We start from the raw sequence: 115,343 nt of genomic DNA on the forward strand, positions 1-115,343 counted from the left end.
CTGAAAGAAGAAATTCTGTTATTTGGAGATATTGAACTGTAAGCACCAGATACGTCTAGGGTTACCATTGGGTTTTTTAATTGATTTATAAAACTTGACAATTTTTCCTCAACTTTCAATTCCTTTTTAATATTATCCTTTTCTTTTTCAAGTAGTATTGTATATTTTTCATATTCGTCTGTAGTTACAGATGGTTCATCAATCCCTTTTTCTTTAAGTTTTTCTTTAGCCTTTTCAGTTATTTCATCATCATTAGCTATTGTTTCAAACAACTCATGAAGTTCTTTAGGTGAAGAATTGTATAGTGTTAAAATATTTGTTCTTGCCCCAAAGGCTATAGTTGTTGCAGAATCTTTTGGAATAGCATTCAATGAAAGGGTTATTTTACTTAAATTATGAAAACCACTACTTTCATATTTAAAAGTTGAATCTGTATCTTTTAATCCAAAAAACTCATATCCTTCATACTTCTTTTTATTAAGATAATAGAAAGGTGTGACTTCTACAGATAGGTTTGATAAGTTATTGGTATTTAAACTTAGCTGTTTAGGTATAGAGTTTGCAAAAACTATACTTGGGCTGTTATCAAGTAAAGCCATACTAACCGATTGAGTATTATCAATATCTTTTATGCTCAGATCAGTTCCAGATTGCGATTTTATAAGTATGCAACAAAATATAAAAATCGTTTGTATTGTTGTTTTCATATTAAATCTATAATTTTTAATAAAATCACTTTATTTCCTCTTTCACTTTGAATTGGTATCAACTTATCATAAGAATCATAAGTAATATCTCCTTGGCTTCCACCACTAATTTTATAATTAAATTGAAGCAATTTTAAAAGATCTTCCAAATTGTCTTCATCTGCATATCCAATATGTGATTCAATTACAACCGTTCCTTTTTTATGATAAGATTCTGTACCAATCAATGTTTTAGGTATGTTAATCTTGGAATCTTTGGACGATGTAATAGTTGTTTTATGGAGATACAAGTCTCCTATCAGTTTATACTCAAGCTGTAAAAATGTGCGGAGTGGGAATAGTTCGATCACATTAGATAAATTAAAACTAGCATAGATCTTATTGTTCGTTTTCCCTGTTTCATACTTTTCCATAATTCTGATTTTTATTTGGTTATTGTTTTTTAATGATTTATTCCATAATTTTTTCGGCATCTTCAGTTAAAGCCACTGCTTTTTCACCTTTTCGAAGCTCGATTTCTTTTACAAGATTGTTGTTTTTTAGGATTTCGATTTTTTTGTCGATTTCGGTATTGTCTTGATTTACTTCTGTTTTGATGAGGTCAATAGGTCGGAATTTGTTCTCTTTGTTTTTGATAGAGTTCATGATTTCTGTATAATGCGGTGTTTTGAATTTTTCCAACTCGCTAGCATTAATTTGAGGATTACTCTCTGTACTTACGGCGATTGTTTCTACAGTTTTGCTTAGCTGTTCAATTTCAGATTTAACTTGTTTATTATCTTCCTTTAAATTTTGCATTACTCTCCCTGAAATATTATTTAAAAAGTCCAAAGACGCATAAGAAGCAATAATGCAAAATCCGGAAAAGATTAAATAATTGACAGAATGCCCGTCTGTTCCCTTTTTTACAATGTATAAACTACTTATAATATCGCTTGAGACTAAACTAAGAAAAAGAGGTACGGCGATAGAAGCAATAATTCCTAGACAGATATTTTTTGATAAGACGACTCCGCTACAGGTTGTACCTCTCAATGTGTTTCCTACTCCGCCAACAATTCCGCAAATGAGCATGATATAAATTAAATTAATTGTCGGCCCGCTTAAAAAGTTTAGTAAAGTTAACATGGTTATTAGTTTTTGTTTCCTGAGACAAAGTTTGTTATTAATCAGCGCTCTAGCAAATAAATGTCGTGAATGACATGAAAAATAACGTGAATGGTAAGAATGAATTTGATAATTATTAATTCAGATAATAAAACAGAATTTTAAGAAAAAAATATTTGAATTTTGACTTAGCTCAAAAACAAAATCAAGAGAAGTTTTTTGTGATTTTTTAATATTTTGGACTAAAATTTTCTGGGCAATGAGTTCACATTATCATTAAATTTACATTTTCAATATTTCTTTAATGGCAAGAACCGAGATAGCACTTCATAAAGACGAACTCACAACAATCGGAATAGAGATAAGTCCCATTGACGGACTTTGCGATATGTGGCAGACTCCGCATCGGGATGATCATTTTATGTTTATTATCCAGAAAAAAGGGAATTTTCTTTGGGAGCTGGATTTTCGTGAAGTTGTATTGTCCGGACCTTCGATTTGTTATATTGCAACAGGTCAGGTTCACCGTTATTTAGAGTATAAAAATTGTGAAGGTTGGTTTGTTTTTGTCGAAACAGCATTGATTCCCAAGGTTTATCTTGAAGTTTTTAATGCCTGTCAAAATTCTCATCAGATTGCTTCGATAGTAGAAAATCACGATATTTTTTCGTTTATTCCTGTTTTTAAATCTATACTTGAGGATCAAGGCAAGCCGTTTCAAAATATGGTAATAAGTTCATTAACAGACAGTTTAATGGGGATTATCGTGAAAGAATTAATACAGGTGCAGAATTCTGAAGGTTTGATCGGTGGAATAAAGTATAAAACTGTGCTTCAATTCAAACAATTGATACAAACACATTATAAAGAATTCAAACAGGTAAAAGAATATGCTTCTTTGCTAAATATCACCCCATTATATTTAAACGAAATTGTAAAAGAGATCACCGGATTTTCCGCCAGTCATTGGATTCATCAGGAAATAATCATTGAAGCTCAACGTCTTTTATATTATACTGATCTGGATATTAAGCAAATTGCGTTTCAGCTCGGATATGAAGATCATACTTATTTTTCAAGGTTTTTTAAGAAGAATGCGGGATTGACTGCTTCTAAATTTCGTGAACAAAAACCATTGTTTGTCCAATCATAACCTTTGAATAGCTATCGTCTATTCTAGCTTGCCGATCTACTTTTGTATCGTAATTATTTAAAATAAAACATTACGACATGACAATGAAAAATACAAAAGTAGTCACTCAAAATATGGGCTACAGTACTCAACAAGAACAAAAATCACAATTGGTAAAAGTGCTTACTCCGATTGTAATTTCCGTATTTGCGGTTTATCTTACTATTGGTATTGCTTTGGGAGTTTTGCCTGCATTTATAAAAAATGATTTAAAACTAGGAAGCCTTGCCATAGGAGCTGTGATCGGACTTCAATCTTTAGCTACTTTACTCACGCGTGCCTACGCCGGAAAAATTACAGATACTTTGGGTGCAAAAATCAGTAATCATAGGGGTGTGATCATGGTTTTGCTTACCGGAATATTATATATTTTAGGAAGTTATTTCGTTAATATTCCTCTTTTAGCGATCGGATTAATTCTAATTTCCAGAATCATTCACGGAATATCTGAAAGTATGCTGGTCACAGGCTCGTTAACGTGGGGAATTGGTTTGCTTGGTCCTCAAAATTCCGGAAAAGTAATGACTTGGAACGGGATCGCAATGTATGCAGGAATTGCCATAGGTGCTCCTTTAAGTATATGGCTGGGCAGTAGATTTGGAATTATGGTTCCTTTTATTTTAATCATCATATTATCTTTGATAAGTTGGTTGTCAACAGCTAAACTTCCTACACTTGCTGTGGATGCTTCTCATATCAGAACACCTTTTTATAAAGTAATCGGAAAGGTATCAGATCAAGGATTAGCGCTTGCTTTTTCGTCTATGGGATTTGCGTGTATAGCGTCTTTTATTGCTTTATTATTTGCAGAAAGAAATTGGGGCGATGCTTCTTTAGGATTTATTTGCTTTGGCGGATTTTACGTTCTTACCCGTTTATTTTTCTCTTCCTTTCCGGATAAATATGGAGGTTATAAAGTGGCTTTAGTTTCCTTTGTAATCGAGATTATCGGACAACTTTGTATTGGATTTTCTACTTCAGGCTGGATGGCAATAGTTGGTTGTGCACTTACCGGAATTGGATTTTCTTTAGTATTTCCTGCGTTGGGAGTGTTGGCAATCAAAAAAGTTACGCCACAGATGAGAGGTACAGCTTTGGGAGCGTATGCTGCTTTTTTCGATCTTTCATTGGGATTAGCCGGACCGATTGCAGGGATCATTGCAGGATGGTTTAGTTATCAATCCATTTATATATTTGGTGCAGTAAGCTGTTTATTGGCTTTCTTAGTACTGCTGATTAAGCAAAAGAATTATAAATCTAATTAATTTTTACAGGCAAAAAATAAAATAGGATGCGTATTACTACATATCCTATTTTTTAATTAGACTTTATCTTTCGAGATCCATTTATCAACTTTTGGAGCTTCGTAGTTTTTTATTTTATTTAAAAGAGATTCTATATTTTCATCTACGATCAGCATTTTTTGGTTAATTTCTTTCAGAAAACCTTTGTCAACCATGGTCTGAATCATATTTAATAATTCAGTATAAAATCCATTGATATTTAAAATCGCGATGGGTTTCTGATGCAATCCCAATTGAGCCCAAGTTATCATTTCAAAAAACTCTTCCAACGTTCCGTAACCTCCAGGCAAAACGATAACGCCATCTGAAAGTTCATTCATTTTGGTTTTTCGTTCGTGCATTGTTTCTACTAATATCAGTTTGGTAAGATGTTTGTGAGCGATTTCTTTTCCTTGTAAAAAATGAGGCAAAATACCAATGGCTTCTCCGTTATTTTCCATCACTCCATTAGCTACGGTTCCCATCAAACCTGTGATGGCACCGCCATAAACCAATCCGATTTTTTGGGTAGCTAATTGTTTTCCCAATTCATAAGCCTGCTCTTCATAAATTTTATCTGTTCCAAAACTTGATCCGCAGAATACGGTGAGTCGTTTTATCATTTCTTTAATTTTAAACGTTTGAAAATCAATAATATTAAATTTTGTTTTACTTATATAAACGAAGTGCCTTTGTTTTTCTTTAGTCAAGAAATTTATTATTTAAAATTCTTTGTTTATCCTTGCGATAATTTTAAACACAAAGCAACACAAAGATCTGATGAGCAAGAATTAAAAATTAAGATAGACAAAGCCGTTTCACTTATTTTTGAAAAACAAAATGAAAAATGTACAACGGTAAATATATTAAGATATCGCCATTTCTGCTCTCTTAGTTTTCACTTCTTTTACGACTAAATAAGTCAATATTCCGATTGCGCAAACCGCATAAGCTGTTAAAATTCCCAAGCTTAAATTCCCAACCGCCCATTTTGATGGGAAGATTTGGCTCATTAAACTCATAAATGATAAACCTATTCCTGCGCCCAGAAAATAACTCGTGCTTGTTAAACTGGAAGCCACTCCATAATCTGAAGATTGTACATCTTGGATGCCTAAAATTGATAAACTTGTAAAGCAAAACGTCATTCCAACTCCTGAAATACACGCTGCGCCGATTAAAACACTTGTTAACGGATGACCAATATAAACGGATATAAATAAAGATAAGGCTCCTATCAACATAAAACTCCATCCAAAAACTCCCATTTGAGAAGGATTCATTTTTTTTGAAATATGAGGCAGAACAAATTTAGAAATCAAAGCAGACATCAAACTAAACGGAACCAACATTAATCCCGCTGAAGCAGCGCTGTGATTCATATCTTTCTGCAGCATCAGAGAGATCAAGAATAAAAATGAAATAAAAAAAGCTCCCAAAGCAAAAAACGTAATATTCGAAATCACTAAAGATCTGTGTTTGAATAATTGCAGATCAATTAAAGGCTGTGCAACCGTTTTTAAACGATAAAATACAACTCCCAAAATAGCAAATGAAATCGCTAAAGAACCAATAACCTGAATCGGCTGTTCTTTGATATGAAATAATTCGTGGGTTCCGTAAGTTAACGTTAACAGTCCCAAAACAAGGAGAATCCCAGATATGGCATCTGTTTTTTGAACGTTTGTATTCTTCTCATCCTTAGGTAGATATTGATACGAAAGAACAAGAGTCACCAAAAGAATCGGAACATTAATAAGGAAAACCCAATGCCAGCTCATATAAGTGCTGATGATACCTCCAATGGACAATCCACTACCCGATCCGATCGCGGCAAATGAACTGAAAACGCCTAAAGCACGGTTTCTTTCCTGATTTTCTCTGAACGTGTTCGTGACAATTGACAAGGCTGAAGGCATGATAAATGCAGCTCCCAATCCTTGCAAAGCACGGAATATGGCTAAAACCTGGAAATTGGTTGAAAGCCCAGCACCTAAAGACGTTAACATGAAAATCAATCCGCCAATAAGAAATATCTTTTTTCGTCCGATTTGATCGGATAATTTCCCGCCAATAATTAAAAATCCGCCAAAAAACAGAACATATAAAGTTTGTAACCACTGAACAGTATCCGCTCCAATACCGAATTGCTCCTGAATGGAAGGGATTGTAAGGTTAATGATAGCGATATCAAGGGCTTCCACAAAAGTTCCTATCGAAGCTAAAATTAATATCAGGTTTTTTCTTGTTGGCATAATCTTCAAAATTTCTGGCAAAATTACTATTATTAGAACATTTTTAAAAATTATGTACTAAATTTGGAACAAATATTCTTTTAATCGATTAATTAAGAACAAATGTTCTTTTAATTGAATTTTAAACCTTTAAAATAGAACAAATGGCAACCGAAAATTATTCAGTCGACGAAAAAGACCTTTCTATACTACGTTTATTGCAGAAGGATGCGAAATTAAGCATCAGAGATATTTCGGCAAGAATTAACCTGAGTCCTACTCCAACGCATGAACGCATCAAACGTATGGAAAAGTTGGAAATCATTAAAGAATACACCGCAATTGTTGACCGTAAGAAAGTGAATAAAGGCATGATGGTCGTTTGCATGATTGCTCTAAATGCCCATAACAAAAGTGTTGCAACGAAATTCATAGAACAGGTAAGCAAACTTAAAGAAGTCGTTGAATTCTATAACATCAGTGGTGAGTTTGATTTTATGTTGAAAATTTTAGCACCAAATATGGATGAATTTCATGAATTTTTTGTGAATCAGCTTTCAGAGATTGAGGGAATCGGGCAAACCAAAAGTATTTTTGTAATGAACAGTATCAAAGAAAGTTCTCAAATACTTTAATTTTTTTTGCAATAAACAATAGTTCCTATATCAAGTGATTTATGAATTTTGATTAATTTTAATAATCTGATTGACTGTTATTTATGAATTAATTTTTATAATACATGCTATTTGAATTAAGAAAATAATGTAAATATTTTAATCTATTTCGCTAGATAAAATAAATATTTCAATCAATTATGTAAATTTTATATGAAACCTAATATAATTTCCTATATTTGCGGATCGAAATAATTTTTTTTCATCATTTGTGTTTTTTTAGACCTCCTTTTTGGAGGTCTTTTTTTTATTTTAGATTTAAATATAAACTATTAGTATTTAGTACATTATGATCTGCGTATAAATACTGAAAATAAAAAATAGTATTTTCTACGCTATATTATATCTCAATTAAGTGACAACTTTGTAATGGTTAAACAACTTAAAAACATTACACCATGTCAAATTTCAAAATTAACATCATTGCCGGACCACTTTGGAGCAATGACGAAGCACAAAAATTAGGAGGTCGTATCGCAGCGGCACATTTAGGAAAGTTTACCGGACAATGGAGCACCATTGTTGAGGGAGAAATGAGTGTTATCGAAGTTGAGCTGAATACTCAGCCAACGGGAGATAGCGAGTATACATTAGACGTTCTTGCTGGTCCTATCTGGAGTATCGAGGATGCTAAAGAAGTTTGTCCTGCAATATGTGCGTCTTACGGAGGTACGTGGAACGGACAATGGACTACAGTCGTAGAAGGCAAAATGAGCGTTTGCGGTTGCGTGTTCAAATTCTAGAATAATTAAAACTATTATGAATCTCCGAGGTAACTTGGAGATTTTTTTTGTTTTTAGGATATAATTTTTTGTCGTTTCAGATTAAAATATTGGCAAACTTAAGCAAACTGACAGTATTAATTTTGCATCAAAATAATTCTGTTACCATGACAAAGACTGAAAAAAGAAAAAATGCTTCATATATTTTATTGATCATTAATGTGTTGATAGTGATTTTAGTATCAAGCAACTTACGATCACCTATCATTTCTGTGGCTCCAGTGTTGAGCGATGTACGGGAAGCTTTTGGGTTGGATAATTTCCAAGTGAGTATGCTGACCTCTATTCCACTATTTATGTTTGCGACTTGTTCGGTTTTGGTGAGCCGATTTTCACATAAATTCAGTATCAGTCGGTTTTTAATGTATTCATTAATTATTTTGAGCTTTGGTTTGTTTTTAAGAATTACAGGTTCTCTATGGATGCTGTTTTTAGGATCAATATTTATAGGCTTAGGAATTTGTATAGGAAATGTAGTAACTCCGGGATATATTAAGAATAATTTTCCGAAGCAGATCGGTTTGATGACTGGAATTTTTGCAGTATCAATGAATCTTACGGCTGCCTTGGCTTCAGGTTTCAGTGTTAGAATCGGGGAATGGACAGGTTTTGGATGGCGCGGTTCACTCGGAATTTGGTTGGTGATTGCGGTGTTGGGACTTATAGTTTTAACTCTTGAAATTTTATTCAATAAAAAGAATGCAGAACAAACGAAAAACGCTTTAAGTGTTTCAGATTTTAATATGTTTAAATCTTCCCAAGCCTGGAGCATCAGTGCTTTTATGGGATTACAATCTTTATTTTATTATTGTCTGATGACATGGCTTCCATCGTTGCTGACCGATTTTAATATGCAGGCAGAAAGTACGGGCTGGGTTCTTTTTGTTATCCAGATCACCATGATTCCGGTTGCTTTTTGTTGTCCCATTATTGCAAGTAAAATGAAAGATCAGAGAATATTAATCGTTTTTATTTGTGTTTTAATGTTTGCTAGTACGATGATGTTTGTCTGGCTGCAATCTCAATGGATTTATGTAAATGCTGTCATTATTGGGATTTCGAACGGATTGTCTTTTAGTTTATCTATTTTATTCTTTTCAACAAGAACAAAAAACAGCGCGAATGCGATCAAAATTTCAGGAATGGCTCAATCTATAGGATATCTGATTGCCGCATTTGGTCCGCCAGTTTTCGGAAAATTACATGATTGGGATGTTTCTTGGAAAAGTTCTTTTTACTTTTTAAGTGTTGCGGTGATTCTGATGTTCTATTTTGGAATGAAGGCTGCGAAAAATAAAAGTGTTGAGGATTAATTTGAATAAAATTACCCATAAAAGATCAACGGATGATAGTAATAAAATTAATTTTAAACGCAAAGTTTTAATATAAACATATTATTTTTAGTGAGCAAAGAGATGTGACAGAGTCGCTGATGAAGGTAGCTTCTTAAGAATCAATTATATTGATTCAATTCTTTGCTCTCTTTTAAATATATAAAATTCTAAAAATCTTTGCGTTAAAAAACATTTAATTTATTCTTGAATTTCTAGATTCACAATTCTATTTATTATCAAAATATCTATTAAATAAAGAAAGTTGATTAGATAAAGATTGACTCCAATAATTGGCATTATGGTCACCAATAGATTCTATATAAAGATGTTGGATTTTTTGATCAGTTAATTTTTCATGAAATTTTCTGTTTTGCATGATCATTTGTTGATCGTCGGTTCCGCAATCAAAAATATAGTTTTGTTGTGCGGTTTTCATAAGCTCTACTTTATTATCTGTTAAATATTTTGGATCTAATGATTCTAAAGAACCTAATACTTTATCAACCTGATAATGTTTATATCCTTCCCCAAAAGATGTAAAATCTAATGCGCCGCAAGAACTTCCTACAACTCCGAAAGTATTATGATAAGTTACTCCGATATTCACAGCGCCATAGCCACCCATACTCCATCCCAGGATTCCTCGGGATTGTTTTTCTTTTTTGGTAGGATAATTCTTGTCGATAAAATCTACCAATTCTTTACCAATAAAAGTTTGATATTGAGAGTCTTTAAGAACCGGACTGTCTACATACCAGCTATTATAATTTCCATCAGGCAAAATATAGATCGTATTGTATTCCTGTGCTTTTTTGCTTAAACCCGGAAGGTCTTCTTTCACAGTTCTGTCGGGATTTCCACTATAACCGTGAAGGATATATACCGTTTTATAATTTGTAGCCGGTTTTAGATCGGGAGTGATGATGATTGCCTTAATATTTTTATTCATTGCGGGACTAAAAACCTCTTTATGAGTAATTTTTTGAGCAGATATTTCAGCAAAACTAATTGTTGTGCATAAAATGATTATTAACTTTTTCATGTGGTAAAAATGTTTAATTAGTGATTAATATTACACTGCAAAATTGCAAGAGATAAAACAGAAAAGCATCAACATATGTTGACGCTTCTTTTATTTTAATTCTTTTCTTATTCTGCTCAGTTGAGTGGGTGTAACTCCCAGATAAGAAGCAATATGATGCTGTTTCAGCCGATTGTACAAAGATTTATTCTTCAATAAAGACAAATAACGCTGCTTTGCGGTTTCGTATTTTAAAGATATTTCCAGCGGTTCTTTTTTTACGACCCAGTTTTTCTCAAGATAATGCATATGGAATAATGCAAGATCGTGATGTTTATTTAATAATTTTCTATACTCTTTTGCTGAATATTTTATAACCTTACAGTCTTCTAATGCAATGATATTAAAATCACTAGGTTCATTTTTTATGATCGCGGAAGTGGAGGCAACAAAGCTATTTTCCTCAAAAAATATCTTATAAACAGAATCTCCGTTTTCATTGTTTGTGTAATATCCTATCAATCCTTTTTGTAAGAAATAATAGTATTGAGCCATCATTCCCGATTCCAAGATCAATTCGTTTTTATGATAGATCTCTTCAGTGCAAATCTTTGATAAATCTGTAATTGTTTCCTGTGATATTGGATGATAAAGGTTAATATGTTCTAAGAATTCTTTCAATGTAATTGACTTAAATTAATAATTAATCATTTTCCGTGATCTCTCTTAAAACTTTACAAGGATTTCCGAAAGCAATCACATTATCCGGAATGTCTTTGGTAACAACACTTCCAGCGCCAATAATAGAGTTATTTCCAATAGAAACTCCGGGTAAAACGACTACATTTCCGCCAAACCAAACGTTATCGCCAACAGAAATTGGATGAGCATATTCCAAGCCTTCGTTTCTTTGAATAGCATTAATGGGATGTCCTGCGGTGTAAAAACTACAGTTCGGACCAACGAAAACATTATCTCCAAAACTAACTTTAGCGCAATCGAGAATCACAAGATTATGATTGGCATAAAAATTCTCTCCAAGCTCAATATTATAGCCGTAATCGCACCAAAATGGCTGTTCAATTAAAAACTGCTCTTTTGAATGTTTGATAATTTGTTTTATCAACTCGTTTCTCTTTTCTGTATCAGAGTTTTTGGTTTGATTGTATTCGTGGCACAAATCTTTGCATTTCACTCGTTCATCAATTAATTCCTGATCATAATTGGCATTATATAAAAGTCCTTGTGCACATTTTTCTTTTTCTGTCATATTCTTTATTTAGGTAACTCTTTTTTTATTGCTTGCGGGGATCCACTCATTTTTTTTGCATTTTGAGCATTTGCGGGTGTCTCCGGGAGTTTTGATTTCTGTATGTCCGCAGAAAGTACAAGCGTAATAATCGTCTTTTTCTATCTTTTTTAAAGGCTTTTCTAAAGAATTCGGCATGATTGGTAGGCCAAATTTTACATCTTTATCTTCATAAAAGAAAACACTGATCTCTCCAGAAATTTCTTCGATCGCAGTTTCAACCTGACCTAATTGCGAAACACCTCTCAATCGTAATTCAGCAAAAAATTCATCACTTCCTAGATTTTCCTTTTTAAAATTATCTATTGCAAATTCGCCATTTTCAATTAAACAAATGGATTTTCCTTCAAGCAATTGTTCAAAGCCTTTATATTTTCCGATAAAATGGGTGATAATACTGTAAAGTAAAATAATAACAAAAAAAACAATGATGGATGAAATAATTCCCACATCTTTATTAAACATTGGGTCTCCGGCCGCCGAACCTAACCCGATAATCACCACAAGTTCAAATAACGAAAGTTGCTTCACTCCCCTTTTTCCTAAGATTCGTAATCCGATAATGATGGTTAAAAACATGATTGCTGTACGCAATATGATTTCTAGAATGAATGACCATTCTTCATGACCCATTAATAATTCTTTCCAGTTAAGATTTAATAAAAATGTCGATAACATAGAAAATTATTTATAGTGACGAGTTCAAAAAATACGCCAATCAATCATAGAATTTGTTTTAAACAATATAAAAAAGTTTCGAGGAAAATGGGGAAGAGAATATTTTTGTTAGATAATCGCAAAGGTGTAAAGATTCTCACTTTATAATCTTTTAATTTCCATTAAGTTCGTGATTTATGCATAATCAATTTTATCATAGATAAAATCCTTGCGCTTTAAAAACAATATTCTTAATTAAAATTGCGTCTTTGCGATTTTCCAACTATAAAAAGTAAAATTTTAAACAAATTTTTGATTAAAACTTGCATTTGTTTCTTCTTCAATTTTAAATCTATCCAAAACCTCCAGAATATTTTTATAGATAAAATTCAATTCCTCTGAAGTAATGCAGTAAGGCGGAACCAAATACATCACATTTCCCAAAGGTCGCATGATAATTCCTCTCGACAGAAATTCATCATACAACATCTTTCCTATTTCATTAAAATAAGAAGTTCCTTGATCATTTTTAAACTCCCAAGCCAAAATTGTTCCTGTCTGACGAACATTTTCAACATTCGAATGTTGCTTTAAAATAGCTGAAAACTGAAAATGCTGTTCAGAAATCCGCTGAATATTGTTTTGTGTTTCTTCATTTAATAACAATTCCATACTCGCCAAAGCGGCTGTACAAGACAACGGATTGGCGGTAAAAGAGTGCCCGTGAAACAAAGTTTTATATTTATCATCTGACAAAAAAGCATTGTAAATTTCATTGGAGCAGGTGGTGATTCCCATCGGTAAAGTTCCGCCCGTCAATCCTTTAGAAAAGCACATAATATCAGGATTTTCTGAAAGATGATTGGCTGCAAACAGTTTCCCTGTTCGTCCAAAACCAGTAAAGACTTCATCCTGAACCATTAAAATTTCTTGTTCTCTGCAAAATTTCATTAATTCATCCAAATTTTGAGCTTCATACATCAACATTCCTGCAGCACCCTGAATTAAAGGCTCGTAGATAAAACACGCTATTTCATCAGCACAATTTTTAATCTGATTTTTTATGCTTTCCAGATTTTCAGAAGTTGGAGTATCGATGAAAATAACTTCAAACAACATTTCTCCGAAAGGTTTTGTCCAGACACTTCTTCCGCTCACAGACATGGCGCCAAAAGTATCTCCGTGATAGGCATTTTTAAAAGCTAAAATTTTAGTCTTTTCTTTTCCTTTATTATAGCAAAACTGAATACACATTTTCAACGCTACTTCCACGGCTGTCGAACCATTGTCAGAATAAAAAACTTTCTGCTGATTATTCGGAAGCAATTGCAATAGATTTTCGGAAAGTTGTATAGCCGGTTCATGCGTAAAACCGGCAAAAATAACTTGTTCTAATGTATTCAACTGCTCGGAAACACGTTGTGCAATATAAGGATGCGCGTGCCCATGCAAAGTCACCCACCATGAAGAAACTGCATCAATATATTGCTTTCCCTCATTGTCATAAAGATGAACACCTTTTCCTCTAACGATGGGAATGGTGTCGTTGGCAGTTTTCATTTGGGTGTACGGATGCCAGTTGACGGCCTTGTCGCGTTCTTGTAAATTCATAAGTAATGGGTAATTGGTAATGAGTAATTTTGTGAATCGTCAATAGTGAATTGTGAATTATCCAAGCTTATATTGACAATTGAGTATTCACAATTCATAATTTTAAAATTAGACTAAGCTTGTTTTCCAGGTTTCAAACTGATCCATCACTTTTTCTGTTTCTCTTTTCATAGGTTTTAATCCCAAAGTTTGCAGCATCTGCATGTCTTCTGAAACTCCCGGATTTGGCGTTACCAATAAGGTTTCTCTTTCTCCTGTGAAGATCGAATTCGCACCTGCCATGAAGCACCAGCCTTGTTCAAACTCTGTCATTTCAATTCTTCCTGCGCTCAAACGAACCATTGAAGAGGGCATTACTATTCTTGCAGTGGCGATCATTCTTACCATTTCCCAAGTATCCGTTTTTTCATTATTTTCAAGTGGAGTTCCTGCTACTCTTGCTAATGCGTTGATTGGAACTGATTCAGGATGTTTTGGCATTGTGGCTAAGGTTAAAAGCATTGAAATTCTGTCCTTATGACTTTCTCCAAGACCAATAATACCTCCTGAGCAAACCGTAATTCCTACTTTTCTGACATTATTGATAGTGTTGATTCTATTATCAAAAGTTCTGGTAGAAATAATCTCTTCATAATACTGTTCTGAAGTGTCCAGATTATGATTGTAAGCGTACAAACCAGCTTCCTGCAAACGAATGGCTTGATCTTCTGTTAGCATTCCTAACGTGCAGCAAACTTCAAGGCCAAGATCATTAACACCTTTTACCATATCAATCACGCGATCAAAATCACGGTTATTTCTTACTTCTCTCCAGGCTGCAGCCATACAAAAACGGGAAGAACCATTGTCTTTTGCTTTTTGGGCATGAGCAATTACGGTTTCCGTTGGTAATAAAGCCTGAACTTTAATATTCGTATGATAACGTGCAGCTTGTCCGCAATATGAACAATCTTCAGTACAACCACCTGTTTTTATAGATAATAATGTTGACATCTGTACTTCTTCCGGATTGTGCCACTCGCGATGAACGGTTGCTGCTTTATAAATTAATTCAAGTAAAGGCTGATGATAAATTTCTTCTATTTCTTCTTTGGTCCAATCATTTCTAATTTCTGTTTTTTTATCCATTATTCTAAATTTGTTAATTGTTTTGTACTTTTTTCTATATTTTCTTTTGTTATATTTTCAATGTCTGGAATCCTTATTATTTCGGTTTCCGGTTGAATGTTTTCACAAATGATCCTTTCTGTATCAGATGGAAAAGTTCCGTTAAGAATCAAATATTTTAGGTTAATTTTTTTTTGGTTTAAAGCCATGATCGATAATAAAGTATGATTGATGCATCCTAAATAATTTCTCACTACCAAAGCCACGGGAAGTTGTAATTTTTCAATTAAATCGATGATGAATTCTTTGTTATTTAATGGAACCATTAATCCTCCGGCTCCTTCTATAATTAGATTATTCTGAGTTTCGGGAAGTTTAAATTCATTTAAATCAATTGTAATTCCTTCTTCTTTTGCAGACTGATGTGGTGAAGCTGCCAATTGTAATCGATAAGTTTCAGGATGAATAACTATATTTTCACCAACCCAATCTTGAATTTTCATGCTATCTGAAAAATGTAAATCTCCAGACTGAATTGGTTTCCAGTAATCAGTATTAAAATATTTCGTTAAAATTGCCGAACAAACGGTTTTTCCTACTTCTGTTCCGATTCCGGTTACAAATAATTTCATGTAAATTCTTTAATAATTTTCGTTAGCTGTATAATTTCTTCTTCTGTATTAAAGCTGTGCAGACAAATTCTCAATCTTTCCGTTCCTTCTTTTACGGTTGGACTATAAACTGCATAGGTTAAAAATCCTTCATTCAATAAAGTTTCCTTTAAAGTTCTCAATTGATGATTATCCGGAATTACAATCGCCTGAATCGGACTGTTTTCAAAAGAAGGAGTTTTCAAATTTTGTCGCCGAAAAATTTTAATATTCTCTTGGAGTTTTATTGATAATTTTTCATTTTCTTTTAAAAATTCATAACCTGTTTTTATACTCATCCACTGTATATTCTGAGCCGAAGTTGTATAGATAAAAGGAGAGGCAAAATTGATGAGATAAGACTTCACAATCTCTTCACAAAGTATTGCGGCTCCATGAGCTCCAAATGCTTTTCCATACGTAATAACGGTTGTTAAAACTCGATTCTGTAATTGATATTTCTCAACCAAACCATATCCAAAAACACCAAAAGCATGCGCTTCATCCACAATTAAGCTGCCTTTATATTTTTCTACAATTTGAATGATTTCCTTAATGGGCGCCACATCGCCATCCATCGAGTACAAGCTTTCTATAGCGACATAACAGTTTCCGTTTTGCTTTTTTAAAACCTGTTCTAAATCTTCAACATCATTATGCTTAAATTTCAACTTTTTCGCATGCGACATTTTACAGGCATCATGTACAGAACGATGAATTTTTTCATCAACAATAATCGTATCGTGTCGGGTTGGGAGTGTTGAAAATAAAGCCAAATTTGCATTATAGCCTGAAGAAAAAAGTAAAGCAGAAGAATAGTTGTGTTCTTTTGCAATATAATTTTCGGTTTCAATAACGGTCGAACTGTTTCCGCTTATCAATCTTGAACCTGTACTTCCGGAGAGTAATTGAGGATTTTCTATAATTTGTTTTAATAATAAATTTTGCAATTCACTATTTCTCGCTAATCCCAAATAGTCATTAGAATAAAAATCTATTCCTTCGGATTTTGGCCGTAAAATTCTCAAAGTCCCTTCTTCTCTTCTTTTTTCTAAAGCTTCCTGAAAATGGTTGAAATTTTTAAGCATAATTAAACTTTGCAACTTCCTCAATGATCGCGTTGATCCATTGGTTATGAAGTTCATGTTCTATTTTTAAAATATTTTCAGCGTGAGGTTTCCAATTTTCAGAAAATTCGTCAAGTTGATTGATCATTTCCTCCAAATGCCCTTCTTCTTCTAGAATTATTGATTTAACCATGATTTTAGAAGACGTTTTTGTCAGAATATCCTGATAAACAGGATATAATTCATCGGCACGAACTTCAATTGCATAAGTCACAAAAAGATAGGCTGCATATTTCAACTCTTCTTTTGTTAAGCTGAAATTATTCTGAAGATATTTACAAGCTTTAACATCCAAAGAATGAAGATATTGTCGTGTTGCAATTGATGCTAAAAGTTCTTTCTCTTCATAGGTTTTGCATAAATCGGAATCCAATTTTCCGATTTGTTTTTTAAGATAATAAGCATGGCGATGCTCTTCTGCAGCGTGTTTTAGTTGTATTAAACTTACTTTCGTCGGATGTTCACAGGCAGAGATTTTTCTCGCTCCTGCATTTTCCATGAAAGAAAGGGTGTTCAGCCACTTGGCATGCGTTTCATTATCCTGTACAATTCTTTCGAGTAGATTGTAGAATTCCATAGATTTTTATTTTATGGTTCAAATGTAGTATATTGCCGGATGGTTGAATGGTGCCAGTTTTTGTATTATGGATAGTCCGGCTGAAATTCCTTATAAAAGTTTTGTAAAAATTGATAGAAAGTCTGAAACTTCTATCTATATGCAAATTTCCAATCAGTTGATCAATGCGATACAGAGAGGTTATATTCCTTTCGGAATAAAACTTCCGGGAACGAGAGCTTTAAGTCAGATTTTGGAAGTACACCGAAATACAATTGTTGCGGTTTATGATGAATTATTTGCGCAAGGTTGGGTAGAGAGCCTTCCGAATAAAGGAACTTTTGTCATCGGAAAGAATCAGGAAAAGCCATTAAAAATTAAAACTTTTGAGGAAAACCATCTTGAAAAGTACCCAAAATCGACAGGTTTTTCTTTTAAAACGTCAAATATTTTAGATAATCCTTTTGAGCACTCTACTTGTGAATATATTTTCAATGATGGCGTTCCAGATATCAGATTAACCCAAATTGATCAACATTCTAAATTCTACAGCTCTATTCTGAAGCGAAAGTCTCAGCAAAAAATGTTAGGACATTACAATCACGATGGAAGTGAATTTTTCAAGAAAAATCTTTCCCATTACCTCAATTTATCACGAGGATTACCCATTTCGAAGAATAATCTTCTCATCACCCGAAGCACGGAAATGAGTATTTATATCGTTTCGGAAATATTATTGTCACAAGGAAATACCGTTTTGGTGGGAGCTTTAAGTTATTTTTCTGTAAATATGATCTTTCAAAAAGCTGGGGTTGATATTGTTTCAATTCCGATTGATGAAGAGGGAATTATCGTAGAAAGTGTAAGAGAAGCCTGTCAAAAACAAAAGATCAGAATGCTTTACATTACGCCCCATCACCACTATCCTACTACGGTCACCTTGAGTGCAAAACGAAGACTAGAGCTTCTCAATTTAGCCAACGAATATGGTTTTATCATTCTTGAAGATGATTACGATTATGAATTTCATTATGATAAAAGTCCGATTCTTCCCTTGTCCAGCGCCGATACGAACGGAATGGTTATTTACATTGGCTCATTTGGAAAATCTCTTGCTCCAGGCTTTCGTACAGGCTTTATTGTGGCTCCCGAAAATTTGATGATTGAAATGCGGAAATACCTCGGAATTATCGACAGACAGGGCGATGTTTTGATGGAACGGGTTCTTGGAGAAATGATCGCTGAGGGTGAAATTAACCGTTATTTAAAGAAATCATTAAAAGTTTATCAGGAAAGACGAGATCATTTTTCTGATTTGTTGAATGAACATTTAGGAGATTTCATCAACTTTCAAAAACCATCGGGAGGCCTCGCTATCTGGGCAGAATGGAATATTCCGATCAACCTGATGCAACTCAGCCGTCATTGCACTCAAAACAATCTTTTTATTCCCAAAACTTTACTTTATCAGAATAAAAATATTACTGCAATGAGATTGGGGTTCGGAAATTTAAATTTTGATGAAATGGAAAAAAGTATCGAAATTTTATCTGAAAGTGTAAAATTAGTGACCTAAGCCCCAAGGTAGTTTATTGAATCAGAGAATCTTCACATTATCGAAGTTTTAGATTTAAAAAATAATGATGTTACAAAATATTTTACGAAAAAATTAGCTTTAGGAACAGGAACTCAGCCAAGAGTAGATCATTTTTATAACATGCCGGCTTCCCAAAGACAAAATTTATTGGCAAAACAACCTCCACTTTATAAAGGAATTAATTTCGAATTGATCAACGATATTTTCGATACAATGTACGAAATGTGCCTTTACATGTAGACTTGAAACCAAGTTGTCAACTCGATAATATTTCTCCCGAAGGCAATTCTTATGTCCTGAATTTCACTAATGTTCAGGATGAAATTACTTTCACTCTTCTTTTTAATAGCTTTAATTTTCCCACAACAATTAATTGGATTAATGCTTCTCTGATATACAGTGAGTGATAATCAAATTAATGATTTCAGGTTATTCTTTTCTGTACTCTCTTTATTACTGATTACGGTGTTGGCACTTTCCTACTATCCTGCAGTAAATGACAGTAAGAAAGCAAGCTTTTTGGTATTTTTACGCCAGTTGATTTTATACATTCCGTTAATGTTGATTTTACCGTATTATTTCGGGGTTAAAAGCATCTATTGAGGAAGTGCTTTGATTGAATTAACAGTTGGAATTATTACTTTCTTCTTACTAAATAATTATAAGCTAAAATTGAAAAAGGCTTAAAAATTTTAATTTCCATACATTCTTAAAGTGATTGGTTAGATTTTTGAATATTAAATCTAAACCAATCATACCATTGAAACTAATCACATTCACCAATAAAGGTATTTACTGTCCGCAAGGGAAATTTTACATTGATCCTTGGCGACCTGTCGATTATGCAGTTATCACACATGGTCACGCCGATCATGCCCGCTGGGGAATGAAAAAATATCTGTGTCACCATTTCACAAAACCTATTTTACATCAAAGAATTTCCCCCGACATTGAATGTCAGACATTACAGTATGGTGAAGTCTTGGATATCAACGGTGTTAAACTCTCACTCCATCCGGCAGGCCATATCATTGGTTCTGCCCAAATTCGTTTGGAATATAAAGGATATGTAAGTGTGGTTTCCGGAGATTATAAAGTTCAGGACGACGGATTAAGTACGCCTTTTGAGTTGGTTAGGTGCAATGAATTTGTTACAGAAAGTACTTTCGGACTTCCCATTTACAATTGGCTGGAAGTTCCTGATCTTAATAAAAGACTTCAAAACTGGGTGTTACGAAATCAGGAAAATCAAAAGACATCAGTTTTCATTGGTTATTCTTTGGGAAAAGCTCAGAGAATCATGAAAGTGGTTGAGGGAATGGGGAAAATCTATGTTCACTACTCTATTGGTAAACTCAATAAAGCATTTGAAGAGGTCGGAATTATACTTCCCGACTATGAAGTTCCCGATTTTAGAGAAAGTATAAAACATGTTCAAGGCGATATTGTGATTGTTCCGCCAGCTTTGTTGGATAGCAATGTAATTAAAAAAATACCGGACGCTGCCACAGCGATTTGTTCAGGCTGGATGCAGGTTCGCGGAGCAAGAAGATGGCGAAGTGCCGATGCAGGATTTCCCATGAGCGATCATGCCGATTGGAAAGGGTTGTTGCAAGCCATTAAAGCTACGGAAGCGGAAATTGTACACGTTACGCATGGACAAACCGAAGTTTTTTCTAAATATTTAAATGAAATCGGAATAACATCTGATGTCGTTGAAACGTTGTATGGCGATAATGATGAAGAGGAAACCGAGAAAGAAGTTATTAAAGATGTTGAATAGTCTCTTAACCATGTCAAGGTTTTGAACCTTGACATGGTTAACGAAAAACGGAAAAAGTGAACAAAACAAATGCTATCCCCTACTTATGAAACATTTTGCAGAATTGATCAACGCTTTGGAAAGTACCAACAAGACCAACGCAAAAATTGATGCCATTATTGATTATTTGGAACGCGCTCCCGATGAAGATAAATTGTGGTTTATCGCCTTGTTCACAGGTAAAAGACCGAAACGAAATGTCAACACCAATTATATGAAAGAATGGGCATTGGAAATTACCCAATTACCATTTTGGCTTTTTCAGGAAAGCTATTCTTCTGTTGGAGATCTTGGTGAAACTATTTCGTTAATTCTCCCTCCTCCAACGGAAAAAATTGATAAAACATTGTCTGAATGGATGAATGAAATTATCAGTTTAAAAAATAAAACAGAAGCAGAAAAGAAAGAATTCGTTTTACATTCATGGAATGGATTGGATTATACAGAACGTTTGATTTTCAATAAATTACTGGGCGGAAGTTTCCGTATTGGAGTCTCTTCTAAAACATTAATTAATTCTTTAACAAAGTTTTCAGGACAGGAAGCAAGCACATTAATGCACAGTTTAATGGGAAAATGGCAACCTGATGAAGTTTCATTTAAAGAACTGATTTCAGCGGAAAATATTAACCCAGATAATTCCAAACCCTATCCTTTCTGTTTGGCTTATCCTTTAGAAAAAGAATTGGGAGAACTCGGAACTCCAGACGAATGGCAAGTTGAATATAAATGGGACGGAATTCGTGGACAAATCATCAGACGAAATGATGAAGTTTTCATTTGGTCGAGAGGTGAAGAATTGGTCACAGAACAATTCCCTGAAGTTGCAGAAACAATACAGGCAATGAAAGGAAATTTTGTTTTGGATGGAGAAATACTTGCGGTAAGGGATGGTAAAGTTTTAAATTTTAATGAATTACAAAAAAGATTAAACCGAAAAAACTTACCTAAAAAAATGCTTTTGGAAATTCCGATTGAAGTTTTTTGTTATGATCTTTTAGAATTGGAAGGAACTGATCTACGCGAAAAACCAATCTCTGGCAGACGCGCGATGCTGGAAGAATTACTATTAAATCAAGCTCCTGAAAATATTAAGCTTTCTCAAGTTATTGATTTTGAAAACTGGGAAGATTTAAACCAAATCAGAGAAAATTCCAGAGATATTAATAGTGAAGGTTTGATGTTGAAACAAAAAAATTCCCCTTATCATTCCGGACGAAAAAAAGGCGATTGGTGGAAATGGAAAATCAATCCTTTAACGATTGACGCCGTTCTCATTTATGCACAAAAAGGAAGTGGAAGGCGAAGTGCCTATTACACTGACTACAGTTTTGCCGTGAAAAATGGCGATGTTTTGGTCACCATTGCAAAGGCATATTCAGGCTTAACGGATAAAGAAATAATGGAAGTGAGCAAGTTTGTCAATAAAAATGCGATTGAAAAATTTGGACCTGTTCGTACCGTAAAACCGGAATTGGTTTTTGAGATTGCTTTTGAGGGAATTGGTTTTAGCAATCGACATAAAAGCGGTGTGGCATTACGATTTCCAAGAATTGTGAGATGGCGGAAAGATAAAACTGTGAACGAGATTGATGATTTGGAAGAAATTAAAAAATTGATACAATAAATTAAATTTATAAACGCAAAGACACAAAGAATTTATTTATAATTGAAAATATTTTTCGTTCGCAAGGGCACTTCGTTCAGCAAATGATAGCAATAAACCTTGGCTGAGTGAAACGCCTTTGCGAACGAAAAAATATGCAGAAAATATTTTAAAAATATCCTTGCGAACCTAGCGTTAAAAATCAAAAAACAAAAAAATTGGCTGCATTTGAAAATACCGACGGATTTAAGGTCATTCAACAATGGATGGCTGATAAAGGCAATTCCCCTTTCAATTTTCAAATCGAAACTTGGCGAAAATTCGGAAATGGATATAGCGGAATGGTCATTGCTCCGACAGGTTTTGGGAAAACTTTTTCCGTTTTTTTAGCTCTAATTTCAGATTTTCTAACGCATCCTGAAAAGTATAAAAAAGGATTAAAAATGATCTGGGTAACTCCTCTTCGTTCACTGTCAAAAGATATTGCAAAAGCAATGCAGGAAGCGATTGATGAGATTGGGCTAGATTGGCTTGTAGGCGTTCGAAACGGTGATACAGATCCTAAAGTAAGACAGCAACAGGTGAAAAATATGCCCGATATTTTGGTGGTAACTCCCGAAAGTTTACATCTTCTTCTAGGACAGAAAAATCACCTCCGATTCTTTACAAATCTCCAATGTTTTGTGGTGGATGAATGGCATGAATTACTAGGCTCAAAACGTGGAGTTATGGTTGAATTAGGTGTTTCTCAGTTGAGAAAATATGTTCCAAAAATGAAAATTTGGGGAATTACCGCAACCATAGGAAATTTAGATGAAGCGTTGGAAACTTTAATTCCTTATAACATTAAAAAGACTAAAATTACCGCCAAAGAACATAAAAAGATTGATATTATTCCTGTTTTTCCTGATGAAGTAGAAATTTTGCCGTGGGCGGGACATCTTGGACATAAATTAGCGGATAAAGTGGTTCCGATTATTTTAGCTTCTAAATCAACGATTGTTTTTACCAATACCCGGAGCCAAAGTGAAATGTGGTATCAGTTGTTATTGGAGGCTTATCCGGATTTTGCGGGTCAGATTGCGATTCATCACAGTTCGATCGATGCTCATTTAAGAATTTGGATTGAAGAAAATTTAAGTAATGGAAAATTAAAAGCTGTCGTTTCCACATCATCTTTAGATTTAGGCATTGACTTTAAACCTGTTGATACCGTAATACAAATTGGCTCAGCAAAAGGGGTTGCAAGATTCCTTCAACGAGCCGGGCGAAGCGGCCACTCCCCTTTTGAAACCTCAAAAATATATTGTGTACCTACTCATTCTTTAGAGTTGATCGAGGTTGCAGCATTAAAAGAAGCTGTCAAACAAAAGGTTATTGAACCTCGCGATCCACAGGTATTGTGTTTTGATGTTTTGGTTCAGTTTTTAATGACTTTAGCGATTGGCGATGGATTTTATCCTGAAGAAACCTATGAAAGGATTAAACAAATTTATACTTTCCAAGAAATTAGAGATGAAGAATGGAAAAGTATACTCGAGTTTCTAACGATTGGCGGAAGTGCTTTAAAAAGCTATGAAGAATATCACAAAGTCGTTGTGATGGAAGATGGTTTATTTAAAGTAACTTCTCGAAAAATAGCCATGCTTCACCGTATGAATATGGGTGCAATCGTAAGTGATGCGATGTTAAAAGTGAAATTTATTTCAGGTGGCTATATCGGAATGGTTGAGGAATATTTTATCTCAAGATTAAAAAAAGAAGAAAAATTTATATTAGCTGGAAGAGTTTTGGAAATTGCGATTGTGAAAGACATGACAGTCTATGTTCGATTATCGAAAGGGAAAGCGATGGCGCCAAGTTACTTAGGAGGAAGATTGCCTTTAAGCTCTAATTTAGGACACTTTTTAAGAGAAAAACTATCAGGCGCGCTAAATCCAAAAGCTTCTGAGAAAGAACTGAAATTTTTACATCCATTACTGGCAAAGCAGGAAGAACGTTCTCATATTCCGAAAGATGATGAATTTTTGGTTGAATTAATTAAAAACCGCGAAGGTTATCATTTATTTATGTATCCTTTTGAAGGCCGTTTGGTGCATGAAGTGATGGCGGCATTGATTGCTTACCGGATTTCAAAATTAGCTCCGATATCCTTTTCAATGGCGATGAATGATTATGGTTTTGAGTTATTCAGCGATAAAGAAATTCCGTTAAATGAAGAAAATTTACAAAAAATATTAACCAGAGATAATTTGATGGTTGATGTAATTTCAAGTATTAATTCGGCTGAAATGGCAAGAAGAAAATTCCGTGATATCGCCGTAATTTCTGGAATGGTAATCCAAAACTTTCCGGGACAACAGCGATCCAATAAGGCATTACAAAGTTCTGCAGGTTTAATTTTTAAAGTATTGGAAGATTATGATCCGAATCATTTCTTGGTAAGACAGGCTTATACGGAAGTTTTTAATATGCAATTGCAGGAACAAAGATTGGTTAAAGCCTTTAAACGAATAGAAAAATCAAAAATTATTTTGAAATTTGCCAATACTTTTACCCCTTTAAGTTTTCCTATAAAAGTAGATAGTTTAAGACAAACTTTGTCGAGTGAAAGTTTAGATGCAAGGATTAAAAAATTGATTGAACAAGCGAAGAAAAAATGAAAAAGGGTTAATTGTCAATACCTCAAGAGTGAGTTTTGTGATGAAAAAATGCTTAATAAATTATGTTCATTTCTAAACCTAACAGGTTTTTAAAACCTGTTAGGTTTGTATGGCAAATAAGCAAACACTCTGTTCCATTCAAAATTACAAGCGGTTTTTAACACGAGATAGACAAATGAATTTAGCAACAAAAAATACAACTATTCAAAACGAAATTTTCACTTTAACCAATCAGCGTGCGTTGTTTTGGAAAAAGGAAAAAGCCTTGATTTTATCCGATCTTCATATTGGAAAAACTGCTCATTTCAGAAAAAACGGAATTGCCTTAGCAAATCATATCATGAAAAATGATTTAGAGCGATTATCAATTTTAATAGAATATTTTAAACCTGAAAAATTCATTGTTGTTGGAGATCTTCTGCATGCCGGAGATAATTCTGATGTTGACGAATTTTGTACTTGGAAAAATCAATATTCAAATATAAAATTCTATCTCGTTGAAGGAAATCACGACCGAATCTCCAAAACTTTAGTCCAAAAATTATGTCTTGATTTTAGAGCCAATCAATTAAAAATTAATGATTTTGTTTTTGTACATGATTTTGATAAATCAATCGAAGATTTTCAGATTACAGGACATATTCATCCAGGAATTGTGCTTAATTCTGCTGTAAAAAAAATACGACTTCCCTGCTTTGTACAGACGGAAAATCAGTTATTGCTTCCTGCTTTCAGTGAGTTTACAGGTTTGGATACAAAAAATCTTCCGAAAGGTGGAAGATTCTATGTTTTTACGGATTCTGAAATTCATGAAATTTAGATTATTCCAGCATTTTTTTCATCATTAAATCGGTCTGTTCGTCATCTCCCAACCTGAAAATATGTTTATCGAATTCAACAAAACCATTTTTTTTGTAGAAATTTACAGCTCTTAGATTTTCTTCCCAAACACCTAACCACAGATAGTTTTTTTTCTGTTGTTGAGCGGTTTCCAAAGCTTGGTCATATAATAGCTGACCTACTTTTTTACCATGATAACTTTTTTTAACATAAATACGCTCAATCTCCAGAGAGGTTTCATCCTGTAATTCGGTTTGAGCTTTACCCGAATTCAGTTTTAAATATCCTACCGCATCATCTTCTTCCCAAGCGATAAAGAAAAATGAATCAGGATTGTTCAGTTCAGCTTTAATTTTTTCAGTGTTAAAGCTTTCTTCAAGATATGTTTTCATAGCTTCTTCTGAATTACTTTCTGCAAAGGTTTCAGAAAACGTTTGGATTCCTAGGTTTTGTAATGTTTCAAGGTCTTCAAGAGAAGCTTTATTAATGATAATTGATGCCATTCTATTCATTTATTCCTCTAATTTATTAATAAGATTTTTTATTTCGGGTATACTTAATTCTGTTTTTGTATCTGTTTTTAAAATATTTTTAAGGGCTTTTGCATGAGCGATTTTCAAGGCATTCTCCACTTTCGTTTCATGATCAGGGTTAACGCCAATATGTTCCCAGTTGGTATGACTTACCGATGATGTAACTTTACCTGCCGGAACCAGCAATAAGTATTGATCTTGAATAATGAAATCTTTCACAGGATTGGCAGCACCACCTGTTTTCTCTCCAATTATTTCGGCTAATTTATATTCTTTTAAAAAATAAGCAAGTGCTTCTCCCGCAGAAAATGTTTTGTTGCTGGTTAAAATATAGACTTTTTTATTCAGATATTTCTCTCCCGAAACCTTTGATAATGTACTGTTAAGATCGGCTTTATTGTTGTATCTGGAATAGGTCGTATACAAATCGGTCTTATTATTAAAAAAATAGCTACAGAACAATAGAAGCATACCATTATCCCCGCCTCCATTTTCTCTGAGATCAATAATCAGAGAATTGGTATTGGCCACAAAATTCATGGCAGATTCTAATGTTTTTGTACTGGATTTTGGTTCTGCAAAACCTTTGAAATTGATATATCCAATATTTCCTTCTAGTCTTTTAACATTTTCAAATCCGAAATTTTCGAGACTGTTATGAAAGTTATTTAATTTCTCCATTTCCTTTTCATTTCCTTGTTTTTTTGGAGTATAATTTTCGAGGTATTTAACAAAGAAATGTTTGTCTTTAATAACGGTTCTCAACCTTTCAGTAAGTAATGCTGCGAACTCTTTTTTGCTTAAATTACTAAAAGATCCTTTTTGAGATTCACTTTTAAATAAAGAATCTACTTTTTTATAGGCATCTTTATCGATATAATATTGCTTCACTTTTTCTGTAATATCAGAAAGTACGGCTGTATTATTGTCTTTCTGCGCGTAATAGAGCAAAGAATGGCAAAGGAAAATTCCGACGAGTAATTTTTTCATAGAAAAAGAATGTAATGTTTCAACAAAGGTATTTCAATGAATAAAACATAAATTGTAAAAATGGAAACTCAAATAAACAGCCAAATATTATTCTGCTCGGTATCTACATTTTCAAAAAACTTTTTGGGGCTTATTTTGGTGAGTTCCTTGAAATCTTTGATAAGATGTGATTGGTCATAAAAAAGGTTTTCATAGGAAAGCTCGGTAAGGTTTTTTACTTTTCTATTGGTTATCAAAGCTTTTCTGAATCTCTGGATTTTTCTGTATTCAGAAGCGGGTTTACCTAAATATCTTTTAGAAATTTTATTTACATATTGTCTGGTGATCTTATTTTTGGTGGCAATTTCTTCGATACTCAGTTCAGAATCTAAATCAGAAGTTATAGTAGAAGCCAATAGTAAATCTTTAAGCTTAAATTTTAAAAGCCAATAATCCTCCAGTAATTGTATCTGCATTTTTCTGTCGGATTCTTTTAAGATTTGATCCATTATTTCTTTAAAATCTGAATCTTGAATTTTGTCCTTTAAATCTATACTCTGATCTGCTTCAAAAAAGTGATACATTCCTAACGGTTTAAAGTAAACGGTAACTTCATTAATCGTCTGTTGATAATGGATTGCCGTTGGGACAGAACATTGAGAAACAAAATCAATGATTAGATTGTCTGTTGAAGACTCATGAATTTTCAGCCATCCTTTTTCCTGAACAATAGATGCATTCTGACAAGCGGATAAAATAAAATAGTTGTCCGGAAATGTAAGGTATTTGATAGGCTTCTGAGATTCATCTTTGGACATGAAATAATATCCTTCAATATATTTTTTAAGAATAGGATGAGTAGGCTGATAGAAGTTGACTTTCATAAAATTGAGCAGAAACGTAAAAATACAAATAGAAAATAGTATTATCTCAAATTTTATAATGAATTAAGTTTTTTTCTAATGAAAAATATTTTTCTTTTAAAATTAATATTGATAGTATTTTATTTTCAATATTGTATTGATAAGTTGGTATATTTGGAAGCAACTGTTAATAAAACAGTATGATAGACTATGAAACCTATATATTTATTCCTAACGCTATTTTTTAGCAGTCCCGTATTTTCGCAAACGGATTTATTTAAACATTATATACTTAATGATTCTAAACTCAAATCATTCCAAATTCATTTAATAACTTCCGACAGCACGGCTGTAAAACCATTACTTGTCTATTTGGACGGATCAGGAAATTTCCCAATTTATTATCAGACAAAATCGGGTAAATATTCTACCTCTATTGCTATGGATCTGAAGAAATATTCAAAGGATTATCATATTGTTTTGATCAGTAAACCTGACGTTCCGTTTAAAGATTCACTTCAGACAAGTGCTTCGGGAAGACGTTTTTATCCAACGAGCGGAAAGTATACTTCATTATACAGCTTAGATTGGAGAGCAGAAACCGCTTCTAAAGCCATCAACTTTTTAGTAAAAAAGATTCCTGTTAACAAGAAAAAAATCATAGTAATAGGATATTCTGAAGGTTCACAGGTTGCCCCAAAAGTGGCGGTGCTTAATAAAAAAGTAACAGATGTTGTTTGTATTGTAGGAAATGCTTTAAGTCAGTTTTTTGATTTTATTATTGAAACCAGATTAGATGTTGTAAAAAACAAAATTTCGGCAGATGAAGGGCAAAAAATTGTCGATTCTCTTTACAGTGACTACGAAAAAATATATGCAGATCCTTTATCTACAAAAAAGACTTGGTACGGAGAAACGTATTTGAAATGGAGCAGCTTTACAAAAACAACTCCACTGGAAAATATGCTGAAACTTAAAATTCCTATTTTATATATTGCTGGGGGAAAAGATAATAATCAAACCATTATAGGGATGGATTATGCAAAACTGGAATTTTTACGACAGGGTAAAAAGAATCTAACCTATAAAGTGTATCCGAACAGCAACCATTATTTTCAGGATGAAGAGATTAAAGATGGAAAGACAGTTACCGTGGACAGAATCGATGAAGTTCATCAGTTTGCAATTGATTGGGTGAATAAGAATTCAAAATAATGGAGATGTAGAAATAATTAAAAATTTAACCACAAAAGTTACAAAAGCTATTATTGAACTATTTAAAATTTAAGCTTGCAAAAGAATAAAAATCAAAGATTTTTTAAGCTTATGTGTTCTTGTTTGCAGTTCATGAAGAACTTAAATAAATAATGCGTAATTCTTTTGACACTTTTGTGGTTAAAATAAAAAATTTAATAGTTTATTGCTGTATTAATTATACAAACTAATTTTTACCTTATGAAAATAATATCTTCTTAAAAGCCTCAGAAGCCAAATGAACCTGTACCGCCCAATCGTCTGCTGCATCACTTCCGGCATCATCTGAGATATATTTTAAACATAGAAACGGAATGTTCTCTTTCATTGCAATCAATGCTAATGGATAGGCTTCCATATCTACAATATTATAATCGGTTTCAGAATGATTCATTTCAAAGCTGTCGCCGCTTCCGCAAACGCCCTCTTTTAGCTCTTCCTTTTTTAAGCCATATTCCAACACAGGCGGAATTCCGGACAAAGGCGTTTCGTACAAACTGAATCCAAGACCTCTTACATCCATATCTCGCTGGATAAATTTTGTACAGCAAATAACTTCACCTTTATTAAAACTTTTACTTCCTGCCGAACCTAAATTTATAATGAGTTTGGGTTTTCTGAGATGAATTTCTTTGGTTAATTCCATGGCTGCATTTACTTTGCCGATTCCTGTAACCAATTTATTTTTATCGTTAAAATCTTCCCCGGCTTCTGAATCTAAAGCAAAAACAAAAAGCGTATCGGAAACAGGATAATGAAGTTCGTCGTTTATTTTTATCATGAAATAGGGATATTAAATGCTGCAACTATCGGTATCACAAGAAGCTCCACCATTAGAAATATCTTTAAAAGGAACTACAGTTTCTTTATAAGTCTGTTGAAGTGCTTCCGCAAAAGCTTCTACAGGTTGTGCACCTGAAACGGCATATTTTCCATTCAGAATAAAAAATGGAACACCACTAATGCCATTATTTTTTGCGTCTGTAATATCTTGATTTACTTCGTTATCAAACTGATTAGAACTTAAAACCTGTTGTGCTTCCTCCTGATCAATTCCTAATTTTCCAGCAATAGAAACCAGTACTTCAAGATCTCCAACATTTTTACCTTCCAGAAAGTGTACTTCAAATAAAGCTTCTTCTGCTTCAGAAGCTTTGTTGTATTTTTTAGCTAAATGAATCAATTTATGGGATGAAAACGTATTGGTAATTAATGCTTTTTCAAAATTAAAATCAATTCCCGACATAGCTCCCATTTGTGCCACCTGACCAATCATTTGCTGAGCCTGAGCATCAGGAAATCCTTTCTTTTCTTTGAAATATTCAGTCGTAGTTTTTGTTTCCGAAGGATCTAAAGTCGGATCCAACTGAAAGCTCTTCCACTCTACTTCTACTTCATCTTTGAATGGCAATTTTTCAAGCGCCTGTTCAAAATTATGTTTTCCTATATAGCAAAACGGACACATTACATCCGACCAGATTTCTACTTTCATTTTTTCTTATTTTAATACTTTAATGAATCTTCTGTAAAGATTTCTTCAATTATTTTAAGTCAATCAAAGTTAATATATCTGGCTATTTCGACCAAATATATTACGGTTTATTCCCCGCATAGTACCACAGTTTTTTCTCTGCGTTCCAACAGGCTTCTCACTCCTATCATGATGAATGCCAAAATCCCGAAAACAAGTCCGATCCAAGGATTAAATTCTACCCCTTTTGTGATGATCATCCATCCGCCTACGGTTGTTCCAAGTGTTACGCCTAAATTACCGAATGAGGTTGCCAAACTATTGGCAAATTCCAATGATTGGGGTACTGATGAGATCATATAAGTAGAAGCGTTAAGGAAGCTTGGAGAATAAAGAAAGCCCCAAATACCAATAACCACAATGGTCGCCAGTAAATTTCCATCTGAAAAGTATAATAAAACAGGGACTAAAATAGTTCCGGAAAGGAAAAAAGCGGTAGTTCCGGCGATATTTTTATTCAGCATTTTTCCAGAGATCCAATTGGCGAAAACTCCGATGATCCCGAATAGAAAAAGCATATAACTGATCATTGTGCTGTCCATTCCTTTTGCTTTGTTCAGATAATCAGCAAAATAACTGTAGGTGGAAAACCAAGCCGTAATCATGAAAAAGTTCATCAACGTACTGATGATAAACGTGGGTTGTGTTAATATTTTCAATTGGCTTCCATAGGATTTTTTCTCTTTTACAGGCATTGGAGGCAGTAAAAAATAAATTCCTGCCAAAGCAATAACACTCACAACAGACTGAACGATAAAAGAAGATTCCCAAGACCAAACACTGGATAACCATGTCGCAAAAGGAACCGTAGTTACCATAGCCAGTGCAACACCGCTGAATACAATCCCCATCAATTCATTGCTGTGTTTTTTATCGGCATTAGAGACTGCAACCGATAAAGCACTGGCAATGTAAACAGGCTGTAAAAATGCAGGCAATATTCTCACCAACATCAACAACCAAAAAGGTGGCGAAAATGAGGAAACAACTCCCGTGATCAGAAACATAAATATGGCAGCAAACATCACTTTTTTACGGTCAAACCCTGACATTAGTAACGTCATAAAAGGTCCTGTAAGGGCAATAATCAACGCAAAAGCACTTAATAAATACCCAGCCTTATCGATACTGATTTGATAATGCTCTGCTATTTGTGGTAAAATACCAATAACTCCGAATTCTGTTGTGATAACGGCCAGAAAGCCCAAACATCCTATATATGCGAATTTTTTCATTTTTTAAAGTCTATTATTTTTCTAATTTTTTAGTAATAAATTCTGCGATTTCTTCAATGGCAGATTGTGTCTCATCGAGAATAATTCCCATGTGCATAAACCCATGAACCATATTTTTATAAAGGCTGGTTTTGACTGAGATTCCAGAATTTTTCATGTGTTGAGCCAATTCTTCGCCTTCATCTCTTAAAGGATCATGTTCTGCTACGATAACCAACGTATGAGGAGTTGCTTTAAAATCTTTTATTAACATGGGAACAGCAAATGGATTTTTTTGGTCTTCTTCGGATGATAAATACCATTTCCAAGCTTGTGATCCCCAATCTTTATTAAGAACCGGACCTTCTTTATAAGTTTCCCAAGATCTTGTACTAAGCGTATTATCAGCGGCAGGATAAATTAAAACCTGAAATTGTAATTGATTTCCCAATTGAGTCGTTAACGCCGTGGCTAATGTTCCACCTGCGCTGTCGCCAATGATCCCGATTTTTTGCGGATCAATTCCTAATTTTTCGGCATTATGGATAAGCCATTCTGCAGCCGTTTTACAATCATTTAATCCGGCAGGAAAAGGATGTTCAGGCGCAAGACGATAATCTACAAACAAAATTACGGCACCTGTTGCATTCGCTAATTTTCTGGCGATTGCATCATGAGTTTCATAACCACCGGAAATAAACCAACCACCATGGATATAAATAATAGCAGGCGATTTTGAAGTGACGCCTTTAGGTCTGTATATTCTAACAGGGAGTTGATGATCTTCTGCTGGAATATTTACTTCTTCGATTATCGCAACCGATTCTTTTTTACCGCTCAGTTGCAGAGCCATGGTTTCATAATTTTTTCGACTAATCTCTAAAGGATTTTGACTGTCAAATACTTCTATTTTTGGTAAATAGTCTAGCACTTTACGTATTGTAGGAGTTAATTGCATTTTTGTTTCTCTTTTGGTATTACTTATGTTTTTACAGGAAATAGTTCCCAGAATGAGAAGCGTCCCTATTATTTTCTGCACGTTTATTTATTTTGAGAGAGCAAAATTAAAATACAAACCCTAAATTTGCACTGTACACAGTTAATTGTATGGTACTAACAAATTTGTAAGTAATGGCAAAGAAAAAGGAAAATTCAACCAATAGCATTAATGCACAATATATTACGGAATGTGATCTCACCTACGCCGTTTGTAAAATTGGAGGAAGATGGAAATTATTGATCTTATGTAAGCTTGAAAATGGCAAATTACGTTTCAGTGAGCTCAGAGACCGTATTGCAGGGATTACAGAAAGAATGCTTACGCTTCAGTTAAGAGAAATGGAAAAGGAAGGATTGCTAAAAAGGACTGTACATGCCCAAGTTCCTCCAAGAGTAGATTATGAATTAACAGAAATAGCCAGAGAACTGATTCCTATTTGGAGACAGTTGGAAGATTGGGGAAAGAAGCATAAAAAATTAGTAAAAGAGCAGGTATTGGAAGTTGATGAAAACTAATGAGATTTATTTATTCAAATATTTTAGACTTTAAAATAATCTACTTTCCAATCTCTTTATTCACTTTGTTACAGAAAAGTATATGAGCGATTAAAGCTAATAATCCAAAAGATGCGCCTACGAAACAAACGCCGTCCCATTGCGCATACTGCCATGCGATAGAAGCCAGCCATGTTCCTAATGATCCACCGATGAAATAGCAAACCATATACACAGTATTTAATCGGTTGACGGCATTAGATTTTATTAAAAAATAATTGGTTTGATTCATAATGTGACTCGATTGTACACCTAAGTCCACAAGGATCACACCCACGATCAACCCCCAATACGTTTCTCCTGCAAAATAGGTGAACGCCCAGCTTCCTAAAACAACTAGCAAAGAATAAGAAATAATTCTGTTGATATCTAAAAATTTTTGAAGTTTTCCGACTTTCGCAGCGGCTAAAGCTCCTACTGCACCAGCTAATCCGAAGCTTCCTACAACCGATGCACCGGCATTGAATGGCGGTTTTTCCATGTGAAAGACCAATGTTGTAAATAAAGCACACATTGACCCAAAAGCCATTGCTCCACGAAATGAAGCAAGCTGTAAAATCGGCTGTGTTTTGGCTAAATGCCCCACAGAACGCATCAATTCTTTATACGTTCCCTTGAAATTAGGCTGCATTTCAGGCAACATTTTGTATACGGCAAACCATACCAAGATCATCAACCCTGCAGCAATTCCAAACATGGCTCTCCATCCCCAGACATCGCCTACAATTCCGCCTATAAATCTTGACAAAAGAATTCCGAGTAACAATCCGGACATGACGGTTCCGATATTGGATGATTTTTCTTTGTCAGACGATAATTCAGCGGCAATCGGGATAAATAATTGAGGAATTACAGACGTCACTCCTATCAGTAAACTTGCCGCATATAACATCCATAATTGGGTTGCAAATGTCATCCACAATAACGATCCAAAAACTAAAAATAAATCGATCAAAATTAATCTTTTACGCAAAAATTTATCTCCCAAAGGAACAATCATTAATAATCCGACTGCATATCCTATCTGAGTAAGCATTGAAATTCTGCTGGCTGCACTTTCGGAAACGTTTAAATCTTTCGAAATAAGTCCCAATAAAGGCTGATTATAATAATTGTTGGCAACTACAAGTCCGGAAATAATGGCCATTAGCCAGATCACAGTACGCGAAATACCGTTGGAAGCGTTCATCTGCATGGTAAAAATTTACTTCAAATTTAGTTATAGAACTCTTGATTTTTGATGTATTTCAAATTGTTAATGATTAATTATCAGATTAATGAAATCAATCAGAAAAGAATGTCTTTTTTAGAGACCTACAAAGGTACTTATTTTTGTAAAAAAGAGATTTGTATAAATTATCTATTTTCGAGTGGTTAATTCATTTTTTTTGTAAAATCGCAAAGACACAATTTTTTAATCATCATATTGTTAATTTGTATTGACTTTTGATAAAAAGATTATTAAATAATTTAACTGTTTTTTTTGACGCAAAGTTTTATTTTAAAGAATAATTTATTTAAGTGAGCAAAGAAGAATCAACCAAGTTGATTTGATGAAGCTGTATTTTCAAGCTTTGCGAAGCAAATTTTATTTGCCTTTGTCTCCTAAAAATCAAAAGTATGCAATAAAATCTTTGCGTTAAAAAAAAGACATTTACGCAACTCATAAAAAATCCTTGAGCCCTGAACCCTGAACCACTATTTTAGTTATATTTTGCGCCTTTGCGATTTTCCAACTACAAAAAATAGAATGTTTTAATTATTCCCATTTTTCACTGAAATCAAGACTTTTCCGTACATTTATCTAATAAGTTTAATGATAAAAGATAGATTCATGAATATTCAATTAATATCAAAAAATGCACTGGTAGGAGCTGCTACCCAAGGAATCGGAGCAGGAATTGCTCTGGAACTGGCGAAATGTGGGGCAAATGTCACCGTTATGGCTCGAAATGAAGAAAAATTAAAAAGCTTCGTGGCTTCCTTACCTGTTATTAATGAAAAACAGAAACATCAATATCTGGTAGCAGATTTTTCTGATTTTGAAAAGTACAGAGGCATTATTTTGGAGTATTTTAAAAATAATTCAATTGATATTCTTGTCAATAATACTAATGGTCCTGAGCCCGGAGTTGCATTAGAGAAAAAGGTGGATGATTATCAGAAGGCTTTTGATCTGGTCTTTAAGACTGTTTGTGAAACCACAAATTTGGCGTTACCTTATATGATCAGACAAAATCACGGACGGATTATCAATGTTTCTTCTCTGTCGGTAAAATCGCCTATTAATAATTTAGTGCTATCAAATGCTATTCGCTCTGCAGTGGCAGCATGGGCAAAGACGTTAGCCAATGAAGTTGCACAGCATAATATTACAGTGAACAATGTTCTCACAGGATATTTTGATACTGAACGAATCAAAAAACTGATTGATCACGAAGCAGAAAAAAGCAATCAATCTGTGGAAGAAATAAAAAAAGGCAGAGAAGATAAAATTCCTATGAAAAGATTGGGTAAACCTGAAGAATATGGTTATTTGGTCGCTTTTTTAGCTTCAGAATATGCTGCTTATCTTACAGGAACCAATATCCCTTTAGATGGCGGATTGAATAATACATATTAAAAAAGAGGTTCAATTTGAACCTCTTTTTCGTTGTTTATTTTAAGGTCTTAAATCCTTAAACTGTTTATCAGCAGGAAAAACATGCTGTACTTTTTCTACAATAATATCTGAATTGACTTCAAACTCTGCATTTTGTTTAATGTCTAAAGATGAAGCGCCGACAGAAACTTTATATTTTCCTTTTTCAGCGATCCATGCGCCTTTCTCGGTGATAAATGAAGCTAAGTCTTTTGGATTAAGCTGTAAAGTAACTGTTTCACTCTCGCCAGGCTGTAATTCCTTTGTTTTTGCAAAAGCTTTCAGTTCAGATTTTGGTTTGTCGATTAACTTGTTCGGAGCAGACAGATACAATTCTACCACTTCTTTTCCGGCTACTTTTCCGTTGTTTTTAACCGTAACACTCACCTGAATTTTATCTTTAAAAGTTGGTGAACTGATTTTTATATTTGAATAATCAAAACTGGTATACGACTTTCCAAATCCAAATTCATATGAAGGTTTTACATTAAAGGTGTTGAAATAACGATATCCGACATAAACTCCCTCTTCATACGTCACTTCTTTTGGGTTTTCAGCAGGAACTCCCGGAAAGTTTTTCGCAGACGGAGTATCCGAATATTTTACAGGGAAAGTCATCGTTAATTTTCCGGAAGGATTTATTTTTCCGGAAATAACGTCCGCTACAGAATGTCCGCCTTCCTGACCAGGCTGCCATGCCAATAAAATAGCATCTACTTTATCTTTCCACGATGCCGTTTCAATAACACCACCGATATTTAAAATTACCACTACTTTTTTACCTTTTGCATGGAAAGCTTTTGAGATTTTATCCAGCATTTCGATTTCTTCAGTCGCCAGATTAAAATCATTATCAACGACTCTATCGCCACCTTCTCCCGAATTTCTTCCTAAAGTGATGAAAGCAATTTCAGACGTTTCAGCTTTTTTAGCAAGGAAGACATCATCCATTTTCATTTCGGGAAGTCTTTCCGGCAACGCTAAAATTCCTCTGGCTTTTCTTCTTTCCTTTTCCGCGGCTACTTCTTTTTCGGCGTGAGGCTTGTATAAATCCACCAATTCTTTATCCAGTTGATATCCGGCAGAATTCAGTCCTTCCAATAATGAAACAGTGTGTTTGTTATTGACACTTCCACTCCCCGTTCCGCCAGTGATCCACGCATAAGAAGTAACTCCGAATAAGGAAACTTCTTTCTGTTTATTAGCAAAAGGCAATGCATAGTTATCATTTTTAAGTAAAACCATTCCTTCTGTGGCTGCATTTCTTGTCACTTCTGCATTTTGAACAAGATTGGGTTTATCACTGTATTTGTATTGTGCGAAAGTCGGAGTACGGAAAACATATTCCAGAATTCTTTTTACATTTATATTGGCAACGTCCTGAGATAATTTCCCAGAATCCAGAGCGGCAAGAAGTACTTTTTTCTGCGCAGGAATTCCCGGCATCAGAAGATCATTTCCAGCATTCATCTGTTTTACAACATCAGAAATTCCGCCGTTTTTGATAGATTCAAATCCCGGGAAACCTCCGAACCAGTCGGTCATTACAATGCCTTTAAAGCCCCATTCATTTCTTAAAACCCGAGTCAGTAAATCCTTGCTGTCGGAGGTATAAACTCCGTTTAACAAATTATAAGAAGACATTACCGTCCATGGCTGAGATTCTTTGACTGTAATTTCAAAACCTTTTAAATACAATTCTCTCATCGCACGTTCTGAAACATGGGCATTGATGGTCAAACGGTTGGTTTCTTCATTGTTGGCCGCAAAATGTTTGATAGAAGTTCCCACTCCTTGAGACTGGATTCCGTTGACAATAGCTGCGGCAGTTTTTCCTGAAATTAAAGGATCTTCAGAATAATATTCAAAATTTCTTCCGTTCAACGGGTTTCTGTGAATGTTTAAAGCCGGAGCCAAAAGAACATCTACTCCATATTCTTTTACTTCATTTCCCATGGCTTTTCCCACCTGCTCCAGTAAGGTTTTGTTCCAGGTTGAAGCTAATGCTGTTCCCACCGGAAAAGCCGTTGCATAATAGGTTTTTGAATCATTATCTCTGGTCGGTGCGATTCTTAACCCTGCAGGACCATCGGCAACTACCGTCGCAGGAATCCCGAATCTATCAAAATTGGCTGTTCCTCCTGCAGCTCCCGGAACAAGACCTTGTTTGGAATCTCCTACAGGCCCTGTCAGGACTTCAATTCCGGGCATTCCTGTTCCGATCAGTAAATCAATTTTTTCAGCATTCGTCATTTGTTTGACGATGGCATCAATTCTTTTATCGACAGAAAGACGGCTGTCTTCCCAGGGATCTAATTTTCCGTTTTTATTTAAATCTTTAAAGGTCTGACCATTTACCATAATGGTCTGAGTATTTTGCTGAGCATTTGCAACTGCCGATGTTGCCAATAAAACAAGAAATAATCCTGAATTTTTGGCTTTCTGAACAAGTTTGATCAATGCAGATTGGTTCTTCTTCATATTTTTATTTGTTTGAATTAAATAATTTGAGTTTAGCATAAAAATCTTCGAACATCAGTCGGATATCTAAGTTGTTGTATATCCTGATATTTCTTCCGTTCGGGTTGTAATCATATGTTCCGTTATCATTGATTTTCGGAGCATTTTTTAATACATACTGACTTGATGACGGATCGGCTTCGAAAGACGACTGTAAAGCGGTTAACAGAATCAACGGACTGTCGCCCATAATGTAAGTTTCACCAATTTGAAGATTGAACTTTTGGGTTCTTTCCATAAGATCCTCAATCTTTTTTGACAGATGAGCCCCAGTTTTCCCTTCCGGCTTTACTCTGGTCATCAGTTCTGCATATGACATTAAAGCCTGCCGGTAAGCATTTCTCGGAATCTGCCACACTTTTAGATCAGATTGATTAAAAACTACCTGTCCTGCTTTTATATCAATTCCAAGATTGTATTCTAAAGGAGTGAAATTTGGTGGCGGAGTTGCCAGATCCTGATATTCAGGACCGCCAATCCACACAACGATTACTTTTTCAGCGATCTTCGGTTCCAGCAGATAGGCACTCGCAATTTCTGTTAATCCGGCTCCACATACGACAAACAGTGGCGTTTTTACATCTGTTCTCATCGCTTCAGCAACAATAGCTTTAGCTCCGGCTGAGATTTGTGGTGTTTTCAGATTTTTTAACTGATCATTTGAACCCTGATAGATTTTAAATTTATCTTTAAGATTCATAATAGTAAGCGTTTCATTCACTTCTTTGACTGCATTTTCAGCTGTCACTGATGATGAATCAAACGGGTCTCCCGGCTTTAAATGAGAACCGATAATGCCCCGAATTTCTGTAGACGGCGAAAGAATCTGATGAACCAATTGAAATAATCCATCCGGATCACCTCCAAAATCATTGTCGACAATTACTCTGTAGCGAGGTTTTACAAATTGATCCATTTCAGAAATCACAGCAGTATTCTGCGCCGAAACAGATACTGCTGCGAATAAAGAAACTATATTAAAAAATACTGATTTCATGAGGTTTTATTTTAATCACAAAAAGCGAATGATATGTTTTAAATAGGATTTTATCCTATACTTTATTAAATCGTCCCTTCGGGACTCTTTTCTTGTGATTTAATTTTAAGAGTTATAAAAACTTATGAAATTTCAGCCAGTCAAAATAGACATCCGACCATTTGTCGACAGGTAAATTCTGTGTTCCCATTCCGAAACCGTGACCTCCTTTTTCATACATATGAAGTTCTACAGGTTGTCCGGCTTCCAACCATTTATTGTAAAGCTGAATACTTTTTGGAGCCAGTTTCAACTGATCATCAGTTGCTGCACAAATAAACAACGGCATTGATCCCGAAATTTTTGAAGTCAAAATATCCTCATTTGGACCCCCGTAAATAGATGCGGCAAAGTTGGGTAAGGTTGATGCATCTTTGCTGTGAAGAACACTTTCTAAAATGACACTTGCCCCAGCCGAGAAACCGATTACACCTAGTTTATCAGCCTGAATATTTAATTCTTTAGCGTGAGCTCTTACATAAGAAATAGCGGTTTTAATATCGTCACCTGCCATTACTTTGATAGGAGCTGTTTTAGCATCAAAAGCTTTTCTGTCTTTGATATTTTCCATCATTTCACGGGCTGGATCGTTGGATTTTGTTTCCAGCAAACGGTATTTTAAAACAATGGCTGTTATTCCGTTTTCGGCGAGTTTTTTTGCGAGATCAATCCCTTCTCTGTTGATCGATAAACTTTGAAAACCGCCACCCGGAGCAATGACGATGGCTGTACCGTTCGCTTTAGCTTTGTCGGCTTCGAAAACCAAAATTGAAGGCTGTGCTACATTGTAAACAACCTCTGTTTTAAACAAATCCGAATAAGTTTGTGCTTCTTTCTGCTTCCAGCTTTCTGTTCCCGGAGCTTTACCACTGTATAACGGGATACTTTTTTGAGCCTGTATATTGTTGATTCCGATAAGGAATATGCTTGCTATAATGAGTTTTTTCATTTTATTTAGTTTTAAATATTTTTTTAACCACAAATTGAAGATTCGACGGAGTCAAAAGGCTGAAAAGTTTTACACTTAAGTAATTTATTAAAGTTAAAAGTCATGCTGTTGAAAAGTACACTTAATCCTTTTGTATCTTTTGACTCTGTCGAATCTTCGATTTATGGTTTAATTTTTTATGAATTATTTTACATATTTCTGCGTTCTTGCATCTTTAATAACCCCTGACCAGTTCAGTCCGTACCCAAAATCATACGCATGACCTTCTGAATCTTTGTAAGGAACCATATCAAACGGAACATCTTCTTTCTGAGTTTCCACTGTTTTCATATCTGCAGGCATCTGAAGTGGTAATAATCCTGAGGGTTCATATTTTCCGGCGATAATATCTACCACAGCCTGATTGGACACATTGAAATTTACCAAAATACCGTCAGAATGTTTTTCAAATTCAGAGAAAATCATTGGTTTTGAAGCGGTAACAGAAACAATGACAGGTTTTCCGTTCATTGCTTTGTAGGTATTTTCAATATTCAATAAATCGGTGAAATTGGTGGCAGTACTTGTTTTATTTTTGAACGTTCTGTCTTTAACCGTTGGTGCCACCACTGCATCTCCTGCCGCTATACTTTTTTCACGGGCTTCTGTTGCCGTGTAGGTTTGATATTGAAGAGAAATTGGCAAATATCCGTTTCCGCCATCTTTTACGTCAACATCGCTGTAGCCTCCTTCTTCACTGTGCGGACTTTGAACGAACACGATGGCAAAATCTGCTTTTGTCGGATCATTCGTAACGTTGTAATGCTTTTTAACAAATTCTAAATCAACGGGATAATCTAAGCTCGGAGCTGTGTACACTCCCCACCAGTTGAATGTTGCCGGAGAATATCGTTTCGGAATGTAAACAGTTTTTCTTTCTTTAACAGGAAGAATCTGAGCTTTGTTTTTCAACATCACAATAGATTTTACCTGAGCATCATATCCTGCTTTCATAAATTCAGGATTTCCTACGATCTTTTTGGTCTCTTCCACGTTTACATAAGGATTTTCAAACAATCCGGTTCTGAAAATATTCTTTAACAGACGAACTGCCGATTGCTCGAAACGGGTACGCATATATTTTTCACCATGTTCTTTCACGCCCATTTGATAAGCTTCCAGAACAGGTCCTTTATCATTATTTCCTCCAAACTGATCAACTCCGGCCTCCAGTACTTTGTAATGACGCTCTGCAATTGACAGTTTTTCAACACCCCAGGGCTTTCCGGCAAAAGTTCCGGGAGTTTTTCCTTCTTCAGCAGTAATCAGCCAGTCGGTACATACAACTCCTTCATAGCCATATTTTCCTCTTAAAAGATCAGTAATTAAATATTTACTGAAACCATTTCCTACATTTTCACCGTTCTTAGCATCCTGGTTAAAGCTGATTGTGTAGTAAGGCATTACTGCAGAGGCTTCTTTGGTTCCTCCATTTAATTTAAAGGCTCCTTCTGTAAATGGCTTCACGTGATTTTGAAAATTATTCCCCGGATAAACGGCATATTTTCCCATTGCCCAGTGACCGTCACGACCACCTTCTTCAGGACCTCCGCCCGGCCAGTGTTTTACCATTGCATTAACACTTTTGTAACCCCAACCATTTTTAATCACGTCTTTTCCAAAAGAAGTCTGGAAACCATCAATATAGCCTCTTGCTAAGTCGGTAGTTAGCTCAGGGCTTTCGCTGAAAACGTAAGCGATTCTGTACCATCGAGGTTCTGTCCCTAAATCGATTTGTGGAGATAAAGCCGTTGAAATTCCCAACGCACGGTATTCCTGAGCGGCAATATTTCCAAATTTTCTGACCAATTCAGGATCGAAAGTGGCTCCCATTGCCAATCCATCCGGCCAAAGAGAAATTTGTCCTCCCGCTCCTTCGTTAAACTCAGCGGTTACAGAAGCCGAATGTCTAGGATCAGTGCTGTTATTGGAAGGAATTCCTAATCCTAATCCTTCGATATAAGACTGTAAATTGTTATTCCATTTCGCTGCGACTTCTGGTGACTGTAAAGTGGTCACCAAAACATGACGAAGATTATCATCTTTTAAAAATTTCTTTTGCTGATCGGTAAGATCCCATGGATTGGCACCGCTTTCACTGAAGAATTTACCATTGTATTTTCCTGCTCTGAAACCTTCAGACGGAGCCGGAACTGCCTGGTGAGCACTATAAAGCATCAAACCGGCGATCTGTTCAACAGACATTTTGGAAGCCAGATCTTTCGCTCTTTCTTCCACAGATAATCGCCAGTCTTCATATTTGTCGAGTTTTCCGTTTTTATTTAAATCTTTAAATTTCTTTCCTGCAACATCAAGAATTTTCACTCCCGATTCTTCGGAATATCCTAAAACGGGTCCGTTATTGTTTTTTATCTGATGAATATTTTGTGCAGAGACCGAGATCCCGAAACACAAAACTGCGATACTTAAAACTGTCTTTTTCATTATTCTTCCTGTTAAAAATTAAAGCTTACTGAAAACTGCCCTGTCAACGGCATAATGTATGTTCCTGTCAATAGTTTTCCGTAATATGGACTGGCATCTGTGATTAATTCAGCACCGTTGATGGTACCACTTGCTCCCCTTTGGTTCAGGAAGTTGATTACTGTTGCGCCAAGGTTGATATTTTTGTTAACGGTATAATTCACTCCTCCAAAAGTTTCCCATCTTGGAGCAAAGTATAAGGCATTGGTAAGGTTGGCGTACTGTTTTGAGAAATATCTGAAGCTTGCCCAGAATCTCCATTTGTCAACGGTATAACTAGGGTCGATTTCCATTAAAACTTTAGCAACTCCTAAAACATTGTTGTCGTTGTAATCGTAATTTGTTCCGAAAGCGTTGAAAGTGAATTTCTTATACACAGGATTCTGTAATGTGATCAAATAATGAAGATTAAATCCTTTAAACGGTTTCAACACAAAATCCGTTGTCCATCCAATTGTCTGAATATCATAGTAAACAGTAACGTTTTGAGCCTGTGTTGTATTGGCTGGATTAACTAAATTATATCTGTTAAGATTATTATTCTTTTTAAGATAAGTTGCCTGAGAAATCAACTGGATATAATCTGTGTTCCAGAAAACTCCCAATGCTCCGAGTGGACTTTTAATTTTGGTTGTATTGGGTTCAAAAGCCTGAGAATAACTTTCCAATCTTCTGTTTTCTTCCGTGTACAGTAAATTGGCAATTACCCCGAAATTTTTGCTGATGTTATAGGTTGCGTTTAAGCTACCTCCAATTTGGAAAAAGCTTTGGTTAATCTGATTGAACTGGCTTGGATCCGTAAAATTGAAACCTACCGTTCTAGGAGTTAAAGAATATTCTCCATCAATGATATGATTTCTTAAATGTAGACCATAGCTCAGATTAAAGTTGTCTGAAACCTTCCATTCGTCGGTTCCATACACCGAAAGTTTGTTTTCTGTTCCACTATGAAACTCTCCACCAGCATTATAGTTGTAGAAACCATCTGCATCAGTTGTTGGCCCGATAAGTCTTTGTGGCTGTGGCTCAACGGTCTGGAAAAAGAATGATCTGTTGGATGTGAATTTATTTATGTGATAGTATTGTTCTAAAATCCCCACCGTTAGGTTGTGATTTCCTACTTGTTTATTTAATGAAAATCTTCCTGCAATATTGGTGATAGGAGTTGCCGGCGTGTGCATTGCCAGCTGGGTTCCAACAGCTCCTGAATATGGCTGTCCTGTAGAAGCTATCGTATAACCCGCAGATGGATCCGCATTGAAAATACTTAAAGGAATAATATTGGATGATTTTGCTGTTGCAAAGTGGGCTCTTGTTGAGAATTTGAAATTCCAGCCGTTATTTAGCATGTAATTCCCTAAAATATCGATGTTGTGAGACGTATTTCTGTTGTCATTTCCGGCCATGTTTGCCCAATATGTTTCTCCGGACAGAATATCTTTCATTTTGATTTTTCCATCGTTTACAACATATGAATCTCTTCCGATCCTGAAATTGTCAAGCTCAGTCACTTTTCCGTTTTCCCCATACTGAAAAACTGCGTAGTTTCCTACATTATAAGAATCTGCATATTTATATAGAATTGAGATCTTTCCTTTATCATTATTAAAATATTTCGTAACCCCTGCTCTGAAGATCTTTGTCTCGTCTACATTTCTTGCAAAACCTAGCTTAAAAGTACTTGGATCATAGTTTGCAAAAGCGCCAACTGTGTACGTCCAGCCGTTTTTAGAAATCGGTCCTGAAGCATTTACATCTCCCTGAAGCCAACCGAAAGTACTTGTTGTGAATTTTCCTTTCAATTTAAAATCTTTTGTTCCTGTCTGAGAATAAGAATTTACAGCGAAACCAAGATCGCCCATTGTATTGGCGAGTTGATCCATTTTCAACAATCCTGTTTTCTCCAGACCTACGCTTTGTCTCCATGTTTTGTTGGGAAGTTCCGGCCAGAAAAAATAGACTGCAGGAAGGTCGTTTTCAAGAATGGTAATTCCGCCGACTGTAGATGGAAGTCCGATATTTACATCTCTCGGGCTGGTGTTATTGGCTGCATTCAGCATTACGTTTCTGTTGTTGTCTTCTTTTGAATTGCCGAGTTTAATTTTTTCCTGCAATTTCACAGAATCCTGTACGGTAAGGTTGTCTTTCTGTGCAAATGCAAGATTTGAACAGAAAAGTGCAATGCCTAGTGCTGAAATTTTTAATGTTGATTTTCTCATTGTTTAGTTTCTATAATTTCTTCTGTTAGTTTCTTTTTTATATTTTAAATATTTGGATTTCAGTATTTTAAATTGTTTTTTATCAAATATTTAAAATATAGAAATATCCTGCACTCAAATTTTATTTGAATGGATTTTGCAATCATAAAAATCAGTACCGGTTTTTTTAAACTAATACAGCCACTTTATTCATTTACATCTGCCTAAGAATGAGAATAATGATGTTTTGTAACATCTATTTTCATTTAGCTATTATAGTTGATCAGAGATCTACTTGTACTGAAGAATTTATACTCTCAGGGAAGAGTATTTTCGAAGTAATTTTCATTTTCTTAGTGTTGTTTTCTTATTGCTTCGTTGCGAAGCATTACAATACTACATTTTCTGATTCGATTTACCAAAAAAATATTAATAAAATTTAATATTGGGTTTAATTAATTGATTATTAGTTAAATATAAGTATTATGATTTGTGTGATTTCATTGATTCTTAGTGAATCAATGATTTGTAAAGTCTTAAATTTTCCCCAAAATTTGCTTCAAGATTGCATTTTCGGGGTTGCCTCAAAATTTTTATTACTAAATTTGTGATATTACGTTTTTTCATACAATATAAATGGATTCCAAACAGCAAATTTTAGATAAATCAAACGAAGCCCGAGAACTTTTCCTTCCTCATATATCTGCCGATCCTGTGATCTTTGGGTTTGAGCAGAACGAGTTAAAGGTTTTACTGATCAAGATGAATTACCGAAAACAATGGTTGCTACCGGGAGGCTACGTGAGAAAAGATGAAGATCTGGATGAAGCTGTGGAAAGAATTTTAGGAGACAGAGCCGGTGTAACGGGCGTTTATCTTGAAGAATTCGGGGTTTTTGGAAAGAAAAACAGAAGCGAATTTTATTTTGAAGATTTTGATGAAACGCTTTTCCATAAGCAAAGATTTATCTCGATCGGATATTACGCCTTATACAATCCTACAAAATTGAATCCTATTCCGGATGAATTCAGTGAAAAGGTTGAGTGGATCTATTTAAGTCAATTATCAGAAATTGAACTGGCAATGGATCACCGCGAGATCGTAGAAAAAGCATTAATGACTTTAAGAGAAAAGATCTCAACAAAGCCTATCGGATATAATCTTTTACCTGAAAAATTTACCCTTTCTGAATTGCAAAAATTATATGAAGCGATTTTAGGAAAAGAGCTTAACCGTGGGAATTTTTACAGAAAAATCAAAAATCTTGGAATTTTAAATAAATTGGAAGAACAAAGACGCGGTGGCGCTCATAAATCTCCTGATCTGTATTCTTTCGATGAAGAAAATTATGAGAAAGCGTTGGAAAACGGGTTGAGTAATTGGTAAGGTTTTATGTTAGAAGTATGAAGATGGATGATGGAAGTTATCTTTGCCGTGTATGATTAACCACAAAAGTTACAAAAGCTTTATATATTTTTAGTTTAAAATAATGCTAAAAAAGAAGAACATAAAAGCTTTTAAAAATCTTTGATTTTCATTTTGTGAACTTTAAAATCTTTAACTTCAAGATTGGTCTTTTGTGACTTTTGTGGTTAATTTTTTTTCTTCAGTTTACATATCAAGCTGTCTTTGGAACTCCTCCAAATACCTTGCAATGTGAATTCCGTCTGCCAAACCGTGATGCGCTTCAATAGAAACAGGCAAGAATTTTTTACCATCGCTAATACTGAATTTTCCGAAAGTAATTTTAGGTACTGATTCCGTTTTATCCAAGGGAGTTGGATGAAGTAACGCAGTGAAAGAATTCCATGGAATGGTAGAATGTCTGATCAAATCTTTACCCAATTCTCCGTTATTCATTCTGATTCCTGTTGTATTTTGTACTCCTTCAATTTCGCTTTGTAATTCAGCATTGAAAACATCAAAATCTTTAGAAAAATGAATGAATGCAAAACCAAAAGTTCCGTCTTCCCTTCCGATTGTTGTACCGGCATGAATATCATCAAATTCTACAACTTTACCATCAAGAATTCTCAATCTTAATTCATATACAGAATTCACAGCAACCATCGATTTGTGAAGGTATGAGGCAAAAAAAGAATGCCCTTCATCTTTAGCTTTTTGAAATGCTTTTGTACAATCTACTTCGGTTGTAAAACCAAAATACGGACTTGCCATTCTTGAGAAAAATTCGAAATGTTCTTTTCTGTTCCAGTTTTCTAAGTCGATGATCTTCATTATTGTCTTCATTTTTACTTGCTGCAAATTTCAGGAAGTTTTCTGATTTTAAAAAATTGTAGGAGTGGAAAATTTCATTATAAAGCTTTTGAATTATTATCTTTCTATAAATTTTGTTTGAAAAATTCGTCCAATTTATCAAAAGGAATTAAATCTGTCTTATCATATAAATCAACATGTCCGGCTCCTTTGATGTAATATAATTCTTTTGGTTCTGCCGCTTTTTTGTAAGCATCTTCACTGAATTCTTTTGAATGTGCTTGATCACCAGTGATAAAAAGCACAGGACGTGGTGAAATGGTTTCGATATCATTGAATGGATAGAAATTATTAAATTTCACCACACTGCTTAACGTTGGATGTGTAGTGAGTAATGGAGAACTGCTTTTTGGGGTGTATTCACCTCTAGGCGTACGATAGAACTCAAAAAACTCCTTTTGAATAGGGTCTGTATTTTCATCAATTTTATGAGTTGTTCCGCCAATATATTTTGTGTCTCCGTCTAAAAATTCTACATATCGTTGTTCGGCTGCCTGTTTCTGAGTTTCTTTTCTTTGTTCAAGAGTTTGAGAATGATTCAAACCATTACGACTTGCACTTCCCATATCGTACATACTCACTGTTGCAATTGCCTTTAATCTAGGATCTATTTTTGCTGCACTTAATACAAAACTTCCGCTGCCACATACTCCAATAACTCCTATTTTTTCTTTGTCAATAAAAGGTCTGGTACCTAAAAAATCAACAGCAGCACTGAAATCTTCGGAATATACATCTGGTAAAACGGCATTGCGTGGCTCACCTGCACTCTCACCCCAAAAAGAAAGATCTATTGCCATTGTGACGAATCCTTTTTCTGCCATATGGGAAGCATATACATCTGCACTTTGCTCTTTTACGGCTCCCATTGGATGTCCAACGATAATGGCAGGATGTTTTTGGCTTTGGCTAAAACTTTTTGGAATAAAAAGATGACCTACGACATCCATATTGTATTGATTTTTAAACACAACCCTATACATGATCAGATTATTACTTACTTTAAAAGTGGTAAATGTATCTGGCGATATTTGTTTCATTTCGGTATTCACTATTTTGCTGTTTTGTTTTTTCTGGGCGGATGCTTCTCCAAAAAATAAAAGAGATGCTCCTATAATCATGATAAGTTTATTCATTGTATTTAATTATGCTGAATTGATTTTATAAATTTTGCAGGAACTCCGCCTACCACAGTATTGTCAGGAACGTCTTTTGAAACCACTGCACCCGCGGCAACCACTGAATTTTCACCGATGGTTACTCCCGGAAGAATAGTTGCATTAGCACCAATCCAGGCTCCGCGTTTAATGGTTATTGGTTTTGTGAGTAAAGCTTTTCTGTCGTTTGGATCTAAAGGATGATTTTCTGTGATGAGATTAACTTTCGGACCTATCAATACCTCATCTTCTATCACAATTCCTCCCATATCGAGAAATGAACAGGCATGATTGATAAATACATTTTTTCCGATGTTAATAAATTTTCCAAAATTGGTATGAAATGGAGGAAATATAATTGTGCTTTCATCAATAGGCGTCCCAATAATTTTTCCCAAATAATGACGGATTTGTTCTGTATCTGTAGCATTATTGAGTGATTGAGAAAGTCTGATCGTTCTGTTGACGATCTTATTTATTTTAAAATACTCCGGATCTGTGGGACGGATGGCTTCTCCTGATTTTAATCTTTCTAAAATATCTTTGCTGTGCATCATTTTATCTTTATTAATACAAGACAAAATTAAAAGTAAAGCCTCACAACGACATTGTTGTAAGGCTCAATTAATATTTCTTAGAAGCTCATCTTAAGATACTTCTGTAGGAGGAAATCCGTATTCTTTTTTGAATGCTGTAGAAAAGTGGGATGAATTTTTAAAACCTACTTCTATATAAACATCCTGTACTTTTTTTCTTTCTTCTTTAAGTTTATAATAGGCGACTTCAAGGCGTTTTTTAATGAGCCATTTTTGCGGAGTTAAATTACTTATTTTACTAAAATCTCTTTTGAAAGTGGCTAAACTTCTACCTGTGTAAGAAGCAATCTGCTCCATTGTAAGTTCATCCATGTAATTTTCATTCATGAATTCTAAAATATCTATTTTCCAAGGTTCTGTAAAATCAAAAAGGATCGGATATAATGTTTCCGAACTGTTTAGCAAAGCATAAATCCCTTCTAATAATTTTAAATGAATAACTCCTTCTGTGGGTTTTATATTGGTATCGAAATATGGCGTCAATGATTGAAATAAGCTTGTAATATCGGGGCGAGTTTCAATCTTAAATATATTATTTTCAGGTATTGAAATATTTTTTGGAATCTCAGATTTATTTAGCTTATTGAAAAACTCCCGTAAAACATTTCTTTTGAATGTGAGAGAAATCCCTTTGTAAAGCTCCTCTCCTACGCTGTTTTTATACATTAAGATCCGATGGTCTCTGCGAATGAAAGCACATTCTCCAGCTTTTAAAGTAATTTGTTCGCCTCGATCCTCGATGATTTGTTCACCGGAATATAAATATACCAAAGTGTGATCCGGAGTTGCATGAATACATTTTTCGCTATAATCTGAAAAGCAGGACAGAAATATTCCTGAATATCCTAATGTTTGCAATTTCTCTGTCTCTTCCATTTATAGCTTTGATTTTAGTTGATTAAATCTAGCAAATTTATTGCTTTAAGCATAATCAAATCTTATTATAAGGCTCAATTATTATTTCTTACAAGCTCAAAATGAATGATTTTTTCTAAATTTCGGATTCTATTTATTTAAAAAGATCAAATGCCGCGTGAGACATAGAAACGGAAATCCTTTTGTGGGGAACGAACAAATGCAGTGGATAACCTGACCCAAATTGGTTCTGCGAAAGGTGTCGCTTTACGTTTGAATTTAATTTTAATAAATATTCTATAAAAATCTGCCATCACAGGATCTGATCCCAATATGATATTAGGCGGATCATAATATCCAACATCAATATCTTCATTCAAAGGATCAGACATTCCCATGAATTTATTGTATGAAGCAAAAATATTTAAAAACTTTTATTACGTAAATATATCAAATTGAACTGTCAAAAAGATTTAATTGGGTTTACTAATTCCTAAGTTTTCATTGATATACAAATTCGGGTAATTGATCAGTTTTGAAACAAAATCGGCAATACTTTTTCTTGAAATAGCAGAACCAATTTCCGGTGAGCCTTTAATGGTGGTTTCGTAATTAATTTCATCCGTGTTGGTGAACCAATCAGGTCTTAAAATGGTATAATTCAAACCTGAATTTTCAATAATATCCGCCAATTTTCTGTAAGGAACCAAAACAGGTCGCAACGGAATATTGTAGATCCCAATAGAGCTGATCCCAATGATTCTCTTTACCTTCTCTTCCTGCATAGCCAGTACGATATTGTTCGTCATTGTTTCCAAATCGCCATCGAGGTTGATGTAAACAATGTCTTTTCCTTTTACAGCATTTTTTATATCAATGAAATTCAAAGCATTTCCTTCAATAACTTCACAATCATCTGAAAGGTCTTTTGAAAGCCTGTTTTTATTTCGTGTGAATAAGGTTAATTCAATATTTTCTAAAGGTTTCACCGCCTCAACAACGTATTTTGCGAGGCTTCCGGTGGCACCTATAATAAGTACTTTTTTCATTTAAAATTTTTATTTTCCTACTCTGTTTTGAAGATGTTGAGGATATCTTTCTCCTAAAATGGTGATTTTTGAAGCTGTTTCTTCAATTTGATGTAAATCTTCCTGAGTTAATTCAACATTTGTTGCCCCAATATTTTCCTGCAAACGATGAATTTTCGTAGTTCCCGGAATTGGAGCGATGAAAGGTTTTTGAGCTAATAACCAAGCCAGAGCAATCTGTGCCGGAGTTGCTTCTTTCTCTTTAGTAATATTCTGAAGAAGATCTACCAATGCCTGATTGGCTTTTCTGTTCTCTTCCGAAAATCGGGGAACGATATTTCTGAAATCATCTTTATCAAATTTTGTTTGATCATTAATAGCTCCGGTTAAAAATCCTTTTCCAAGCGGACTGAACGGCACAAAACCAATTCCTAATTCTTCCAAAATCGGAATGATCTCTTTTTCAGTTTCACGGAAAAATAATGAATATTCACTCTGTAAAGCGGCAACCGGCTGAACTGCATGGGCTTTTCTAATAGTTTCAACACCAGCTTCCGACAATCCCCAATATCTAATCTTCCCTTCTTTTATCAAGTCCTGAATTGTTCCTGCAACGTCTTCGATAGGAACATTCGGATCAACTCTGTGTTGATAGAATAAATCAATATAATCAGTCTGTAAAAACCGCAATGAGTTTTCTGCAACCTGACGGATTCTTTCCGGACGGCTGTCTAAACCTTTGGTAGCATCACCTTCCTGAAATCCAAATTTTGTAGCAATTACTACCTTTTCACGGAATGGGTGAACAGCTTTTCCTAATAATATTTCGTTCCCGCCTTGACTGTAAGCTTCAGCTGTATCAAAAAATGTCACTCCTGAATCGTAAGCATTTCTGATTAAGTTAATGGCTTCTTTTTCGTCTGTTGCAGGGCCGTAACCAAAAGTTAATCCCATGCATCCTAATCCTAATTCAGAAACTTCTAATCCTTGGTTTCCTAATGTTCTTGTTTTCATATTTTTTTTGAATTTTAGTAATTTTAAATAAAACTTGTTGTAAGGTTGGAGAATCGCAAAGACGCAATGAAAGTTTAAATACTATTTTTAAGGCGCAAGGATTTTATCTGTGATAAAATTGATTGTGTTATAAATGATAAAATTTATGGAGATTAAAAGATTACCAATCGAAAATCTCTGATTTTCTTGCGCCTTAAAAATCGAATAGAGATTAAAATCTTTGCGCCTTTGCGATTGACCAACAATTACTTTTCTCTCTCTGCAAATTTCGGAAGATAAAACAACGATGACTTTATACAGATTACTGTATTTGTTACCAAAATTACTGATTGGGTTTTTCAGATGATTATCAGTGTCTTATAATCTGTAAATTTGTATCATCAAAACGAAGAGAATGGAAAAGATCGCAAAAATTGACAGTGTAGATGTTTATAATAAATTAAGAGGAGTGGAAACTTTGAATCCTTTAATTAGTATAATTGATATGTCTAAAGCGACAGTAATGCCCGCCCAAACCTTAAATTTTGGAGTTTATGCCGTTTTCCTAAAAGAATTAAAGTGTGGAGAGTTGAAATATGGTCGTGATTACTACGATTATCAGGAAGGAACTTTGGTTTTCATCTCACCCGGACAGGTAATCGGTGTACAACCAAAGGTTACTAAATTTGAACCGAAAGGCTGGGCTTTGATCTTCCATTCCGATTTGATAAAAGGGACATTATTAGGAAAACATATTCAGGATTATTCCTTCTTTTCTTATGAATCTAATGAGGCTTTACATCTTTCAGAAAAGGAAAGACATATTGTGATGGATTGTTTTGAGAAAATTCAGGATGAGCTGGCGCAAAATATTGATAAACATAGTAAAACCTTAATCGCTTCCAATTTAGAACTGTTTCTGAATTATTGTACCCGATTCTACGACCGTCAATTTATTACAAGAGACAATGTCAATAAGGGAATCTTAGAACGTTTTGAAACTCTTTTAAATGAATATTTTTCTTCCGATAAGCCTCAGACAATTGGTTTGCCTTCTGTAGCTTGGTGCGCAGAAGAGCTTAATTTGTCAGCTAATTATTTTGGAGACCTCATCAAAAAAGAAACAGGAATTTCGCCTCAGGAATATATTCAGACAAAAGTTATTGATGTAGCGAAAGATAAAATTTTTGATATTGATCAGTCGATTAGTCAGATTGCTTATCATTTAGGGTTTAAATATCCGCAGCATTTTACAAGACTTTTCAAACAGAAAGTGGGGATGTCTCCTATTGAATACAGGAATTTAAATTAATGAATGACAAAATGAACAGACAACTATCACATAATCAATTTTATCGCAGATAAAATCCTTGCGCCTTAAAAACAAAATTTAAACTTTCATTGCGCCTTTGCGATTTTCCACCCGTCTAAATCAAACCATATTTAACAAAATCGTAATTCATTATTCAATAAATTCTTGTTGAAAAAGAGTACTTTTCTGCAAAATTTTATTGATCAATTATGGAAATTTCTGGTGCTTTCTTAGCGGTAATTTTAGAAGCCATACTCTCCTTTTTTTTAATTAAAAGAGACAATTCCAAGAAGAATATTTTTTTAATTCTTTATATTGTAACCATCACATTAGATTTCCTTTGCGAATACTTTATTTTTAGTTTTGGGAACAAAAGTACTTTTTTAATAGATCAATATCCTTCCAGTTTCAGGCTTTTGAAAGGTCCTTTATTGTTTTTGGCAGGCAGATATTTATTAAATTACACCAATACTTGGAAACAATACTTTCATTTTGTGCTTTTTTTCGTTGTCTTTATCTGTAATATCATTGTCCTTTTTATAGGTGCGGAATCTCAGAGTTTTCATCAGTTTTATTTATGGATTTTTAAACTGTATCCGTTGTACTGGGCTGGCTATTTAACAGTGACTTTGGTACAACAGATCAGACATCGAAATAAAGAAAATGCATTTCAAAAACTATTTATCAAGTTTATAGGTTTCGTTCTTTCTTTAGTGATCTTATATGCTATTTGTCATTATGGGGAACTTCTAGATAAAGAACTATTGAGAACCATTTACACCCTCTCCTTTTTTATTCAGTTCGCATTTTTGATCAGATTAAACCAAATAGACAAACAAGCTTTAAATATTCAGCAAAAAACTGAAAACATAACCGTTATTGAAATTCCTAATATCATGATCGATGCTAAAAAAAATACAAAGTATAAAACTTCTGTCCTGAGCAAAGATTACATCATCAATACTAATAATCGATTAATTGAACTTTTAAAAAACAAAAAAATCTATACGAAAGAAGATTTAAGCTTGGAAGATATTTCCAATATGATTCATATTTCTAAGAATCATCTGTCTCAATGCATTTCTGAAGGTCTTGAGACCACTTTCTACGATCTTATCAATAAATACCGAATCGAAGAATTTATTGAACAAATCAATCAAAAACCTGATCTTCAAATTAGCGAATTGTATTACCAATGTGGATTCAGATCTAAGGCTACTTTTTACAAATATTTCAAACAGGAAACAGGGGTAAACCCTAACGATTACAGAAAAAAAATACTTGAAGAAAAAACAATAGTACAACCAATGTAGTTGTTGGTAACAATCTGTTAATAAATAATTAAAACATATCAAAGTGTTGATTATTAATTATTTAAAAGTTCAATTTCAAGAAATAAGTTCATCTCAATCTAAATGAACTTTTAAAAATGAAAGGCGGAATAGTTTTGCAGCAAATCAAACTGTACCGTAAAAATGAAAAAACTAACATCGACTTTGGCTGTTGCTCTTTTCTTTGCTTCCATCCATTCTTATGCCCAGATTCAGGTAAGCGGAAAGGTGGAAGATTCACAAGGAAGACTTCCTCAGGCGAAAGTTCTAACGAATGACAACAAAACTTTTGTTCTCACCGATAATCAAGGGAATTTTAATATTACTGTTCCTGAAGGCTATACGTCTATTATCATAACGTATGAAGGATATGCTGATAAGACGATTAATATAGATGCTTCTGCAAATCCGAAAATAGCAGATTTGGGAGTTATTGTCTTAGAAAACAGAGAAAAGGTAAAGAGTATTGAAGGCGTTACCATCACTTCTGCGTACAAACCTTCCCAAGCTAGGGCGTTAAATATCAAAAAGAATTCTGAAACTATTTCTGATGTGCTAGCGTCAGATGCGATTGGAAAATTACCGGATCGAAATGCCGCAGAAGCCATCCAAAGATTACCCGCAGTAACCATCGAAAGAGATATGGGCGAAGGTAGATTTGCTGCTGTGCGAGGAACGCCTATTCAATGGAGCTCGTCTACGCTGAACGGAAACAGAATGCCCAGCGCTAGTGGAGATAATGCCAATAGAGGATTGCAGATGGATATTTTCCCTTCAGAATTGATTCAGTATGTAAAATTATCTAAGACCTTAACTCCCGATATGGATGGAGACGCCATCGGAGGAACCATTGATTTTATTACCAAAACGGCGGTAAATAAAGAAACTTTTTCAGTAAATGTCGCAGGTGGCTATGTTAATCAATCTCAATCGCCAAGCTATAATGCATCGGTAGTCTATGGAAATAAGATCACCGATAAATTAAAATTCATCACGTCTGCGGTGATATGGAACCGAGATACAGGAATTGATAATTTCCAGATGGTTTATGATTTCAACAACAAAGACAAAACTAAATCTTTTGCAATCAACCAATTACAGTTAAGAGATTATATTGCGGAAAGAAGAACCTTAGGTTTCAATGGTGCGCTGGATTATCAAATTAATAAAAACAATAAGCTTTATTTCAAAGGATTATACAGTCAGTATCTTGATCAGCAGACGGTAAGAGAATCTTATTTTAATTTTAATACTAAAAATGTTCAGCTACAGGCCAGACATGCAGATTATATCACAGATCTCTACTCTTTTGACGTTGGAGGTGAACATAAATTATCAGATAAATTAAAACTAGATTGGTCTTTGGTGAATTCAAAATCGAGCTTTGAATTTAATTCTCCTAAAAATTTAAGCAAAGATGAAAGAGGCTATCCTATTGTCCTTTTCAGACAGGATATGACGTATGGAAATCTTTCAAGTGACGGACTGAAATATCTAGCCATGGATTCTCCCGACGGTGTCGGAGATACTTCGGATGTTGTCTTACCTCATAATCTTAATAATTTAGACGCTTCTAAACTGTATTTATATCAAAACATTATCAGCCGAAATAAAAACAGTGAAAGAGATTACAGAGCGCAATTCAACTTTAATTATAAATTGAATGATAATATTAATTTAAAAGCGGGAGGAAAGCTCATTAATAAAGATAAAACCTTCACATCAAGTGTTTATGCATGGATGCCTTCCAAGCTATTGGGAATTCCGGCAGCAGCGCCTTTGGTGTATCTAAATCAGCTACAGACAGAAGATTTTCCGTACAATGGCGGATTTCTTAATCCTTTAGGAAATCCTTACAATAATGTGTTGATCAATCAAATCACCAACGGTCAGATCGATCAAATGTACAACCCAGATTTCATGGCCAATCATACGATGACTAATGTGCAGGGAGCGAACACGGCAAGTAATCTGGCTTCGTCTTATTCAGGAAAGGAGAATGTGTATTCTGCTTATTTGATGGGGAATTTCAGACTTACTGAAAAATTCACCGTCATTGGAGGTTTCAGAAATGAATATAATGTTACCAATTTCAAAGGAAACCGTGTGGTACAGCAAGGAAATACGGCAACAGCAGAGCCTGTACAAAAGGAAAACAAGTACAACGCTTTCTTGCCTATGGTGAATATGAAGTATAATCTGGATGATAATACGATTTTCAGAGCTTCTTATACCCGATCATTTGCAAGGCCCGATTTTAGCGATCTTAATCCCGGATTACAGATCAACGATGCACTTCAAACAATTACAGAAGGAAATGCAGGTTTAAAGCCAACTTACGCCAATAGTTTTGATTTGATGTTTGAAAAGTATTTTTCTAATTTAGGAATTATCTCTGTCGGAAGTTTTTATAAAAGATTAAGCAATATCATCTATCAGGATCAAACGACGGAACAGCGAAACGGACTTACCTATCTTAAAACTTCACCAAGTAATTTAGAAGGAGGTTGGCTGTTTGGACTAGAAGCTAATTTCAGCAAGCGTTTTACAGAATTGCCGGGCATATTGCAACATTTCGGATTGGAAGGGAACTATACTTTTGTAGATTCAAAAACAGAAATTCCGGTGTATCAAAACGGAGTTGCTTTAGAGAAAATTGAGACTACTCTACCTAAACAGGCCAAACATATTTTCAACGTAAGTATTTTTTACGAAACGGATAAATTCATGATACGACTTGCTGGAAATTACAAAGGAAAATACCTTAACGCCATCCGTTCTCTCGCAGGACCAGAACATTATCAGTGGTTTGATAAAAACTTTACTCTTGATACCACTGCTTCTTATGCTCTTTCAAAAAAGATCAGACTTTTTGTAGAACTTAATAATCTTTTAAACGAACCCAACAGGTTTTATCACGCAGAACAGTCAAGAACAGAAAGTGTTTCCTACACAGGCTTCCGTGGACAAATGGGAGTTTCATTCAACTTTTAATCTAAATATTTCAACATGAAAAAAATAATACTATCCATCTTCGGATTGCTATCAGCTATGGCTATAGCTCAAAATAAAAAAGAATTCAGCGGTTATCCGAAAGATTTAAAGATTAATCAGATTCAGGTCTTAGGAACTCACAACAGCTATGCAAAACCTGTAGACCCTAAAGTGATTAAACTAGCAACCGGTATCATGGACAAGTTCAAAAATTCATTTTTTGACAACATGTCGCCAGACGAAAAAGCAAAATTTCAGGAATATCACCCGAACGGATTAGATTTCTCCGAAGCACTGAACTACAATCACCCCGATTTTAATGAACAACTGAATGCAGGCTTAAGAAATCTCGAAATCGATGTGTATTACGATCCTACAGGAAACAGGTTCAACAAACCCGCAGCGTATGAAATGTTGAAAAAACAAGGTGTAACAGACCTTGCTCCTTATTCTACAGAAGATCTGGATAAACCAGGTTTTAAAGTAATGCATATTGCAGATATTGATTTTAGAACCCATTACACGACTTTAAAAAAGGCACTTCAGGCTTTAAAAGATTGGTCTGATAAAAACCCTGATCACATTCCGATCTTCATTCAAATTGAAGCCAAAGATTCAGGAATGCCTATTTTACCTAATTCTGCAGAAGTCTTGAAATTCGATAAAAAAGCATTTGATGATCTGGATCAGGAAGTACTTGCTGTTTTGGGAAGAAAAAAGATCATTACGCCGGATGATGTTAAAGGGAAATATAAAACGTTAAATGAAGCCGTTCTTCATAACAATTGGCCAACAGTGAGTGATGCAAAAGGAAAGTTTGTATTTATCCTCTTACCTTCCAGCGCAGGAATCAGCAATAACGAATCTCCTTATCTGGCAGAACATCCAGGTCTTAAAGGAAGAATGATGTTTATAGAATCTACACCCGGAAAAGATCACTCCGCTTTTATATTGTATGACAATGCCATCGTAAGACAGAATGAAATTCAAAAATCAGTAAAAGAAGGATATTTGGTAAGAACTCGATCTGATATAGAAACGTACGAAGCAAAAGTTAATGACAGAACAAGAGAAAAAGCTGCCTTTAGTAGTGGAGCACAAATCGTTTCCACGGATTTCTTCAAAAAAGGAAATACGTATGGAACAGATTATTATGTCACCTTACCCGGAGGCGAAACGGCAAGATGTAATCCTTCAAATTCTCCTGAAAACTGTAAGAAAAAATAGCTTACAAATTATATATTCAAAAGTCCTGAGCGTAATTGTTTGGGACTTTTTTGAGTTGGTTAAAATACTTAGCTAGTAAACAATTAAAATTGGTTGTCTTTGTTGGAAAATCAATTTAGTTGTTTAAATAATCGGTTTTACCGATGATTTGTATCGAAAAAAAACGTTTTCCAGATTGATAAATTATCGGGAAATTTGTAATATGAAGATCGTACCACTAAAAGAAGGAAATTTTTCGGCAAGTAAAACTAAAGACTTTACCCTTTTAACAGAAGAAAATATTGCTGATATTAAAGGAATAAAAATGTCTGTACAGCCTTTTCTTATCATTACTGAAAATGATTATATCCTTTTAGATACTGGTATCGGATGGAAAAATGAAGCCGGAAAAACTGTTATTTCTGAAATTTTTGAGCGGGAAAATATTACTTCTGATCAGATTACAAAAGTTCTGCTTTCCCATCTTCATAAAGATCATATTGATGGCATTATAAAGAATTCGGAAAGCGGTTATGAGGCTAGCTATCCCAATGCAGAAATTTATATTCAAAAGCGCGAGCTAGATTTTGCAATGGAAAACAACGGCAATCATTCCTTTGATTTCGACATCTTAGAAAAGCTTATTCAATTGCCCAATATCGTTTGGATGAATGATGATCAAGGACAAATAAATAATGAAATTTCTTTTGAAGTTGTTGGTGGTCATACTCCATTTATGCAGGTTTTTTGGATCAAAGAAAATGGTGAAACTGCTTTTTATGGAGCAGACGATCTTCCTCAGGAATCTTATCTAAAATATCACGTTGCCTACAAAAGTGATTTTGATGGCAAAAGAGCAAGTGAATTGAGACAAAAATGGGAAAAAGAAGCCATAGAAAACCATTGGACAGTATTGCTTTATCATGATTTAGATAAAGCTATTGTGGAATTTTAATTAAAAAAATGGTTTAAATATCATTAAACCATTTATAAATATCCAATTCTGAAGGAATATTCAGTTTCTTTCTTATTCGGTTTTTTCGGTTCTGAATTGCTTTTGGCGTCACATAAGTGTATGTCGCAATTTCCTTGGTTGTAAGATTGAGCTTTAAATAAATACAAAAAATAAGTTCCGAATTTTTAAGATTAGGCTGTATAGAAGATATTTTGTCAAAAAAATCAGGATATGCCAATCTGAATTTATTTAACAAACGGGGTGAATTTTCTTTAGCTAATGCAATGATTTCGTCTTGAGCTAAGAATTTTTGATTTAAATCTTCTAAATTGAACTCAGGTTTTTCGTTTTTCATAATAATTTTCTCATCTCTACAGTACTTTCTGTTGCCGGTGTACTTATGATTTTAAAGTTCGGCTTCAGAATTTAATTTCTCATTTTCGTCACATACTTCAACCATTAATTTTAATAAAAATAAGGAGTTGAAGTCTCTTAACAATGTTTTTTAATTCAACTTTAGTCTCAAATAAAGTTATTTTCTTGTCTTGATGTAATTTTCTTAATATTTGTATTTATGTTTAAAATTATTCTTAAAAAGCAATCGAAACAAGTAATTAATAATTGTAGACAAAGAAAGAAAAAATGATTAAAATTTTACTGAATTGAAATACCACATACATACCACGCGACACCATTAGACCGTCTAATTTCACTGTTTTTTATCAAGTTTTCTAAAATCGATTTTATTTTAATTGTTAATGACCAAATATATCAGATTATGATATTGACTTTTTATGACCTTAGTCAATATTTTTGTGTTTTTTTTAATTAAATTTAAGACTGAAAAACATTGAAAAAGATAATTTGTGGTACATGTGTGGTATTATTTTTGGTTAATATTCATGAAAATTATTCTTTCTTTATTTTTTGATAGAAAGCTTGATTGTATTGGACTTGAAAATGATATTAATAATATCCTGAAGATTAACAGTAGAAATTTTTTATTAAAACTATCAAAACAGTTAATATTATGAATGTCAGTTTTTTTGAAGGTGATTTGTGGACCGCGCGGAAAATAGAAAATACATATGTTGTACGGTTAAAAAATCTTACAAATATGATGGATGGATTGACCGATTTTGCTCTAAATCAAAAAATTAACCACGGGAAAATAAAAGGAATCGGTACGTTAGCAGAAGTTACATTGAGTTTTTTTAATCCTTCAATAATGAAAAATTTCAATATAAAATTTGAAGAAAAGATAAGTTTTTCAGACATTTTTGGAACTGTTTCTGAACTTGACGGAACACCAAAATTTCACCTTGAAACAACCTTGAAAAGAGAAAATTACACAACTTTAGCCGGACATCTTTTGGACGCCAGAATAATTGGAATCAATGAGTTCTTTTTTTATCCTTTAGAAACGGAAATTATTCAATTTAAAAGTGAAATGTTTGGTTTTAATTAATTCTTTTTGCATTATTTATTTCATTAAAATAAAATTTCTCTTACTAAAACTTAAAACAAAACGTCTCCTAAAAATGAGAGAAGTTTTTGTATTTCAAACTTTGTCCCGTCCTGAAATAGTGATAGAAAAAAAGAGTCATTATTATGGACTCATCATGGCATTGTGTAAAACGTTCTCAGCGAGACTACAGTCTGAGTTTTAAATTAAATATTGTAGAGGAAATCGCAAAAAGGGGAATTCTCTACTACACTAGGAGCCTGTAAAAGTATGGGATTCAATCCCGAAGTATTATTTTAAAGCAAAAAAAATAAATTCTACATTCATTCAATGACAAAACGTGAAAAACCTATCCCCTAATCCCTAATTTCTAATTCCTAATTTTTATCTTTGCTCTAAATTTAAAATTTCATGGAAAAAATTGACAGCCTGAACCAAGTAGCAGAATTCCACACAACTTTCAAAGCGCCTATTTTAGATACTCCACAAATTCCTTCTCCGGAAAGATGCAACCTTAGAGTTGAGCTTTTACAGGAAGAATTAAACGAATTAAAACAAGCGATTGCAGATAATGATATCGTAGAAATTGCAGATGCACTTTGTGATTTACAGTATGTTTTAAGTGGTGCGGTATTAGAATTCGGACTTGGCAACAAATTTGTAGAGCTATTCAACGAAGTTCAGCGTTCCAATATGTCTAAAGCTTGCGATAATGAAGAACAGGCACAGGAAACGGTTGAGTTTTATAAAGCAAAAGAAGTTGAATCTTTCTATGAAAAATCTGGTGAAAAATTCAATGTTTATAGACAGGCAGACCATAAAGTGTTGAAAAACAAATACTACTCTCCTGCCGATTTAAAAACAATTATCGAAAAATAATATGAAAAAAATAATCACAAATGTTGTTACGATTTCATGCTTGGTTTTTGCAACTCAGCAGTTCAGCGCGCAAAAAGTAGTGGTGAACCGCGAAGTTGAAACTACTAAGGATGGAAAAATGCTTTTAGGAACCCAAACTAAAGATCAATTTACAAAAGCGCCTTACGCAGATTGGTATGTGAAAGAGCATGACGAATATGCGATTGATCAAAAGGCAATCAGTGAACTTAGAAAGGATAAAATAAATTCTTACAATATCTTAGTTTTCATGGGAACTTGGTGCGAGGACAGTCACAGAGATTTCCCAAGATTGATGAAGATTTTGGAAGAAGTGAAATATCCTGAAGGAAAATTAACCATTATTGCCGTAAATCGTAAAAAAGAATCGCCTTCTGGTGACGAAGGGCTTTATAATATTCAGAAAGTTCCTACAATTATTGTTCAAAAATATGGCAAGGAAATTGGAAGGATTATAGAAATGCCTACAACAGGTTATATTGAAAGAGATTTGGTTGAAATTTTAAAGAAAGATGACAAATCTGTAATAAAAGAAATATTTAAAAAATAGATATTGAGAAATAATAGAATCATATTACCCTTTTTGGCAGGAATTGCGATCATGTTACTTCTGTTCTTTGGTCTTAAATCTTGTCTAAACCTTGCCGGAAAAACGGAAAAATCAGATTATTATATTCTGACAAACCAGATTTCCAAAATGAATAAAATGGTTGTGTTGGAGCAGGATGTTTCTTCGATGCAGAAAACAAAGATGGGTTATGAAGTGTTCGGAAGCGAGGTTTCGAGCAACAGTATCATTACTTATACCAAGACCAATGCACAGGTTTCTTATGATCTGAACAAAATGAAAATGGAGGTTGATTCTATTAATAAAAAACTGATTATCACAGAATTACCTAATGCAGATATAAGGATTACTCCAAGTGTTGAAATACAGTCTCTTGACGACTCTTTTTTCAATAGAATCTCTGAGAAAGACATTAAAAATGTAACTCAAAAGGCAAAAGATGTTGCCATTAAATCTATTGATCAAAATAAGCTAAGAAACGAAGGACGTCAACAATTAATGGAAAATCTTAATAATATTTTCGTTTTGGCAAAGGCTTTGAATTATACTATAGAAGACAAAACCGGTCAACTAGGTATTTTAGGACTTTAAAAATTTAAAGCTATGAATTCAAAAGACGATAACAAAAAGAAAGAATCTACAAATTCTGCAGAATCAAAAAAGCAAAATCAGGATTTCCCTGATATTCCTGCTTCTTCGAAAAAGACAAATCCGCCTGATATTGATAAAGAAGACGTTCAAAAGGCTTCTAAAAATAAAACAGGAAAAACAGATAATACTAAGTGAAAACTTAGTATTTTTTTGTTTTAACTCCATAATCTTCTAATAAAATCCAGCGCATTTTTATGACTGATTTTTTTCATAATCTCAGGTGAAAAATTTTCACTTAATCTTTTATTGATCGAATTGTACATTGTTGCATCTTTAAATTCATCAAAGAAAAAAGGATAACGAGATTGATCCGGATGCTCATCATCAAAGAAAAAGTCTGCTCCATACGCAATACAATTTTCTGCACCTAAGTCCAAACCGTACTGAATATGCTCGTAAAACCTTTCCGGATGGTGATGGTCAATATAATCTTTGATGAAGTTAAGTCCAATCAACCCTTCTCTTTTAACCAATTCTTTAACCAATTCATCAGGAAGATTTCTGTTATTTTTGTACACGTTTCTATAGTTGGAATGACTTGCAAGGATTGATAGTTTGTAATTTCTCTGATCAATATAATTAAGAATATCATAGGCTAATTGATCACTTGTATGAGCCAAATCAATTGCGATTTTCTTATCTGCAAGATAATCGATTAAAATTTTTCCGTCATCTTTCAAACCTACTTCAGAATTATTTCCACCTCCGAAACGATTTTCAGAATGATGGGTAATTCCTATATATAATACTTTTTGAGTATTTTCAATGATAGTTTCAAGATTTTTAAATCCAATATCTAAATCAGTATCTTTCTCACAAAATGACGAACCATTTTCAATAGAAGCAAGAACTCCTACTCGATTTTGGTTTTCAATATTGTTGTAATTCTTAGTGTCGAAAAGAAAAAAATCATCGCTTTTTAATAGATTTGCGAAAATTTCACTTTGTTTAATTCCTTCTGCCGTACTATTCTTTGCTGTCGCAGAATAAATTGCCATTATCTGGAGCTTTACATGGCCTTCTTTTAAATAAGATAAAGAGCATCTAACTTGTTTATCATCAATTTTTGAATCTGGTCTTAATAAATAGTATAATAAATCGCAGTGTAAGTCGATATTTAAGTCATTCATAATGAGAGTGTAAATTATTTATAGAAAATTAAAAAAGTTTTTCTTTACCTTTAGCATTAAATATTGCTTCAAATATACGTAAATATCGCTTTTTAAATAAAAAATGCGTATTTTTGCAACTTAAAATTTCTTAGTAAACAATGATAAAAATTACACTTCCAGACAATAGTGTCAAAGAATTTGAAGGAGCAGTTACTCCTTTAGATGTGGCAAAATCTATAAGCGAGGGATTGGCTAGAAACACCATTTCCGCAATTGTTAATAACAAACAAGTAGAGATCACCACACCTATAACCACGGATTCTACGGTACAGTTGTTAACCTGGAATGACGATCTTGGAAAGAAAGCTTTCTGGCATTCTTCTGCCCACCTTTTGGCGCAGGCGATCATGGAATTTTATCCAAATGCTAAGTTAACAATCGGTCCTGCGATCGAAAGTGGCTTTTATTATGATGTAGATTTCGGAGACGAAAATTTATCTGAAAAAGATTTTGAGAAGATTGAAAAGAAAGTATTGGAAAATGCTAAAAAAGCTTCAACATTCTCATTATACCCTGTATCTAAAGAAGAAGCATTAAAAACATATGCAGATAATCCTTACAAAGTTGAGTTGATCTCTAATCTTAATGATGGAGAAATCACTTTTGTAACACACGATAACTTCACAGATTTATGTCGTGGAGGGCACATTCCTAATACAGGAATTGTGAAAGCAATGAAGATCTTAAATGCAGCTGGAGCTTATTGGCGAGGAAGTGAAAAAAATCCTCAATTAACAAGAGTTTATGGTATTTCTTTCCCTAAACAGAAAGAGCTTACAGAATATCTTGAAAGATTAGAAGAAGCTAAAAGAAGAGATCACAGAAAATTAGGTAAAGAGCTTGGAATTTTCGCTTTCTCTGAAAAAGTAGGTGCCGGTTTACCACTTTGGTTGCCAAAAGGAACTGCTTTAAGAAGAAAATTAGAAAATTTTCTTTCTGTTGCTCAGAAAAAAGGAGGGTACGAATTTGTAATGTCACCACATATCGGTTCAAAAGAATTGTATGTAACTTCTGGTCACTGGGATAAATATGGAGCAGATAGCTTTCAGCCGATCAAAACTCCGAATGAAGGAGAAGAATTCATGCTGAAGCCAATGAACTGCCCTCACCACTGTGAAATTTATAAAACTTCACAATGGAGCTATAGAGATCTTCCTAAGAGATATGCAGAATTCGGAACTGTTTACAGATATGAGCAAAGTGGAGAACTTCACGGATTAACTAGAGTTCGTGGATTTACTCAGGATGATGCTCACCTTTTCTGTACTCCGGATCAGCTTTCGGAAGAATTTGAAAAAGTAATTGATTTAACGCTTTACGTGTTTAAATCTTTAGGATTTGAAGATTTTGTAACTCAGGTTTCTTTAAGAGATCCTGATAACAAAGAAAAATATATCGGTTCTGATGAAAATTGGGAAAAAGCCGAAAGTGCAATCATCAACGCTGCTCAAAAGAAAGGTTTGAAAACTGTTGTTGAATATGGTGAAGCTGCATTCTACGGTCCTAAGTTAGATTTCATGGTGAAAGATGCTTTAGGAAGAAAATGGCAGTTGGGAACTATTCAGGTAGATTATAATTTACCGGAAAGATTTGATCTTCATTATATCGGAAGCGATAATGAAAAACACAGACCAGTAATGATCCACAGAGCACCATTTGGCTCTATGGAACGTTTTATCGCGATTTTATTAGAAAATACTGCAGGAGATTTCCCGTTATGGTTAAGCCCTGAGCAGTTCATAATTCTACCAATCAGTGAAAAATATGCAGATTATGCGAAAAAAGTTTCACAATTTTTAGAAAATCACGATATTAGCGGTCAGATTGATAACAGAAATGAGAAAGCGGGTAAAAAAATCCGTGATGCAGAATTAAACAAGACCCCATTCATGCTGGTTATAGGAGAAAATGAGGAAAGAGATGGCACGATTTCTGTGAGAAGACGTGGAGAAGGAGATCTTGGAGTGATGAAAATGGAAGATTTCGTCAATTATTTTAAAAAAGAAGCGGCAATATAAATTATTGTCAAATAGAAAGTTAACCAATAAAATTTAATACAATAGCACAAAGATTTAACAACAGGGGCCCACAAAGACGTCCTGTACAGGAGGATTTACACTTGATCAACGATAAAATTCGTGTGAGAGAGCTTCGTTTAGTGGGCGATAACGTAGAGCCGGGAATTTATCCAATTGATAAAGCAAGACAATTTGCTGCAGAGCAGGAATTGGATCTTGTGGTAATTTCTGATAAGGCAGAACCGTTTATTGCAAGAATATTAGAATACAAAAAATTCTTATATGAGCAAAAGAAAAAACAGAAAGAGCTTAAAGCTAAGCAAGTAAAAGTGGTAGTAAAGGAGATTCGTTTCGGACCTCAGACTGACGACCATGATTATGAGTTTAAGAGAAAGCACGCTGAAAAGTTCTTGGAAGAAGGTTCAAAATTGAAAACCTACGTATTTTTTAAAGGACGTTCGATTATCTTTAAAGATCAGGGAGAAATTTTGCTTCTAAAACTTGCTCAGGAATTAGAGCACGTTGGAAAAGTAGATCAGCTACCTAAACTTGAAGGAAAGAGAATGATTATGATGATGAGTCCTAAAAAACCAGCAAAATAATTTTAATAGATTTGATATCTATTCTTTAAAATATAAACCTCAAAGCAATTTGAGGTTTTTTATTTTTATTAGTGTTTAGTTTAAAATTAGACAAGAAACTTTCAACATTCAACTTCCTTCCTATAGCTTTAAAAATTTCTTTCTCGTCTCACTTATTTTTCGTAATTTTGCAAACTATTATTCCTAGATGTCTTTAGGGATAACCAATACAGATATTGATAACAAAACAATAAAAAGCAAAAAAATGCCAAAATTAAAAACGAAATCAGGTGCTAAGAAGCGTTTTAAACTTACCGGAACTGGTAAGATTAAAAGAAAAGGTGCTTTCAAAAGCCACATCTTGACAAAGAAAGAAACTAAGCAAAAGAGAAATCTTACGCAAACTTCTTATGTTGCAAAAGTGGACGAAAAAAGTGTTAAGCGTCAATTAGCAATTCAGTAGTTTTTATAATCCTTATTCGGTTTATAAGAATAACAATTCAATATTTTAACCCTGGAATGGTGCAGATAAGTGTAATGAAACAGTTTACCGCCCTTTTCAAAAAAACAATTTAAATTATGCCTAGATCAGTAAATGCCGTAGCTTCAAGAGCTCGCAGAAAGAAAATTATTAAGCAAGCTAAAGGTTTTTTCGGTAGAAGAAAGAACGTTTGGACTGTAGCTAAAAATGCCGTGGAAAAAGCAATGCAATATGCTTACCGTGGTAGAAAAGAGAAAAAGAGAAATTTCAGATCACTTTGGATCATGCGTATCAACGCAGGAGCTAGAGAGCACGGAATGTCTTACTCTCAGTTTATGGGAGCTCTTAAAAAGAACAACATCGAGCTTAACAGAAAAGTTTTAGCTGACTTAGCTATGAACTATCCTGAAGCTTTCAAAGCTGTTGTAGATCAAGTAAAATAATGTAAAATTTTTTGTTATCAATATAAATCCCGAGTTTTTTGCTCGGGATTTTTTAATTATCTACATTTGCTAAATTATTAAATATTTAAAACTTTATTTAAAAGTGAAAAAATTATCTACTCTTCTACTCCTTTCGTTAGTAACTTGCGGTTTGCAGGCTCAAAGTTTTATTCAGGCTTATCAAAACAGAGCAAACTTGGTTACTCAAACGAATATTACGACAAACTTGCAGGAGTTTGGAAATTTTGGTGTAAAGACTACAGGTTCTGTAGCCAATTCCAATGCGCTTAACTGGATCAAGAATAAGTATCTGTCTTACGGTTACACGGTTAGTCAGATGGAAGAAGATCCTTTTACAGTAGGAAATTTAAGTTCTACAAACCTTATCATAACCAAAATAGGAACAGTTTATCCTAATAAATATGTAATCATTTGTGGGCATTATGATACAATCGTAGGACCTGGAGTAAGTGACAACGGAAGCGGAACTTCTATTATTTTGGAAGCGGCTAGAATTTTAAAAGATGTTCCTACGGAATATTCTGTGAAGTTCATCCATTTTTCAGGAGAAGAACAAGGACTTTATGGAAGTGACCATTACGCGAATAATGTTGTTTTCAAAAATGGGGTTCGTGATTTAGATGTAAGATTAGTTTTCAATATAGATCAGGTTGGAGGTAAATTATCGAGCCCGAGCAATTCAATAAAATGTGAAAGCGATCAGGCTGGTCAGTCTGGAAATAATGCTGCATCATTATCTTTTACACAGCAATTAGCGGCTTGTACTACTCTATATTCACCATTACAAACGGTGATGTCTAATGCTTATTCATCTGATTATATGCCTTTTGAAGAGAACGGAGATATCATTACAGGTTTCTACGAAACTCCACAAAGTCACAATGAACATACGGTAAATGATACTTTTGCCAATGTAGATCCTACTTATGTTTTTAAAGTTGGAAAAGCTGCTGTTGGTGCACTTCAGCATTTTGCGGTTGCTTCAACTACAGTTTTGGGCGTAAATGAAGCTACATCTCAAAGCTCTTTGGAGTCTGTAAAAGTATATCCAAATCCAGCAAAAGATGTTTTAAATGTTGAATTACCGAAAAAGGTGAAAGATTTTAGCCTTGAAATTACAGATGTAAGCGGACGCACCGTATTTTCAGTACAAAATCAAACAAAAATAAATGTTTCAAGCTTAGTTAATGGAACTTATTTATGTACTATAAAGACAGATAATGAGAGCGTTACAAGAAAAGTAATCATAGAAAAGTAAATTGCATTACAATAATATAATTAATTGATCCTGAGTTTTTTGCTCGGGATTTTTTAATTATCTACATTTGCTAAATTATTAAATATTTAAAACTTTATATAAAAGTGAAAAAATTATCTACTTTTCTACTCTTTTCGTTAGCAACTTACGGTTTACAGGCTCAAAGTTTTATTCAGGCTTATCAGGATCGTGCCAATATGGTTACGCAGACTAATATTACAACCAATTTACAGGATTTTTCAAATTTGGGAGTTAAAACTACCGGTTCTGTAGCAAATACAAATGCTTTAAATTGGCTAAAAAACAAGTATGCCTCTTTCGGATATTCTGCTAGCCAAGTTGTAGAGGATCCCTTTACTTTTAGTGGAACAAGTTCAAAAAATTTAGTGATAACTAAAACCGGAACAGTTTATCCTAATAAATATGTAATTATCTGTGGTCATTTCGATAGTATTGTTGGTCCTGGAGTTAACGACAATGGAAGCGGAACTTCAATTATTTTAGAAGCTGCAAGAATTTTGAAGGATGTTCCAACGGAATATTCTATTAAATTTATTCACTTTTCCGGTGAAGAACAAGGATTGAGAGGAAGTCAGCACTATGCGAATACCGTGGCTTATCAGGGAAGTACCCGTGTTTTAGATATAAAATTAGTTTTTAACCTAGATCAGGTTGGCGGAAAAATGGGAAATAACAATGATACCATTTACTGCGACGAAGACATGGGCGGAAATGCAAATAATACAGCTGCAGGTGTTGCTGCAACTCAGGAATTGATAACGCTTACAGGTCTTTATTCTCCTCTTTTAACTGATATTGATGAAGCAGAAGATACAGATTATATCCCTTTTGAAACAAAAGGTGAAGTAATTACGGGCTATTTTGAAAAAATTAGAAGCAATTATCCTCACACAGCAAACGATACTTTTGCCAATACAGATCCGGTCTATATTTACAATGTTGGAAAAGCAACGGTTGGTGCACTTCAACATTTTGCAGTGGCAGCTACAACTATTTTAGGAACTAGAGATGTTCAAGCAAATAAGTTAGAATCTGTAAAAATTTATCCAAATCCTGCAAAAGATGCTCTTCATATAGAGTTACCCAGCAAAGTGAAAGATTTCAGTTTTGAAATCACAGATTTAATTGGTCATACTTTGATAAAAGAAGGAAATAAGACTCAGATTAATACTTCTAGTCTAGTTAATGGAGCTTATATTGGTGTGTTTAAAGCTGATGGGCAGACGGTTGTTAGAAAGGTCTTGATTGAAAGATAATATTGCAAAAAAAAGAGTCAATTTCTATAATTGACTCTTTTACTATTTTTATCCTCCTCTTGTACCGCCTTTTGCTGTTTCATTATCAATAGTTTTTTCTGAATGCTCACCGCCTTTTTGGGAAATGCTTTTCGGGCTTTCTTCTTCCTTTTTTATCGGCTGAGGACTTTCTTTCTTTTCTTTTTCTGACATGGTAATTGTTTTTAATTCAATGTAAAAATAATACTTTATTTATGCTAAAATATTTTTTTATTTTCCTTCCCTATTCTTGAAATACAGCAATAAAAATTAATTATTTCTCGTAATAAGAACTTCTTCAATTTCTTCTAAATCAACATTTTTAGCTTTCAATAAAATCAAAAAGTGATATAACAAGTCAGCCGCTTCATTTTTAAATAAATCATCATTATTATCTTTAGCTTCAATCACCAATTCTACGGCTTCCTCTCCTACTTTTTGAGCCACTTTATTAATACCCCTTTGAAAGAGTGAATAGGTATAGGAAGATCCTACTTTATCATCAATTCTTTGAGAAATCTTAGCTTCCAATTCATATAAAAAGCCTTTTGATTCTTTCTCTCCAAAACAACTGAAACTTCCCGTGTGGCAAACTACATTTTTAGGAATAGCTTTAATTAAAATAGTATCGTTATCACAATCAATTTGAATATTTTCAACCTTTAAAAAATTACCAGACTCCTCACCTTTCGTCCAAAGTCTGTTTTTAGAACGGCTGAAAAAAGTAACAATCCCTTCTTTTTTTGTTTTCTCAAAAGCTTCCTCGTTCATATATCCCAACATCAAAACCTGTAAGTTTCTGTTATCCTGAATAATTACGGGAACCAATCCGCTTGTTTTATTGAAATCTACTACCATCTTACTTCAATTTTTTGATTTTTTAATTCTTTTTTTAAATCCTGAATGCTTACTTCTCCGAAATGAAAAATACTCGCAGCCAACGCACCTGTTGCTTTCGTTTCTTTGAAAACTCTTTGAAAATCTTCTATTTTTCCCGCACCTCCAGAAGCGATCACGGGAATATTGATATTTTCAGAAACTAATTTTGTTATTCTTATGTCAAAACCATTTTTAGTTCCGTCACCGTCCATCGAGGTGAGAAGAATTTCACCCGCACCTAAAGATTCAGCTTCTTTTGCCCAATCTACTGTTTTTAAATTGGTTATTTCTCGTCCGCCTTTTACATGAACCCAATCGGAATTATTTATGAATTTAGTATCGATAGCCACAACAATACACTGACTTCCAAATTCCTTAGCCAAGTCAGAAATCAACTGAAGATTGGTAACGGCGGATGAATTAATGCTAATCTTATCAGCGCCTGCTTCCAATAGTTTTTGTACATCTTGAATGGAAGAAATTCCACCTCCAACCGTGAAAGGGATACTCAGTTCTTTAGAGATATTTTGCACCAATTCAACGAATGTTTTTCTCCTTTCAATCGTAGCCGTAATATCAAGAAAAACCAATTCATCGGCTCCGTTTTCTTCATACCTTTTCGCCAGTTCTATAGGATCTCCGGCATTTCTAAGTCCCTCGAAATTGATTCCTTTTACCGTTGTTCCATCCTTGATATCCAAGCAAGGAATTATTCTTTTTTTAAGCATTTTCAATAAATTTTTCAAGTTCTTGCAAGCCTATTTTTCCTTCATAAATTGCTTTTCCGATAATTGTTCCGGAACATCCAATTTCTTTCAACCTTTGAACATCTTCAATACGTGAAATTCCGCCGCTTGCAATTAATTGAGCTGAAGTTTTATCTAAAATTTCTTTGTAAAGCTCTGTTGATGGACCTTGTAACATTCCGTCTTTTGAAATATCAGTACAAATAACCTGCTGAATTCCTTTTTTCTGATATTGAAGAATAAAATCAATCACATCTTTATCACTGCTTTCCAGCCAGCCTGAAGTTTTTATCTTTCGATTATCGCAATCGGCTCCCAAAATAATTTTATCAGCTCCATATTTTTCAATCAATTCAAAACAAAACTCAGGATCCTGAACGGCAATACTTCCAATCGTAATTTGCTTTGCGCCAGAATTGAAAGCTATTTCGATATCTTCCAATGTTTTCAAACCACCTCCAAAATCAATAGATAAATTGGTTTCTTTTGCAATATTTTCCAGTACTTTTTGATTGACAATATGCTTAGATTTTGCACCGTCTAAATCTACCAAGTGAAGAAATTGGATTCCAAAGCTTTCAAACTCTTTCGCAACTTCTACAGGATTTTCATTGTATATTTTTTTTGTGCTGTAATCGCCTTTTGAAAGACGAACACATTTTCCATCAATAATGTCAATAGCAGGAATAATTTTCATACTTACAATTTTAAAAAGTTGTTTAATAATTCATTTCCAATCTTTCCCGATTTTTCAGGGTGAAATTGTGTCGCAAAGAAATTATCCTTCTGCAAAGACGCACTGAAAGGCAAAATATAATCGCAAACAGAAGTTGTATACTCTGATAATTCACAATAGTAACTGTGAACAAAATACAAGTCATTTTCTTTTTCTATGCTTGAAAATAATTGTGATTTTATCTCTGAAATTGTATTCCAGCCCATGTGGGGAACAATGTCTTTTGCAGGAAATTTCTTTACATTAATATCAAAAATTTCTAATCCATCTGTGTTCCCTTCTTCATTATTTTTACACATCAGTTGCATTCCCAAACAGATACCTAAAACAGGTTGTGTTAAGGTAGGAATTAATAAATCCAGACCTTTTTCTTTTAATAATTTCATCGTAGAAGAGGCTTCTCCAACTCCCGGAAAAATTACTTTATCAGCTTTTTGAATTAACTCAAAATCATCTGTAATTATTGATTCTGTATCTAATCTATTCAATGCATTTTGAACTGAATTAACATTTCCGCCGTTATATTTTATAATTGCAATCATATTAAAGACTTCCTTTTGTTGAGGGTAAATTAAAGTTTTCATCAGTCTGTTTTACAGCCATTTTTATGGCCTTGGCAAAGCCCTTGAAAACAGATTCTATTTTGTGATGTTCATTATCTCCTTCAACTTTAATATTTACATTAGATTTAGAAGAATCAGTGAAAGATTTAAAGAAGTGATAAAACATTTCAGTCGGAACATCGCCAATCTTTTCTCTATTAAAATCAGCTTCCCAAACCAACCAAGGTCTTCCTCCAAAATCTATCGCGACCTGAGCCAGACAATCATCCATCGGAAGCAAAAAACCATATCTTTCAATCCCTTTTTTCTTTCCTAAAGCCTGAAGAATTGCTTCTCCAAAAACAATTCCTGTATCTTCAATCGTGTGATGCTCATCAACCTGCAAATCGCCATCGACTTTGATTTTTAAATCTAAATTTCCATGTTTTGAAATCTGCTCCAACATATGATCAAAAAAATGCAAACCTGTTGAAATCTCAGAATTCCCTTTTCCATCAAGGTTAACTTCAATCTCAATTTGAGTTTCATTCGTCTTTCTTGAAACTTTCGATTTTCTTGGTTTTTGCTTTAAAAATTGATAGATCTCAGACCAATTTTCGGTTGTCAATTCAGCATTTTCATTTTGAATTTTATTAATAAAAATTGCTTTTGAGCCTAAATTTTCAGCCAATTGAATATCTGTAATCCTATCTCCGATCACATAAGAATTTTGTAAACCATAATCCCCATAAATATATTTTCCTAACAGTCCAATTCCTGGTTTTCTTGTAGGTAAATTTTCATACTCAAAGCTTTTATCAATTAGAATATCACTAAAAATTATTCCTTCATTTTCAAATGCTTTTAACATTTTTTCCTGAGGTTTAATAAAATCTTCAAAAGGAAAACTTTCCGTTCCCAGACCATCCTGATTGGTGATCATGACCAATTCATAATCCAACTCTTTGGTTATTTTTGAAAGATTTTGAAATACTCCGGGATAATACTCCAATTTTTCTAACGAATCAACCTGAAAATCTGTTGGAGGTTCAATAATTAATGTTCCGTCTCGGTCTATGAATAATACTTTTTTCATTTTCTTAATTTTTTAACGCTATCAAACCTTATAGGTTTTCAAAACCTATAAGGTTTCAGACTGCTTCAAAGCCTGAATTAATTGAATATTTTCTTCTCTATTTCCAATATTAATTCTGATACAATTAGGAATTTGTGGAGTTCTTTTGCTTGTTAAAATCTCTTTATCCAAAAGGTTTTGATAGACAATTTCGACATTTTCAAATTCAATCAAGAAGAAATTGGCATCTGTTGGAAAGACTTTTGTAATACAACTTATACCTTGAAATTCATTTTTCAACCATTCTCTTTCCTCAAAAATATCATTCAAGTTTTGATTGAATTGATCTTTATTATCAATCACATTTAAAACCAATTCCTGACTTAAAGAATTGACATTATACGGTGCTTTTACGGTATTAATCAACTTAATGATTTCTTCATTGGCATACGCAATTCCCACTCTTGCTCCCGCCATTCCCCACGCTTTTGAAAACGTTTGAAGAACAATAAGATTAGGATATCTTTTAAGAAGCTCAAGGCTCGATTTCTGATCTGAAAACTCAATGTAAGCTTCATCTACCACAACAATTCCGTTAAAATTTTGAATGTAAAACTCAATATCTTCAATACTGTTTCCTGTTGGATTGTTCGGTGAGCATAAAAAGAAAATTTTCGGCTGATTTTCTGTAGTACTTTTTAAAAATTCATCTTTTTTAATTTGAAAATTTTCGTCTAGGTCAAGCTTTAAAACTGCATTTTCATTAATTGTGGCATAAAATCCGTACATCGCAAACGAAGGATTCATCATTAAGATTGAATCTTTTTTAGGTTCACAGAAGATTTTAATAATTAAATCGATCAATTCATCACTTCCATTTCCTACAGCGATTTGATTAGACGGAATATTTTTAAACTGCGATAATTTATTTTTAAGCGCTTTCTGAGTAGAATCTGGATAACGATTAAACTCTCCGAACGGACTTTCATTAGCATCCATTAAAATAGGAGCGTTAAATTCATTATGATCTCTAAAACTGATGTAAGGCTGTAATGCTAAAATGTTCTTTCGAACGAAATTATTTAAGGTAAATTGTTTCATTTTTTATTGATTTAATCGGATGGTAACGGCATTTTTGTGAGCGAATAATCCTTCCGCTTCTGCCATGATTTCTATTGTATTTCCTAAGTTTTGAAGTCCTTCTTTTGACAAGTGCTGGAAAGTAATTTTCTTTACAAAACTGTCTAGAGAAACTCCGCTGTAATTCTTTGCAAAACCGTTCGTTGGAAGGGTGTGATTGGTTCCGCTTGCGTAATCTCCAGCACTTTCACATGAATAATTTCCGAGGAAAACTGATCCAGTATTTTGAATTTGAGGGATATATTTTTCAAAATCATTTAATGCTAAAATAAGGTGTTCCGGAGCATATAAATTGCTGAAATCTATGGCTTCATTAATAGTATTAAGAAGAATAAAATGGCTGTTATTTAAAGATTGTTGAGCAAACTCGTTTCTTGGAAGTTCTTTGATCTGTCTTTCAATTTCTTCAATGGTTTCGTTAAAAACTTTCACATCAGTTGATATAAAAATAACCTGACTATCACTTCCATGTTCGGCCTGTGAGAGCAGATCTGCAGCACAAAATGCGGGAATAGCTTTCTCATCTGCAATCACTAAAACTTCACTCGGCCCTGCAGGCATATCGATGGCAACTCCATAATTTTGAGCATATTCTTTCGCTGCAACCACAAACTGATTTCCAGGTCCGAAAATTTTATAAACGTTCGGAATACTTTTCGTTCCCAATGTCATCGCAGCAATAGCTTGAGCACCGCCTGTTTTGAATATTTTTGAAACGCCACAAAGTTGAGCTGTATACAAAATCGCAGGATTAATGTTTCCATTTTTATCTGGCGGACTGCACAGCACGATCTCTTTACAACCTGCCAACTGAGCCGGAATTGCCAACATCAAAACAGTAGAAAACAAAGGAGCTGTACCTCCCGGAATATAGATTCCTACTTTTTCAATGGCTCTATTTTCTCTCCAACAAACTACTCCTTTTGTTGTTTCAATTTTTTCAATTTTAGACTGCTGTGAAGCGTGAAATTTTGTGATATTTTCTTTTGCCTGTTGAATTGCTTGCTTCAATTCTTTGCTAATCAAACTGTCCGCATTCTGAATTTCTTCTGGTGAAACCGTAATATTTTCAACATTTGCAGAGTCAAATTTTTTATTGAATTCGATTAAAGCTTTATCACCGTTCTTTTCGACTTCTGAGAAAATTTCTATGATCGTTTTTGAAATTTGTTCTCTTTTAAAAGCTGGTCGTGTTATGAGTTCCTGCCAATTTTCTTGGTTGGGATATTTGTAAATCTTCATATTAAATCACCATTTTATCAATTGGAATAATTAAAATATCCTGAGCTCCGTTTTCTTTTAATTTATCAATAACATCCCAAAAACGATCTTCGTTGATCACAGAATGAATACTGCTCCAACCCTCTTCTGCTAAAGGAATAACAGTCGGACTTTTAAGCACAGGAAGTATTTTAGAAACATCTGAAATCTTTGTATTGGGAACATTCATCAGAATATATTTTGAATTTTTAGCTTTTAAAACAGACTGAATTCTGAATAAGAATTTTTTAAGAATGAGTTCTTTTTCCTGATTGAGATTCGGCGTTTTAGCCAACACCGCTTCTGATTTCAATAAGGTAACCGTTTCTCTTAATCCGTTCTTAAATAAGGTACTTCCAGAGCTCACAATATCACAAATTCCATCTGCCAGACCAATATTTGGAGCAATTTCTACAGAGCCGGAAATAACGTGGATATCTGCTGAAACACTATTTTCTAATAAGAATTTTTTAAGGGTGTTGGGATAAGAAGTCGCGATTTTTTTATTCTGAAAATAGCTCAAATCGTTCGTTTCAATCTCTTTAGGAACAGCGAGTGAGACACGGCATTTTGAAAATCCGAGCTCTTGAATAATATTAATCTTTTTTTGTTTTTCTACTAAAAGATTTTCACCGACAATGGCAATATCAACCACGCCATCTTCCAGATATTGAGGGATATCGGAGTTTCGCAGGTACATAATCTCCATAGGAAAGTTTTCTACCGAAACTTTGAGTTGGTCTTTTCCGTTGTTGACGAAAATCCCGCAGTCTTTAAGGAGTTGTAACGAATCTTCGTAAAGCCGACCGCTTTTTTGGATTGCAATTTTTAATTTACTCATTTTTTCTACATTGAGTCTGAGCAAATAAAAACTGATTATTGAAAAGAAATTTCCTGGAAAATTTAGAAACAAAAAAACCGTCTATTACTCAGACGGTTTTAAATATTTTTGATTTTAACACATGTTTATATCAATCAATTCCGTCTAACAGAGATGATGATGATAATGATGTAATGTTAAAAAATTGGGTTTCATTGTTGAAATTTTGTGGTACAAATGTAGAACTTATTTTTAAACTTCAAAGGTTTTTCTAAAGAATTTTTTTGTAAAGATTCATTAATTCGTTGGCAATTGGCTCGTCATTAAACTTTTGAACAAACTCAAAACCCTTATCAGCACGGCGTTTTCTCTCGGATTCGTTATCCCATAAAAATTTTATTTTTGATTGAATATCTAAATGATTTTTAGGATCGATGTAAACTGAGTCTGGTCCGCCCGCTTCCGGAAGACAACTCGTATTGCTGGTAATTGTTACCGTTTTTGAAAAAAGTGCTTCTATGACAGGGATTCCGAAGCCTTCAAAGAAACTTGGATAGACAAAAACATCGGCTAATTTGTAGATGACAGCAAGCTCATCCATAGAAACTCCTTCAAGGAAATGAACTTGTTTTTCCATTTTGTTTTTCTTGATGTACTGCTCTATTTTGCTAAAATATTTTGTTTTTTTACCGACAACAACTAATGGTATTTCTGTTTTATCAATTGCTTTTACAATATTCAATAAATTTTTACGCTCTTCAATCGTTCCGACATTTAAAATAAATCTTTCTGGAAGATTGAATTTTTCTTTCGTTTTTTGAATAAATTCTTCTGATTGATTTTCTTTAAAAGCATGATGACATCCTTGATAAATGACTTCAATTTTACCTTCAGGAACCTTTAAATATTGGATGATGTCTCTTTTCGTTTGTTCAGAAATCGCAATGATTTTATCGGCAGTTTGAGCTGCTTTTTTAAACTTCCACAAGTGAATTTTTCGATCAAAAAAAGAATAATATTGAGGATAGCGAACGAAAATCAAATCGTGAATTGTAACCACTTTTTTGATTGGCTTATTGTCCCATTTTAAAGGTAATTCGCCCGACAAACCATGGAAAATATCTGCATTTTGTTTCTGTGCATCTTTTCCCATTTTGAGTTGGCGAGACATTGTTCCTTTTGATGTTTCAACAAACTGAACATTAGCATTTTCAAGAATAGCAGAGCCTCTTTCAGACTTATTTTTATTGAGTAAAATGTATTCGTTTTCAGGAAAATATTGAGCAAGAATTTTCACTAGATCTCTTGAATAATTTCCTAATCCTGAGGTGTTGTGAAAGAAACGTTTGGCATCGAAAGCTATTTTCATGATTCTATTTGTTTTTGAAATTCCTGAAATGTTCCGAATGAATAATTTTTACTTTTTAGCCAAGAAACAAATTCATCAAACCTTTTCACCATATCTTTTCCTGAATTTTTTACCGTAAAACCAGGGAGTTTAAACGCTTCATCTTTGATTTCTGCAAATTCCCATGGGTGGAAATACACATTCAGATAATTATCTTTCTTCAATGTATCCGAAGCTAGTTTTTTATAAAATGACAACGGGAAATTATGAAAGCTCAGCCAAAACAAAGGAATTCTAAAGTTAGGCGAAACCGAAGCCGGAATCTGTGTAACATTTCCTTCTTTAAAATACGTTCTTGAAACTTTTAAGTTATTATATCTTCCCGGAAGAAAAGTAGGATTCACAGATGAATTGTAAGAATATCCAGCTTTTTCAACTTCTTTTTCGTCAACGGGCATCATTCTTGGCATTCTTAATCCTGTCACTTTTGTAGAAAATAATTCTTCTAATTTCTCTCTGGATTCTTTTAAATGTTTTTCTTTAAACTCAGAATGAAACCAAGTGTGAGAAGCCAGTTCGTGACCTTCTCTCAATAACCTTTCGATAAGATGCTTACTATTTTCTGCAAAAACCACGGTTGAAAAAAAGGTAGCTTTTGCGTTATATTTTTTAAGAATATCAAGTATTCTTTCCAGTCCGTTTTGTGAGATCGAGATCTGCTTTTCAAAGGATATTTCACCTTTATATTCGAATGGCATATCAAATTCTTCAATGTCAAAACTTAATAAAACCATTATTGAAAATTTTTATTTTTTATAATATAATTAGGTCTTTCTTTCACTTGTTTAAAGATCTTACCTAAATAAATTCCTATAATTCCTAAGATAATTAATTGTAATCCACCAAAGAAAACGATAGTCATAATTAAAGATGCCCAACCTGAAATTTCTGTTTCAACTACAAAAGCATAAATAACATATAAAATATACCCTATTACAGAAACTCCTGAGAATAAAAATCCTAAATAAGCTGCAATTGACAAAGGTTTTACACTAAAAGCTGTGATTCCTGTAAAAGCAAAAGTGATCATTTTTTTCAGATTATAACTGCTTTCTCCAGACAATCTTTCGCAGGCTGTAAAGTCGATTCCTGTTTGTTTGAAACCCATCCAGCTGGTTAATCCTCTTAAAAACAGATCGTCTTCATTCAGACCTCTCATCACCTCTACCGCATTGGCATCCATTAATCTAAAATCTGATCCACCGCCTTTTGTGAGATTAACATCGGAAAGACTGGATAATATTTTATAGAAAAAGTCGGAAGTTTTTCTCTTAAAAAAAGAAATTTCCTTTGGATATGTTCGTATGGTAAAAACAATATCGTTGCCTTCTTCCCATTTTTTGATCATTTCAGGAATGAGTTCCGGCGGATGTTGGAGATCGCCGTCCATTGATATGACAGCGTTTCCGTGAGCATTGTCCATTCCTGCTTTTACGGCAGGCTGATGTCCGAAGTTTCTTGAAAACTCAATGAATTTCACTTCATCAAACTGTCGGGAAAGTTCTTCTAATTTTTGCTGCGTATTGTCTCTGCTGCCGTCATTTACAAATATAATTTCAAAATCATAATTGCTCAATCCTTCAAAAACTTTTTTAATTTTCTGATGGATCATGGCAACGTTTCCTTCTTCGTTGTAGGCGGGAATTACGATGGAAATTTTTTTCATATTTATCTTAATTCAAGCTGTAATTTTTTTCAAAATCTTTAGTTAAAAGTTCATATACAACCCTCAACCAAACTACAATGCAAGGTACAGCTTTTAAAGAATATTTGATTATATAATCATTTTTTACACTTTTCGGGAATAAATCTGAACTTGAAAAGCAAGTGAAAATAATAACAAAAACCAATAATCCTACGGTAAAAGGTGTTCTTTCTTTTTGAAGAAAAAACCAAAGCATTACCCCCGTTACGGCTATAATATAGGTAGGAGACTCAGAACTTGAACTGAACAATACTAAAAACAGTAATGTTGAAGCCAAAATCATGAGTTGAAAAGCATAATTTTTATATTGTTTAATTCTGATATAAGGTGCAGCAAATAAAGGTAATCCTACGGCTAAAAATACCAGATTAGAAATAGAAGCATCTCCTAAAATTCTTCTGAAAAATCCCATCAATGATATATCCTGCATGTTTCCTAATACCTGATTCTCACTGTTTTTTTCAACAATTGAATGGAACCAATCTGCATAACTTTGAATCACAAACTGCGGACTGGAATATGCCATCGGAAGCACAAAAAATACTACTGCAATCGCTAATCCTGAAAGAATAAATTTAATTTTATTTTTAATAAAGAAAAATTGTGTCAATCCTACAATTCCATAGATTTTAACGAAAATTCCGATTAAAATTGCTATTACAGATTTTACCTCTTTTCTTTCATAAATATAGGTTGCTGATAACAATAAAAGCCCTGTTAAAGCCACATTGAACTGCAAACTTAACGCTGCTGTAATATATTCCTGCAAACAAAGTAATGCAAAAATTGCCTTTTTAGAATCTGAAAATGGTAATTTATAGATCGCATAAACGAAAATAAAAGTATTGGCCAAATTCCAGAGAGAAATTCCGAGCCAATCGGGCATCATGGCAAAAGGAGCAATTAGGGCACTGAAAAATATTCCGTAATGATTTAAATCAAAATAAAGATCAGGGTAATGGATAAATAAGTTTTTCTGATGAATAGTATTAAAAAATACATTTTTAAAGATCAGATAATTATTGATCGCATAATCTCCCCTGAAATATTTGGAAATCGCAGTAACAACCGATATAATAAGATAAACCCCAAATATATATTTAGGGTTTAGCAATATTTTAAGAAATTTTTCTTTCAAAATTGGGTGGTATTAGTGTAAAGAATTAATCTTAAACCGCTACATTATTTTCTCTCAATGCATCATTAAGAGACGTTTTTTTATCTGTAGATTCTTTTCTCTGACCAATGATCAAAGCACAAGGAACCTGATATTCTCCAGCCGGATATTGTCTTGTATAACTTCCAGGAATAACCACTGAACGAGCAGGAACTCTCCCCTTGATTTCGATAGGCTCAGGACCTGTTACGTCGATAATTTTAGTAGATGCAGTAAGAACAACATTTGCGCCTAAAACAGCTTCTTTTTCTACGTGAACACCTTCTACAACGATACATCTTGATCCAATGAAACAATCATCTTCAATAATAACCGGAGCTGCTTGAAGAGGCTCTAAAACACCACCGATACCTACACCACCACTCAGGTGAACGTTTTTACCGATCTGTGCACAGCTTCCTACCGTAGCCCAAGTATCAACCATTGTTCCTGAGTCTACATAAGCGCCAATATTTACATAAGACGGCATCAAAATAACTCCTGAAGCAATGAAAGAACCTTCTCTCGCGATCGCATGAGGTACAACTCTCACTCCTTTTGCAGCATAATTTCTCTTCAAAGGAATTTTGTCATGAAATTCAAACGGACCTACCTCGATAGTCTCCATTGTTTGAATAGGGAAATACATTACAACAGCTTTTTTTACCCATTCATTTACCTGCCATCCGTTTTCTGTAGGTTCAGCAACACGAAGCTCTCCAGAATCTAATAAAGAAACAACCTCTCTTATTGCCTTTTTGCTATCTTCATTTTGTAGTAAATCTCTATTATCCCAAATGTTTTCAATTGTTTGTTGTAACGACATATTTCAGTTTTAAATTAATTTTCTCAATACACAACGTGCCTTATCTTTCCGCTGTTTGAAGCGATAAAAATACGAAAGTTTGTTATAGTATACAAATTGAATTCTATGGGAAAGGGTTGGAATTTATGATTAAATAGACTTAATATACAAGGTTTGGAAACGGTAAATTATAACTCGTCAATAATGAATTCCATTGTTTTTTCGATATGCTTTGTTTGGATTATTCCTTCTGCGTATTCAATATTGTGACCCGAATTGTATTTTGTAAGATATTCGTTATTAATAGCTTCTGTAATTTGATCATTATTTATAGGAACAATGGCCTTTATGTTAAAAATAAACTCACCACATTGTATTTGACCTTTTGAATCTTGAAGAAAACTATTGTACCAGCTTTTTTCAGCAAGTCCCCAAGATCTGGCAAAAACCCTATCGTTAACCACAACCATCCAAATTTCTAAAAAAGTGGAACGATTTGCACCTGCTTTTATTCCTATAAGATTATAAGTTTTGATGTAGTCTAATGCAATATTTTTATTCATTTTGTTTTAATTTTTGACAAAACTAAAGTGAATATGAATATTAGAAAATATTATTATTTGGTCTGCAGGAAATATTATTTAGTTAGGCCTTTTTCTAATGTAGATGAATTATAGCATCATTTTGAGAAAAGCATTCATTAAACATTCGCGGTAACTTTTTGCTACTGTAATTTTTAAATCTTTGCATGTGATGTGATTATCTTCGAAATAATCAATATTTGTCAGATTGACGATATAGGAATTATGAACCCGCATAAATTCGTCAGGAAGACTTTCAATTAAGTCTTTAAGTGATTTATAATAAATGAATTTTTTATCAGAAGTTGTATAAATTTCGACATAGTTTCCCAATCCTTTTATGACTGTGATGTCATCAAAGAAAAGTTTAACCAACTTTTTATCAGTTTTAATGAAAGCAAAAGTTTTATTTATCATCGGCTATTTACTTATCAAATAAACTTTTTTATAAAACTCTTTGGGCGTGTAGATAGGCTTTATTCCAGTATTTCTCGTTCAATGAAGAAATAATTACTCCTTTTGATGTCGATGCGTGGATAAATTTCACTTCGCCATCCGTATTAATATCATGAACAATTCCTACATGAGAAACTCTGCTTCCTCCGGCTGTTGCGAAAAACAAAAGATCTCCAGGTTTTACTTCAGTGATATCGATTTTTTGACCTGCTTCCGCCTGATCGGTTGACCTGCGTGGAAGACTGAAATCATTTTCCTCAAACACTTTAACTGTAAATCCGGAACAATCGAATCCAGAAGAAGTATTTCCTCCAAATTTATAAGGTGTTCCGATATATTTTTCAGCATCTTTTAGAACGTTGTTTATAGATTTTGGAACTTTTCCGTCGAATTTTGAATCTAGCTTTCTGAGATTTTCAGATTTAACAATAGTTTTATTTGTATTTTTTTTAGTTGCAACACTTTTTGAGCTTCCGCAAGAAATAATAAGTGAGGATGTAATCAGCAAAACAGATAACTGCTTTATTCTAAAGTTATTTTCAAATATTCCCATTTTCATATTCATCTGATTTTTAACATTGTAACTAATTATTTACAAATATACATTTTATATTTAAATTATAATTAAACTATACTAGAACTATATACTAAATATATGTTAAAATTTTATATTCAATTAATTATCATTATATTTGAGTTTTAAACACAAAATGCACAAATGTTTTTTCACTAATTACACGAATCTCTTTTGTGACATTTATAAACATTCGTTTTATCAATGAATTATGGCGACATATGAAAGTTTAATTAAAATTAATGGCGCAGTTGGCGACCTCGTTTTTTATACTTTGAATGGCAAAAATGTTGTTCGAAAGAAAAGTGGGTTCAATAAAACGGCTTTTAAGAAAAGTCCTACCTATGAAAAAGTTCGACAAAACAGCTCTGAATTTGGTCACTGTTCTAAAGTTGGGAAAATTATCAGACAAGCTTTAGATCAATATATTAAACAAGCGGAAGAACCTCTACTCTATCAAAAGTTTGCTAAATTAATGACTGAAATCAAAGATTTGGACAATGTTTCAGAAAGAGGAAAAAGAACAGTCGAAAATGGAATTATAACTGAAAAAGGGAAACTTCTTCTGCGTAAATTTCAATTCGGAAATAAAAATAATTTTGACGGTGAAAATTCTGTTTCTTTAGATTTATTAAATGAAAAATTATATTTAAACAATACATTTTCAGCGGATGAAACAGTTTTAATTAGTCTAAAAATTGATTTCGGAAATTATTTAACGGAACATTTTGAAGAGAAAATTTTAGTTGAAGAAAAAGAAAAAATATCTTTTACCAAACAATTTTCTAATGATGATTTAATTCTTTATTTTATTGTTTTAAAGAAGAACGATGAAATTTTCAATATGGGATTTGTGTAATAATATCAGGGAAATTCGAGAATTTTAAACAAAAAAAAGACTACCCAAACGGATAGTCTTTTATATATTTTAATATTATTTTACTGCTTGTTTTTCGCGCCAGTCCAAGTTCCGGCTCTTGTAGGTGTAGGAACTGAATTTGTCCAGCCTCCGGTACCTTTTTTATCTTCTCTTGTTAAAGTCCCATGAAAATCACCGTCTGAAGGTGTACCAATTACTCCTGTTAGATCCCCTGTGTCAGTTACATTTCCTGTAATCACATAATTTTCGTCTTTTACAGTAGAATGCATAGTGCCTGTTAACTTCCCGTCACTTGCAACAACGAAATTAAAATCACCTTTGTCACTTCCTTCATATGTTCCGGACCATGTTCCGATAAAATCGTAAATAGTATCATCATCAGAACTACATCCGATAAATATAAAAGCCGTTAATAAGAGTAAAAAAAGTTTCTTCATAGTTTTTATACGTTTATGAAATAATCAAATCTGTGGAGAATACGGGGATCGAACCCGTCACCTTTAGACTGCCAGTCTAACGCTCTAGCCAGATGAGCTAATTCCCCTCGTTCTTTTCGAAGCGGTACAAAAGTAAGTATTTAAACCACATATACAAATACTTTATTGAATTTTATTTAATAAGTTACCTTATTAGCTATGTAATAATCATTTTTTTGAAAGCTTCTTTGAATGTAATCGCAAAAGAAAATTATTTAACTGTCAATTTATCAGTACTGTTTACTTGGCATTTTTCAATTCTAAGACTCTCTGCAAAAACGATTGAGCAGCAATTTTTTCCTCAGCTTCATTAATAGCTTTCAATAAATGATTCTCGTTATCTGAAATTTCACCCAATACTTTTGAAACCAGTTCCCAAACCGGCTTCATTTTTTCTATTAATTCAAGACCTTTTGGAGCTAATTCGATTAAGCGTTTACGTTCATCCGATTTATCTTTTTTAGATACAATCATTTTCTGTTTTTCAAGTTCTTTCAAAAGGCTGATGGTTGATGGATGGGTATACCCTATTTCGTTCGCAATTTCTACGACGCTGAGTATTTTTTTATGATGTAATGTAAATATAACAGGAAACCATTTAGGCTCAAAATCGATCCCGAATTCTTTATAAACTAAGGCTCCATCTTTACGCAATTGCTCACTAAGACGTTGCAATCTCGTTGATAAGGCAAGAGTGCCGGATTCATTGATAACATTCATAAGCTGGATTTTAGATCAAGAAAACAAAATACATTATCGGCATTCATCACAGGAAATTTAGCCGGAAGCAACTCCTTATCGATGATCGTAAAGTGATTTCGTTCGTAAAAACGTAATGCTGCTTTTAGTATTGATACAGTTCCCAAATATACTTCATCTATTCCGTTTTCGTGACAGTATGAAATCAGGATTTCTAATAGTTTTTGGGCAATATTATGCTCCTTTCCTCTGAATTCTTTTTTCACAAACATCTTTCTGATCGCAGCAGCTTTTTCATCAAACTTCACCAAAGCTATTGTTCCGACCAGTTCTCCATCGATAAAAGCTCCCCAAAAGCTTCCGCCATTGGCAAAATAAAAATCCTCTATCTGCATAAGATCCGGCTGATCATCTATTGTGATAGGAACATTAAATTCCTTTTGCTGAATATTCAGAACTAAATCTATGATTGATTTTGAATGTGTATTGTTTACAGGGCTGATTTCTAACATTGTATTTAATTTACGTACAAAACTACGTAGTTAACTACGTATGTGCAAATAAATTGAACTAATAATAGCTTAAGTATTTAAAAATTAGACGTTTAAATTTTAGTTAAAACAAAAAACGCATGCTAAAATTAATTAACATGCGCTTTTACTCTTTATGATTAAATGACTACTGCCATCCGCCACCTAGAGCCTGATAAAGGTCTATTCCGGCTTTCATTTTACTATATTCTGCGTTTGAGATATTCAATTCTGCGTTTAATGAATTTACGCTGGCATTCAATACTTCAAGATAGTTTGCCATACCGTAGTTCACCAATTCCTGAGAATAATCTACAGATTTTTTGTAAGCTCCCAATTCTTTTTCCTTTAAAGCAATAAAAGAATCCTGAACAGAGAAAACTCTTATCGCATCAGAAACTTCTTTTCCGGCTGTAAGAACCGTTTTTCTGAAATTTAAATATGCCGTTTCCTTATTGGCTAAGCTTACTTCATAGTTGGTTCTGATCGTTCTCTTATTTAAAATAGGCTGAACTAAACCTCCAACTACACTCGCAAATAATGAATTCACACTGAATAAATGATCAATATCCAAAGACTGAATTCCTCCGCTTCCTGTAATTTTCAATGTAGGATAAAACTGAGCTTTTGCTGAATTTGTTAATTCAAAAGCATTCATCAGACTGTATTCTGCTCTCATCACATCCGGACGGTTTGCCAACAATTGAGCAGGATATCCTAATTTTAAATCGATTGGAATATTCTGTGTTTCCAATGTAGATCTTTCGATCGTGTGAGACGGTTCTCCCATTAATAAACTCATTGTATTCTCCAATAACTGGATCTGAGTATCAATATCAATCAATAAAGACTGTGCATTGAAAACAAGCGCTTCACTTTGTTGAACAGCAACTTCTGTTACAGTTCCCGATATTTTTAAAGCTTTTGTTGTTTCTAAATTTTTCTCACGAACAGCGATTGTTTCCGTAATGATTTTCTTCTGAGAATCATACGTCAACAACTGATAATAGGCAGAAGCAACAGAGGCAACCAAGTCACTTTTTACCGCTTTATGAGCAGCAACAGTTCCTAAATATGTGGCTAACTGAGCTTTTTCCTGAGATTTTAATTTACCCCAAATATCAGCTTCCCAGCCAACACTTGCTGTAATATCAATTTGATTGATGTATCTTCTGTCTCCGAACAACTGTCCCGTTTGGGTATTCAAAGACTGAGTCTGGAAAGAATATCCAGGACCAACACTTATTGTCGGTTCATAGGCTGCTTTACTTTGCTTTAAATAAGCCTCTGCAGAAGTAATGCTCTGTAAGGCAATTCTGATATCTAAATTATTTTCTAAAGCTTTAGAAATATGTCCTTGAAGTATCGGATCGGTAAAAATTTCTTTCCAGGAAACATTCGCGATATTGGTACTGTCTGTAGGAAGCATATCTGTACGGAAAAGCTTTTCGTCTACAACACTTTTCGGTCTTTCATATTCTTTTCTCGCCATACAAGATGAAACGGCTGCAAGAATTGCGACTGAAAAAGTTATTCCTTTTATGATGTTTAATAAACTCTTCATTTTTTGTAATTAGGGATTAGGAATTAGGAGTTAGGGATTAGGAGTTAGATTTAAACTACCTCCTAAATCCTAATCCCTAAATCCTATTAAACTTTATTCTGCTAAATTGATTTCTTCTCTTTTAATTGGCTTCACTTTTTCTTGTAACGTTTGGAAAATAACATACAAAACAGGAATTACGAAAAGTCCTAAAATTGTACCTATTAATAATCCAATCGCGGCACCTGTTGCAATAGATCTGTTACCAACAGCTCCGATTCCACTTGCTAAAACCAATGGCAATAGACCGAAGATAAAGGCAAATGACGTCATCAAGATTGGTCTTAATCTTGCTTTTGCAGCATTGATGGCAGACATTACAATCGTTTCACCATGATGCCTTCTCTGAACAGCAAATTCGATGATCAAGATGGCATTTTTCGCGAGCAATCCAACCAACATAATCAAGGCGATCTGGAAATAAATATTATTTTCCAAGCCCATTACTTTTTGACCAAAATAAGCTCCCATTACCCCAAGAGGAAGAGAAATTACCACAACCAACGGAAGAATATAACTTTCATACTGAGCAGAAAGAATGAAGTAAACGAAGATTAAACTTAAACCAAAGATCAATAATGTCTGAGATCCTGAATTTAATTCTTCTCTTGTTAACCCCGTAAATTCTACATCGTAATTTTGATTTAAAGTTTCCTTCGCTACATCCTGAACTGCCGTAATCGCATCTCCGGAACTGAATCCTGCAGAGTTAGCTCCTGTAATTTTCACGGAAGTAAATAAGTTATATCTACTTACAGATTGTGGACCGTATGCTTTTTTCAGCGTTACAAATTGAGAGATTGGCGACATTACTCCGGAAGCAGTTCTTACATACAATTCATTTAAGTTATTGATGTTTTGTCTGTTTTCAGGAAGTGCCTGAACCATTACTCTGAACTGTTTTCCATATTTCGTAAAGTCAGCGGTGTAAACCCCTCCGATGTATCCCTGCATTGTACTTAAAATTGTACTTACAGAAACACCAACCTGCTTGGCCAAAGGAACATTAATGTCCATTTGATACTGAGGATATTTTGTATTAAATGATGACTGAGCAAATTCAATCTCAGGTCTTTGCATCAATTTTCCGATAAATTCATTTGTTTTATCATCAAGAGCGGCATAATCTCCACCTGATTTATCCAACAATACCATTTCAAAACCGGCACTGTTACCAAAACCCGGTACACTTGGCGGTTGGAAGAATACTACTTTCGCATCCGGAACTTTTCCTGAGATTCCGAATAGTTTTTTAGTAATATCTTCAGAAGTCTGATTGTCTTTTTTTCTTTCGTCAAATGGTTTTAGCTTAATGAAAGCAAGACCGTTATTACTTCCGTTTCCTGATAAGAAACCTCTACCTGTAGAAATCGTAACGTTTTGTACTCCCGGAACCTTCATTGCATTTGCCTGAAGCGTTTTCAAAGCATTGTACGTTCTTTCCATTGAAGCACCTGGAGGAAGCTGAACGTCAGTAAAGATGATCCCTCTGTCTTCTGTTGGTACGAAACCTTTTTTCATCGTAGAACTTGCCCAGAATAAAATACCTCCTGTAACTGCAAAGATGATCAAGGTAACCCATTTATGTCTTAATAAGAACACAAATCCTCTTCCGTAACGATCTGTTGTCGTTTTGAAAGCAATATTAAATTTATAGAAAAACTTCTGTAAAAAGTTTAAATTCTTGTATTCAGCATGATGCGCATCGTGAGGTTTTAAGAATAGTGAACATAAAACCGGACTCAACGTTAATGCGTTAACTGCAGAAATGATGATCGCAATAATCAGCGTAATACCAAATTGCTGATAGAAAACTCCCGTCGGCCCTGTAATAAACGTCACAGGAACGAATACCGCTGCCATTACCAATGTAATTGAAATAATAGCTCCTGTGATCTCGTCCATCGCTTCAACGGTTGCCTTTTTAGCATCGGAAATACCGTGCTCCATCTTGGCGTGAACGGCCTCGACGACGACAATTGCGTCATCCACCACAATACCGATCGCAAGAACTAATGCGAATAAAGTTAAAAGGTTTAATGAATATCCAAATAAATTCAGGAAGAAGAATGCTCCTACAATAGATACCGGAACCGCAATTGCCGGAATCAACGTAGATCTGAAATCCTGTAAGAAAATATAAACCACGATAAATACCAAGATGAAGGCTTCAATTAAGGTATGCACTACCTTTTCGATTGATGCATCCAAGAATTCGTTGGTATCAAAGTTAAATGTATATTTTACTCCTTCAGGGAAGCTTCCTTCTGCTGATTTTAGGTAAGTTTTAATATTTTTAATGATCTCCTGAGCGTTAGAACCCGGTGTCTGGAAGATCCCCATACTGATCGATGGATTGTTTCCGTTTTCCCCGATTCCTGTGTAGGATTGTCCTGCCAATTCAACTTTAGCAACATCTTTCAGCATCAAATTCTGTCCATCAGGAAGCGCTTTAATGATGATATTGTCGTATTGATCTTTCTCGTTGAATTTCCCGACATATTTAATGATATATTCAAAAGAACTCCCACTGTTTTGTCCGATAGAACCAGCCGCAGCTTCTCTACTCTGCTCGTTGATCGCTGTTGTAACATCGTCCGGAGTCAATCCGTACGCTGCCATTTTTGAAGGATCCAACCAAACTCTCATTGAGTAGTTTTTACCTCCGAAAACGTTAGCATCACCTACACCATTGATCCTTTTTAAGTTTGGAATAACATTGATATTCAAGAAGTTTTGAAGATATACATCATCTAAATCTTTATTTTCAGAATAGAAAGACATATACATCAAGGCACTCGTTTGCTGTTTCTGTGTTACAACCCCTGAACGTGTAACTTCACTTGGAAGCAACGGTGTCGCTCTGGTAACACGATTCTGTACGTTTACTGCAGCAATATCCGGATCAATTCCTTGTTTAAAAAATACCTGAATTTGCGCTGAACCATCATTTCCAGCAGAAGAAGTAATGTAGTCCATTCCTTCCACCCCATTGATCTGTTCTTCCAAAGGTACTACAACACTTTTCATAACAGTTTCCGCATTGGCTCCGGTATAGTTCGCTGAAACGCTTACTGTGGGAGGTGCAATATCGGGGTACTGTGTGACTGGCAGGGAAATTAATCCCAAAACACCGAGAATCACAATCAAAATTGAGATTACGGTGGATAAAACCGGTCGGTTTATAAAATTTTTAATCATTTTAGAATTTCGGTTTTATAGATTGAACAAGGCTATCCATTTTTACTGGTTTTGGCTTAACGGCAGTTCCCGGTTTTAGACCTCCGATTCCTGCAGCAATAATAGTTTCGCCTTTATTTACGCCAGATTTTATTAAAGCCATATTTTCGATTCTGTCGATCACATTAATCACAACATTTCTCGCTGTGTCTCCTTTATCAACCTTGTAAACGTAAACAATACCTTGTTGTTCGTATGTTGCGCTTTCCGGAACAACCAATACGTTATCGTAAGCTTTTGGAAGTCTGATAGATCCACTGTTACCGTTACTCAATAATTTTTGAGGGTTTGAGAAAGCAACTCTAAACTGAATTGTTCCTGTTGTAGCATCAATTTGACCTGTAATGGCTTCAATTCTACCCTTTTCAGAATAAATACTTCCGTTTGCCAACTGTAATTCTACCATTGGAAGATTTTTGATCTTTTCTGGCAACGTAGCTCCCGGAGATTTTTCTAAGAAATCAAAATATTCTTTTTCATTCATCGAGAAATAAGCGAATAATTCTGATGTATCTGAAATTGTTGTTAAAGCTGTTTGATCTGTCGGACCAACTAAACTCCCTACTTTTAAAGGAAGCTTCCCGATAACTCCGGAAATAGGCGCACGAATGATAGAATATTCGATGTTTGCAGCTACTCCTTTATAATTTGCCGAAGCCTGTTGTTTTGCAGCCATTGACTGTTGCAACTGAGCTTTTGCCTGAGCTAAATTCGCCTGTGCAGTCTGCAACTGAACATCACTGATGATATTTTTTGCAACAAGAGGTTTTAATTTATTGACTTCAACCTGAGCTGCATTTACACCTGCCTGAGAAGCTGCAATTGTAGATTCAGCTGCGCCGATTCCTGCTTTTGCAGCAGCGGCGTTTTCTGTTAAGATATTGGTTTCAAGACGGAACAAAGGCTGTCCTTTTGTAACATATTGTCCTTCATCCACCAAAACCTGAGTGATATATCCCTGTATTTTCGCACGTACATCATTATTCACCCTACCCTGAATGGTAGCCGGAAATGTCTGATAACCTACGATATTTTTTACCTCCACATTCACTACAGGATATGGTTTTGCGCCATCCTGTTTTGGAGCTTCTTTTTTGCAGGCAGTGAGTGAGAATGCCGCAATAGAAAGTATAACTAGCTTATTATTCATTTTATAGTTTATTAAGAGATTCTTGAATATTTATTATGTTTTTATCTAAAAGAGCTTTATAAGCTTCAATTTTTTCGTCGTAACCATCATCTTTAACTTTTTTAAACTTGTCTAAGTCATCCAGTAATTTTAATTCGTCCTTCATTTTTTGAACTATTTTTTCAAATCTTATTTTTTTGTACTCATCATTGATAAAAAAATATCTTTTTCGTTCATCCATTTTATTGTGATCTACAATAAGTTGCGAGCTCAGCAGTAAAGAAATACTCGTAGAAACAGAGCTTTTACTTGCAGAAAGCACTTCAACAAACTCATCAAACGTAATCCCCATCTTTTCATAATCGAAAAGAAGATAGGCGTAAATTTTTGAAGCTAACGGTGGTAAATTGAAAACGGTGCCATAGAATTTCACAGCATCCTGAAAAATTTTTTCGTCAATTTCTATACTCTTATGCATTGTATATAATTTGAGAACAAAAATATAAATTAGTTCAGAACTAAACGAACAAACTCAATAGAGTTTATAAATGAAGTATCTTTTAAAAATTCAATAAAGATTGATTTAACTTTTGGATTAAATGATAATCTTCTCAAAAGCCTTTCTCATTCCACCAGCCAGAAAAACCTCTCCACAATAAGAATATCCTTGTTTTTCAAGGATTTTCAGCATGGCAATATTATCGTAATTCGTGTCTACTTTTACACTTTGAACTCCATTTTCTTTGGTGAAAATTTCAATATGATCGAAAAGTTTTTTAGCTAATCCATGTCCGGCAAACTTTTCATGAACGGCAACTCTGTGAACAACAACAAATTCTCCATCGCTCAGCCAAGCACCTTCGATCGTGCTGTAAGCTGGTTCATCATTAAAAATCAGGGCTACATAAACGGCGATTTCTCCGTCTACTGTTAAAACAAATCCAAAGTTTTTTGCAATATCACTTTCTATGGTATCGAGATTGGGATATCCGTTCTGCCATTGTGTACTTCCGTCTATTCTTCTTCTTTCAATTGCCTGTTGGATAATTTCCCAGATTAGATCTCTGTCTTCAATTTCTGCTTTCCTTAGTTTAATTTCTTGCGTCATGTTTATTTTAGTATTGAAAATTGAAATATTTTAAAAGTCTAGTTTATCTCCTGATCTTAGGCTGAAAAGCTCATGAAAACTACATCTATTGATTGTTTTTGAGAGCAGAAGTTAAATGCTAAACATACATTTTTGTGAAAATAATTATTTAAACCCTGAATATCAGATAATTTAATTAAATAAAATGATTAAATTTTGTTTAAATAAGAGTTAATCAACATGCTTGTATTTTATTTTTTTGTTTTTCAAAAATAAGTGAAACGGCTTTGTTTATCTTGTTTTTAAATTTTTGCCAATCAAATCTTTGTGTTGCTTTGTGTTGCTTTGTGTTTAAATTTATCGCAAGGATAAACAATGAATTTTAAATAATAAATTGCCTAATTAAAGAAAAACAAAGGCACTTCGTTTATATAAGTAAAACAAAATTTAAATTATATTTTAAATAAAATTATTGTTTTTTTTAACGCGACGGTCGCAAAGTTTTTTTTGACTACTAGCTGTTTTTAGGGTTCGCAAAGGCGTTTCACTCAGCAAAGCTCACAACAAATTACGAATTACAAATAATCATAAATACTTATATCTGTATTCAAAAAAGGGATAAAAAAAACCGAAAATTAATGTTAGTTAATTTTCGGTTCGAAGTAGTAAAATTTAAAATTATGAAATTGTTTTTTTATTGGTTTTCACTTTGTTGAAGATAAGCATCGATAATTTCAAATGCTTTGCTCTCCTGTTCCAAATCTACCATAACTTTTAACGATGTTGCCGTCGGCGTTGTTGTAAAAGTCAGATAACTGTTTTCAACTGCATTTGCAATTTGTGCATCATCCAATTTAGATTTGATTAACTGTATTTCTGAAGGTTTATCACTTTCAAAAACGGATACTCTCGTACTTCTTTCCATGTTCTATATCGTTTGAGTATCTAAATGTACAATGTTTTTTTTAAAATTACAAATCTTCAGTTTTAAATTTTCTTAATATTATTTTCGATTTTATCTAAAGCCAATTGAATTTCTTCCTTCGTCACATTTAAGTGTGGTCTGAATCGAACTGACTTACCTCCACACGATAAGATGATTAATCCATCATTGAAAAGTTCATTAATTAAATGATTTCTTTCTTCTGACGTTGGCAAATCTATCGCACACATTAGACCTCTTCCTCTTGCATTTGAAATTTTCTCAGGATATTTTTGAGCCAGATTTTTCAATCCATCTAATAAATAATCACCAACAATTCTCGCATTTTCGACAAGGTTTTCCTGCTCGATAACTTCCATCACCAATTGGAAACGAAGCATGTCGATAAAGTTCCCTCCAAAAGTGGAGTTAATTCTTGAACTTTCTCTGAAAACGTTATTCGGAACCTGATCAAATTTCTCTTTATTCGCCAAAACTCCACAAACCTGCGCTTTTTTACCGAAAGAAATAATATCCGGCTTTGCCGTAAAATGTTGGAAAGCCCACATTTTTCCTGTCATTGCGATACCTGTCTGAACTTCATCGTAAATCAACAGAATTTCGTTTTGATCACAGATTTTTCTTAAACCTGATAAAAATTCATCTCTGAAATGGTTGTCACCACCTTCAGCCTGAATCGGCTCAATGATGATACACGCAACTTTATCAGGATGCATTAAAATTGCTTCCTCGATATTTAATAAAGCCAATCTTTCGTTCTTTATCGTTTCTTCTAAATTTTCCTCAGTAATTGGGAAACTTAGTTTTGGATTCAAGATTCTTGGCCAATCAAACATTGGGAAATACTGATATTTTCTTGGGTCAGAAGTATTGGTTAAACTCAATGTATAACCGCTTCTTCCGTGAAATGCCTGTTTGAAATGGATACAAATTCCGGCTTCCGTTTGAAGTCCTTTTTCAAAATTCTTGAGGGTTTTCCAGTCGAAACATGCTTTCATTGCATTTTCAACGCCTAAAGTTCCGCCTTCAATGAAGAAAGCATATTGTAGTTCTTCAGGAATTACCACTCTTTCGAAAACTTCTAAAAAGTGAGCGTATTCCTCAGAATAAACGTCTGCTAAAGTAGGTTTGTTTACAGCCATTTTCCCTAACCAAGCCGATCTTTCAAGAAGGTAAGGGTGATTGTAACCGATGGAAGCCGATGCAAACATCGAAAACATATCTAAATATTCTCTGTCTGAAAGCTTGTCATATAGCCATGATCCGTGAGATCTTTCGATATCCATCACGAAATCAAAACCGTCTGCCAAAACGTGCTTTCCTACTGTTTCTTTTACTTTATTTGCCTGTATATCTAATGTGTGTTCCATATTTTTGTGTGAATTGAAAAGTTTTAATTCAAAGATTAAAGAAATTAAAAATCAGACAATTCCAATCGTATATTCCTTAATCTTTGAATGATTTATTTGATTTAAAGCTTTAGTTTACAAGTCGAATTTAATACCTTGTGCTAAAGGAAGTTCTGCTGTGTAATTTATAGTGTTAGTTTGTCTTCTCATGTAGTATTTCCAAACATCAGAACCAGATTCTCTACCGCCTCCTGTTTCTTTTTCACCACCGAAAGCACCACCGATTTCAGCACCGGAAGTTCCGATGTTTACGTTAGCAATTCCACAGTCTGAACCTGCCTGAGAAAGGAATAATTCTGCTTCTCTCAAGTTTTGAGTCATGATCGCAGAAGATAAACCTTGAGGAACATCATTCTGAATAGCAATCGCCTCGTCCAATGTTTTGTATTTAATTAAATATAAAATCGGTGCAAAAGTTTCGTGTTGTACGATTTCGAAAGAATTTTTTACTTCAGCGATACATGGTTTTACATAACATCCAGATTCGTAATCTTTTCCTTCCAAAACTCCACCTTCAACGATGAATTTTCCACCTTCTTTTTTACATTTTTTGATTGATTCTTCGTACTGATTTACTGCATCAACATCGATAAGCGGTCCAACGTGATTATTTTCATCCAATGGATTTCCAATTTTTAACTGACCATAAGCTTTAACCAATCTTTTCTTAATTTCTTCATACACATCTTCGTGAATGATTAGTCTTCTTGTACTTGTACATCTTTGTCCAGCCGTTCCTACAGCTCCAAAAACAGCTCCGATGATCGACATGTCGATATCTGCATCTTTAGATATAATGATGGCGTTATTTCCGCCTAATTCAAGGATAGATTTCCCGAATCTTTCTGCCACTTTAGTAGAAACCATTCTTCCGACTCTTGTAGAACCTGTGAAAGAAACCAGAGAAACTCTTTTGTCTTCCACTAATTTTTGTCCGATCTCATGATCAGAAACCAATAAACTTGAAACTCCTTCTGAAATATTGTTCTCTTTAAGAACTTCAGCCATAATGTTTTGACAAGCTATCGCACAGAAAGGTGTTTTTTCTGATGGTTTCCAGATCGTAACGTTACCACAGATCCATGATAAAGCTGTATTCCAAGCCCAAACTGCTACCGGAAAGTTGAAAGCTGTGATGATACTTACAATTCCAAGCGGATGATATTGCTCGTACATTCTGTGACCAGGTCTTTCAGAATGCATTGTGTACCCGTGAAGCTGTCTTGATAAACCAACTGCAAAGTCGCAGATATCGATCATTTCCTGAACTTCACCTAGACCTTCCTGCAAAGATTTACCCATTTCATAAGAAACAAGTTTACCTAAATCATCCTTATATTCTCTTAGTTTTAATCCTAACTGTCTTACTAATTCGCCTCTTCTTGGAGCCGGAATCATTCTGAATTCCAAAAATGCCTTTTGAGCAGATTCTATTACTTTATCATAATCGCTCTCTCCGGAAGTTTTTATTTTACCAATCAATCTTCCATCAGCAGGAGAATAACTTTCAATCGTTTTGCCTGAAGCAAAGTATTTTCCACCTATGGAAGTTCCTTTATTTTCATCTTTAATACCTAGATTTTTGAGTGTTTTTTCGATCCCGAAATCTTTGACTTTTTTAGACATAAATATTACTTTTCGTTTCCTCTAAAGATAAAAATATTATGCGAATCCCAAAATTTTAATTTTTTAGCAACTTTTTATTTGGACTAATTATAAACATGCTTATCTTTGTAGGGTAATCATTTGAATTTCAGAAATGGAAAATAATAAAACGGTAAACGAGCCGGTGGAAGAAAAGAAAAACTCCAAATGGAAGCAATTGCTTAAAAAATTTGGGATTGGCGGAATTATCTTCTTTACCGTAAAAGGAATCATTACTTCTACGCTTATCTATTTTCTTGGAAAAAATTTCTGGAGCATTATCAGCGGTTACTTTACAGGGATATTTGATTAATTAATTGATATATTTGAATATAAAAAAGCAGAGAACTATTTCTCTGCTTTTCTTTTTTGTTGAAAGTAATTATTTTTATTCTTTTTTCTTTCTTCCCGATTCCATCAGTTTTTGATGTAGCAAATACTCAATCTGTCCGTTTACACTTCTGAATTCATCACCTGCCCATTTTTCCAGAAGTTTGTACGTAGACTCATCTATCCTTATGACGAAAGATTTTTTGCTTTTGTTTTCGGTAGAATTTTGAGCTTTTTCTGGTTTCATTTTACTTGTTTTGTAATGCTTTTTTAAACGCAAAGGATGCAAAGGTTTTTAACCATCATTTCGTTTTTAAGTTCGCAAAGGCGTTTCACTCAGCAAAGAATGTAAGAAATTTAATTATACAAAGTTCCTGCATTTAAAATAGGCTGTGCTGCTTTTTCACCGCAAAGAACAACCATTAAATTACTTACCATTGCTGCTTTTCTTTCGTCATCTAGTTCAACAATATTGCCTTCTGAAAGCTTTTTTAAGGCTAACTCAACCATTCCGACTGCACCTTCTACAATCTTAGTTCTTGCTGCTACAATTGCTGTTGCCTGCTGTCTTTGAAGCATTGCTCCTGCGATCTCAGATGCATACGCTAAGTGTGAAATTCTGGCTTCTTGGATAACGATTCCTGCCTTTGAAAGTCGGTCTGTTAATTCCTGTTCCAATATAGAATTGATCTTGTCACCACCTTCTCTTAAAGTAATCGGAGCGTGATCATCTTCCAAATTATCATAAGGAAAACTCATCGCCAAATGACGAACCGCCGCTTCACTTTGCATTTTCACAAAGTCTGAATAACGCTCAACATCAAAAGCCGCTTTATACGTATCTCCTACCTGCCAAACCATTACCACTGCGATCTCAATCGGGTTACCCATTTTATCGTTTACTTTCAAAGTCTGTCCTTGTAAGTTTTCTGAACGAAGAGAGATTTTCTGTGAAGAGTATAAAGGGTTAATGAAAAATAATCCGTTGTCTTTTACAGATCCCACATATTTTCCGAAGAAATTCAATACTCTTGAGTGGTTAGGCTGAATGATCATTAAACCTTTAATAAAAAAGAAAAATGCAACAAAACATACCCCAGCCAACACAATGTTTGCAATATTTTCACTGCCCGCTCCTGTAATAAAGAAAAATACAGATGCAATAAACAAGACTAGACAAATTACCAAAGCAAGATAACCTGACATTGGTTTTAAAACTTTTTCCATAATTGTAGATTTTAAAATGATATTATTTTGATATCATAAAGATATAAGTAAAATTTGAATTGTAAGTAATTATTTAAAATTTCTTTTGTCTTGAAACAAAAGAAACAAAAATTCAAGACTTGGAAACTGAATGCTAAAAATTAAAACTTAATCCTAAAATTCCCAAAACTTGCGCGAATTCATTATCAGTTATTCGATTCTAAATTCGTCTCGCGCTTCAAACAGTGGGAATTTTTTAACGGATTAATTTTTAATTTTCTTAACGCTTCAGTTTCCTATGTCATTTCAAATCATGTCACAAAAAAAATCCCGAAAATTACTTTCCGGGATTCAATTTAAATATGATTTTAAAAATCTATTTTTTATTTAAAGCTTTAAACTTAACGTAAGAAACTGCAGATAAAATAACCATCGATGCAAGTCCGATATATACCCAAGCCGGAACCGGAACAGGATCTCCTGCCGCGTAAGAGTGAAGTCCGCTTAAGTAATAATTTACTCCAAAATACGTCATAACCATTGAACAGAAAGCAAACATTGTTGCTACGTTGAATGCCCATTTGCTTCTTAATCCAGGAACCAATCTCATGTGTAAAACAAAAGCATATACCATGATTGAGATGAAAGCCCAAGTTTCTTTCGGATCCCAGCTCCAGTATCTACCCCAAGATTCATTCGCCCAGATTCCTCCTAAGAAGTTACCTACTGTTAATGCAAATAAACCGATGGTAAGAGACATTTCAGATACAATTACTAATTCTTTTAATGTTGTATCGTGGTGAATTTTGTATGTTTCTTTACTAGAAATAATATAAAATACTAAACTGATTACCGCAATAATCATTGACAGGGCAAAGAAACCATAACTTGAAACAATAATCGCCACGTGAACGATCAACCAATATGATTTTAATACCGGAACCAATGGTGTAATCTGAGGATCAAGCGCAGAACCTCCGTGTGCAAATCCCATCATAATTACTGCAACCATAAATCCTGCTGCAGGAATTAATGCATTTGAGTTTCTGTATAAAGCTAAACCAGCTGAAATTCCAACCCAGGAAATAAAAATAATTGCTTCATAACCGTTACTCCAAGGTGCGTGCCCTGAAATATACCATCTTGCAACCAATCCTAAGAAATGGAAAATATATCCGAATATTCCTATTACAATAATTACTTTAATGATTTTGTTTAAAAGCTTATTAGGCTTGAATAATTCAACAAAACCTAACATCAATAATAGTCCTCCAATAATGGTATAGAATATTAATAATTTGAAGTTGATATTCACTTTATTCATGAATACTTCCAAATCAACTTTAGATTTTGAAGGAACAACCGCTTTCCCCCATTTTTGCTGATAATCTGAAAGCTTTGCTAATTCAGCGTCTGCTTTAGTCCAGTCTCCTGATTTTTGAGCCGTCAATACTTCTGCAAAATAAGGTCCCATCACTTGCTGAGATTCCATATCCGGTTCAAACTTTTGGTCTAACCAAGAATGCCAAGTGTGATTTGCATCATTTTTCACAGGAACAATTTTCATAAACTGTCCGCTGAAGAATTCATTAAAAATCTGAACTCTTTCGTTTACTTTAATGATCTGTTTGTCATATTCAGTTTGTTCTGATGCTTTCTTACGAAATGCCGTGTTATAATCTGCCTCTAAAATATACGTTAGGTTTCCATTAGCATCAGCCGGGAAAAGACTCATCAAAGAAGTATACCCATCTTCATTGGCTTTTGTTTTTTCTAAAAGCGCTTTTCCTCCTTTTGAGTCTACTTTAATCATCGGAACCATCGTCCAACTTGGAGTATCTGTATTAATTGAGATAAACCATTGATCAGCTGTTAAAGACTTTCCATCTGTACCTCTGAATGCATCTTTTTGGTAAAGTTTTCTTAAAATATCTAAAGCCTGAGTGTTGATTGGAACAATTCTACCTTCAATATTCTGCACCAATAAATATCCGAATTTATCGGCATGCTCTGCACTGATTCTGTTTCTGGCGATAATTTCATCTGCCGAAACCAATTTCATTTTTGTAAATGGCTGCGCGGCTTGTGGCTGAACCGTTTCAGACGCCGGAGTGTGGCTATGGCTTTCTCCTTCTATATGAACGTGTTCACTGCTTCCGTCTGTTGTTCCGTGCGTTTCAATTTTCTGAGCATTTAAGCCTAAACTTAAGAACAATAGCACAACCATTGCTGCTCTTTTTTTGTTAACGTCTTTCAGCATTTTATTTAATTTCCAGAAGTGAGTTCCTTTCCAGAAGAAAATAACAAACATTCCTGAAAATAATAATGTGTATCCTATATAAGAGATCAAAGTTCCCCAGAAATCGTGGTTTACAGAAAGTACTGTTCCCATTCTGTCCGGATCAAAACTTGACTGGAAGAAACGGTAACCGCCATGATTTAAAACGTGATTCATATAAATTTTATAAGGCGTTTGTTTTCCTTCATCAATGATTTTAATGTGACTTTCATAAGCACTTGGAGATGTACTTCCAGGATAAGTTTCCATTACGAAATCATCTAATTTAAGTGCGAAAGGTGTATTGTAAACTTTAGGACCGAAACCGACCATAATGTTTAAACCATCCATTGTTACTTGTTTGTAAGCATTTGGATTTCCTCTTTCCACAGAAAGCTCTACCAATTGTTTTGTTTTTGGCCCTTGAAGTTCAACCGTTAAAACATCAGGAATATTAGCATCTTTCTTTCTATCACCTTCAATAGAAAGTAGTTTTCCTTTTTTAAGACCTTCAGGTACAACTAATTTTAGCTCATTAATGCTATATAAACTTCTCAACGCTAAAGGTTGGAATTCGTTTTTCGTTGTATTTCCTGTAGCCTGAGTTGCCATCGTCATATACGTAGCATCAACAGGAGTTTTAATGAATATTTTTCCTCCTTCAGTTTTAAACTCTACAGCGCCTTCAATTGCTCTGTTGAATGTTACTAAAGTTCCGTTAATAGACTTTGTTTCACCCGGTTTGATGAAGATATTTTGTCTTCCAATTTTCCCTGTAGATACCAAATGTAGATATTCGGCACCGCTTGGATCAGCAACTAAGCTGTCTTTTTTTCTTTGCACATAATCTTTTGTGACTACTTTAATTTCCTTTCCTCGGAAGTCGTAGGTAGCGTTGAAATCTTTGTGCAAAGGAGACATTAGATAAGGAACATCTTGATAATTAAGAACATCACCTTTTTCTTCGATCTGAATTTTAAAGAAATTTTTGTCGGTTACAATTTCGTTTGAAGTTTCACCTTCTCTGATGTGCATTGTTCCTTCAAAACTGATGTATCTGGTAACTGCACCCCCAACGAAAATGAAAATGAACGCAAGGTGAAATACCAAAACCGGCCATTTTTCTCTTTTCCAAAGTCTGTATCTTCCGATATTTCCTATGAAGTTTAACATAAGCAGAACCATAATCAGTTCAAACCATTTTGCTTCATAAATTAATGCTTTTGCTGTTGGAGTTCCGTAATCGTTTTCTAAAAACGTGGCATAGGCCATCGAAAATGCGAATACCAGTAACAGCACAGCCATTGTTCTGGTTGAGATAAGAATATCTTGGAGCTTCTTCATGATTTTTTTTACTTGACATGCAAAAATAAGCATGATAAACTACAAAGAGGATAAAAAAAGCTGTTTTTTGTCACTTTGAAGCCGATATTTGCTATTTTGAAACATTCTTAATAAGCAAAAATAAATTGAAGAAAATTTAAAATCGAAAACCCTGAAAATGTGAATATAAAATAGCTATTCCCGCGATTGAGGTTATCTATTTCCTAATATGGTCTTCTTTCTGATTTTACTTAAAAATTCATGCGAAATTCCCAAGTAAGATGCAACCTGTTGTTGGGTTAACCGTTGTTCGAGTGTAGGATATTTCTCTAGAAATTCCAGGTAGCGTTTGTCTGCGGTTTTATTCATTAAAGATAAAATCCGTCTTTGCAAAGCCACCGAAGATTGCTGATTCATAATCCTGAAAAGTTTTTCAACCTGCGGCATCGTTTCGTAAAGAAGCTCTTTGTCTTTTTTTGAGATCATTAAAACTTCACTGTTTTCTAAAGCTTCAATATTTAAAGTACTTGGAACATTGTTGATTAAGCTGTCAAGATCTGTAATCCACCAACTTTCGACTGCAAAATATAGGGTTTGCTCAAATCCGTCTTCTGTTAAAAAATAAACCTTGAAGCATCCATTTAAAACAAAGCCTTCAAAAAGACAATAATCTCCTTCTCTTAATACAACTTCTTTTTTTTGAAATTTTTTAAGCTGAAAAGGCTCAGAAAAACGTTGAAATTCTTCTTCTGAAAGTGAAATGTGGCGAGTAATATTTTTATATAGTAAATCGAGCATCATTACTGTTTAAAGCAAAATAAAGATACCAATAATTATTGATATCTCTATTTATATTTAATTTGGATGGTATTATTTCCCCTTTAATAAATCAGCAGTCGTAATAACTCTGGCGTAAAGATTTCCTAATGTTGAAATTCCCGCCAAGAATGATCTCTGAATTTCTTCTGCCTTTACAATTTTTCCAAATAACTCTCTGTCTCTTGTTGCTGTTGCATCGCTTATAATTGTATTATTGAAACCTAAATCAAAAGCCGCTCTTGTAGTAGATTCTACACAAACATCCGTCATCATCCCCGAAATTACAAGATTTTTGATTCCTTTTGATTGCAAATATTCCAAAAGTTCAGTATCTCTGAAGCTGTTTGGGTAATGTTTTACAATTACTTTTTCACCATTTTTCGGTTCAACTATAGAATTAATTTCGGCACCTTTTGTATCCGGCAAAAAGAAGTCTGCTCCTTCATTGGTTGCAATATGTTTGATGTTGATTACCGGAAGATTATTTTTTCTAAAATATTCTAAAACCTGTTGTGTTTTTTTACCTGCTTCTTCTGCTCCTACTAAGGTCATTTTCCCTCCTTTAAAATAATCATTTTGAACATCAATGATTAATAATGCTGTATTTTCCATGCTTCCTTTTTTTTGTGCGTTAATTTTAATTAATGAAATGAAGACCAAACAGATGGTCACCGTGATTTTAAATAAATTTTTCATAATTTCTATTGTTAATTATTATGATGCAAAACTATAGAGACTCCAATTCAAAAAAATTGAACTAGTTCAAAAAAGCATTTTATGGCTTGATTTTTTTTAGTGAAATCAATTTATTGCTTCAATAGTTTTAAATTTTAGAGTAATTTCCTTTTAAAAGTGAAGTTTATTATAAAAAAATTAACATAAATTAGAGTTCTATTTTGGCTAAAAAAAATTCATTAGTATTGAAAAAACACTAAATTTGCCCACACTGATATTATGGACAAAAAGACACAAAAACAACAAGCGGAATCGCCTGAAAAAGGCAAAATCTTATCTAAGCCACGTATTTTTATCGGGCTTACTTTTATACTTTTTTCTGTCGTGCTTGTTTTCTCATTCATTTCTTATTTAATGAATTGGAAAGCAGACCAAAGCCAGGCAGGGACAATGATGGACAAGACTATAAAGTCATCGAATATTTTTGGGAAACTGGGCGACTGGCTCGGGAATCTCTTTATTTTTGAAAGCATAGGCGTTGCCTCTTTTATTATAGCATTTCTTTTCACAGTGACAGGTACAATGATCCTGAAAAAGAAGATCTTTAAACCTTGGATGACTTTCGGACATTCTTTATTCTTTATTTGCTGGCTTCCTGTTTTATTTGGAGCTATTACTAAAGGACAAGGTGTTTTAAGTGGAGTTTATGGGTATCAAATCATGGATTCTTTGAATGCCATCATTGGAAGCGTTGGACTTTGGACAGTTTTGGTTGCTAGTATTGCATTGTATTTTATTTTGGAATTTAATCTTCGTCCAAGCTCGATGAAGGCAAAATTGGATAAGATCAATGAAAATACGATCGGAAAGGTAAAATCTATGATGCCAAATTCTGAGGAAAACTTTGAAGCTGATGAAGAATTGGAAGAAGAAATCCAAGAAACGGCACCTCATGTTTCGGTAACAGATACAACTCAAAAAATAAAAGTTGAAGAACCTGTGAGTGTTCCAAAAGGATTTCCTGAGGTTCCTGTTTCAACAAATTTAGAACCGATCACAACTCCAAATCATACTTCATTTGAAGAGGATAAAAATGATTTTTCACCATCATCTGTTAGTTTAAATCTAAATACAAAACCTGCCGTTCCGGTTTCAACTCCGGAAGAAGCATTTGATATTAATCCTCCAAAACCGGTTGTTAAAGATGAGATTAAATTCAATGTAGAAGTTGCTCCGGTAATTGATATTCTGGATGAATCTGACAGAAAATCTAAAGACCTCGTTGATAAGCACGGACTTTACGATCACAAATTAGATTTGGCGAATTTCCAAATGCCTCCTGTTGAACTTTTAACAGATTATGGTAATGAAGAAATTTCTATCAACAAAGAAGAATTAGAAGAAAATAAAAATAAGATTGTTGGACTTTTAAAGAATTTCAACGTTGGAATTTCTGAAATTAAAGCGACGATCGGGCCAACCGTTACATTATACGAAATTGTACCGGAAGCGGGAATTAGAGTTTCTGCGATCAAAAAACTACAGGATGATATTGCTTTAAATCTTTCAGCATTAGGAATCAGAATTATTGCTCCAATGCCAGGAAAAGGAACAATTGGAATTGAAGTTCCTAGAAAAAATCCTACAATGGTTTCTATGCGTTCTGTGATCGCTTCGCATAAATTTCAAAATACAGATATGGATCTTCCAGTCGTGTTTGGAAAAACAATTTCGAACGAAGTCTTCATGGCCGATCTTTCAAAGATGCCTCACTTATTGATGGCGGGTGCTACAGGACAAGGAAAATCAGTTGGTATCAACGCCATCCTTACTTCCCTACTCTACAAGAAACACCCAAGTGAATTGAAATTCGTGATGGTGGATCCTAAAAAAGTGGAACTTTCTTTATATTCAAAAATTGAAAGACATTATTTAGCCAAACTTCCGGATACAGATGACGCAATTATCACAGATACCAATAAAGTAATTAATACGTTGAATTCTCTTTGTGTAGAAATGGATCAACGATATGACCTACTTAAAAATGCATTCTGTAAAAACTTAAAAGAATACAACAAAAAATTCACGGAAAGAAAATTAAACCCTGAAAACGGACACCGTTATTTACCTTACATCGTTTTGGTAGTCGACGAGTTTGCAGATTTAATTATGACTGCCGGAAAAGAAGTTGAATTACCAATCGCAAGATTAGCCCAGCTAGCCAGAGCGGTAGGAATTCACTTAATTGTTGCAACACAAAGACCTTCTGTAAACGTAATTACAGGTATGATTAAAGCTAACTTCCCTGCCAGAGCAGCATTTAGAGTAATTTCAAGTGTGGATTCAAGAACTATTTTGGATTCTCCGGGAGCAGATCAGTTGATTGGTAAAGGAGATATGCTTTATTTTAACGGAAATGAAATTTTAAGACTTCAATGTGCTTTCGTAGATACTCCGGAAGTAGAAAGACTGGCAGAATTCATCGGTGAACAAAAAGGATATGCTTCTGCTTTCCTGCTTCCTGAATATGTTTCCGAAGAAGCTACAAGCAATGTCGGTTCTTTTGATCCGAATGAAAAAGATGCTTTATTTGAAGATGCTGCGAGAATTATTGTTTCTACTCAACAAGGTTCAACATCAATGCTTCAGAGACAGTTGAAATTAGGTTACAACAGAGCAGGAAGAATTATGGATCAGTTGGAAGCGAGCGGTATTGTAGGAGGTTTCAATGGAGCAAAAGCTAGAGAAGTGATTATTAGTGATCTTCATTCTTTGGAACAGTTTTTGGAAGATCTGCGTAGATAGAAGGATAAACGTCATTTGACGACATCTTTTGAAGTTGGGAATGTTTAAAAGTATAAAATTAAAAAAATGAAAAACAGTATTTCAAAAATAATATTAGGAGGATTTGTAATTGGAGCAGTTGGATTTACCAATGCACAAAAAATTGATGCTAAGGCTAAAAAAATATTAGACGACATCACAGCAAATTATAAATCTAAAAAGAACACCTATTTTAAATTTTCTTTCGGAAGCGGTGTAAACGGAGCGGTTGGAAAAACAGAGCCGGGAATTTATTATGCTTCAGGAGATAAATATAAATTGAAGATTATGGACACAGAACAGATCTTCGACGGTAGCAAAATTTACAACATCAATACAGAAGATATGGAGGTTACTGTTGCAAAGCCAAACGCAAGCAGCACGATGTTTTCTCCTATCAATTATCTTTCTTCGTATAGAAACGATTATAATGTAACTTATGACGGAAAGAAAACTGTAAATGGAGTAAGCACAGATTTCATAAAATTAACTCCCGTAAAAGCAAACGGATTAAAATATGTCTACATTTTTGTAGATTCTGCTAAAAAACAAATGGTAAAACTAGAACAGCACGGAAATAATAAAGACGTTGCTGTAATTGCCATTAAAGAATATAAGGAAAATCAGGATCTTGATGCTAATATGTTTGTATTTGATAAGAATAAATACAAAAATTACGTTATCACAGAACTATAAATAAAGCAAAATAGCGAAATCGGAGAACTGCATCAGAATCAATTATTCAAAAGCAAATTTGCTGTTTTACGATTTCGCGTTTTTACTTAATGATAAAAAAATAATAAAATATACAGTCACAAAGAAAACTTTGTGGCTTTTTCATTAATTTTGGCGCATGTTAAAAATACTAGACCGATATATCATAAAAACCTTCTTTGGACCGTTTTTCTTTATATTCAGCGTATTGTTTTTCATATTTATTGTAAACATTATCTGGGTTCAGTTGGGGCAGTTTATGGGAAAAGGATTAAGCTATTGGCAAATCCTTAAATTGCTGTTCTACCTTGGGGTGAGTGTAATAAGTATGGTTTTACCGCTTACGATCCTCTTGGCGAGCATCATGTCTTTCGGTGAATTTGGAGAACGGTACGAGCTTGCCGCAATGAAGGCTGCCGGAATCTCTCTAACCCGAGTAATGATGCCTCTTTTGGGAGTTTCCACGGCGTTGGCGATTATGCTGTTTTTCTTTTCGAATAACATCATTCCGGATTTCCAGAGGAAGGCGAAGAATATGCTTTTTAATATTGCTCAGACCAAACCTGCACTGAATTTTACGCCCGGACAGTTCATCGACCAGCTTCCCGGTTACATGGTGAAATTTGATAAAATTTATGGGGATAATGGAGAAAATATTGAAGGCGTTTTCGTTCATAGAAAAGCGAGTACTTATGAAAATCAGCAATCGATTGTAGCTGAAAAAGGGAAATTTGTTCCTGCGGCTAACAAGAATTATTTAAAATTAGTTCTTTACAACGGTTATATTTTTGAAGATAATTTCGGAGGAAAAGGTGATAATGTAAGGTTAAAACAGCCTGATCAGGCGATTAAATTTGATACTTTAACATCGCATTTCGACATCAGTGAAATCATTAATAAAGCTATCGAGGAAGAACAAATTACGGATGATTATCGTTTCCAGACCTTCAATCAGCTTAATAAAACGATTGATAAAAGTAAGAAGGATAATGAAAAATTCTTCACTTCTTCGAGTAATGATGCCTTAAACCAAGCCAATTCTGTGATCACTTATATGGATCAGAATAAATCTAAAGCGATCCCGAAGGCTCAGATTAAATTAGACACCGTAAAAAGTGACAAAAAACTGGATATGATCTACAACGCTCATAACAGGCTGGATAATTTAAAAACAACTTTAGATACAAAAAATAACGATATCAACCCGAATGTAAAATATTTTAGTAAGGTTGTTATTTATCAGCAAAGAATTGTGACGTATTCTTTCACCTGTATTATTTTCTTTTTGATTGGAGCAAGTTTAGGTTCGATCATCAGAAAAGGAGGAATGGGGCTTCCGGTGATCATCGCGATTGTAATTTTCATCATATTTTACGTCATAAATGTTGGAGTTGAAAACATCGCTTGGGCAGGAAAAATGAACCCTTATCTGGCAGCATGGCTTCCGAATATCATCCTCTTTCCTTTTGGAGTTTGGATGACTTACAAAGCACTTACAGATTCTCAATTATTTGATGCAGAGAAATACAAAGCGCTGTTCAAACCAATTACAAAAAGGTTCTCGAAAAGTAAAGAACATACAAGATATCAATAGTTTTAATTGAAAAATTAAAATATAAAGATTCAGAATTTTCTGGATCTTTTTTTATGTGTTTGTTAATTTTTTTCGCCTAAATATTTATATTAAATATAAAAAATTATCTTTACGGAAATTAATTTAAATTGTATGAAGAAATTATTACTTATTGGCTTATTCGGGCTTTTTTCTCTGAATGTTTATGCTCAGGAAGAAACAACAACTTATAATGGCGAAAAATACGGATATATCATTGATAAATCTGGAAAGAAAGTTGAAGGTGTTGTTCATTTAAATGGAGGTTATTCCAGTCCGTGGCAGAATCAGTTAAAAGTAAAATTTGCTGCTATTGCTGACATTGATAAGGTGAAAAACAAGATCAAATTTAAAACTTATGACGCCGATGACATCAAAGAATATATGTTATATGAAGGTGATACTCCAAGAGTTTTTCAATCTATAAAATATACCAATACAAGAGAAGCGATCAACAGTTCAAATAATTCTACAGGAATTGGTGCAGGAATAAAAGCTTTAAACAACTTGACCAGAACTTCACAATTTGCAGAAATTGTAACAGAAGGAAAGATTAGAGTTTACAAAATGTACGGTTATCCTACTTCTGCTTCAGCCTACGATTCGGTGGAAAATGAAAGATTGCGAACTACTCCAGATTATGTTTACTCAAAAAAAGGAGGAAAAGTTGAAGATTTTACCCCTGCAAAAGTAAAAATTGCTATCGCTGACTGTCCTTTCACAAAAGCAAAAGCAGCTAAAGGTGAATACGGATCTTTAAAAAATGAAGAAAAACAGAGAAGCGGTCTTGGAAAATTCATCAGAGATGAAATCAAAAATGCAACAGTAGACAAATTATCTATCGTAAACGAAGTGATCTACGATTACAACGAAAACTGTAAATAATCTACTATTCCCATAAAACAAAAAGAGGCTCCAAAAAATTGGAACCTCTTTTTTTATTTTCAAAAACTGAAAATTATACTTTCATAATTTCAGCTTCTTTCACTTTAAGATGGTCGTCACAAGCCTTTACGTGCTTGTCTGTAAGAGCCTGGATATCTTCTTCCACTCCTTTTATAACATCTTCAGAAACACCTTCCAGTCTTTTAAGTTCTTTCAAACCGTTTTGTCTTGCGTTTCTTACAACGATTTTTGTATCTTCAGTTTCTCCTTTAGCCTGTTTTGCCAAATCTCTTCTTCTTTCCTCCGTCAAAGGCGGTACATTAAGGATAATAGTTTCCCCGTTGTTAGAAGGTGCAAAACCTAAGTTAGAGTTGATAATAGCTTTTTCTATTGCACCCACTGCAGTTCTATCCCAAGGTTGAATAGCGATAGTCATAGCATCAGGAACAGAAACGTTTGCAACTTGGTTAATAGGAGTCGGAGCTCCGTAATATTCTACCATAACATCCTGAACCATAGATGTAGATGCACGTCCTGCTCTAATTCTTTGAAATGCATGATCCAAATGCTTAATAGCTGCCTCCATGTCTTGTTTTACAGTTTCTACTATAAGATCTAATTCTTCCATTATATATCTAAAATTTGAATAGTTACACATTTTTATGAATAATAAGTAATGGGTAATGAGTAATTTTTTAACCAAAAAGAACCTAAACCCTGAACTTAATTACAAATTAACTAAAGTTCCAACATTTTCTCCTTCTACAATCTTCACTAAATTACCTTCTTTGTTCATATCAAATACGATGATCGGCAATTTATTTTCGTGACTTAAAGTGAAGGCAGTCATGTCCATTACTTTAAGATTTTTTTCAAAAACTTCATCGAAAGATAAAGAATTATATTTTACAGCATCTGCATTTGTTTCAGGATCGCTGTCGTAGATACCGTCTACTCTTGTTCCTTTTAAAATAACATCAGCTCCGATTTCGATTGCTCTCAACGTTGCAGCCGTATCAGTTGTAAAATAAGGATTTCCTGTTCCAGCTCCAAAGATCACTACTCTACCTTTCTCAAGGTGTCTCACAGCGCGTCTTTTGATAAAAGGTTCAGCTACTTTGTCCATTTCGATAGCAGATTGAAGTCTAGTTTTGATTCCTGCATCTTCCAAAGCACCTTGAAGAGCCATTCCGTTGATTACAGTAGCAAGCATTCCCATGTAATCTCCTTGTACTCTGTCCATTCCTTTTGCAGCACCAGCTACTCCACGGAAAATATTTCCTCCTCCAATTACAATGGCAATTTCACAGCCTCTTTCCACTACTTTTTTGATCTCCACTGCATACTCCTGTAGTCTTTCAGTGTCAATACCGTATTGTCTGTTCCCCATTAAGGCTTCACCACTAAGTTTTAGAAGGATTCTTTTATATTTCATCTTTAATTTTTAATAACTTTTTTACGAAGGGATAGCTCCCAGAAATTTGATTTTGCAAATATAATCATTAAAAATATTGCAATAAGAAAAATATTTAATTAGAAATAATGTTAGAAATATTTTGATAAGTACGAAAAAGGATTATTTTTGCATTAATTATAAATTGAATTGAAGAAAATTGTCATTTTTTCATTGTTTCTATCAGGAATTGTTTCTTTTGCTCAAACAGGAACAAATGTTTATCCATTTTTAAATATTCCTGTATCTGCCAGACAAGCGGCCTTGGGTGGAGACGCAATTACCATAAGAGATTATGATGTTTCTTTTGCTATTGCAAACCCGGCGTTACTGAATAAAGATTCTGATAAACAGCTCTCTGTGAATGGTGCTGCGTATCTAGCCGACTCAAAATACGGAACGATAGCTTTTGCCAAAGATTTTGATAATGGTCATATGGCCACGATCAATGCAAGGTATATGAGCTATGGTGACATCCCGCGAACGGATGAAAGTGGTTTTGAGAACGGAAATTTCACAGCCTCTGATGTTGCTGTGGGAGCCGGATATGCGTACCAGTTTGAAGAAGATTGGACAATTGGTGGAGGCATAAACTTCATCACTTCAAAAATTGATACTTATACATCTTCTGCCATTGGAGGGAATTTCGGAGTTACTTATCACAATAAGAAGCGTAAAGAAGTTGTTTCCGTAGTTGCCAGAAACTTTGGATATCAGTTTAAATCTTTCAACGGGACGAGAGAAAACCTTCCGTTCAGAGTAGATTTAGGATATACTAAAATTTTGACAGCAATTCCTTTGGCGATTACTATTACTGCTCATGATTTGCAACAGCTTGATATTTCTTCCGACTATAATTTAAACGGTCAGGAAGTGAATGTTGGACGAAAAATTGCCGATCACTTCTCTATCGGAGCAGAATTATTCCCTGAAAAAAGTTTTAACATCAGATTAGGTTACAACGTAAAAAGAGGAAATGAATTGGCAGTAGTAGATCAAAGAAATTTTTCTGGACTTTCCGGAGGTTTCGGGATCAAAATTGCAAAATTCAGGATAGATTATGCTCACGTAAGATATCATAACTCTTCCAATGTCAACCAAATAGGAGTTTCTATGGATCTTAGCGGACACAGATATTAATTTTCACCAATTAAGAAATTATTATTTTAATTAATAAAATTTCTTAGTATTTCTTGGTTTTTTAGAAAAAATTTTGAAATTTGCGGTATGAAAAAACCTGTAATAGCTATCGATGGGTACTCGTCTACCGGAAAAAGTTCAATATCCAAGGTCATTGCCGACAAATTAGGAATTGTTCATCTGGATACAGGTGCGCTTTACAGAGGTATTACCTGGTTTGCGCTTCAAAACTGTCTTAATGATAATGGGTCTATCAATTTGGAAGGATTATTTTCTTCTTTAGGCCAAATTCAGCTTGAGTTTAAAAATAACGATGGCGAATTGGTTCTTCATCTTAATCATACTGATATTTCTAAAGAAATCAGAAGCAATGAAGTTTCTTCTAACGTAAGTTTAATCGCAAAACAAAAAGAAGTAAGAGATTTTTTACTTCATTCTCAACGTTCTTTGGCAGAAAAAGGCGGGATTATTATGGACGGACGTGACATCGGGACAGTAGTTCTGCCAAATGCGGACTTCAAATTTTTCCTTACTGCCAGTATTGACGAAAGAACAAAAAGAAGATACAACGAACTTTTAAGTCTGGGAATCGAGGCAGAAGAAGAGCAAGTAAAGGAAAACCTCATTATCCGTGATAAGATAGACAGCGAGAGGGAAATAGCCCCATTGAAGCAGGCTGACGACGCCATTGTTATCGACAATACCAACCTTACCAAAAAAGAAACTATTGAAAGTATTCTTTCCCATATTAAAAACTTTTAACAATTTTTAATAAACAATACCCTGTTTTGGTACATTAATTGTAAGATTTAAAGCGTAAAAAACTAATATTTATTAACTATTAAAAAAACGAAAAATGTCTAGAAAAGAGAAAAATACAGCAGGTATATTAGCGGGACTTCTTGCAGGTGCTGCAGCAGGTGTAATCTTAGGAATGCTTTATGCTCCGGAAGAAGGAAAAGAAACTAGAAAAAAAATTAAAACTAAAGCTAGCGATCTTAAAGATCAGGCTAAAGAAAAGTATGGAGAGGTTTCTGAAAAAGTGAAAGACCAATATGGTAATATTTCATCTACTTTTAAAGAAACAGCTAATAATGTAGCTCATACAATGAAAGACGGTTACGATAAATACAAAGATCAGATTGTTTCTAAAACTACAGATGTAGTGAAAAATGTAGAAGCAGAATTGAACGATCTTAAATAATAAATAATTTATTTTTTAAGTAAATTATAAGAAGGAACTTTGTGTACTAAAGTTCCTTTTTTTGTAACTTTAAAAAAAACAATGAATGATAGAAACTATAAAAGAATATGCATCTAAGAGAATAGATCTTCTGAAGATTG

The 115,343-nt window shown here is 34.1% G+C and carries 112 protein-coding genes and 1 tRNA gene (2 of these 113 cut by a window edge); 41 read left to right on the top strand and 72 right to left on the bottom strand.

Translation table 11 applies throughout. The features are described from left to right. The 3 genes in view from A0O34_RS19200 to A0O34_RS19210 are tightly spaced (at most 37 nt apart) and all read right to left on the bottom strand, a layout consistent with a single transcriptional unit that may run on beyond the window. Positions 1-707, bottom strand: partial view of a hypothetical protein gene (locus tag A0O34_RS19200; protein ID WP_157886070.1) — the 5' portion only. It extends 388 nt beyond the left edge of the window; 707 of the gene's 1,095 nt are visible here — the first part of the coding sequence; its start codon is at positions 705-707; its stop codon lies beyond the left edge, outside the window. After that, the gene (locus tag A0O34_RS19205; protein WP_157886071.1) at positions 704-1,120 is read right to left on the bottom strand and encodes a hypothetical protein; all 417 of its coding nucleotides are present in this window, start codon (positions 1,118-1,120) and stop codon (positions 704-706) included. The genes A0O34_RS19200 and A0O34_RS19205 overlap by 4 nt, the downstream gene beginning before the upstream one ends. A gap of 37 nt (positions 1,121-1,157) precedes the next feature. After that, complete coding sequence (locus tag A0O34_RS19210) at positions 1,158-1,835, bottom strand: YEATS-associated helix-containing protein (RefSeq protein WP_066758389.1); 678 nt, start codon at positions 1,833-1,835, stop codon at positions 1,158-1,160. Between the two features lie 283 nt (positions 1,836-2,118). Here A0O34_RS19210 and A0O34_RS19215 point away from each other — a divergent pair, with 283 nt between their 5' ends. Together A0O34_RS19215 and A0O34_RS19220 are read left to right on the top strand one after the other, a co-directional pair. After that, the gene (locus A0O34_RS19215) at positions 2,119-2,967 is read left to right on the top strand and encodes a helix-turn-helix domain-containing protein (protein ID WP_066758391.1); all 849 of its coding nucleotides are present in this window, start codon (positions 2,119-2,121) and stop codon (positions 2,965-2,967) included. Between the two features lie 83 nt (positions 2,968-3,050). Continuing rightward, positions 3,051-4,271 carry an MFS transporter gene (locus tag A0O34_RS19220; RefSeq protein WP_228394318.1) on the top strand — a complete coding sequence of 407 codons (1,221 nt, stop codon included), beginning with the start codon at positions 3,051-3,053 and terminating at the stop codon, positions 4,269-4,271. Between the two features lie 56 nt (positions 4,272-4,327). On the opposite strand, the gene A0O34_RS19225 is transcribed toward A0O34_RS19220, so the two are convergent. Then, on the bottom strand, positions 4,328-4,912 hold the full coding sequence (locus tag A0O34_RS19225; RefSeq protein ID WP_066759834.1) for an LOG family protein: 585 nt from the start codon (positions 4,910-4,912) through the stop codon (positions 4,328-4,330). Between the two features lie 243 nt (positions 4,913-5,155). Beyond that, on the bottom strand, positions 5,156-6,544 hold the full coding sequence (locus tag A0O34_RS19230) for an MFS transporter (protein ID WP_066758393.1): 1,389 nt from the start codon (positions 6,542-6,544) through the stop codon (positions 5,156-5,158). Between the two features lie 143 nt (positions 6,545-6,687). On the opposite strand from A0O34_RS19230, the gene A0O34_RS19235 reads away from it, so the two are divergent. The 3 genes from A0O34_RS19235 to A0O34_RS19245 all read left to right on the top strand — a co-directional run bounded on the left by A0O34_RS19235 (position 6,688) and on the right by A0O34_RS19245 (position 9,292). Beyond that, on the top strand, positions 6,688-7,158 hold the full coding sequence (locus A0O34_RS19235) for an Lrp/AsnC family transcriptional regulator (RefSeq protein WP_066758395.1): 471 nt from the start codon (positions 6,688-6,690) through the stop codon (positions 7,156-7,158). Positions 7,159-7,595: 437 nt separating this feature from the next. Beyond that, positions 7,596-7,940, top strand: a complete 345-nt coding sequence (locus tag A0O34_RS19240; protein WP_066758397.1) for a mannan-binding lectin — start codon at positions 7,596-7,598, stop codon at positions 7,938-7,940. Positions 7,941-8,086: 146 nt separating this feature from the next. After that, positions 8,087-9,292: a CynX/NimT family MFS transporter gene (locus A0O34_RS19245; RefSeq protein WP_066758399.1), complete on the top strand. Its 1,206-nt coding sequence runs from the start codon at positions 8,087-8,089 to the stop codon at positions 9,290-9,292. 247 nt (positions 9,293-9,539) lie between these two features. Here A0O34_RS19245 and A0O34_RS19250 read toward each other — a convergent pair whose 3' ends face one another. From A0O34_RS19250 to A0O34_RS19290, 9 genes are all read right to left on the bottom strand, one after another. Further along, entirely contained in the window at positions 9,540-10,355 is an 816-nt protein-coding gene (locus A0O34_RS19250) for an alpha/beta hydrolase (protein WP_066758402.1), read from the bottom strand. A gap of 90 nt (positions 10,356-10,445) precedes the next feature. Then, positions 10,446-11,015, bottom strand: coding sequence for a Crp/Fnr family transcriptional regulator (locus A0O34_RS19255; protein ID WP_066758404.1), 570 nt, complete (start codon positions 11,013-11,015; stop codon positions 10,446-10,448). A 22-nt stretch (positions 11,016-11,037) separates the two neighbouring features. Next, positions 11,038-11,604 carry a sugar O-acetyltransferase gene (locus A0O34_RS22450; protein ID WP_066758406.1) on the bottom strand — a complete coding sequence of 189 codons (567 nt, stop codon included), beginning with the start codon at positions 11,602-11,604 and terminating at the stop codon, positions 11,038-11,040. 9 nt (positions 11,605-11,613) lie between these two features. Continuing rightward, positions 11,614-12,321, bottom strand: coding sequence for a YetF domain-containing protein (locus tag A0O34_RS22455; protein WP_157886072.1), 708 nt, complete (start codon positions 12,319-12,321; stop codon positions 11,614-11,616). Between the two features lie 279 nt (positions 12,322-12,600). Continuing rightward, positions 12,601-13,911 carry an adenosylmethionine--8-amino-7-oxononanoate transaminase gene (gene bioA / locus A0O34_RS19270; protein WP_066758408.1) on the bottom strand — a complete coding sequence of 437 codons (1,311 nt, stop codon included), beginning with the start codon at positions 13,909-13,911 and terminating at the stop codon, positions 12,601-12,603. A gap of 108 nt (positions 13,912-14,019) precedes the next feature. After that, entirely contained in the window at positions 14,020-15,039 is a 1,020-nt protein-coding gene (gene bioB / locus A0O34_RS19275) for a biotin synthase BioB (protein ID WP_066758410.1), read from the bottom strand. After that, on the bottom strand, positions 15,039-15,650 hold the full coding sequence (bioD, locus tag A0O34_RS19280; RefSeq protein ID WP_066758412.1) for a dethiobiotin synthase: 612 nt from the start codon (positions 15,648-15,650) through the stop codon (positions 15,039-15,041). The genes bioB and bioD overlap by 1 nt, the downstream gene beginning before the upstream one ends. After that, the gene (locus A0O34_RS19285) at positions 15,647-16,756 is read right to left on the bottom strand and encodes an aminotransferase class I/II-fold pyridoxal phosphate-dependent enzyme (RefSeq protein ID WP_066758414.1); all 1,110 of its coding nucleotides are present in this window, start codon (positions 16,754-16,756) and stop codon (positions 15,647-15,649) included. Before A0O34_RS19285 ends, bioD begins: the two co-directional genes overlap by 4 nt. Then, positions 16,749-17,372 (bottom strand): hypothetical protein, encoded by a 624-nt coding sequence (locus A0O34_RS19290; protein ID WP_066758416.1) that lies wholly within the window; start codon positions 17,370-17,372, stop codon positions 16,749-16,751. Before A0O34_RS19290 ends, A0O34_RS19285 begins: the two co-directional genes overlap by 8 nt. 67 nt (positions 17,373-17,439) lie before the next feature. Here A0O34_RS19290 and pdxR point away from each other — a divergent pair, with 67 nt between their 5' ends. The 6 genes from pdxR (at position 17,440) to pdeM (ending at position 25,859) form a co-directional block, all read left to right on the top strand. Continuing rightward, complete coding sequence (gene pdxR, locus A0O34_RS19295; RefSeq protein ID WP_066758420.1) at positions 17,440-18,927, top strand: MocR-like pyridoxine biosynthesis transcription factor PdxR; 1,488 nt, start codon at positions 17,440-17,442, stop codon at positions 18,925-18,927. Between the two features lie 39 nt (positions 18,928-18,966). After that, on the top strand, positions 18,967-19,188 hold the full coding sequence (locus tag A0O34_RS22740) for a SidA/IucD/PvdA family monooxygenase (protein ID WP_228394389.1): 222 nt from the start codon (positions 18,967-18,969) through the stop codon (positions 19,186-19,188). Positions 19,189-19,708: 520 nt separating this feature from the next. Continuing rightward, a complete protein-coding gene (locus tag A0O34_RS19300; RefSeq protein WP_066758422.1) occupies positions 19,709-20,731 on the top strand; it encodes a ligase-associated DNA damage response exonuclease in 1,023 nt (340 codons plus the stop codon). A gap of 85 nt (positions 20,732-20,816) precedes the next feature. Next, positions 20,817-22,397 carry an ATP-dependent DNA ligase gene (locus A0O34_RS19305; protein ID WP_066759841.1) on the top strand — a complete coding sequence of 527 codons (1,581 nt, stop codon included), beginning with the start codon at positions 20,817-20,819 and terminating at the stop codon, positions 22,395-22,397. A gap of 197 nt (positions 22,398-22,594) precedes the next feature. Continuing rightward, positions 22,595-25,039: a ligase-associated DNA damage response DEXH box helicase gene (locus A0O34_RS19310; RefSeq protein ID WP_157886074.1), complete on the top strand. Its 2,445-nt coding sequence runs from the start codon at positions 22,595-22,597 to the stop codon at positions 25,037-25,039. Between the two features lie 175 nt (positions 25,040-25,214). Continuing rightward, positions 25,215-25,859 carry a ligase-associated DNA damage response endonuclease PdeM gene (pdeM, locus tag A0O34_RS19315; RefSeq protein ID WP_066758424.1) on the top strand — a complete coding sequence of 215 codons (645 nt, stop codon included), beginning with the start codon at positions 25,215-25,217 and terminating at the stop codon, positions 25,857-25,859. 1 nt (position 25,860) lies between these two features. Here pdeM and A0O34_RS19320 read toward each other — a convergent pair whose 3' ends face one another. The 3 genes from A0O34_RS19320 to A0O34_RS19330 all read right to left on the bottom strand — a co-directional run bounded on the left by A0O34_RS19320 (position 25,861) and on the right by A0O34_RS19330 (position 28,265). Beyond that, on the bottom strand, positions 25,861-26,382 hold the full coding sequence (locus tag A0O34_RS19320) for a GNAT family N-acetyltransferase (protein WP_066759847.1): 522 nt from the start codon (positions 26,380-26,382) through the stop codon (positions 25,861-25,863). Positions 26,383-26,391: 9 nt separating this feature from the next. Continuing rightward, positions 26,392-27,402 carry a S41 family peptidase gene (locus tag A0O34_RS19325; protein ID WP_066758426.1) on the bottom strand — a complete coding sequence of 337 codons (1,011 nt, stop codon included), beginning with the start codon at positions 27,400-27,402 and terminating at the stop codon, positions 26,392-26,394. A 68-nt stretch (positions 27,403-27,470) separates the two neighbouring features. Beyond that, on the bottom strand, positions 27,471-28,265 hold the full coding sequence (locus A0O34_RS19330) for a helix-turn-helix domain-containing protein (RefSeq protein WP_066758428.1): 795 nt from the start codon (positions 28,263-28,265) through the stop codon (positions 27,471-27,473). A gap of 189 nt (positions 28,266-28,454) precedes the next feature. On the opposite strand from A0O34_RS19330, the gene A0O34_RS19335 reads away from it, so the two are divergent. Continuing rightward, the gene (locus A0O34_RS19335; RefSeq protein ID WP_066758430.1) at positions 28,455-29,459 is read left to right on the top strand and encodes an alpha/beta hydrolase family protein; all 1,005 of its coding nucleotides are present in this window, start codon (positions 28,455-28,457) and stop codon (positions 29,457-29,459) included. A 238-nt stretch (positions 29,460-29,697) separates the two neighbouring features. Here the strand turns inward: A0O34_RS19335 and A0O34_RS19340 are convergent, their stop codons facing one another. The 4 genes from A0O34_RS19340 to A0O34_RS19355 all read right to left on the bottom strand — a co-directional run bounded on the left by A0O34_RS19340 (position 29,698) and on the right by A0O34_RS19355 (position 33,282). Beyond that, positions 29,698-30,279 (bottom strand): 5'-methylthioadenosine/S-adenosylhomocysteine nucleosidase family protein, encoded by a 582-nt coding sequence (locus tag A0O34_RS19340; RefSeq protein ID WP_066758432.1) that lies wholly within the window; start codon positions 30,277-30,279, stop codon positions 29,698-29,700. Between the two features lie 12 nt (positions 30,280-30,291). Further along, complete coding sequence (locus tag A0O34_RS19345; RefSeq protein ID WP_066758434.1) at positions 30,292-30,990, bottom strand: DsbA family oxidoreductase; 699 nt, start codon at positions 30,988-30,990, stop codon at positions 30,292-30,294. 107 nt (positions 30,991-31,097) lie between these two features. Further along, the gene (locus A0O34_RS19350; RefSeq protein ID WP_066758436.1) at positions 31,098-32,264 is read right to left on the bottom strand and encodes an MFS transporter; all 1,167 of its coding nucleotides are present in this window, start codon (positions 32,262-32,264) and stop codon (positions 31,098-31,100) included. Between the two features lie 13 nt (positions 32,265-32,277). Beyond that, positions 32,278-33,282, bottom strand: coding sequence for an alpha/beta hydrolase (locus A0O34_RS19355; RefSeq protein WP_228394319.1), 1,005 nt, complete (start codon positions 33,280-33,282; stop codon positions 32,278-32,280). 92 nt (positions 33,283-33,374) lie between these two features. Here A0O34_RS19355 and A0O34_RS19360 point away from each other — a divergent pair, with 92 nt between their 5' ends. Beyond that, positions 33,375-33,758, top strand: coding sequence for a winged helix-turn-helix transcriptional regulator (locus A0O34_RS19360; RefSeq protein ID WP_066758437.1), 384 nt, complete (start codon positions 33,375-33,377; stop codon positions 33,756-33,758). A gap of 40 nt (positions 33,759-33,798) precedes the next feature. On the opposite strand, the gene A0O34_RS19365 is transcribed toward A0O34_RS19360, so the two are convergent. Beyond that, positions 33,799-34,992, bottom strand: coding sequence for an MFS transporter (locus A0O34_RS19365; protein WP_066758439.1), 1,194 nt, complete (start codon positions 34,990-34,992; stop codon positions 33,799-33,801). A 639-nt stretch (positions 34,993-35,631) separates the two neighbouring features. Here A0O34_RS19365 and A0O34_RS19370 point away from each other — a divergent pair. Next, on the top strand, positions 35,632-36,420 hold the full coding sequence (locus A0O34_RS19370; protein ID WP_066759849.1) for an SDR family oxidoreductase: 789 nt from the start codon (positions 35,632-35,634) through the stop codon (positions 36,418-36,420). A gap of 39 nt (positions 36,421-36,459) precedes the next feature. On the opposite strand, the gene A0O34_RS19375 is transcribed toward A0O34_RS19370, so the two are convergent. The 5 genes from A0O34_RS19375 to A0O34_RS19395 all read right to left on the bottom strand — a co-directional run bounded on the left by A0O34_RS19375 (position 36,460) and on the right by A0O34_RS19395 (position 45,685). Beyond that, complete coding sequence (locus A0O34_RS19375; RefSeq protein ID WP_066759850.1) at positions 36,460-38,919, bottom strand: glycoside hydrolase family 3 C-terminal domain-containing protein; 2,460 nt, start codon at positions 38,917-38,919, stop codon at positions 36,460-36,462. Between the two features lie 4 nt (positions 38,920-38,923). Then, positions 38,924-39,955 carry a nucleoside hydrolase gene (locus A0O34_RS19380; protein WP_066758441.1) on the bottom strand — a complete coding sequence of 344 codons (1,032 nt, stop codon included), beginning with the start codon at positions 39,953-39,955 and terminating at the stop codon, positions 38,924-38,926. A 112-nt stretch (positions 39,956-40,067) separates the two neighbouring features. After that, positions 40,068-40,943 carry an alpha/beta hydrolase gene (locus A0O34_RS19385; protein ID WP_066758443.1) on the bottom strand — a complete coding sequence of 292 codons (876 nt, stop codon included), beginning with the start codon at positions 40,941-40,943 and terminating at the stop codon, positions 40,068-40,070. Between the two features lie 183 nt (positions 40,944-41,126). Further along, complete coding sequence (locus A0O34_RS19390; protein WP_066758445.1) at positions 41,127-43,427, bottom strand: glycoside hydrolase family 3 protein; 2,301 nt, start codon at positions 43,425-43,427, stop codon at positions 41,127-41,129. 11 nt (positions 43,428-43,438) lie between these two features. Then, positions 43,439-45,685, bottom strand: coding sequence for a TonB-dependent receptor (locus tag A0O34_RS19395; RefSeq protein WP_066758450.1), 2,247 nt, complete (start codon positions 45,683-45,685; stop codon positions 43,439-43,441). Between the two features lie 615 nt (positions 45,686-46,300). Here A0O34_RS19395 and A0O34_RS19400 point away from each other — a divergent pair. Continuing rightward, positions 46,301-47,050: an NUDIX hydrolase gene (locus A0O34_RS19400; RefSeq protein ID WP_066758451.1), complete on the top strand. Its 750-nt coding sequence runs from the start codon at positions 46,301-46,303 to the stop codon at positions 47,048-47,050. Positions 47,051-47,275: 225 nt separating this feature from the next. Here the strand turns inward: A0O34_RS19400 and A0O34_RS19405 are convergent, their stop codons facing one another. The 7 genes from A0O34_RS19405 to A0O34_RS19435 all read right to left on the bottom strand — a co-directional run bounded on the left by A0O34_RS19405 (position 47,276) and on the right by A0O34_RS19435 (position 52,591). Further along, positions 47,276-47,914, bottom strand: coding sequence for a chloramphenicol acetyltransferase (locus A0O34_RS19405; protein ID WP_228394320.1), 639 nt, complete (start codon positions 47,912-47,914; stop codon positions 47,276-47,278). A 92-nt stretch (positions 47,915-48,006) separates the two neighbouring features. Then, positions 48,007-49,077 (bottom strand): alpha/beta hydrolase, encoded by a 1,071-nt coding sequence (locus tag A0O34_RS19410; RefSeq protein WP_228394321.1) that lies wholly within the window; start codon positions 49,075-49,077, stop codon positions 48,007-48,009. Positions 49,078-49,082: 5 nt separating this feature from the next. Further along, on the bottom strand, positions 49,083-49,652 hold the full coding sequence (locus A0O34_RS19415) for a sugar O-acetyltransferase (protein ID WP_082891265.1): 570 nt from the start codon (positions 49,650-49,652) through the stop codon (positions 49,083-49,085). 93 nt (positions 49,653-49,745) lie between these two features. Further along, positions 49,746-50,570, bottom strand: a complete 825-nt coding sequence (locus A0O34_RS19420; protein ID WP_066758459.1) for a helix-turn-helix domain-containing protein — start codon at positions 50,568-50,570, stop codon at positions 49,746-49,748. A 146-nt stretch (positions 50,571-50,716) separates the two neighbouring features. After that, complete coding sequence (locus A0O34_RS19425) at positions 50,717-50,941, bottom strand: hypothetical protein (protein WP_157886075.1); 225 nt, start codon at positions 50,939-50,941, stop codon at positions 50,717-50,719. Positions 50,942-51,022: 81 nt separating this feature from the next. Further along, positions 51,023-51,598: an NAD(P)H-binding protein gene (locus A0O34_RS19430; RefSeq protein ID WP_066758462.1), complete on the bottom strand. Its 576-nt coding sequence runs from the start codon at positions 51,596-51,598 to the stop codon at positions 51,023-51,025. Positions 51,599-51,607: 9 nt separating this feature from the next. Next, entirely contained in the window at positions 51,608-52,591 is a 984-nt protein-coding gene (locus A0O34_RS19435) for an aldo/keto reductase (protein ID WP_066758465.1), read from the bottom strand. Between the two features lie 394 nt (positions 52,592-52,985). Between A0O34_RS19435 and A0O34_RS19440 the strand changes: the two genes are divergently transcribed. From A0O34_RS19440 to A0O34_RS19460, 5 genes are all read left to right on the top strand, one after another. Further along, positions 52,986-53,882: a helix-turn-helix domain-containing protein gene (locus tag A0O34_RS19440; protein WP_066758467.1), complete on the top strand. Its 897-nt coding sequence runs from the start codon at positions 52,986-52,988 to the stop codon at positions 53,880-53,882. Positions 53,883-54,091: 209 nt separating this feature from the next. Then, positions 54,092-55,195, top strand: coding sequence for a helix-turn-helix domain-containing protein (locus A0O34_RS19445; RefSeq protein WP_066758469.1), 1,104 nt, complete (start codon positions 54,092-54,094; stop codon positions 55,193-55,195). A 162-nt stretch (positions 55,196-55,357) separates the two neighbouring features. Next, positions 55,358-58,207 (top strand): TonB-dependent receptor, encoded by a 2,850-nt coding sequence (locus A0O34_RS19450; protein WP_066758471.1) that lies wholly within the window; start codon positions 55,358-55,360, stop codon positions 58,205-58,207. A 15-nt stretch (positions 58,208-58,222) separates the two neighbouring features. Then, on the top strand, positions 58,223-59,434 hold the full coding sequence (locus tag A0O34_RS19455; protein WP_066758473.1) for a Ca2+-dependent phosphoinositide-specific phospholipase C: 1,212 nt from the start codon (positions 58,223-58,225) through the stop codon (positions 59,432-59,434). Positions 59,435-59,636: 202 nt separating this feature from the next. Beyond that, positions 59,637-60,368, top strand: coding sequence for an MBL fold metallo-hydrolase (locus A0O34_RS19460; RefSeq protein WP_066758474.1), 732 nt, complete (start codon positions 59,637-59,639; stop codon positions 60,366-60,368). A gap of 13 nt (positions 60,369-60,381) precedes the next feature. Here the strand turns inward: A0O34_RS19460 and A0O34_RS19465 are convergent, their stop codons facing one another. Beyond that, the gene (locus A0O34_RS19465; protein ID WP_066758475.1) at positions 60,382-60,723 is read right to left on the bottom strand and encodes a helix-turn-helix transcriptional regulator; all 342 of its coding nucleotides are present in this window, start codon (positions 60,721-60,723) and stop codon (positions 60,382-60,384) included. 675 nt (positions 60,724-61,398) lie between these two features. On the opposite strand from A0O34_RS19465, the gene A0O34_RS19470 reads away from it, so the two are divergent. The 5 genes from A0O34_RS19470 to A0O34_RS19490 all read left to right on the top strand — a co-directional run bounded on the left by A0O34_RS19470 (position 61,399) and on the right by A0O34_RS19490 (position 64,084). Next, a complete protein-coding gene (locus tag A0O34_RS19470) occupies positions 61,399-61,836 on the top strand; it encodes a PPC domain-containing DNA-binding protein (RefSeq protein WP_066758478.1) in 438 nt (145 codons plus the stop codon). 408 nt (positions 61,837-62,244) lie between these two features. After that, complete coding sequence (locus A0O34_RS19475; protein ID WP_066758480.1) at positions 62,245-62,712, top strand: pyrophosphohydrolase domain-containing protein; 468 nt, start codon at positions 62,245-62,247, stop codon at positions 62,710-62,712. A gap of 1 nt (position 62,713) precedes the next feature. After that, the gene (locus A0O34_RS19480; RefSeq protein ID WP_066758482.1) at positions 62,714-63,280 is read left to right on the top strand and encodes a TlpA family protein disulfide reductase; all 567 of its coding nucleotides are present in this window, start codon (positions 62,714-62,716) and stop codon (positions 63,278-63,280) included. 3 nt (positions 63,281-63,283) lie between these two features. Then, the gene (locus A0O34_RS19485; protein WP_066758484.1) at positions 63,284-63,889 is read left to right on the top strand and encodes a DUF4230 domain-containing protein; all 606 of its coding nucleotides are present in this window, start codon (positions 63,284-63,286) and stop codon (positions 63,887-63,889) included. A gap of 12 nt (positions 63,890-63,901) precedes the next feature. Beyond that, positions 63,902-64,084 carry a hypothetical protein gene (locus A0O34_RS19490; RefSeq protein ID WP_066758486.1) on the top strand — a complete coding sequence of 61 codons (183 nt, stop codon included), beginning with the start codon at positions 63,902-63,904 and terminating at the stop codon, positions 64,082-64,084. Between the two features lie 20 nt (positions 64,085-64,104). Here the strand turns inward: A0O34_RS19490 and A0O34_RS19495 are convergent, their stop codons facing one another. After that, on the bottom strand, positions 64,105-65,079 hold the full coding sequence (locus A0O34_RS19495) for a dipeptidase (RefSeq protein ID WP_066758488.1): 975 nt from the start codon (positions 65,077-65,079) through the stop codon (positions 64,105-64,107). Between the two features lie 140 nt (positions 65,080-65,219). Between A0O34_RS19495 and thrS the strand changes: the two genes are divergently transcribed. The 6 genes from thrS to A0O34_RS19525 all read left to right on the top strand — a co-directional run bounded on the left by thrS (position 65,220) and on the right by A0O34_RS19525 (position 71,200). Next, the gene (gene thrS, locus A0O34_RS19500; protein WP_066758493.1) at positions 65,220-67,139 is read left to right on the top strand and encodes a threonine--tRNA ligase; all 1,920 of its coding nucleotides are present in this window, start codon (positions 65,220-65,222) and stop codon (positions 67,137-67,139) included. A 101-nt stretch (positions 67,140-67,240) separates the two neighbouring features. Next, positions 67,241-67,741, top strand: coding sequence for a translation initiation factor IF-3 (gene infC / locus A0O34_RS19505; RefSeq protein WP_175549546.1), 501 nt, complete (start codon positions 67,241-67,243; stop codon positions 67,739-67,741). 244 nt (positions 67,742-67,985) lie between these two features. Beyond that, on the top strand, positions 67,986-68,183 hold the full coding sequence (gene rpmI / locus A0O34_RS19510; protein ID WP_054508925.1) for a 50S ribosomal protein L35: 198 nt from the start codon (positions 67,986-67,988) through the stop codon (positions 68,181-68,183). Between the two features lie 116 nt (positions 68,184-68,299). Further along, positions 68,300-68,644, top strand: coding sequence for a 50S ribosomal protein L20 (rplT, locus tag A0O34_RS19515; RefSeq protein ID WP_054508924.1), 345 nt, complete (start codon positions 68,300-68,302; stop codon positions 68,642-68,644). Between the two features lie 103 nt (positions 68,645-68,747). Then, positions 68,748-69,923, top strand: coding sequence for a M28 family peptidase (locus A0O34_RS19520; protein WP_066758497.1), 1,176 nt, complete (start codon positions 68,748-68,750; stop codon positions 69,921-69,923). A 104-nt stretch (positions 69,924-70,027) separates the two neighbouring features. Beyond that, positions 70,028-71,200 carry a M28 family peptidase gene (locus tag A0O34_RS19525; RefSeq protein ID WP_066758498.1) on the top strand — a complete coding sequence of 391 codons (1,173 nt, stop codon included), beginning with the start codon at positions 70,028-70,030 and terminating at the stop codon, positions 71,198-71,200. Positions 71,201-71,248: 48 nt separating this feature from the next. Here the strand turns inward: A0O34_RS19525 and A0O34_RS22465 are convergent, their stop codons facing one another. From A0O34_RS22465 to A0O34_RS19610, 17 genes are all read right to left on the bottom strand, one after another. Continuing rightward, the gene (locus A0O34_RS22465; protein WP_157886076.1) at positions 71,249-71,392 is read right to left on the bottom strand and encodes a hypothetical protein; all 144 of its coding nucleotides are present in this window, start codon (positions 71,390-71,392) and stop codon (positions 71,249-71,251) included. A 96-nt stretch (positions 71,393-71,488) separates the two neighbouring features. Further along, positions 71,489-72,076, bottom strand: a complete 588-nt coding sequence (gene hisIE / locus A0O34_RS19530) for a bifunctional phosphoribosyl-AMP cyclohydrolase/phosphoribosyl-ATP diphosphatase HisIE (RefSeq protein WP_066758499.1) — start codon at positions 72,074-72,076, stop codon at positions 71,489-71,491. After that, a complete protein-coding gene (gene hisF / locus A0O34_RS19535) occupies positions 72,070-72,825 on the bottom strand; it encodes an imidazole glycerol phosphate synthase subunit HisF (protein ID WP_066759855.1) in 756 nt (251 codons plus the stop codon). The genes hisIE and hisF overlap by 7 nt, the downstream gene beginning before the upstream one ends. Beyond that, a complete protein-coding gene (gene hisA, locus A0O34_RS19540) occupies positions 72,818-73,540 on the bottom strand; it encodes a 1-(5-phosphoribosyl)-5-[(5-phosphoribosylamino)methylideneamino]imidazole-4-carboxamide isomerase (RefSeq protein ID WP_066758501.1) in 723 nt (240 codons plus the stop codon). Before hisA ends, hisF begins: the two co-directional genes overlap by 8 nt. A 2-nt stretch (positions 73,541-73,542) precedes the next feature. After that, the gene (gene hisH / locus A0O34_RS19545; RefSeq protein WP_066759857.1) at positions 73,543-74,121 is read right to left on the bottom strand and encodes an imidazole glycerol phosphate synthase subunit HisH; all 579 of its coding nucleotides are present in this window, start codon (positions 74,119-74,121) and stop codon (positions 73,543-73,545) included. A gap of 1 nt (position 74,122) precedes the next feature. Beyond that, positions 74,123-75,217, bottom strand: coding sequence for a bifunctional histidinol-phosphatase/imidazoleglycerol-phosphate dehydratase HisB (hisB, locus tag A0O34_RS19550; protein ID WP_066758503.1), 1,095 nt, complete (start codon positions 75,215-75,217; stop codon positions 74,123-74,125). Positions 75,218-75,262: 45 nt separating this feature from the next. After that, complete coding sequence (gene hisC / locus A0O34_RS19555) at positions 75,263-76,297, bottom strand: histidinol-phosphate transaminase (protein ID WP_066758506.1); 1,035 nt, start codon at positions 76,295-76,297, stop codon at positions 75,263-75,265. A gap of 3 nt (positions 76,298-76,300) precedes the next feature. Next, positions 76,301-77,578, bottom strand: a complete 1,278-nt coding sequence (hisD, locus tag A0O34_RS19560; protein ID WP_066758510.1) for a histidinol dehydrogenase — start codon at positions 77,576-77,578, stop codon at positions 76,301-76,303. Position 77,579: 1 nt separating this feature from the next. Continuing rightward, entirely contained in the window at positions 77,580-78,437 is an 858-nt protein-coding gene (hisG, locus tag A0O34_RS19565; RefSeq protein WP_066758512.1) for an ATP phosphoribosyltransferase, read from the bottom strand. 250 nt (positions 78,438-78,687) lie between these two features. Further along, complete coding sequence (locus A0O34_RS19575; RefSeq protein ID WP_066758515.1) at positions 78,688-79,785, bottom strand: glycosyltransferase family 4 protein; 1,098 nt, start codon at positions 79,783-79,785, stop codon at positions 78,688-78,690. Then, on the bottom strand, positions 79,782-80,558 hold the full coding sequence (locus A0O34_RS19580; protein ID WP_066758516.1) for a polysaccharide deacetylase family protein: 777 nt from the start codon (positions 80,556-80,558) through the stop codon (positions 79,782-79,784). The genes A0O34_RS19575 and A0O34_RS19580 overlap by 4 nt, the downstream gene beginning before the upstream one ends. Further along, entirely contained in the window at positions 80,558-81,490 is a 933-nt protein-coding gene (locus A0O34_RS19585; protein ID WP_066758517.1) for a glycosyltransferase family 2 protein, read from the bottom strand. The genes A0O34_RS19580 and A0O34_RS19585 overlap by 1 nt, the downstream gene beginning before the upstream one ends. 7 nt (positions 81,491-81,497) lie before the next feature. Beyond that, the gene (locus A0O34_RS19590; RefSeq protein WP_066758520.1) at positions 81,498-82,667 is read right to left on the bottom strand and encodes a glycosyltransferase family 87 protein; all 1,170 of its coding nucleotides are present in this window, start codon (positions 82,665-82,667) and stop codon (positions 81,498-81,500) included. A 31-nt stretch (positions 82,668-82,698) separates the two neighbouring features. Next, on the bottom strand, positions 82,699-83,511 hold the full coding sequence (locus A0O34_RS19595; protein WP_066758522.1) for a 2,3,4,5-tetrahydropyridine-2,6-dicarboxylate N-succinyltransferase: 813 nt from the start codon (positions 83,509-83,511) through the stop codon (positions 82,699-82,701). 167 nt (positions 83,512-83,678) lie between these two features. Further along, on the bottom strand, positions 83,679-84,053 hold the full coding sequence (locus A0O34_RS19600) for a DUF2255 family protein (RefSeq protein ID WP_066758526.1): 375 nt from the start codon (positions 84,051-84,053) through the stop codon (positions 83,679-83,681). Positions 84,054-84,161: 108 nt separating this feature from the next. Then, entirely contained in the window at positions 84,162-84,488 is a 327-nt protein-coding gene (locus tag A0O34_RS19605; protein WP_066758527.1) for a LytR/AlgR family response regulator transcription factor, read from the bottom strand. 28 nt (positions 84,489-84,516) lie between these two features. Further along, positions 84,517-85,086, bottom strand: a complete 570-nt coding sequence (locus A0O34_RS19610; RefSeq protein WP_157886077.1) for a C40 family peptidase — start codon at positions 85,084-85,086, stop codon at positions 84,517-84,519. A 226-nt stretch (positions 85,087-85,312) separates the two neighbouring features. Between A0O34_RS19610 and A0O34_RS19615 the strand changes: the two genes are divergently transcribed. Further along, positions 85,313-85,960, top strand: coding sequence for a hypothetical protein (locus A0O34_RS19615; RefSeq protein WP_066758530.1), 648 nt, complete (start codon positions 85,313-85,315; stop codon positions 85,958-85,960). Between the two features lie 80 nt (positions 85,961-86,040). On the opposite strand, the gene A0O34_RS19620 is transcribed toward A0O34_RS19615, so the two are convergent. The 12 genes from A0O34_RS19620 to amaB all read right to left on the bottom strand — a co-directional run bounded on the left by A0O34_RS19620 (position 86,041) and on the right by amaB (position 98,723). Next, positions 86,041-86,418 (bottom strand): hypothetical protein, encoded by a 378-nt coding sequence (locus tag A0O34_RS19620; RefSeq protein WP_066758536.1) that lies wholly within the window; start codon positions 86,416-86,418, stop codon positions 86,041-86,043. A gap of 33 nt (positions 86,419-86,451) precedes the next feature. Next, positions 86,452-86,525 (bottom strand) — tRNA-Ala (locus A0O34_RS19625). 172 nt (positions 86,526-86,697) lie between these two features. Next, positions 86,698-87,177 (bottom strand): MarR family winged helix-turn-helix transcriptional regulator, encoded by a 480-nt coding sequence (locus A0O34_RS19630; protein WP_066758538.1) that lies wholly within the window; start codon positions 87,175-87,177, stop codon positions 86,698-86,700. Further along, positions 87,174-87,668 carry a GNAT family N-acetyltransferase gene (locus A0O34_RS19635; protein ID WP_066758540.1) on the bottom strand — a complete coding sequence of 165 codons (495 nt, stop codon included), beginning with the start codon at positions 87,666-87,668 and terminating at the stop codon, positions 87,174-87,176. Before A0O34_RS19635 ends, A0O34_RS19630 begins: the two co-directional genes overlap by 4 nt. 166 nt (positions 87,669-87,834) lie before the next feature. Further along, positions 87,835-89,250, bottom strand: coding sequence for a TolC family protein (locus A0O34_RS19640; protein ID WP_066758541.1), 1,416 nt, complete (start codon positions 89,248-89,250; stop codon positions 87,835-87,837). A 93-nt stretch (positions 89,251-89,343) separates the two neighbouring features. Continuing rightward, positions 89,344-92,490 carry an efflux RND transporter permease subunit gene (locus tag A0O34_RS19645; protein WP_066758543.1) on the bottom strand — a complete coding sequence of 1,049 codons (3,147 nt, stop codon included), beginning with the start codon at positions 92,488-92,490 and terminating at the stop codon, positions 89,344-89,346. Position 92,491: 1 nt separating this feature from the next. Then, the gene (locus A0O34_RS19650) at positions 92,492-93,679 is read right to left on the bottom strand and encodes an efflux RND transporter periplasmic adaptor subunit (protein WP_066758544.1); all 1,188 of its coding nucleotides are present in this window, start codon (positions 93,677-93,679) and stop codon (positions 92,492-92,494) included. 1 nt (position 93,680) lies between these two features. Further along, a complete protein-coding gene (locus tag A0O34_RS19655) occupies positions 93,681-94,136 on the bottom strand; it encodes a transcriptional regulator (RefSeq protein ID WP_066758545.1) in 456 nt (151 codons plus the stop codon). 117 nt (positions 94,137-94,253) lie between these two features. Beyond that, positions 94,254-94,766 carry a GNAT family N-acetyltransferase gene (locus tag A0O34_RS19660; RefSeq protein ID WP_066758547.1) on the bottom strand — a complete coding sequence of 171 codons (513 nt, stop codon included), beginning with the start codon at positions 94,764-94,766 and terminating at the stop codon, positions 94,254-94,256. Positions 94,767-95,439: 673 nt separating this feature from the next. Beyond that, entirely contained in the window at positions 95,440-95,670 is a 231-nt protein-coding gene (locus tag A0O34_RS19665; protein WP_066758548.1) for a DUF2007 domain-containing protein, read from the bottom strand. Positions 95,671-95,732: 62 nt separating this feature from the next. Next, a complete protein-coding gene (gene lat, locus A0O34_RS19670; RefSeq protein ID WP_066758550.1) occupies positions 95,733-97,058 on the bottom strand; it encodes an L-lysine 6-transaminase in 1,326 nt (441 codons plus the stop codon). Positions 97,059-97,172: 114 nt separating this feature from the next. Next, positions 97,173-98,723 carry an L-piperidine-6-carboxylate dehydrogenase gene (amaB, locus tag A0O34_RS19675; protein WP_066758555.1) on the bottom strand — a complete coding sequence of 517 codons (1,551 nt, stop codon included), beginning with the start codon at positions 98,721-98,723 and terminating at the stop codon, positions 97,173-97,175. A gap of 133 nt (positions 98,724-98,856) precedes the next feature. Here amaB and A0O34_RS19680 point away from each other — a divergent pair, with 133 nt between their 5' ends. Beyond that, positions 98,857-99,054, top strand: coding sequence for a hypothetical protein (locus A0O34_RS19680; protein WP_066758556.1), 198 nt, complete (start codon positions 98,857-98,859; stop codon positions 99,052-99,054). Positions 99,055-99,129: 75 nt separating this feature from the next. Here A0O34_RS19680 and A0O34_RS19685 read toward each other — a convergent pair whose 3' ends face one another. From A0O34_RS19685 to A0O34_RS19705, 5 genes are all read right to left on the bottom strand, one after another. Then, the gene (locus tag A0O34_RS19685; protein ID WP_066758557.1) at positions 99,130-99,318 is read right to left on the bottom strand and encodes a type II toxin-antitoxin system antitoxin; all 189 of its coding nucleotides are present in this window, start codon (positions 99,316-99,318) and stop codon (positions 99,130-99,132) included. A 110-nt stretch (positions 99,319-99,428) separates the two neighbouring features. Beyond that, positions 99,429-100,298 carry an SPFH domain-containing protein gene (locus tag A0O34_RS19690; protein WP_066758558.1) on the bottom strand — a complete coding sequence of 290 codons (870 nt, stop codon included), beginning with the start codon at positions 100,296-100,298 and terminating at the stop codon, positions 99,429-99,431. Between the two features lie 355 nt (positions 100,299-100,653). Next, positions 100,654-103,899 carry a cytochrome c biogenesis protein CcsA gene (locus A0O34_RS19695; protein ID WP_066759861.1) on the bottom strand — a complete coding sequence of 1,082 codons (3,246 nt, stop codon included), beginning with the start codon at positions 103,897-103,899 and terminating at the stop codon, positions 100,654-100,656. A gap of 192 nt (positions 103,900-104,091) precedes the next feature. Next, positions 104,092-104,676: a Crp/Fnr family transcriptional regulator gene (locus tag A0O34_RS19700; protein WP_066759863.1), complete on the bottom strand. Its 585-nt coding sequence runs from the start codon at positions 104,674-104,676 to the stop codon at positions 104,092-104,094. Positions 104,677-104,748: 72 nt separating this feature from the next. After that, a complete protein-coding gene (locus tag A0O34_RS19705; protein ID WP_082891212.1) occupies positions 104,749-105,393 on the bottom strand; it encodes a cysteine hydrolase family protein in 645 nt (214 codons plus the stop codon). Between the two features lie 258 nt (positions 105,394-105,651). On the opposite strand from A0O34_RS19705, the gene A0O34_RS19710 reads away from it, so the two are divergent. From A0O34_RS19710 to A0O34_RS19725, 4 genes are all read left to right on the top strand, one after another. Then, entirely contained in the window at positions 105,652-108,177 is a 2,526-nt protein-coding gene (locus tag A0O34_RS19710; protein ID WP_066758560.1) for a DNA translocase FtsK, read from the top strand. Positions 108,178-108,243: 66 nt separating this feature from the next. Beyond that, a complete protein-coding gene (gene lolA1, locus A0O34_RS19715) occupies positions 108,244-108,891 on the top strand; it encodes an outer membrane lipoprotein periplasmic chaperone LolA1 (protein ID WP_066758563.1) in 648 nt (215 codons plus the stop codon). 157 nt (positions 108,892-109,048) lie between these two features. Then, positions 109,049-110,503 carry an LptF/LptG family permease gene (locus A0O34_RS19720; RefSeq protein ID WP_066758565.1) on the top strand — a complete coding sequence of 485 codons (1,455 nt, stop codon included), beginning with the start codon at positions 109,049-109,051 and terminating at the stop codon, positions 110,501-110,503. Positions 110,504-110,635: 132 nt separating this feature from the next. Further along, the gene (locus A0O34_RS19725; RefSeq protein WP_066758567.1) at positions 110,636-111,406 is read left to right on the top strand and encodes a hypothetical protein; all 771 of its coding nucleotides are present in this window, start codon (positions 110,636-110,638) and stop codon (positions 111,404-111,406) included. Between the two features lie 73 nt (positions 111,407-111,479). Here A0O34_RS19725 and frr read toward each other — a convergent pair whose 3' ends face one another. After that, on the bottom strand, positions 111,480-112,034 hold the full coding sequence (frr, locus tag A0O34_RS19730; RefSeq protein ID WP_066758569.1) for a ribosome recycling factor: 555 nt from the start codon (positions 112,032-112,034) through the stop codon (positions 111,480-111,482). 99 nt (positions 112,035-112,133) lie between these two features. Beyond that, on the bottom strand, positions 112,134-112,841 hold the full coding sequence (gene pyrH, locus A0O34_RS19735) for a UMP kinase (protein WP_066758571.1): 708 nt from the start codon (positions 112,839-112,841) through the stop codon (positions 112,134-112,136). Between the two features lie 168 nt (positions 112,842-113,009). On the opposite strand from pyrH, the gene porQ reads away from it, so the two are divergent. From porQ to A0O34_RS19755, 4 genes are all read left to right on the top strand, one after another. Beyond that, on the top strand, positions 113,010-113,999 hold the full coding sequence (porQ, locus tag A0O34_RS19740) for a type IX secretion system protein PorQ (protein WP_066758573.1): 990 nt from the start codon (positions 113,010-113,012) through the stop codon (positions 113,997-113,999). 87 nt (positions 114,000-114,086) lie between these two features. Continuing rightward, positions 114,087-114,761, top strand: coding sequence for a (d)CMP kinase (gene cmk / locus A0O34_RS19745; RefSeq protein WP_066758575.1), 675 nt, complete (start codon positions 114,087-114,089; stop codon positions 114,759-114,761). A 94-nt stretch (positions 114,762-114,855) separates the two neighbouring features. Continuing rightward, on the top strand, positions 114,856-115,203 hold the full coding sequence (locus A0O34_RS19750) for a YtxH domain-containing protein (protein ID WP_066758577.1): 348 nt from the start codon (positions 114,856-114,858) through the stop codon (positions 115,201-115,203). An 85-nt stretch (positions 115,204-115,288) separates the two neighbouring features. Beyond that, positions 115,289-115,343: the start of a phage holin family protein gene (locus A0O34_RS19755; RefSeq protein WP_066758578.1), read on the top strand. Its footprint extends 254 nt past the window's final position; the window shows 55 of its 309 coding nt (coding positions 1-55); its start codon is at positions 115,289-115,291; its stop codon lies beyond the right edge, outside the window.

It is taken from the genome of Chryseobacterium glaciei (genome assembly GCF_001648155.1).
Taxonomy (GTDB): domain Bacteria; phylum Bacteroidota; class Bacteroidia; order Flavobacteriales; family Weeksellaceae; genus Chryseobacterium; species Chryseobacterium glaciei.

What these genes read in the sequence shown, in the direction of transcription:
- A0O34_RS19205 (WP_157886071.1), bottom strand. Translation starts at nt 1,120, where the DNA reads ATGGAAAAGTATGAAACAGGGAAAACGAACAATAAGATCTATGCTAGT.
- A0O34_RS19210 (WP_066758389.1), bottom strand. Translation starts at nt 1,835, where the DNA reads ATGTTAACTTTACTAAACTTTTTAAGCGGGCCGACAATTAATTTAATT.
- A0O34_RS19215 (WP_066758391.1), top strand. Translation starts at nt 2,119, where the DNA reads ATGGCAAGAACCGAGATAGCACTTCATAAAGACGAACTCACAACAATC.
- A0O34_RS19220 (WP_228394318.1), top strand. Translation starts at nt 3,051, where the DNA reads ATGAAAAATACAAAAGTAGTCACTCAAAATATGGGCTACAGTACTCAA.
- A0O34_RS19225 (WP_066759834.1), bottom strand. Translation starts at nt 4,912, where the DNA reads ATGATAAAACGACTCACCGTATTCTGCGGATCAAGTTTTGGAACAGAT.
- A0O34_RS19230 (WP_066758393.1), bottom strand. Translation starts at nt 6,544, where the DNA reads ATGCCAACAAGAAAAAACCTGATATTAATTTTAGCTTCGATAGGAACT.
- A0O34_RS19235 (WP_066758395.1), top strand. Translation starts at nt 6,688, where the DNA reads ATGGCAACCGAAAATTATTCAGTCGACGAAAAAGACCTTTCTATACTA.
- A0O34_RS19240 (WP_066758397.1), top strand. Translation starts at nt 7,596, where the DNA reads ATGTCAAATTTCAAAATTAACATCATTGCCGGACCACTTTGGAGCAAT.
- A0O34_RS19245 (WP_066758399.1), top strand. Translation starts at nt 8,087, where the DNA reads ATGACAAAGACTGAAAAAAGAAAAAATGCTTCATATATTTTATTGATC.
- A0O34_RS19250 (WP_066758402.1), bottom strand. Translation starts at nt 10,355, where the DNA reads ATGAAAAAGTTAATAATCATTTTATGCACAACAATTAGTTTTGCTGAA.
- A0O34_RS22450 (WP_066758406.1), bottom strand. Translation starts at nt 11,604, where the DNA reads ATGACAGAAAAAGAAAAATGTGCACAAGGACTTTTATATAATGCCAAT.
- A0O34_RS22455 (WP_157886072.1), bottom strand. Translation starts at nt 12,321, where the DNA reads ATGTTATCGACATTTTTATTAAATCTTAACTGGAAAGAATTATTAATG.
- bioA (WP_066758408.1), bottom strand. Translation starts at nt 13,911, where the DNA reads ATGAATTTACAAGAACGCGACAAGGCCGTCAACTGGCATCCGTACACC.
- bioB (WP_066758410.1), bottom strand. Translation starts at nt 15,039, where the DNA reads ATGGATAAAAAAACAGAAATTAGAAATGATTGGACCAAAGAAGAAATA.
- bioD (WP_066758412.1), bottom strand. Translation starts at nt 15,650, where the DNA reads ATGAAATTATTTGTAACCGGAATCGGAACAGAAGTAGGAAAAACCGTT.
- A0O34_RS19285 (WP_066758414.1), bottom strand. Translation starts at nt 16,756, where the DNA reads ATGCTTAAAAATTTCAACCATTTTCAGGAAGCTTTAGAAAAAAGAAGA.
- A0O34_RS19290 (WP_066758416.1), bottom strand. Translation starts at nt 17,372, where the DNA reads ATGGAATTCTACAATCTACTCGAAAGAATTGTACAGGATAATGAAACG.
- pdxR (WP_066758420.1), top strand. Translation starts at nt 17,440, where the DNA reads ATGGATAGTCCGGCTGAAATTCCTTATAAAAGTTTTGTAAAAATTGAT.
- A0O34_RS19305 (WP_066759841.1), top strand. Translation starts at nt 20,817, where the DNA reads ATGAAACATTTTGCAGAATTGATCAACGCTTTGGAAAGTACCAACAAG.
- pdeM (WP_066758424.1), top strand. Translation starts at nt 25,215, where the DNA reads ATGAATTTAGCAACAAAAAATACAACTATTCAAAACGAAATTTTCACT.
- A0O34_RS19320 (WP_066759847.1), bottom strand. Translation starts at nt 26,382, where the DNA reads ATGGCATCAATTATCATTAATAAAGCTTCTCTTGAAGACCTTGAAACA.
- A0O34_RS19325 (WP_066758426.1), bottom strand. Translation starts at nt 27,402, where the DNA reads ATGAAAAAATTACTCGTCGGAATTTTCCTTTGCCATTCTTTGCTCTAT.
- A0O34_RS19330 (WP_066758428.1), bottom strand. Translation starts at nt 28,265, where the DNA reads ATGAAAGTCAACTTCTATCAGCCTACTCATCCTATTCTTAAAAAATAT.
- A0O34_RS19335 (WP_066758430.1), top strand. Translation starts at nt 28,455, where the DNA reads ATGAAACCTATATATTTATTCCTAACGCTATTTTTTAGCAGTCCCGTA.
- A0O34_RS19340 (WP_066758432.1), bottom strand. Translation starts at nt 30,279, where the DNA reads ATGATAAAAATAAACGACGAACTTCATTATCCTGTTTCCGATACGCTT.
- A0O34_RS19345 (WP_066758434.1), bottom strand. Translation starts at nt 30,990, where the DNA reads ATGAAAGTAGAAATCTGGTCGGATGTAATGTGTCCGTTTTGCTATATA.
- A0O34_RS19350 (WP_066758436.1), bottom strand. Translation starts at nt 32,264, where the DNA reads ATGAAAAAATTCGCATATATAGGATGTTTGGGCTTTCTGGCCGTTATC.
- A0O34_RS19360 (WP_066758437.1), top strand. Translation starts at nt 33,375, where the DNA reads ATGGCAAAGAAAAAGGAAAATTCAACCAATAGCATTAATGCACAATAT.
- A0O34_RS19365 (WP_066758439.1), bottom strand. Translation starts at nt 34,992, where the DNA reads ATGCAGATGAACGCTTCCAACGGTATTTCGCGTACTGTGATCTGGCTA.
- A0O34_RS19370 (WP_066759849.1), top strand. Translation starts at nt 35,632, where the DNA reads ATGAATATTCAATTAATATCAAAAAATGCACTGGTAGGAGCTGCTACC.
- A0O34_RS19375 (WP_066759850.1), bottom strand. Translation starts at nt 38,919, where the DNA reads ATGAAGAAGAACCAATCTGCATTGATCAAACTTGTTCAGAAAGCCAAA.
- A0O34_RS19380 (WP_066758441.1), bottom strand. Translation starts at nt 39,955, where the DNA reads ATGAAATCAGTATTTTTTAATATAGTTTCTTTATTCGCAGCAGTATCT.
- A0O34_RS19385 (WP_066758443.1), bottom strand. Translation starts at nt 40,943, where the DNA reads ATGAAAAAACTCATTATAGCAAGCATATTCCTTATCGGAATCAACAAT.
- A0O34_RS19390 (WP_066758445.1), bottom strand. Translation starts at nt 43,427, where the DNA reads ATGAAAAAGACAGTTTTAAGTATCGCAGTTTTGTGTTTCGGGATCTCG.
- A0O34_RS19395 (WP_066758450.1), bottom strand. Translation starts at nt 45,685, where the DNA reads ATGAGAAAATCAACATTAAAAATTTCAGCACTAGGCATTGCACTTTTC.
- A0O34_RS19400 (WP_066758451.1), top strand. Translation starts at nt 46,301, where the DNA reads ATGGATTCCAAACAGCAAATTTTAGATAAATCAAACGAAGCCCGAGAA.
- A0O34_RS19405 (WP_228394320.1), bottom strand. Translation starts at nt 47,914, where the DNA reads ATGAAGACAATAATGAAGATCATCGACTTAGAAAACTGGAACAGAAAA.
- A0O34_RS19410 (WP_228394321.1), bottom strand. Translation starts at nt 49,077, where the DNA reads ATGAATAAACTTATCATGATTATAGGAGCATCTCTTTTATTTTTTGGA.
- A0O34_RS19415 (WP_082891265.1), bottom strand. Translation starts at nt 49,652, where the DNA reads ATGCACAGCAAAGATATTTTAGAAAGATTAAAATCAGGAGAAGCCATC.
- A0O34_RS19420 (WP_066758459.1), bottom strand. Translation starts at nt 50,570, where the DNA reads ATGGAAGAGACAGAGAAATTGCAAACATTAGGATATTCAGGAATATTT.
- A0O34_RS19425 (WP_157886075.1), bottom strand. Translation starts at nt 50,941, where the DNA reads ATGTCTGATCCTTTGAATGAAGATATTGATGTTGGATATTATGATCCG.
- A0O34_RS19430 (WP_066758462.1), bottom strand. Translation starts at nt 51,598, where the DNA reads ATGAAAAAAGTACTTATTATAGGTGCCACCGGAAGCCTCGCAAAATAC.
- A0O34_RS19435 (WP_066758465.1), bottom strand. Translation starts at nt 52,591, where the DNA reads ATGAAAACAAGAACATTAGGAAACCAAGGATTAGAAGTTTCTGAATTA.
- A0O34_RS19440 (WP_066758467.1), top strand. Translation starts at nt 52,986, where the DNA reads ATGGAAAAGATCGCAAAAATTGACAGTGTAGATGTTTATAATAAATTA.
- A0O34_RS19445 (WP_066758469.1), top strand. Translation starts at nt 54,092, where the DNA reads ATGGAAATTTCTGGTGCTTTCTTAGCGGTAATTTTAGAAGCCATACTC.
- A0O34_RS19450 (WP_066758471.1), top strand. Translation starts at nt 55,358, where the DNA reads ATGAAAAAACTAACATCGACTTTGGCTGTTGCTCTTTTCTTTGCTTCC.
- A0O34_RS19455 (WP_066758473.1), top strand. Translation starts at nt 58,223, where the DNA reads ATGAAAAAAATAATACTATCCATCTTCGGATTGCTATCAGCTATGGCT.
- A0O34_RS19460 (WP_066758474.1), top strand. Translation starts at nt 59,637, where the DNA reads ATGAAGATCGTACCACTAAAAGAAGGAAATTTTTCGGCAAGTAAAACT.
- A0O34_RS19465 (WP_066758475.1), bottom strand. Translation starts at nt 60,723, where the DNA reads ATGAAAAACGAAAAACCTGAGTTCAATTTAGAAGATTTAAATCAAAAA.
- A0O34_RS19470 (WP_066758478.1), top strand. Translation starts at nt 61,399, where the DNA reads ATGAATGTCAGTTTTTTTGAAGGTGATTTGTGGACCGCGCGGAAAATA.
- A0O34_RS19475 (WP_066758480.1), top strand. Translation starts at nt 62,245, where the DNA reads ATGGAAAAAATTGACAGCCTGAACCAAGTAGCAGAATTCCACACAACT.
- A0O34_RS19480 (WP_066758482.1), top strand. Translation starts at nt 62,714, where the DNA reads ATGAAAAAAATAATCACAAATGTTGTTACGATTTCATGCTTGGTTTTT.
- A0O34_RS19490 (WP_066758486.1), top strand. Translation starts at nt 63,902, where the DNA reads ATGAATTCAAAAGACGATAACAAAAAGAAAGAATCTACAAATTCTGCA.
- A0O34_RS19495 (WP_066758488.1), bottom strand. Translation starts at nt 65,079, where the DNA reads ATGAATGACTTAAATATCGACTTACACTGCGATTTATTATACTATTTA.
- thrS (WP_066758493.1), top strand. Translation starts at nt 65,220, where the DNA reads ATGATAAAAATTACACTTCCAGACAATAGTGTCAAAGAATTTGAAGGA.
- rpmI (WP_054508925.1), top strand. Translation starts at nt 67,986, where the DNA reads ATGCCAAAATTAAAAACGAAATCAGGTGCTAAGAAGCGTTTTAAACTT.
- rplT (WP_054508924.1), top strand. Translation starts at nt 68,300, where the DNA reads ATGCCTAGATCAGTAAATGCCGTAGCTTCAAGAGCTCGCAGAAAGAAA.
- A0O34_RS22465 (WP_157886076.1), bottom strand. Translation starts at nt 71,392, where the DNA reads ATGTCAGAAAAAGAAAAGAAAGAAAGTCCTCAGCCGATAAAAAAGGAA.
- hisIE (WP_066758499.1), bottom strand. Translation starts at nt 72,076, where the DNA reads ATGGTAGTAGATTTCAATAAAACAAGCGGATTGGTTCCCGTAATTATT.
- hisF (WP_066759855.1), bottom strand. Translation starts at nt 72,825, where the DNA reads ATGCTTAAAAAAAGAATAATTCCTTGCTTGGATATCAAGGATGGAACA.
- hisA (WP_066758501.1), bottom strand. Translation starts at nt 73,540, where the DNA reads ATGAAAATTATTCCTGCTATTGACATTATTGATGGAAAATGTGTTCGT.
- hisH (WP_066759857.1), bottom strand. Translation starts at nt 74,121, where the DNA reads ATGATTGCAATTATAAAATATAACGGCGGAAATGTTAATTCAGTTCAA.
- hisB (WP_066758503.1), bottom strand. Translation starts at nt 75,217, where the DNA reads ATGAAAAAAGTATTATTCATAGACCGAGACGGAACATTAATTATTGAA.
- hisC (WP_066758506.1), bottom strand. Translation starts at nt 76,297, where the DNA reads ATGAAACAATTTACCTTAAATAATTTCGTTCGAAAGAACATTTTAGCA.
- hisD (WP_066758510.1), bottom strand. Translation starts at nt 77,578, where the DNA reads ATGAAGATTTACAAATATCCCAACCAAGAAAATTGGCAGGAACTCATA.
- hisG (WP_066758512.1), bottom strand. Translation starts at nt 78,437, where the DNA reads ATGAGTAAATTAAAAATTGCAATCCAAAAAAGCGGTCGGCTTTACGAA.
- A0O34_RS19575 (WP_066758515.1), bottom strand. Translation starts at nt 79,785, where the DNA reads ATGAAAATAGCTTTCGATGCCAAACGTTTCTTTCACAACACCTCAGGA.
- A0O34_RS19580 (WP_066758516.1), bottom strand. Translation starts at nt 80,558, where the DNA reads ATGGTTTTATTAAGTTTTGACATTGAAGAATTTGATATGCCATTCGAA.
- A0O34_RS19585 (WP_066758517.1), bottom strand. Translation starts at nt 81,490, where the DNA reads ATGAAAAAAATTTCCATCGTAATTCCCGCCTACAACGAAGAAGGAAAC.
- A0O34_RS19595 (WP_066758522.1), bottom strand. Translation starts at nt 83,511, where the DNA reads ATGTCGTTACAACAAACAATTGAAAACATTTGGGATAATAGAGATTTA.
- A0O34_RS19600 (WP_066758526.1), bottom strand. Translation starts at nt 84,053, where the DNA reads ATGAATAAAAATATTGCATTAGACTACATCAAAACTTATAATCTTATA.
- A0O34_RS19605 (WP_066758527.1), bottom strand. Translation starts at nt 84,488, where the DNA reads ATGATAAATAAAACTTTTGCTTTCATTAAAACTGATAAAAAGTTGGTT.
- A0O34_RS19610 (WP_157886077.1), bottom strand. Translation starts at nt 85,086, where the DNA reads ATGAAAATGGGAATATTTGAAAATAACTTTAGAATAAAGCAGTTATCT.
- A0O34_RS19615 (WP_066758530.1), top strand. Translation starts at nt 85,313, where the DNA reads ATGGCGACATATGAAAGTTTAATTAAAATTAATGGCGCAGTTGGCGAC.
- A0O34_RS19620 (WP_066758536.1), bottom strand. Translation starts at nt 86,418, where the DNA reads ATGAAGAAACTTTTTTTACTCTTATTAACGGCTTTTATATTTATCGGA.
- A0O34_RS19630 (WP_066758538.1), bottom strand. Translation starts at nt 87,177, where the DNA reads ATGAATGTTATCAATGAATCCGGCACTCTTGCCTTATCAACGAGATTG.
- A0O34_RS19635 (WP_066758540.1), bottom strand. Translation starts at nt 87,668, where the DNA reads ATGTTAGAAATCAGCCCTGTAAACAATACACATTCAAAATCAATCATA.
- A0O34_RS19640 (WP_066758541.1), bottom strand. Translation starts at nt 89,250, where the DNA reads ATGAAGAGTTTATTAAACATCATAAAAGGAATAACTTTTTCAGTCGCA.
- A0O34_RS19645 (WP_066758543.1), bottom strand. Translation starts at nt 92,490, where the DNA reads ATGATTAAAAATTTTATAAACCGACCGGTTTTATCCACCGTAATCTCA.
- A0O34_RS19650 (WP_066758544.1), bottom strand. Translation starts at nt 93,679, where the DNA reads ATGAATAATAAGCTAGTTATACTTTCTATTGCGGCATTCTCACTCACT.
- A0O34_RS19655 (WP_066758545.1), bottom strand. Translation starts at nt 94,136, where the DNA reads ATGCATAAGAGTATAGAAATTGACGAAAAAATTTTTCAGGATGCTGTG.
- A0O34_RS19660 (WP_066758547.1), bottom strand. Translation starts at nt 94,766, where the DNA reads ATGACGCAAGAAATTAAACTAAGGAAAGCAGAAATTGAAGACAGAGAT.
- A0O34_RS19665 (WP_066758548.1), bottom strand. Translation starts at nt 95,670, where the DNA reads ATGGAAAGAAGTACGAGAGTATCCGTTTTTGAAAGTGATAAACCTTCA.
- lat (WP_066758550.1), bottom strand. Translation starts at nt 97,058, where the DNA reads ATGGAACACACATTAGATATACAGGCAAATAAAGTAAAAGAAACAGTA.
- amaB (WP_066758555.1), bottom strand. Translation starts at nt 98,723, where the DNA reads ATGTCTAAAAAAGTCAAAGATTTCGGGATCGAAAAAACACTCAAAAAT.
- A0O34_RS19680 (WP_066758556.1), top strand. Translation starts at nt 98,857, where the DNA reads ATGGAAAATAATAAAACGGTAAACGAGCCGGTGGAAGAAAAGAAAAAC.
- A0O34_RS19685 (WP_066758557.1), bottom strand. Translation starts at nt 99,318, where the DNA reads ATGAAACCAGAAAAAGCTCAAAATTCTACCGAAAACAAAAGCAAAAAA.
- A0O34_RS19690 (WP_066758558.1), bottom strand. Translation starts at nt 100,298, where the DNA reads ATGGAAAAAGTTTTAAAACCAATGTCAGGTTATCTTGCTTTGGTAATT.
- A0O34_RS19695 (WP_066759861.1), bottom strand. Translation starts at nt 103,899, where the DNA reads ATGAAGAAGCTCCAAGATATTCTTATCTCAACCAGAACAATGGCTGTG.
- A0O34_RS19700 (WP_066759863.1), bottom strand. Translation starts at nt 104,676, where the DNA reads ATGCTCGATTTACTATATAAAAATATTACTCGCCACATTTCACTTTCA.
- A0O34_RS19705 (WP_082891212.1), bottom strand. Translation starts at nt 105,393, where the DNA reads ATGAAAAATTTATTTAAAATCACGGTGACCATCTGTTTGGTCTTCATT.
- A0O34_RS19710 (WP_066758560.1), top strand. Translation starts at nt 105,652, where the DNA reads ATGGACAAAAAGACACAAAAACAACAAGCGGAATCGCCTGAAAAAGGC.
- lolA1 (WP_066758563.1), top strand. Translation starts at nt 108,244, where the DNA reads ATGAAAAACAGTATTTCAAAAATAATATTAGGAGGATTTGTAATTGGA.
- A0O34_RS19720 (WP_066758565.1), top strand. Translation starts at nt 109,049, where the DNA reads ATGTTAAAAATACTAGACCGATATATCATAAAAACCTTCTTTGGACCG.
- A0O34_RS19725 (WP_066758567.1), top strand. Translation starts at nt 110,636, where the DNA reads ATGAAGAAATTATTACTTATTGGCTTATTCGGGCTTTTTTCTCTGAAT.
- frr (WP_066758569.1), bottom strand. Translation starts at nt 112,034, where the DNA reads ATGGAAGAATTAGATCTTATAGTAGAAACTGTAAAACAAGACATGGAG.
- pyrH (WP_066758571.1), bottom strand. Translation starts at nt 112,841, where the DNA reads ATGAAATATAAAAGAATCCTTCTAAAACTTAGTGGTGAAGCCTTAATG.
- cmk (WP_066758575.1), top strand. Translation starts at nt 114,087, where the DNA reads ATGAAAAAACCTGTAATAGCTATCGATGGGTACTCGTCTACCGGAAAA.
- A0O34_RS19750 (WP_066758577.1), top strand. Translation starts at nt 114,856, where the DNA reads ATGTCTAGAAAAGAGAAAAATACAGCAGGTATATTAGCGGGACTTCTT.